Source organism: Chryseobacterium sp. T16E-39 (assembly GCF_002216065.1).
In the GTDB taxonomy this organism is placed as follows: domain Bacteria; phylum Bacteroidota; class Bacteroidia; order Flavobacteriales; family Weeksellaceae; genus Chryseobacterium.
The window spans coordinates 1,614,803-1,730,145 of the sequence record NZ_CP022282.1; the positions used below are offsets into that span (position 1 = coordinate 1,614,803).

At 36.9% G+C, this 115,343-nt stretch carries 97 protein-coding genes (2 of these 97 running past the window's edge); 37 read left to right on the forward strand and 60 right to left on the reverse strand.

Annotated elements, in window-relative coordinates; translation table 11 throughout:
• From CEY12_RS07365 to CEY12_RS07390, 6 genes are all read right to left on the reverse strand, one after another.
• A protein-coding gene (locus CEY12_RS07365; RefSeq protein ID WP_089027075.1) for a glycerophosphodiester phosphodiesterase family protein crosses the window boundary here: on the reverse strand, positions 1-84 show its 5' portion. It extends 846 nt beyond the left edge of the window; 84 of the gene's 930 nt are visible here — the first part of the coding sequence; the start codon lies at positions 82-84; its stop codon lies beyond the left edge, outside the window.
• A gap of 16 nt (positions 85-100) precedes the next feature.
• Entirely contained in the window at positions 101-1,501 is a 1,401-nt protein-coding gene (locus tag CEY12_RS07370; RefSeq protein ID WP_089027076.1) for a RagB/SusD family nutrient uptake outer membrane protein, read from the reverse strand.
• 30 nt (positions 1,502-1,531) lie between these two features.
• A complete protein-coding gene (locus CEY12_RS07375; protein WP_089027077.1) occupies positions 1,532-4,747 on the reverse strand; it encodes a SusC/RagA family TonB-linked outer membrane protein in 3,216 nt (1,071 codons plus the stop codon).
• A gap of 82 nt (positions 4,748-4,829) precedes the next feature.
• A complete protein-coding gene (locus CEY12_RS07380; RefSeq protein ID WP_089027078.1) occupies positions 4,830-5,654 on the reverse strand; it encodes a FecR family protein in 825 nt (274 codons plus the stop codon).
• Positions 5,655-5,773: 119 nt separating this feature from the next.
• A complete protein-coding gene (locus CEY12_RS07385) occupies positions 5,774-6,253 on the reverse strand; it encodes an RNA polymerase sigma factor (RefSeq protein ID WP_089027079.1) in 480 nt (159 codons plus the stop codon).
• Between the two features lie 92 nt (positions 6,254-6,345).
• The gene (locus CEY12_RS07390) at positions 6,346-7,362 is read right to left on the reverse strand and encodes a LacI family DNA-binding transcriptional regulator (RefSeq protein ID WP_089027080.1); all 1,017 of its coding nucleotides are present in this window, start codon (positions 7,360-7,362) and stop codon (positions 6,346-6,348) included.
• Positions 7,363-7,524: 162 nt separating this feature from the next.
• On the opposite strand from CEY12_RS07390, the gene CEY12_RS07395 reads away from it, so the two are divergent.
• The 3 genes from CEY12_RS07395 (at position 7,525) to CEY12_RS07405 (ending at position 11,133) form a co-directional block, all read left to right on the forward strand.
• A complete protein-coding gene (locus CEY12_RS07395; RefSeq protein ID WP_089027081.1) occupies positions 7,525-8,961 on the forward strand; it encodes a mannitol dehydrogenase family protein in 1,437 nt (478 codons plus the stop codon).
• A 7-nt stretch (positions 8,962-8,968) separates the two neighbouring features.
• A complete protein-coding gene (locus tag CEY12_RS07400; RefSeq protein WP_089027082.1) occupies positions 8,969-10,315 on the forward strand; it encodes an MFS transporter in 1,347 nt (448 codons plus the stop codon).
• A gap of 83 nt (positions 10,316-10,398) precedes the next feature.
• Positions 10,399-11,133 (forward strand): hypothetical protein, encoded by a 735-nt coding sequence (locus CEY12_RS07405; RefSeq protein WP_089027083.1) that lies wholly within the window; start codon positions 10,399-10,401, stop codon positions 11,131-11,133.
• Positions 11,134-11,136: 3 nt separating this feature from the next.
• Here CEY12_RS07405 and CEY12_RS07410 read toward each other — a convergent pair whose 3' ends face one another.
• Together CEY12_RS07410 and CEY12_RS07415 are read right to left on the reverse strand one after the other, a co-directional pair.
• Entirely contained in the window at positions 11,137-11,559 is a 423-nt protein-coding gene (locus tag CEY12_RS07410) for a PaaI family thioesterase (protein ID WP_089027084.1), read from the reverse strand.
• A gap of 647 nt (positions 11,560-12,206) precedes the next feature.
• Positions 12,207-14,327, reverse strand: a complete 2,121-nt coding sequence (locus CEY12_RS07415; protein WP_089027085.1) for a type IA DNA topoisomerase — start codon at positions 14,325-14,327, stop codon at positions 12,207-12,209.
• 219 nt (positions 14,328-14,546) lie between these two features.
• On the opposite strand from CEY12_RS07415, the gene CEY12_RS07420 reads away from it, so the two are divergent.
• On the forward strand, positions 14,547-15,626 hold the full coding sequence (locus tag CEY12_RS07420) for a sensor histidine kinase (RefSeq protein WP_089027086.1): 1,080 nt from the start codon (positions 14,547-14,549) through the stop codon (positions 15,624-15,626).
• A gap of 59 nt (positions 15,627-15,685) precedes the next feature.
• On the opposite strand, the gene CEY12_RS07425 is transcribed toward CEY12_RS07420, so the two are convergent.
• The 12 genes from CEY12_RS07425 to CEY12_RS07480 form a co-directional block, all read right to left on the reverse strand.
• On the reverse strand, positions 15,686-16,603 hold the full coding sequence (locus tag CEY12_RS07425) for a sterol desaturase family protein (RefSeq protein ID WP_089027087.1): 918 nt from the start codon (positions 16,601-16,603) through the stop codon (positions 15,686-15,688).
• Positions 16,604-16,722: 119 nt separating this feature from the next.
• Positions 16,723-17,016, reverse strand: a complete 294-nt coding sequence (locus CEY12_RS07430; RefSeq protein ID WP_089027088.1) for a GNAT family N-acetyltransferase — start codon at positions 17,014-17,016, stop codon at positions 16,723-16,725.
• Positions 17,017-17,200: 184 nt separating this feature from the next.
• Positions 17,201-17,737 carry a hypothetical protein gene (locus tag CEY12_RS07435; protein WP_089027089.1) on the reverse strand — a complete coding sequence of 179 codons (537 nt, stop codon included), beginning with the start codon at positions 17,735-17,737 and terminating at the stop codon, positions 17,201-17,203.
• Between the two features lie 5 nt (positions 17,738-17,742).
• The gene (locus CEY12_RS07440) at positions 17,743-19,146 is read right to left on the reverse strand and encodes a hypothetical protein (RefSeq protein ID WP_157676780.1); all 1,404 of its coding nucleotides are present in this window, start codon (positions 19,144-19,146) and stop codon (positions 17,743-17,745) included.
• Positions 19,147-19,226: 80 nt separating this feature from the next.
• Positions 19,227-20,846, reverse strand: coding sequence for a hypothetical protein (locus tag CEY12_RS07445; RefSeq protein WP_089027091.1), 1,620 nt, complete (start codon positions 20,844-20,846; stop codon positions 19,227-19,229).
• Positions 20,847-20,863: 17 nt separating this feature from the next.
• The gene (locus CEY12_RS07450) at positions 20,864-23,992 is read right to left on the reverse strand and encodes a hypothetical protein (RefSeq protein ID WP_089027092.1); all 3,129 of its coding nucleotides are present in this window, start codon (positions 23,990-23,992) and stop codon (positions 20,864-20,866) included.
• A 2-nt stretch (positions 23,993-23,994) separates the two neighbouring features.
• Positions 23,995-25,557 (reverse strand): hypothetical protein, encoded by a 1,563-nt coding sequence (locus tag CEY12_RS07455; protein WP_089027093.1) that lies wholly within the window; start codon positions 25,555-25,557, stop codon positions 23,995-23,997.
• A gap of 59 nt (positions 25,558-25,616) precedes the next feature.
• The gene (locus CEY12_RS07460; RefSeq protein ID WP_089027094.1) at positions 25,617-30,473 is read right to left on the reverse strand and encodes a hypothetical protein; all 4,857 of its coding nucleotides are present in this window, start codon (positions 30,471-30,473) and stop codon (positions 25,617-25,619) included.
• Between the two features lie 467 nt (positions 30,474-30,940).
• Complete coding sequence (locus CEY12_RS07465) at positions 30,941-31,297, reverse strand: hypothetical protein (protein ID WP_172821018.1); 357 nt, start codon at positions 31,295-31,297, stop codon at positions 30,941-30,943.
• Between the two features lie 169 nt (positions 31,298-31,466).
• Positions 31,467-35,207 (reverse strand): hypothetical protein, encoded by a 3,741-nt coding sequence (locus tag CEY12_RS07470; RefSeq protein WP_089027096.1) that lies wholly within the window; start codon positions 35,205-35,207, stop codon positions 31,467-31,469.
• Between the two features lie 591 nt (positions 35,208-35,798).
• Positions 35,799-37,199, reverse strand: coding sequence for a hypothetical protein (locus CEY12_RS07475; RefSeq protein ID WP_089027097.1), 1,401 nt, complete (start codon positions 37,197-37,199; stop codon positions 35,799-35,801).
• 2 nt (positions 37,200-37,201) lie between these two features.
• Positions 37,202-41,143, reverse strand: coding sequence for a hypothetical protein (locus CEY12_RS07480; protein WP_157676781.1), 3,942 nt, complete (start codon positions 41,141-41,143; stop codon positions 37,202-37,204).
• A gap of 631 nt (positions 41,144-41,774) precedes the next feature.
• Between CEY12_RS07480 and CEY12_RS07485 the strand changes: the two genes are divergently transcribed.
• The 5 genes from CEY12_RS07485 to CEY12_RS07505 all read left to right on the forward strand — a co-directional run bounded on the left by CEY12_RS07485 (position 41,775) and on the right by CEY12_RS07505 (position 48,135).
• On the forward strand, positions 41,775-42,776 hold the full coding sequence (locus CEY12_RS07485; protein WP_089027099.1) for an EamA family transporter: 1,002 nt from the start codon (positions 41,775-41,777) through the stop codon (positions 42,774-42,776).
• A gap of 21 nt (positions 42,777-42,797) precedes the next feature.
• Entirely contained in the window at positions 42,798-43,826 is a 1,029-nt protein-coding gene (locus CEY12_RS07490) for a methionine ABC transporter ATP-binding protein (RefSeq protein WP_089027100.1), read from the forward strand.
• Positions 43,819-44,475: a methionine ABC transporter permease MetI gene (gene metI / locus CEY12_RS07495; protein ID WP_089027101.1), complete on the forward strand. Its 657-nt coding sequence runs from the start codon at positions 43,819-43,821 to the stop codon at positions 44,473-44,475. Before CEY12_RS07490 ends, metI begins: the two co-directional genes overlap by 8 nt.
• Before the next feature lie 131 nt (positions 44,476-44,606).
• The gene (gene metQ, locus CEY12_RS07500) at positions 44,607-45,416 is read left to right on the forward strand and encodes a methionine ABC transporter substrate-binding lipoprotein MetQ (RefSeq protein ID WP_089027102.1); all 810 of its coding nucleotides are present in this window, start codon (positions 44,607-44,609) and stop codon (positions 45,414-45,416) included.
• A gap of 457 nt (positions 45,417-45,873) precedes the next feature.
• Entirely contained in the window at positions 45,874-48,135 is a 2,262-nt protein-coding gene (locus CEY12_RS07505) for a glycoside hydrolase family 3 C-terminal domain-containing protein (RefSeq protein WP_089027103.1), read from the forward strand.
• 153 nt (positions 48,136-48,288) lie between these two features.
• On the opposite strand, the gene CEY12_RS07510 is transcribed toward CEY12_RS07505, so the two are convergent.
• The 6 genes from CEY12_RS07510 to CEY12_RS07535 form a co-directional block, all read right to left on the reverse strand.
• On the reverse strand, positions 48,289-48,849 hold the full coding sequence (locus CEY12_RS07510) for a DUF2652 domain-containing protein (protein WP_089027104.1): 561 nt from the start codon (positions 48,847-48,849) through the stop codon (positions 48,289-48,291).
• A gap of 55 nt (positions 48,850-48,904) precedes the next feature.
• Positions 48,905-50,326, reverse strand: coding sequence for an efflux transporter outer membrane subunit (locus CEY12_RS07515; RefSeq protein WP_089027105.1), 1,422 nt, complete (start codon positions 50,324-50,326; stop codon positions 48,905-48,907).
• Between the two features lie 18 nt (positions 50,327-50,344).
• Positions 50,345-53,485, reverse strand: coding sequence for an efflux RND transporter permease subunit (locus CEY12_RS07520; protein WP_089027106.1), 3,141 nt, complete (start codon positions 53,483-53,485; stop codon positions 50,345-50,347).
• Positions 53,486-53,494: 9 nt separating this feature from the next.
• The gene (locus CEY12_RS07525) at positions 53,495-54,640 is read right to left on the reverse strand and encodes an efflux RND transporter periplasmic adaptor subunit (protein ID WP_089027107.1); all 1,146 of its coding nucleotides are present in this window, start codon (positions 54,638-54,640) and stop codon (positions 53,495-53,497) included.
• 229 nt (positions 54,641-54,869) lie between these two features.
• Positions 54,870-55,787, reverse strand: a complete 918-nt coding sequence (locus CEY12_RS07530; protein ID WP_089027108.1) for a helix-turn-helix domain-containing protein — start codon at positions 55,785-55,787, stop codon at positions 54,870-54,872.
• 196 nt (positions 55,788-55,983) lie between these two features.
• Positions 55,984-56,730 carry a metallophosphoesterase gene (locus CEY12_RS07535; protein ID WP_089027109.1) on the reverse strand — a complete coding sequence of 249 codons (747 nt, stop codon included), beginning with the start codon at positions 56,728-56,730 and terminating at the stop codon, positions 55,984-55,986.
• A 99-nt stretch (positions 56,731-56,829) separates the two neighbouring features.
• On the opposite strand from CEY12_RS07535, the gene CEY12_RS07540 reads away from it, so the two are divergent.
• Complete coding sequence (locus CEY12_RS07540) at positions 56,830-57,468, forward strand: alpha/beta hydrolase (RefSeq protein ID WP_089027110.1); 639 nt, start codon at positions 56,830-56,832, stop codon at positions 57,466-57,468.
• A 127-nt stretch (positions 57,469-57,595) separates the two neighbouring features.
• Here the strand turns inward: CEY12_RS07540 and CEY12_RS07545 are convergent, their stop codons facing one another.
• Positions 57,596-58,798, reverse strand: a complete 1,203-nt coding sequence (locus CEY12_RS07545) for a CynX/NimT family MFS transporter (RefSeq protein ID WP_089027111.1) — start codon at positions 58,796-58,798, stop codon at positions 57,596-57,598.
• An 80-nt stretch (positions 58,799-58,878) separates the two neighbouring features.
• On the opposite strand from CEY12_RS07545, the gene CEY12_RS07550 reads away from it, so the two are divergent.
• Positions 58,879-59,664, forward strand: coding sequence for an AraC family transcriptional regulator (locus CEY12_RS07550; protein WP_089027112.1), 786 nt, complete (start codon positions 58,879-58,881; stop codon positions 59,662-59,664).
• Here the strand turns inward: CEY12_RS07550 and CEY12_RS07555 are convergent, their stop codons facing one another.
• A complete protein-coding gene (locus CEY12_RS07555; RefSeq protein WP_172821067.1) occupies positions 59,665-60,246 on the reverse strand; it encodes a TIGR00730 family Rossman fold protein in 582 nt (193 codons plus the stop codon).
• 32 nt (positions 60,247-60,278) lie between these two features.
• Complete coding sequence (locus CEY12_RS07560) at positions 60,279-61,667, reverse strand: MFS transporter (RefSeq protein WP_089029817.1); 1,389 nt, start codon at positions 61,665-61,667, stop codon at positions 60,279-60,281.
• 143 nt (positions 61,668-61,810) lie between these two features.
• Here CEY12_RS07560 and CEY12_RS07565 point away from each other — a divergent pair, with 143 nt between their 5' ends.
• The 4 genes from CEY12_RS07565 to CEY12_RS07580 all read left to right on the forward strand — a co-directional run bounded on the left by CEY12_RS07565 (position 61,811) and on the right by CEY12_RS07580 (position 65,823).
• A complete protein-coding gene (locus tag CEY12_RS07565; protein ID WP_089027114.1) occupies positions 61,811-62,281 on the forward strand; it encodes an Lrp/AsnC family transcriptional regulator in 471 nt (156 codons plus the stop codon).
• Positions 62,282-63,770: 1,489 nt separating this feature from the next.
• Complete coding sequence (locus tag CEY12_RS07570) at positions 63,771-64,538, forward strand: methyltransferase domain-containing protein (protein WP_089027115.1); 768 nt, start codon at positions 63,771-63,773, stop codon at positions 64,536-64,538.
• A complete protein-coding gene (locus CEY12_RS07575; RefSeq protein ID WP_089027116.1) occupies positions 64,522-64,995 on the forward strand; it encodes a GNAT family N-acetyltransferase in 474 nt (157 codons plus the stop codon). The genes CEY12_RS07570 and CEY12_RS07575 overlap by 17 nt, the downstream gene beginning before the upstream one ends.
• 240 nt (positions 64,996-65,235) lie before the next feature.
• The gene (locus tag CEY12_RS07580; RefSeq protein WP_089027117.1) at positions 65,236-65,823 is read left to right on the forward strand and encodes a hypothetical protein; all 588 of its coding nucleotides are present in this window, start codon (positions 65,236-65,238) and stop codon (positions 65,821-65,823) included.
• A gap of 123 nt (positions 65,824-65,946) precedes the next feature.
• On the opposite strand, the gene CEY12_RS07585 is transcribed toward CEY12_RS07580, so the two are convergent.
• The gene (locus tag CEY12_RS07585; protein ID WP_089027118.1) at positions 65,947-67,452 is read right to left on the reverse strand and encodes a serine hydrolase; all 1,506 of its coding nucleotides are present in this window, start codon (positions 67,450-67,452) and stop codon (positions 65,947-65,949) included.
• Between the two features lie 343 nt (positions 67,453-67,795).
• Here CEY12_RS07585 and CEY12_RS07590 point away from each other — a divergent pair, with 343 nt between their 5' ends.
• Positions 67,796-68,968: a T9SS type A sorting domain-containing protein gene (locus tag CEY12_RS07590; protein WP_089027119.1), complete on the forward strand. Its 1,173-nt coding sequence runs from the start codon at positions 67,796-67,798 to the stop codon at positions 68,966-68,968.
• Positions 68,969-69,032: 64 nt separating this feature from the next.
• Here the strand turns inward: CEY12_RS07590 and CEY12_RS07595 are convergent, their stop codons facing one another.
• The 5 genes from CEY12_RS07595 to CEY12_RS07615 form a co-directional block, all read right to left on the reverse strand.
• Complete coding sequence (locus CEY12_RS07595) at positions 69,033-71,246, reverse strand: S9 family peptidase (protein ID WP_172821019.1); 2,214 nt, start codon at positions 71,244-71,246, stop codon at positions 69,033-69,035.
• Positions 71,247-71,297: 51 nt separating this feature from the next.
• A complete protein-coding gene (locus CEY12_RS07600; RefSeq protein WP_228409815.1) occupies positions 71,298-71,732 on the reverse strand; it encodes a MarR family winged helix-turn-helix transcriptional regulator in 435 nt (144 codons plus the stop codon).
• Positions 71,733-72,095: 363 nt separating this feature from the next.
• Positions 72,096-73,292, reverse strand: a complete 1,197-nt coding sequence (locus CEY12_RS07605; RefSeq protein ID WP_089027121.1) for an FAD-dependent oxidoreductase — start codon at positions 73,290-73,292, stop codon at positions 72,096-72,098.
• Between the two features lie 66 nt (positions 73,293-73,358).
• Complete coding sequence (locus CEY12_RS07610) at positions 73,359-74,213, reverse strand: helix-turn-helix domain-containing protein (protein WP_089027122.1); 855 nt, start codon at positions 74,211-74,213, stop codon at positions 73,359-73,361.
• 266 nt (positions 74,214-74,479) lie between these two features.
• On the reverse strand, positions 74,480-75,478 hold the full coding sequence (locus CEY12_RS07615) for a helix-turn-helix transcriptional regulator (RefSeq protein WP_089027123.1): 999 nt from the start codon (positions 75,476-75,478) through the stop codon (positions 74,480-74,482).
• 106 nt (positions 75,479-75,584) lie between these two features.
• Between CEY12_RS07615 and CEY12_RS07620 the strand changes: the two genes are divergently transcribed.
• The 3 genes from CEY12_RS07620 to CEY12_RS07630 all read left to right on the forward strand — a co-directional run bounded on the left by CEY12_RS07620 (position 75,585) and on the right by CEY12_RS07630 (position 82,122).
• Positions 75,585-77,918 (forward strand): TonB-dependent receptor, encoded by a 2,334-nt coding sequence (locus CEY12_RS07620; RefSeq protein ID WP_089027124.1) that lies wholly within the window; start codon positions 75,585-75,587, stop codon positions 77,916-77,918.
• A gap of 74 nt (positions 77,919-77,992) precedes the next feature.
• Entirely contained in the window at positions 77,993-78,874 is an 882-nt protein-coding gene (locus CEY12_RS07625; RefSeq protein ID WP_089027125.1) for an ABC transporter ATP-binding protein, read from the forward strand.
• A 2-nt stretch (positions 78,875-78,876) separates the two neighbouring features.
• Positions 78,877-82,122 carry an ABC transporter permease/M1 family aminopeptidase gene (locus CEY12_RS07630; protein ID WP_089027126.1) on the forward strand — a complete coding sequence of 1,082 codons (3,246 nt, stop codon included), beginning with the start codon at positions 78,877-78,879 and terminating at the stop codon, positions 82,120-82,122.
• A 103-nt stretch (positions 82,123-82,225) separates the two neighbouring features.
• Here the strand turns inward: CEY12_RS07630 and CEY12_RS07635 are convergent, their stop codons facing one another.
• From CEY12_RS07635 to CEY12_RS22565, 7 genes are all read right to left on the reverse strand, one after another.
• Positions 82,226-82,552 (reverse strand): hypothetical protein, encoded by a 327-nt coding sequence (locus tag CEY12_RS07635; RefSeq protein ID WP_089027127.1) that lies wholly within the window; start codon positions 82,550-82,552, stop codon positions 82,226-82,228.
• Between the two features lie 6 nt (positions 82,553-82,558).
• Entirely contained in the window at positions 82,559-82,978 is a 420-nt protein-coding gene (locus CEY12_RS07640; RefSeq protein WP_089027128.1) for a hypothetical protein, read from the reverse strand.
• Positions 82,979-82,985: 7 nt separating this feature from the next.
• Positions 82,986-83,219: a hypothetical protein gene (locus CEY12_RS07645; RefSeq protein ID WP_089027129.1), complete on the reverse strand. Its 234-nt coding sequence runs from the start codon at positions 83,217-83,219 to the stop codon at positions 82,986-82,988.
• The gene (locus CEY12_RS07650; RefSeq protein WP_172821020.1) at positions 83,219-83,683 is read right to left on the reverse strand and encodes a hypothetical protein; all 465 of its coding nucleotides are present in this window, start codon (positions 83,681-83,683) and stop codon (positions 83,219-83,221) included. Before CEY12_RS07650 ends, CEY12_RS07645 begins: the two co-directional genes overlap by 1 nt.
• A 6-nt stretch (positions 83,684-83,689) precedes the next feature.
• Positions 83,690-85,870 (reverse strand): DNA/RNA helicase domain-containing protein, encoded by a 2,181-nt coding sequence (locus tag CEY12_RS07655; RefSeq protein ID WP_089027131.1) that lies wholly within the window; start codon positions 85,868-85,870, stop codon positions 83,690-83,692.
• A gap of 9 nt (positions 85,871-85,879) precedes the next feature.
• Positions 85,880-86,206 (reverse strand): nucleotide pyrophosphohydrolase, encoded by a 327-nt coding sequence (locus tag CEY12_RS07660; protein WP_089027132.1) that lies wholly within the window; start codon positions 86,204-86,206, stop codon positions 85,880-85,882.
• 112 nt (positions 86,207-86,318) lie between these two features.
• The gene (locus tag CEY12_RS22565; protein WP_228409816.1) at positions 86,319-87,224 is read right to left on the reverse strand and encodes a RebB family R body protein; all 906 of its coding nucleotides are present in this window, start codon (positions 87,222-87,224) and stop codon (positions 86,319-86,321) included.
• Positions 87,225-87,638: 414 nt separating this feature from the next.
• Here CEY12_RS22565 and CEY12_RS07670 point away from each other — a divergent pair, with 414 nt between their 5' ends.
• The 4 genes from CEY12_RS07670 (at position 87,639) to CEY12_RS07685 (ending at position 90,599) form a co-directional block, all read left to right on the forward strand.
• Positions 87,639-88,346, forward strand: a complete 708-nt coding sequence (locus tag CEY12_RS07670) for a hypothetical protein (protein WP_089027133.1) — start codon at positions 87,639-87,641, stop codon at positions 88,344-88,346.
• Positions 88,333-88,833: a hypothetical protein gene (locus CEY12_RS07675; RefSeq protein WP_089027134.1), complete on the forward strand. Its 501-nt coding sequence runs from the start codon at positions 88,333-88,335 to the stop codon at positions 88,831-88,833. Before CEY12_RS07670 ends, CEY12_RS07675 begins: the two co-directional genes overlap by 14 nt.
• Before the next feature lie 112 nt (positions 88,834-88,945).
• Entirely contained in the window at positions 88,946-89,698 is a 753-nt protein-coding gene (locus tag CEY12_RS07680; protein ID WP_089027135.1) for a sensor histidine kinase, read from the forward strand.
• A 220-nt stretch (positions 89,699-89,918) separates the two neighbouring features.
• Complete coding sequence (locus CEY12_RS07685; RefSeq protein WP_089027136.1) at positions 89,919-90,599, forward strand: response regulator transcription factor; 681 nt, start codon at positions 89,919-89,921, stop codon at positions 90,597-90,599.
• Positions 90,600-90,801: 202 nt separating this feature from the next.
• On the opposite strand, the gene CEY12_RS07690 is transcribed toward CEY12_RS07685, so the two are convergent.
• The 12 genes from CEY12_RS07690 to CEY12_RS07745 form a co-directional block, all read right to left on the reverse strand.
• On the reverse strand, positions 90,802-91,488 hold the full coding sequence (locus CEY12_RS07690; protein WP_089027137.1) for a hypothetical protein: 687 nt from the start codon (positions 91,486-91,488) through the stop codon (positions 90,802-90,804).
• A 103-nt stretch (positions 91,489-91,591) separates the two neighbouring features.
• A complete protein-coding gene (locus CEY12_RS07695; RefSeq protein ID WP_034684388.1) occupies positions 91,592-91,858 on the reverse strand; it encodes a RebB family R body protein in 267 nt (88 codons plus the stop codon).
• Between the two features lie 86 nt (positions 91,859-91,944).
• Positions 91,945-92,214 carry a RebB family R body protein gene (locus CEY12_RS07700; protein ID WP_089027138.1) on the reverse strand — a complete coding sequence of 90 codons (270 nt, stop codon included), beginning with the start codon at positions 92,212-92,214 and terminating at the stop codon, positions 91,945-91,947.
• A gap of 69 nt (positions 92,215-92,283) precedes the next feature.
• The gene (locus CEY12_RS07705) at positions 92,284-92,550 is read right to left on the reverse strand and encodes a RebB family R body protein (protein ID WP_089027139.1); all 267 of its coding nucleotides are present in this window, start codon (positions 92,548-92,550) and stop codon (positions 92,284-92,286) included.
• A gap of 84 nt (positions 92,551-92,634) precedes the next feature.
• The gene (locus tag CEY12_RS07710) at positions 92,635-92,898 is read right to left on the reverse strand and encodes a RebB family R body protein (RefSeq protein WP_089027140.1); all 264 of its coding nucleotides are present in this window, start codon (positions 92,896-92,898) and stop codon (positions 92,635-92,637) included.
• An 83-nt stretch (positions 92,899-92,981) separates the two neighbouring features.
• Complete coding sequence (locus CEY12_RS07715; protein WP_034684380.1) at positions 92,982-93,251, reverse strand: RebB family R body protein; 270 nt, start codon at positions 93,249-93,251, stop codon at positions 92,982-92,984.
• A gap of 864 nt (positions 93,252-94,115) precedes the next feature.
• Positions 94,116-94,358, reverse strand: a complete 243-nt coding sequence (locus CEY12_RS07720; protein WP_089027141.1) for a RebB family R body protein — start codon at positions 94,356-94,358, stop codon at positions 94,116-94,118.
• Positions 94,359-94,385: 27 nt separating this feature from the next.
• Positions 94,386-94,817: a hypothetical protein gene (locus CEY12_RS07725; RefSeq protein WP_089027142.1), complete on the reverse strand. Its 432-nt coding sequence runs from the start codon at positions 94,815-94,817 to the stop codon at positions 94,386-94,388.
• A gap of 54 nt (positions 94,818-94,871) precedes the next feature.
• Positions 94,872-95,681: a hypothetical protein gene (locus tag CEY12_RS07730; RefSeq protein ID WP_089027143.1), complete on the reverse strand. Its 810-nt coding sequence runs from the start codon at positions 95,679-95,681 to the stop codon at positions 94,872-94,874.
• Positions 95,650-95,865: a hypothetical protein gene (locus CEY12_RS07735; protein WP_089027144.1), complete on the reverse strand. Its 216-nt coding sequence runs from the start codon at positions 95,863-95,865 to the stop codon at positions 95,650-95,652. Before CEY12_RS07735 ends, CEY12_RS07730 begins: the two co-directional genes overlap by 32 nt.
• Positions 95,866-95,906: 41 nt before the next feature.
• Positions 95,907-96,437 carry a hypothetical protein gene (locus CEY12_RS07740; RefSeq protein ID WP_089027145.1) on the reverse strand — a complete coding sequence of 177 codons (531 nt, stop codon included), beginning with the start codon at positions 96,435-96,437 and terminating at the stop codon, positions 95,907-95,909.
• Positions 96,438-96,454: 17 nt separating this feature from the next.
• A complete protein-coding gene (locus CEY12_RS07745) occupies positions 96,455-96,670 on the reverse strand; it encodes a RebB family R body protein (RefSeq protein ID WP_034684366.1) in 216 nt (71 codons plus the stop codon).
• 423 nt (positions 96,671-97,093) lie between these two features.
• Between CEY12_RS07745 and CEY12_RS07750 the strand changes: the two genes are divergently transcribed.
• The 11 genes from CEY12_RS07750 to CEY12_RS07800 all read left to right on the forward strand — a co-directional run bounded on the left by CEY12_RS07750 (position 97,094) and on the right by CEY12_RS07800 (position 107,604).
• Entirely contained in the window at positions 97,094-97,960 is an 867-nt protein-coding gene (locus CEY12_RS07750) for a hypothetical protein (RefSeq protein WP_157676783.1), read from the forward strand.
• Between the two features lie 150 nt (positions 97,961-98,110).
• Positions 98,111-99,421: a spondin domain-containing protein gene (locus CEY12_RS07755; RefSeq protein ID WP_089027147.1), complete on the forward strand. Its 1,311-nt coding sequence runs from the start codon at positions 98,111-98,113 to the stop codon at positions 99,419-99,421.
• A gap of 86 nt (positions 99,422-99,507) precedes the next feature.
• Complete coding sequence (locus CEY12_RS07760; RefSeq protein ID WP_228409817.1) at positions 99,508-100,182, forward strand: peroxiredoxin-like family protein; 675 nt, start codon at positions 99,508-99,510, stop codon at positions 100,180-100,182.
• An 80-nt stretch (positions 100,183-100,262) separates the two neighbouring features.
• Positions 100,263-100,658 carry a thioredoxin family protein gene (locus tag CEY12_RS07765; protein WP_228409818.1) on the forward strand — a complete coding sequence of 132 codons (396 nt, stop codon included), beginning with the start codon at positions 100,263-100,265 and terminating at the stop codon, positions 100,656-100,658.
• Positions 100,659-100,721: 63 nt separating this feature from the next.
• Positions 100,722-101,561, forward strand: coding sequence for a helix-turn-helix domain-containing protein (locus tag CEY12_RS07770; RefSeq protein ID WP_089027149.1), 840 nt, complete (start codon positions 100,722-100,724; stop codon positions 101,559-101,561).
• 401 nt (positions 101,562-101,962) lie between these two features.
• Positions 101,963-102,361 carry a hypothetical protein gene (locus tag CEY12_RS07775; protein WP_157676784.1) on the forward strand — a complete coding sequence of 133 codons (399 nt, stop codon included), beginning with the start codon at positions 101,963-101,965 and terminating at the stop codon, positions 102,359-102,361.
• A gap of 282 nt (positions 102,362-102,643) precedes the next feature.
• Positions 102,644-103,297, forward strand: a complete 654-nt coding sequence (locus tag CEY12_RS07780) for a hypothetical protein (RefSeq protein WP_089027151.1) — start codon at positions 102,644-102,646, stop codon at positions 103,295-103,297.
• Positions 103,298-103,414: 117 nt separating this feature from the next.
• Positions 103,415-104,434, forward strand: a complete 1,020-nt coding sequence (locus tag CEY12_RS07785; RefSeq protein ID WP_089027152.1) for a hypothetical protein — start codon at positions 103,415-103,417, stop codon at positions 104,432-104,434.
• Positions 104,435-104,657: 223 nt separating this feature from the next.
• Positions 104,658-105,965 carry a hypothetical protein gene (locus tag CEY12_RS07790; protein WP_089027153.1) on the forward strand — a complete coding sequence of 436 codons (1,308 nt, stop codon included), beginning with the start codon at positions 104,658-104,660 and terminating at the stop codon, positions 105,963-105,965.
• A gap of 40 nt (positions 105,966-106,005) precedes the next feature.
• Positions 106,006-107,025 carry a hypothetical protein gene (locus tag CEY12_RS07795; protein WP_089027154.1) on the forward strand — a complete coding sequence of 340 codons (1,020 nt, stop codon included), beginning with the start codon at positions 106,006-106,008 and terminating at the stop codon, positions 107,023-107,025.
• 345 nt (positions 107,026-107,370) lie between these two features.
• A complete protein-coding gene (locus CEY12_RS07800) occupies positions 107,371-107,604 on the forward strand; it encodes a hypothetical protein (protein WP_089027155.1) in 234 nt (77 codons plus the stop codon).
• Positions 107,605-107,644: 40 nt separating this feature from the next.
• On the opposite strand, the gene CEY12_RS07805 is transcribed toward CEY12_RS07800, so the two are convergent.
• Positions 107,645-108,547 carry a CPBP family intramembrane glutamic endopeptidase gene (locus CEY12_RS07805; protein WP_089027156.1) on the reverse strand — a complete coding sequence of 301 codons (903 nt, stop codon included), beginning with the start codon at positions 108,545-108,547 and terminating at the stop codon, positions 107,645-107,647.
• Between the two features lie 190 nt (positions 108,548-108,737).
• Between CEY12_RS07805 and CEY12_RS07810 the strand changes: the two genes are divergently transcribed.
• The gene (locus CEY12_RS07810) at positions 108,738-109,304 is read left to right on the forward strand and encodes a helix-turn-helix domain-containing protein (protein WP_089027157.1); all 567 of its coding nucleotides are present in this window, start codon (positions 108,738-108,740) and stop codon (positions 109,302-109,304) included.
• Positions 109,305-109,391: 87 nt separating this feature from the next.
• The gene (locus CEY12_RS07815) at positions 109,392-110,495 is read left to right on the forward strand and encodes a serine hydrolase domain-containing protein (protein ID WP_089027158.1); all 1,104 of its coding nucleotides are present in this window, start codon (positions 109,392-109,394) and stop codon (positions 110,493-110,495) included.
• A 259-nt stretch (positions 110,496-110,754) separates the two neighbouring features.
• Here CEY12_RS07815 and glsA read toward each other — a convergent pair whose 3' ends face one another.
• Positions 110,755-111,768: a glutaminase A gene (gene glsA, locus CEY12_RS07820; RefSeq protein WP_089027159.1), complete on the reverse strand. Its 1,014-nt coding sequence runs from the start codon at positions 111,766-111,768 to the stop codon at positions 110,755-110,757.
• Between the two features lie 358 nt (positions 111,769-112,126).
• Here glsA and CEY12_RS07825 point away from each other — a divergent pair, with 358 nt between their 5' ends.
• Positions 112,127-112,543 (forward strand): hypothetical protein, encoded by a 417-nt coding sequence (locus tag CEY12_RS07825; RefSeq protein ID WP_089027160.1) that lies wholly within the window; start codon positions 112,127-112,129, stop codon positions 112,541-112,543.
• Between the two features lie 132 nt (positions 112,544-112,675).
• Here the strand turns inward: CEY12_RS07825 and CEY12_RS07830 are convergent, their stop codons facing one another.
• The 4 genes from CEY12_RS07830 to CEY12_RS07845 all read right to left on the reverse strand — a co-directional run.
• Positions 112,676-113,221, reverse strand: coding sequence for a hypothetical protein (locus CEY12_RS07830; RefSeq protein ID WP_089027161.1), 546 nt, complete (start codon positions 113,219-113,221; stop codon positions 112,676-112,678).
• A 144-nt stretch (positions 113,222-113,365) separates the two neighbouring features.
• The gene (locus CEY12_RS07835; protein WP_089027162.1) at positions 113,366-114,508 is read right to left on the reverse strand and encodes a 1-acyl-sn-glycerol-3-phosphate acyltransferase; all 1,143 of its coding nucleotides are present in this window, start codon (positions 114,506-114,508) and stop codon (positions 113,366-113,368) included.
• A 117-nt stretch (positions 114,509-114,625) separates the two neighbouring features.
• On the reverse strand, positions 114,626-115,162 hold the full coding sequence (locus tag CEY12_RS07840; protein ID WP_089027163.1) for a hypothetical protein: 537 nt from the start codon (positions 115,160-115,162) through the stop codon (positions 114,626-114,628).
• A 2-nt stretch (positions 115,163-115,164) separates the two neighbouring features.
• Positions 115,165-115,343 carry the 3' portion of a condensation domain-containing protein gene (locus CEY12_RS07845; protein WP_089027164.1) on the reverse strand. The gene runs 1,081 nt beyond the window's last position, so the window shows 179 of its 1,260 coding nt (coding positions 1,082-1,260); its start codon lies beyond the right edge, outside the window; it ends in the stop codon at positions 115,165-115,167.

Genomic DNA, 115,343 nt, shown 5'->3' on the forward strand with positions numbered 1-115,343 from the left:
ATAATTGGTTTGGGCAACACTCAACTGAACGATTAAAAGCCCTAGCATCAAACCTGCCTTTTTTATATAATTTAAATTATTCATTGTAACGGTATTTTAATTAATAACCCGGATTCTGTTTGATCGCAGGATCAGTGTTGATCTGTCCCTGGGGAACAGGCATCAGAAGGTTAAAATCCTTAATCACTGCGGTATTATAACCTGGTGTATTCTGAAAATGTGTGGTCATCACAGATACTGCTTTTCCAGTCCGAACCAGATCAAACCATCGGTGGCCTTCACCAACCAATTCTTTTCTTCTTTCTAAAGCAACCTCATCCAATAGCTTTTGCTGATCCATAAGATTTACCAGACCCACACCAGCTCTGGCTTTAATTTTATTCAGATACAAATTTGAATTGGTAAAATCATTGGCTTTTGCATAGCATTCCGCCATTAAAAGATAAACATCTGCCAAACGTAGAACGACTACATTACTTCCTCCATCGGCAACGGCATCGGATGTTTTCACTAATTTTTTACTATAAGGGATTCCATTTGGAGTAAGTCCCACAAAGGCATTTCTCCGGGAATCTCCGGAACCAAAAATGGCATATACTTCTTTTGTAGGAAGGTTATGCCCCTTTGCTCCTGATACAAAACCTGAAGGACTGAACATCTGATAGGCCTGGCTTCCTTCTGTATTTCCATTTAAGCCCGAAGTGAACTGAACATCAAAAATAATTTCAGCATTATTCTTATTCGTTGGATCAAAAATTTTGGTTACATCAGAAAGCAGACTGTATCCCAAAGGTTCAACTTGTTGCAGATAGGGTAATGCTTCGGCATATTTATTTCTTGTTATTAAAACTTTACCCAGCATTCCAAGGGCTGCCCCCTTTGTAACCCTACCTTTCTGGGAGGCCGTAGCAGGGAGTAGATCTATCGATGCTTTAAGTTCGGTTTCAATAAAATTATACACGGTTTCTGCAGAAGTTCTCCCCTGTCCGAAATATTCATTGACATCCGTTGTTTCCTTTGTCACCAATGGTACATCCCCAAAAATCCTTACCAGATTGAAATACATGAGTGCTCTTAAAAACTTCATTTCTCCGGTTCTGGCATTTTTACGGGACTGATCCATTGTGATCCCGCCAATTCTGTTGAGTACAATATTTGCCTGCTGAATTCCCACATAATGATCTTTCCAGGTACTGCTTAACAAAGAATTATTGGGCTGGATGGTAAAAAAATCAAATTCACCATAGGTAAAACTGTCATTAGCAGGAACCTCATCATAGGTATTATCAGACGGGATCTCTCCAATAGCAAGCATAGCCAGCTGATATTCCCCATTGTATTGCAATGAAGCATAAACTGCGTTCACTCCCTGCTCAAGCTGGGCCTCATCCTGATAAAAATTAGCCGTTACTTTGGTACTTTCCGGTGACGTATTCAACAGGTCTGAAGAACACGATTGTAATAAGAAAAGACCTAATAATGGAATATATAATTTATTCATTTTTTTTAATTTTATTAATTGAATCTGTGATTAAAATTTCATGTTCATTCCAAACGAAAACACTTTAGCAACAGGATAATATCCGCTGTCATAGCCTTGGGTTAATATGCTGTCTGAATTGGCATCCAGGTTTTGTCCCCTGTAAGAAGTGAATGTCAAAAGATTATTTCCTACAAAATAGACCTGAATAGATTTTACTTTTAAAGCAGAGACCAATTGCTCAGGAAGGTTGTATGCTAATTTTAATGACCTCAGACGAACATAATCTCCATTTTTAAAAAAAATATTGGATGTCCTTGCTTCCTTTCGGTTGTTTGAAAAGTTCATATTGGGCATTGCGTAAATTCCGTCCGGATTGGTTACCGGATTGTATCTGTTATCGAAATAATATTGTGATGGAACCCCAAATCCTTCTCCGGATTCAGCGACACTCACCATGTCTCCATTGTATATTTTCCGTCCCAGCTCACTGTACAATGTAAAATTCAGTTCGAAGTTTTTATACCGGAAAGAATTGGTAAACCCTAAAACATATTTGGGAATTCCCGAACCAAAGCTTTTTTTGTCATCGGCATCTATTTTTCCATCCTTATTCAGGTCTTCCATGATATAATCTCCCACCATCGTTCCTGAAATATGTGGCGAGTTATCAATTTGCGCCTGGGTCTTATAGACGCCTATAATATTGTATCCATACATTTCTGCAATAGACTGCCCTACCTTCGTAATAGCAAAATTATTAGCTCCTGCAACAATCTGGGTTTGTCCATTTGCCAGAGCCAACACTTTATTTTTATTCATTGAGAAGCTGAAATTATTTGAATACTCAAAGCTTTCTCCAATATGAACCGGTTTTAGCGACAGCTGAACTTCCAACCCATTGTTTCTTAACTTTCCAATATTCTGTAAAGATGTGCTGTATCCTGATTGCTGAGGAACCGGTACATCCAACAATAAGCCATCCCTGTTCAGGATGTAATAATCAGCTGAAACATTCAGGTATTTATTAAAAAGTCCGAAGTCAATTCCAAAGTTTTTAGATTCAGATTTTTCCCATGAAATATTAGGATTAGGAGCTGTAGAAGAGCGGTATCCCGGCGCCAATATTCCACCAAACACATAATTTTCCTGCGCCATTAAAGAAAGAGCCCCAAAATTCGGGATCTGGTTATTCCCGTTGCTTCCTACACTAAATCTTAGTTTCAATGGATCTAGGAATTTATTTTTGGGAAAGAAGTTTTCGTTACTTAAAGTCCATCCCAGAGAGAGTGCATAAAAATCACCCCATTTTGTATTCACTCCAAAACGTGAAGAACCGTCTCTTCTGTAAGACGCCATAAAGCTATACTTCCCTTGATAAGAATAATTAAATCTTGAAAAATAAGAAATCAGAGCCCATTTATACTGGTCTACATCTACCTTAAAAGAAGTCCCGCCTCCGATATTTGTGATACTGTTATCAGGGAATCCGGCTGCTAGTGTAGTTACCTTATTGGATTCCTCCTGTTGATAGGATTGTCCTGCAATAACGTTGAAGGAATGATCGTTGATCTTTTTGTCATAGGTAAGTAAGTTTTCAATCAGGTAATTTTTGGTAATATATTCCGTTCTGCTCGCTGTGGTCACGTCAGGTGCTGCAGTTCTATAGCTTCCCACTGTTGAAGGGTCGAAGAAATTGTATTCATAGCTTGTGTAATCACCACCAGCAGAAACTTTATATTTAAAATCTTTTAGAAAGTTCCATTCCCCGAATATATTCCCGAATGTTTTAAACAATGTATATTTCCTTTTTGTCATTTCTGCTACTGCCAGTGGGTTTTCCACCAGTGCTCCATCAGTTGGCGTATTCGCTTTTATTTGTTGGGAGATAAGTAAATTCCCGTTCGCATCCCTGGGGGCAAAAAACGGATACATGGTTGTTGCCATCTGTATGAGGTTATAAGTACGTCCCCCATTTACCATATCAAAAAGACTTCCCTGCGCAAAAGACGGCGTCATAGAAACTCCGAATTTCAGTTTATCACTGATATTGGTGACCAGATTGATATTCCCTGAGTACTTTTCATAATCAGTTCCTATTAATATTCCCTTCTGGTTCAGATAACTTCCTGTGAAAGAATATTTTGTTTTATCATTGCCACCCAACACATTCAATGAGGTATTGCTCATCGGGGCAGGCTTCAGAACTGTTGAATACCAGTCTGTATCTGTCAGTCCTTTTTCTTTATTTAAATAAGGGGTAAGATAATCGGGAAGTAATTCTCTTAAGGTAGCTCCTTTAGAAATCCGGGTAGCATTGTCATCGGAAGCACTCCTGTTTGCTCCTTTGGACAGATAATTATTATCACGGGCCTCTTTCATAAAAGTAGCCATATCGTAAGCATTCACGAATTTCTCATTATCACTTCTGGTTTGTATTCCATAATAAGAGTCCAGAGTAAACTCCAACTTACCTTTTTTCCCTTCTTTGGTTTGAATCAACACAACTCCATTAGCCCCTCTCGATCCATAAATAGCTGTAGATGCAGCATCCTTCAGGATATCAATTGTTGCAATGGAATTCGGATCGATAGAGTTAAGGTTAGTCCCTTCCGTAAGAGGAAATCCATCCACCACAATAAGAGGATTTGCACCTGCTGTAAGTGTTCCAATACCCCGGATCCTAATATTGGGTGAAGCTCCGGGATTGGCATTAGCCTGAGTGATCTGAATCCCTGTCGCTTTTCCTGCAATCATATCACCGAAATTCCCGGAAGCAACGCCCTTCAGGTCTTTTTCGCCGATGGAAGCAATAGCCCCCGAAATATCTTTTTTATTTTGTTTTCCATACCCTATTAATACCACTTCTTCAATTTTCTTTTCCTTTTCAGGAATGGTATCATTTTTTGAAATATTGTTTTTAGTTACATTGTTCCGGGCAAATGTTTTGCCCGATGTTCTTCTTACTGTAACAACATTATTCTGTACGCTAAATTCTACAGGATAGTTTTTCTGTAAGTAATCAAGTGTATTTTGCAGGGAATTGTAGTCGATCTTCCTGTCATCGACCAGAATATCTTCAAGGTCTGAGACAGAATAAAATACCTGGGCTTTTGTTGTTTTGCTGAGCTTTTCCAGAACTTTGGTAATGGGGAGTTCTGCAGCAGCGTAAGAAGAATGTAAGTAAGGATGTATTTCTGACGCATAAGATAATTGGGCCGAGCACAAAATCCCAAGCATAGCAATACTAATTGCTGTTTTTTTCATAAATTCGCAAATGTTAATTTTTAAACTTTTACCGGTTTTTAAATTGAATAATCAGCATCGATACGCCAATATCGGTGCTTTTCTATTTTAATATGATTTCTTTTTCACTGGTCTTTTCTGGTTTAAGGTTAAACGGGTAGCTTATGACGGAAAGAACCTCATTAAGGTTTCCGGTGAATGCTCCGCTTACTTTTTTATTTTTAAACTGAACAGGATATGATATACTGATGTTGTAGGTCCTTTCCAATTGTTCTATCGCCTCAGAATAGGCAGCATGATCAAAAGTGAAACTCCTCTGTTTATCAGGATGATAAAAATGATAATCCTGCTTCCCATTATCATTGATCCAGATTTCTTTAGGAAGTAAATAAGTGATCGTTTTGCCATGTTCTATTTTCACTTTTCCTTCAAACAATTCAACCTTTTTTTCTGTAGACTTCTGGTCTAAGAAGAATTGTGTCCCCAGAACCTGAACATTAAATTCTCCGGCATTAATTCTAAATGGTCGTGCTTTGTCTTTTGCAACACTGAACTTTCCCTGTCCCACAAAAACCATTTTCCGGTCTTTTTCGCCAAAGCTTCGGTCCAGTGTAAGTGTACTGTACGGTTTCAGATCGACTGTACTTCCATCCGGCAGTTGAAATAATTTTCCCTTTTCCATGGTCTCATACACCAATATCCTTTCAGCTCCACGACCTGAAGTCTGAAATGTATTTTTAAAAATGATTAAAAGGGCAAAAAAGGGAATCAGTGCCGCGGCTATCCAATAGATTTTTTTTACAGACTTTCTTCTTTCGATCTTCTTTTCAATTCCTGTCCAGATCTTTCGATCGGTGATGTCATCTATTTTATTCTGTTCCTCAGTCGCTGATTTCCAGTTTTTCTCAAATTCTTCTTCTAAACTCATAAGTGCTATTCCTGATAAAGTTTACAAAGGTTATTTAATAGTAAATACGCAGAAATAGAAAATCGTAAACCTCATCTCCGGAGATTTAACAAATAGTTCATATTGGAAGCCGGAAAAGATTAGTGAAGATTAATTTTCAGAAAGCTGATCGCTTTATTGATATGTTTGCCAATGGCTACTTTGGAAATTTTATTTTCTTTAGCTAAATGGGAATAGCTGAGATTTTCAAGGGTATGCTGCATGAATAATTCTTTGGTTTTCCGGGGAAGTTGATCCAATAAAACTTCCATTCTGGAAATCTGCTCCTCTTTACCCGCCTCATCCGAAACCTCATCTTCTGTTTCCTGAATTATATGATGATCCGAAGGCACCATCTCCAGTTTATTTTTACGGTAAAAATTGGCAACCTCCTGTTTACTCGCTTTGAAAATAATTGCTTCTATTGAGGACGCATCATTCGCTTTGTCGATATGCTTCCACAGATGTACAAATATATCCTGCACAATATCTTCTACATCCTCATCTCTCTGGACGTATTTTCTGACGAAGAAATAAACTTTATGTTTATATTCAGAATATATTTTTTTGAATTGTGCCATTGTGCATCGGATAAAAACAGCCTCACAAAAATATCTATAATAAATTCATCTTGGATTAATGCTATGTTAATTTTCGTAATGGAGTCTGTATTCTATTCCGCCGAAACCGTAGATGCTCTATAGATCAATTCCGTTTCCATGATAATGGTCTGATCAGGAGATGCCGGATCTTTTATTTTTTCCAATATTAATTGGGCGGCAGTTTCACCCATTTTTTCCAAAGGCTGCTGAACTGTTGTCAATTGTGGGTGTACAATCGTCGCAAGTTCTGTCCCTGAAAAGCTTGCAATTGCTACTTCATCAGGAATTTTGATCTTCCGCTCATGAAGATAATTCATTGCTCCTATAGCCAGCGTATCGGAAAATGCAAAAATACTGTCAAACTGAACATTTTTATCCAACAGCTCCTGCACTGCCTTTCTACCGTCTTCGAAGGTCATTCCTTCTGTAGAAATAATAAGATCCGGATCAGTAAGATCATATTTAGCTAAGATGCGTTTGTATCCATTTGCTCTTTCAGTCACGTTTCTTATCGTTAATGGTCCCATAATATGGGCAATCCTTTTTCTACCGGTATTAATCAGGTGTTCTACAACCAACGAAGCTTTGATCTGATCGTCCACAATTACCTTGGATACTTGTAGTGATTTCCCAGGTATTCTATCAAAAAAAACCATTGGAATATCATTGCTGATCAGCTTTTTGTATAGCTCTTCATTAAGGCTTTCATGACAGAGGTTAATAATGATTCCATCAACATTAAATTCTTCTAAAAGCTTAAGATTTTCCCTTTCTGTCAATGGATTTTCGTCCGACTGTGTAATAATTACCCTATACCCTAAAGGATCTAAGATATTCTGAATCCCCTTAAGAACTTTTGATGAAAAAGGTGTAATCATTTCCGGAACAACCAATCCGATATTTTTCGATTTTCCGTACTTTAAATTCAATGCTGTTGAGTTCGGTTTATAGCCTAATTTCTCGGCAGCTTCCACGACCCTTTTTTGGGTCTCCGGATTTATATTTTTATCATTAAGCAGTGCTCTGGAGATCGTAGAGGTAGATAATGACAAAAATTTTGACAGATCTTTAATGGTTACACGCTTCATCGAGGGTCTTTTTTGTCAAAAATAACAAAAAAATAAGCAAATGGGAACGTTCCCAAATTCTGGGAACGTTCCCATTATCAATTTCATAACAAAAAAACACAAGCAATAGATTTATTAATATAAGTTTAGCAAATGATTAACATTTAATTAAAACTATACAACATGACTCCTACTTCTTATCAATATCAACGCGAAAATATCAGAACCGGTATCGTGCATATTGGTGTTGGAAATTTTCACAGAGCCCACCAGCAATATTATACCAACCTCCTTTTAGAAAATAAAGATCAGCAGCAATGGGGAATCTGTGGTATTGCATTACTTCCTTCCGACGAAAAAATAGTACAGGACCTGAGATCCCAAAATCTGGATTACACCCTTACGGTTTGTGGGAGGGACGGAAAAGATGAAGTCTATACGATCGGTTCTCTCACTGAATTAATCTGGGGGATAGAAGATCCTAAAGCTGTGATTGCAAAAATTGCTGATCCGGCGGTAAAGATCATCAGTTTAACGATTACAGAAGGAGGATACAATCTGGATAAGGAAACCAATGAATTCAATTTAAAAGATGAAAATATCCAATATGATTTAAAGAATCCTGTTACCCCTAAAACAGTTTTTGGATTTATTGCAGAAGGGCTAAGGCAACGTAAAAAAAATGATTCAGGCCGTATCACGATCCTTTCTTGTGACAATCTCCAGCATAACGGAAATACCGCTAAAAGAGCATTTACCACTTTTATAGAGGCTCAGGATCACAGTCTGGCAGACTGGGTAAAAACCAATGTTAGCTTTCCAAATAGCATGGTCGACAGGATTACCCCTGCCACTACTGCCCAGGATATTGAAAGGCTTAATCAAAAAAGTGGCTCGAACGATAAAGCACCTGTGTATTGTGAAGATTTCATCCAATGGGTTATTGAAGATCAATTCATAGCAGGAAGACCTGAATGGGAAAAAACAGGTGTAGAATTTACGGATGATGTTACTGCTTTTGAAAATATGAAATTGAGTCTTCTTAATGCTTCACACACCCTATTATCCTATCCCTCTTTTTTAAAAGGCCACCGTAAAGTCGATCAGGCAATGGAAGATGAAAGTATTGTGAGGCTGATCCGGGATTTTATGAACATTGATATCACGCCTTATGTCCCTGCACCTGCCCATACAGATTTAGATCTCTATAAGCAGACTTTGATCGAACGGTTTTCCAATCACAGTGTAAGTGACCAGGTCAGCAGGCTTTGTTTTGACGGGATCTCAAAATTTCCGGTGTACATCATGCATAATGTCATTAAAATGATCAATGATGATAAAGATCTCACCCGGATCGCTTTTCTTATCGCTTCTTACAGGCATTATTTAAAATACAAAACTGATGATAAAGGTTTTTCTTATGATATTGGTGAACCGTGGTTAACAAAGGATGACCAGGCCTTAATTAATAGCGATAAATCCGTTGATTTTTTGGATTTATCTCCTTTTAAAAGTATTGAATTAAAAAAGGTAAACGCATTTGTCAAATTGTATGATCAGTTTGTAAAGGACCTTAAAAATAATGGTGTCGCTCCTGTTTTAGAATCCATCTTAAATTAAAAGAATTATGCAGACCAATTCCGATATAAAAACATTGAATATAAAGTCTAACAGCAGCATCCTCCCTTTCGCTATTATTACTTTTATTTATTTTATTGTTGGTTTTTTAACCACCGTTAATGAACAGCTGCAAGCTCCCTTAAAGTTTACTTTTTTGGCGCATGCCGGAGGTTTAAAAAATACGTTTACGACATTAATTTCCTTTTTTTTCTTTTTAGGATATTTATTAAATGGAACTTTAGGAAGCAAATGGGTTAATGCTTTCGGATACAAAAACACGATCCTCAGAGGTTTATTTTTTATGATTTCCGGATTACTGATGTATCTATGCTCTTCATGGTTTGGGTATCGGTTTCCAACACTGGATTTCAAAATTGGTGATGCTGTTATTCCTTTTGGGTTCATTATTTTTGTTGTTGGATCTTATTTAATGGGAACTTCTGCTGCCATTATTCAGGTAGTTGTGAATCCTTATGCTGCTTCTTATCCTTTAAAAGGAACACAGCCAGTACAACGTCTGAATATTTTAACAGCAATTAATTCTATTGGGACGACCTCAGCACCTTTTTTTGTAACTATTGTCATGTTTAGTGGGATCTCTATAGAAAATATTGAAATCAAACAACTCTTATTACCACTCTCTGTATTGATTATCTGTATCGTAACCGTTATGATCATTACCAAGCGTCTTCATCTTCCGGATATTGAAAACACAAGAGCTGTTGGAGGGGAAAAACTGGAAAGAAGCATCTGGTCATTCCGACATTTTGCTTTAGGCGTAATGGCCATTTTCTTTTATGTAGGAACGGAAGTCGCAATTGGAGCCAATATCAATCTGAATGCCTTTGAATTGATGGAATCTGGGCACCCCATTACTTTTTTTGGGAAAACTGATATTATCATTGGTGGGATGGATCTGGGAATACATGCTTTATTATCTACTTTATATTGGGGTGGTTTTCTTGTTGGTCGATCTATCTCAAGTTTCTTCAGCAAAATTTCAGCAAGAACACAGCTCGCTACAACCACTGTCCTCGCCACAATATTAGCTATTACATCCATGATCACTCAGAACCTTTGGTTTCTGGTAGCGATTGGACTTTTACACTCTTCTATGTGGAGCTGTATTTATTCCCTTTCGATAAAAGGGTTGAATAAGTATACTTCAAAAGCTTCCGGTGTATTCATTTCCGCCGTATTTGGAGGAGCGGTATTTACCCTACTTCAGGGAGGATTGGCAGATCTTTTCGGTTCATGGAGATGGACGTGGATATTGACCGTAGTCTGTGAACTCCTTATGCTTTCTTATGCTCTCTTTGGATCCAAAATAAGAGAGAAAGATATTATTAATTAAACATTCATTTCTTCTACACATTCCTGTTTTCCGGTATTGAATTACCGGACCGGGAATGTCATTATCAAAAACCATATACCATTATGATCAAAATTAAAGCATTGATGATTACTTCGGTCATCATTGGAACCTCATGGGCTTACAGCCAGAAGCTGCATTCAGCATTACAGCTTAGAAACAGTCATCTATGGAGAGGTCAGGAAGTTTCTTCGGGATTAATTTATACGGGTGATGTTCATTTAGACGGTAAAAATTTTTACGGCGGATTTTGGGCTGGTGGAAATTTTGATGGCTCCTATAAAGAATTTAATAACTATATTGGTTATAAAAACAAGCACCTTACTGTAGAGCTTTGGGATATTTATAATTTTTCACCAGGCGCTACCTATAACAACAAAGAATTTTTCAATTATAATGCCAGCGAAACGGGACGCTTCTGGGATTTCAGGTCGTATTATACCCTCAGCGAAAAATTCCCCCTTGTGCTGAGCTGGAATACTGTCATCTTTGGCAGGGACCGGAATAAAGACAACACACAAAATAAATACTCTTCTTTTGTTTCTACTGAATATCCTGTTTACAGAAAAGAAAATCTTGAAGTCCGCGGCAGAATAGGATATGGTTTTGCACTAAACAATACCAACGGAGAAAAAGGAAACTTCTTTGCTAAGGAAGCTGGTTTTAATGAAATAAGTCTTATTATCACTAAAACATTTTCCATTGCAGGTTACCAACTTCCGGTAGGAATCTGGGGTATGTTTAATCCTGTAGGAAATAATGCTTATCTGCAGTTTTCGGTTCAGGCTTACGCTTTCTAATCTTTATTTGAGTCGCATCATGGTAACCAGTGAAGTAGCTACATGTGTTTCAGAAGAGCCATTTTCATCCACTGTATAAATTTCGGTCCTGATCACACTGATTTTCCCACCACCTTTTACCACATACGATTTCGAAACCAACGCCTCACCCATTGCCGGTCGCAGATAATTGACTTTAAGCTCTATGGTTACCACATAACAATCATCTTTATAATTGCTCACTGCAGCATAACCAGAAGAAACATCCACTAAAGAAGCAATCATTGCCCCATTGAACATCCCTGCTTTGCGTGTCATCATCTCCATTTTTGGAATTTTAATAGAAACGAAATCAGTTTCTACTTCAAGAAGTTCTGCTTTATAGAATTTTAATGTTTCTGATCGGTTGAAACTGTCTAGAATAAGTTGTTTTTTCTCTGGTGTCATGGATGGAATTATGAATCTTACAAATGTAGTGAAAGGATTGAAAACTTAGCTTGTAATTTTTTAATCACAAACCGAAGGTTCGACGTAGTCAAAAGGCACAAAAGTTTTTATACACGCTGTCATTGCGGACGAATGTGCTTGTACTGAACCTGTCGAAGTGAAGTAATCTTAACCCACAACAGTTTTGACACTTAAGTTACTTTAAGTTTAATACATACTGAATAGGAAGAACACATAAGTCTAGAAAAATTTTCGATTTTTTATATGAAACAAGCTTAATGAGCGAAGCTACCCTTTGCTCTCTTACCTAAATAATATTACATCCATCTTTGCGTTAAAAAATAAAACCACAAAAGGCACAAAAGTTTTTATACACCCTGTCATTGCGGACGAATGTGCTTGTACTGAGCTTGTCGAAGTGAAGTAATCTTAGCCCACCACAGTTTTGACACTTAAGCTTTTTTAAGTTTAATACATACTGCATAGGAAGTACACATAAGTTTTAAAAAAATCAAAGATTTTTTATGGGTGACAAATACCTTTTTGCAACTAAAAAACATAAGGGGTTTGGTATCATTGGGTTTAGCAGAAACTATTTGTAGATGATATATTGAGATTGCTTCACTCCGGTTCGCTGTGACAGGACGCTATCCCAACAGTACGGTGAAGTCATCAGATAATGAAAGAATACCTTCTGCCAGAGAATCAGGATGAGATGTGAAACCTTTTAATTTTGAGGTTTTCCCTTTCAGGATAAGATCAAGAAGTTGTTTTTCCGATAGTTTTTTTCCGAAGAGTTCAAATGGTATTTTAAATCCACAGTTTTTAAAATCAGAACATCCCACTGCCGTTTTTCCCTTGATCAGGTTGTGCTCTTTGCATTTAGGACATTTAGTTTCTTCAAAGGATTGAAGCTCTTTTTTAGGAGCCGGTTCTCTCTTTTTCTTTTCAACCACTTTTTCCTCTTCCTGAAGAGTGATCACCTTTCCTTTTCCATCCACCACTTTCCTGGTCAGCTCAGAAACCATTTGAATCAATTCTTCTTTAAACTGATTGGCTTCATATTCACCACTTTCAATTTTACGAAGCTTTAACTCCCATTCACCGGTGAGTTCGGGACTTTTCAACAATTCATCTTCAATAGTATCGATCAATTGAATTCCGGTCTGTGTGGCGATAAGGTTCTTTCTTTTCTTTTCAATATATTTTCTCTTAAAAAGAGTTTCTATAATATTCGCCCGGGTTGAAGGTCTTCCGATCCCATTGTTTTTCAATAATTCACGAAGTTCTTCGTCTTCAACCTGTTTTCCTGCCGTTTCCATAGCTCTCAAAAGCGTTGCTTCTGTATAAGGTTTTGGGGGTGAAGTTTTTCCCTGATGGATCATCGGATCATGAGGTCCTGTCTCTCCAACAGTGAATTCAGGAATGGTCTGCTCTTCCTCTTTATCTTTTTCTTTATCGGAACTTTCTTCTTTTGCATCTTTAGCATAAACCGCTCTCCAACCAGGTTCAAGAATCTGTCTCCCACTGGTTTTAAAAGGAATAGTCCCTACTTTTCCCTCTACCAACGTATTGGAAATTTTACATTCCGGATAAAAAACAGAGATAAAACGTTTAGCGATAAGATCATATACTAGTTTTTCTTCCCTGCTTAAATTTTGTGAAGGTGGAACTTCGGTCGGAATGATGGCATGGTGATCGGTCACTTTAGCATCATCAAAAACGGCCTTTGACTTCGGAATAGGCTGCTCCAGCAATGGTGAAATCAATTCCTGGTAAAAGTGCATTTTGCGGAGAATACCTTCTATTTTAGGATAAAGGCTTTCCGATAAATAGGTGGTATCTACACGAGGATACGTTACATGTTTTTTCTCGTACAGACTTTGAATATATTTTAAGGTACTGTCGGCAGAGTACCCAAACTTTTTATTGGCTTCCACCTGAAGTCCCGTCAGGTCGAATAATCTTAGATTTTTCTCTTTTCCTTCCTTGATTTCAAAAGAAACGATTTCAAAAAGATTAACCTTAAGATATTCCAATCCCTTTTCAGCCCGATCCAATGTTTTTAATCTATCAATGGCTGCATTGAAAATAACATCACGGTATTTGGTTTTTAATTCCCAATATTCTTCAGTATTAAAACTGTCAATTTCTTTCTGACGCTGAACCAACATCGCCAACGTTGGGGTCTGCACTCTACCAATGGAGAGAACAACTTTATTATTGCCAAATTTTTTGGTAAAAAGACGGGTGGCATTGATTCCCAACAACCAATCCCCTATTGCCCTGGCATTTCCAGCCAAATAAAGATTCTTGTAATCATCAGCGGGTTTTAATTTCTCAAAACCTTCTTTAATCGCTTCTTCGGTAAGTGAAGAAATCCATAAACGTTGAATAGGTTTGTTGCATTTTGCTTTCTGCAAGACCCACCGCTGTATCAGCTCTCCTTCCTGCCCGGCATCACCACAGTTAATCACCTCATCACATTCTTCAACTAATTTTTCGATTACTTTGAACTGATTTTCAACGCCTTTATTGGGAATTAATTTGATCCCAAAATTATTAGGAATGATCGGTAATAAAAACAGATTCCAGGATTTGTATTGAGGCCCATAATCATGGGGTTCTTTAAGGGTACAAAGATGACCGAATGTCCATGTTACACAATAGCCGTTTCCTTCCATATAGCCCTGCTTAGGCGTGGTAGCACCTAATACTTTGGCGATATCTCTGGCAACACTGGGTTTCTCGGCAATACAAAGCTTCATGAATATTCGGGATTAATGAAAGGGCTGCAAAATTCGGGATTTTTTTTGACTTTTGAGGAAAAAGTTATGAGCCGGATTTATTGAAGAGTAGCCATTGATTAATAAATAATGATCCATAATTATTTTACATTAAAAATTATATCCAACAAAAGCAGTTTGACCCACTGACTTTCAAATTATTATCAATTAAATTTTGTAGTTTTGGATAAGAAGTTTTTTATGGATCTTTCACAAGATAAAAATGACAGCTTCATTACCAGTGAGATAGGTAAGCAAGCATTTTGGTATGATTTCATCGTCTCTTTACAATACCGCTGGCATAGACGTATCGCTTTGCTTCTTCTTTTTGGCCTTTTATTCCTTACCTCAAAGGAAAAAGAATATACCGGTGCATTGGATTTGTATCTCAATATGGCATTTGTAGTTTATCTTTTGATTTTAATTTATCTGAATGTCTACGTACTTATTCCTAAACTACTGACCAAAAGTAAAATATTTCTTTACATTCTCAGTCTCATTATACTTGCTGTTTTCACTTTCGCAGTAGTGAACTATTTTGACCAACAATTTTATGAGTATCGAATTATAAAAAATGGAAGACCCACCTTTTCTTTTATCAGCCTTCTTCATTTCACGCTTTCCCTTAATATTATACTTGCTTCAACAACAGCTGTAAAACTGTTCCAAAATTGGTTAAGGAACCGGGAGAATTTTTACAGAATGCGGGAAATTAATTTTCAAAATGAGCTGGCTCTTTTAAAGAATCAGATTTCACCCCATTTTTTGTTTAATACACTAAACAATGCCAACATCCTGATTGAAAATAATCCCAAACTTGCATCTTCTCTTATTCTGAACCTTTCTGAACTCCTAAGGTATCAGATTTATGACTGTTCCGAAGAATCCATTGTCCTAAGTTCAGATATTCAGTTTTTTGAAAATTTTCTTTTTATAGAATCTTCCAGAAGGGATGATTTCGAATATGAGATTTTAGTAACCGGGGAAAAACATGATATCTTCATTCCCCCTTTGCTATTCATTCCTTTCATAGAAAATGCAGTAAAACATAACAGCAATGATCAGAAAGCTTTTATAAAAGTTCATTTTCACCTGGAAAACAATATTTTACATTTTACCTGTACAAATTCTAAAGATTCTGTTCAGCCAACTGCACGATCAGGAGGAATAGGGCTTACCAACATCAAAAAAAGGCTTGAACTTCTGTATCCGGATCGATATCAACTTACCATAGAAAATAATCCATCATCATTTTTTGTAGATCTTATTTTAGAATTATAAAATACTCGATTTAATGATGAAATTATCATCTTACCAATTCCATTGATTTGTCTTAAAATCTATATATTCTTTTGTTTTTCGTAATATTCTTTTTGAAACTGTTTTACTGTTTTTCCAGTGCCATCATGTCTCCAGCCTGGTGAATAAAACAGATATTTTAACCTATTTTTAAAAGATATTCCAGGTTGTCTGATATCTTTCCCAATCCTTCTCCATTCGTAGAAAAGGACCGTAGCAGGATCTTTAGATTTTATTTTGGGATATACTCCATACTTCACCGGAACTTCAGGATCTTCCTTTTCAAATGTTCCAAAAATTTTATCCCAGATAATCAGCCCCATTCCCATATTGCGATCAAGATATTTGATATTGCAGGCGTGATGTACACGATGATGCGAAGGGGTTACCAAAATATATTCTAAAAACCCCATGCTTTTAATTGTCTGTGTATGAATGAATGTACCGTAAATCTGTATTAAAGAATAGGCGATCATCACATGCCATGGATTAAATCCTAGAAATGCTAAAGGAGAAAAAAACAGGTACCTGTATAAAGGCTGGAATACCGGACTTCTAAAACCCGTAGTAATATTAAAATAATCGGAATTGTGATGGGTGATATGTACCGCCCAGAAGACACGGGAATGATGATCTACATAATGGTGGACATAATAGGCAAAATCCTGCGCGAGAAATACTGCAATCCAATACCATATTCCAAATTCCCAATCAAAAATACGATGGTGGTAAAAAAACATCATCACAAACATAGAAAAACCTTTCATGATGATATCCAGTCCATAATTCAGGAGTGCAAAAAGAATATTTGTTCCAAGATCTTTGGTTTCATATAATTTCTCTTTATTGAAATGGCTGTATCCCATTTCTATAAAAATTACTAAAATAAATACGGGGACAGTCCATTGCCAAATGACTTCCTGCCCGTGGGTTCCGAAAGTTTTATCAAAATCAAACATTTTTTATACGAAGCTAGAGTTTGCAACCATTCAAATCATTTTTATTAGATGAAAGTCTATTTTTTAATACCTCTAAGATACTTACAATCATTCAAAAAAGATAAAAAAAATGAACAAAATTAATCCTTAAACCAAACGTCATTATACTCGTCTGGATGACGTTTGAATTGAGCAAAAACATAAGGGCATAAAGGAACTATCTTCAAATCATTTTCCCGGGCATAAGAAACCAGCCTGTCAAGTAGTATTTTAGCAAAACCCTTCCCTTCGTGTTCAGGATTTACTTCTGTATGATAAACCGTTAACTTCTGTCCGATTACTGAGATATCCATTTTCCCTATTTTCTGATCATCCGAGAATAATTGTATTTCTCCTCTGTTGTGGGTACCGATAACAACTTCTGTTCTTTCCATTTTGCTTCTTTTTTAAATTAATTTTTTAATAGCATAAAGATAGGATGCTCATTCAAGCTGATCAATATCCTATGATAACTTCTCTATTACTTTGTGTTTTTACACCTAAATAACAAATCCCTTTTAAACCGGAATTTAAAAGGGATTGTTTTTTCAGATTTCTAATATAACATTAGAAAAAAGATTATAATTGTGGAGTATTTGTGACAATCAGCTCAAGATCACCTTCGTTGATCAGTGTTCCATTTCCAACACGCATTGAATCCACTTTAAAACTGGAATAATAAATATTGGGTAACTTAAACCATAGGTAAATATGGGAATCTGCTCCCACATACTGACCTGCTGTAATCGCTGTACTTGCAGCAACATAAGTCTTATTATTGATCAATGCTGCGGCAGGCTGGTAACAATACCCCACCCATGTCACATCAATGATGTCTGCATTTTGGTAATTGTACCCGGAAGCCCTGATATGAAACATCTTACTATCTGTATTGGTTCTGTAAGGCATTTTCATATGGAAGATCTTGTCTGTATTATACTCTGTAGTAAAATATTTAAGAATTCCTTCTCTGGTGCTTGCTATATCATCTGTTTTTACAAACTCGGGGTTATCCAGATGTACGTAACTGTCTAATAAATCTCCAAACTGTCCTTCTGTAGGTCTTTTTCCAGCTTTGAAGAAGTCTTTTAATTCTGTGATTATTTTTTTTGCCATGATAATTAATTGATTAAGTTTTTTAAATTTTCGATTTCTTTATTCTGTGAAATCATGTATAAGGTCAGTTCCTCAATTTTCTGAAGCAGTTTCATTTGAAAGTCTCCAATTTTAACTCCGTCTTTCATTATAGTTTTACCGGATGGGATTTCAGGAAGATGCTTATTCTCTTTAATATAAGATTCTAATTCCAGTAAATCAGGCATATCGTAATCATTTCTGATGGGAGAATAGTTATCGTAATATTTCTGGAAAACATAATCTGCAGGGACATTCGTGTCTACAATAACATCTTCAGCATGAATTTTTCCTTTTACAGTAAGTTTCTGATCGGGGTTTTTAGTTCCGATACCCACGTTTCCTGTTGAAGCCTGAATCCTGACTCTTTCGGTATTATTAGTTCCAATTGCAATAGGATTATCAAGAAGAGTCTTAATATTGACCACTCCCTGGCCATCTCTCGCAAATGACATTTCAAAAACATTATTTCCTAACTCATTAATATTAAGTCCGCCAATATTTGAAGGGCTTATAGTGGTACTGGAAATTTTTGAGGTTACAAAACCATTCACTTCAAGTTTTGATTGTGGATTATCTATGCCAATTCCAACATTCCCGGCATCCTTATTAAGCACCAGAACGTTTCCAACAGGATTGATATGTAATGGAGCTCCTGAATGACTTTGGATCCATGTACTTTGGTTGTTGAACCCCATTCTTAAATTTGGCAATGATTTATCCCCAAGAATAAATGAGCCACCATCATATGCGTCCGTAAATTCTGAAACCACCTGAAGTTTTGATTGCGGATTCGAAGTTCCTATTCCAACATTATTATTATAATAAACAGAATGCTTTCTCTGACCTGTAATCGGGTTAGCATATATCCCTGAAACTTTGGCCTTATCAATAACAGCAACTCCCTGTGACTGTTGAACAATTCTTATACTATAGGGATTCCCTGAAGAGCGTGTATGATATATGCTCAATTTGTATTGGTTTATAGCAGCATCCCAAACAATATCACCTATATAAATATTGTCAACGATTGGCCCGGAAGCTTCCATAATTCTGGAACTAGAGGGATTCCAGATATTATTATCAGGATTTCCTCCAAAAACAATCTGTTTTCTCAGTATCCCAATGGTATTTTCATTACTATAAGAGCCAACAATCTGAACTTCAAATTCACCATTTACATATCCATTTCCCAGTAAGATATCGACCGCAAGGTCACTTTGCTGGTGAGGAAAGAAAATGAAGAAATCTTTATACTTATAGCTTTCAGAAAATAATCCTGAATCCTCTAAATGAGCATAACTATCAAGGAGATCGACAAACTGATCTTCCGTAGGCCTTTTACCTGCTTTAAAATATTCTTTTAATTCTGTAATTGTTTTTTTTGCCATAATTTTTGTCTTTTGATGATCAGTTCCTCCTCCCATAAAGTTGGGAGGAACTGATTCATTTTCATTAATTCTAATAAGGATTAGTTGGGTCTAACAATAAAACTTTGCTCAACGATCATCCCAGTGGTTCCATCGGAAGAAATCCCTCCGTTATCGGTCCAGCTGCCTGCATCATAAACAGTGATCACTTTATCCTCAGTACTCAGCATTCCCGCAGTATTTTCGGCGATGACTTTAAAGTGATGGTAGATGGTATTACCCTCTGCATCTGCTATTAAAAGCGGATCCAGACCAATCTTTTCAAGTCTCAGGAAAATAGTATGATCATTCACATCAACGATCTCTTTAGGAATCCATGCATCAGTATTTGTTGCAGGATCATTTTCAAAAAGATAAAGCTGAACTTTGGAAGCATTATTGGGAAGAATATTCATTCTGGCAATTTCTTTCCAGTTCCCCTGGTTATTTAATTTATAAAGATGATACTTGCCTTTATAACATTGTTCCTTCCAATTCAGTAAACCTGAAGTCACTGTATTTCCGGTAACGGCATCCGATTCAAATTTTAGTTCAGGAGATGCCGGCAATACATTTTCCGTCATGGTTGTAATCATCAGTTTTGAGGCTTCAGAAGGTGCATATTCTGTTACAATAACATCAGCTGATCCGTCATAATTGGCATTGGCATATTCTACTTCGGCTTCTACAGTTACTTTATAATATAACGGATCTCCAAAAGGCGCTTCCGGCAGATCGGAAAAATCATCTTCCAATGTCCATATCTCATTATTTAAAAATCCTTCTGCCTCAAGGTCTAAGTCTTTTACTAAAGTCATTGTACGGATTGAAGTTGCATCTACCATATTAAGAGCACGATAGAGCTTTGCTTTCTTAACATTATGAATCTTATCGTATGAATTGATATTGACCTGCATTCTTGATGAGCTGCTTAAAATACCGTTTTCAAGGACCGGAATAACGCTTTTGATTTCCGGAGTTCTCAATGGGAATGAATTTACCATTCTGATCGGACCAATCGCCGGACTCGGATCACTTTGAACCATTTGTGCGTTGGTCTCTCTTACAGAGTAAAAATAAACACTGGTAGAAGCTCCGTCTAATGTATAATCTACAAAGAGGGTCTTATGCTTAGGACTTGTTTCCAATACTTTCATCATCGGAGCCATGTCAAACTCCGGAGAAGTTGGATTAAGCAAGGTTCCGTTCCTATCCCTGATGACCTGGGCTTTAGGAATTGGCTGATAACTTCCTCCTTTGATATGTTGATAAATAACAGGAATTTCCGTTAATGGCACATAGGTATTCTGAATCGTCTGCTTTACAAAGTCATAAAATTTTAACTGCCCATACTTACCATTAGGATCAGCAGGAATAACAATATGATCCATTGAATTAACCTGCGAAGGCAATATCGTTGGTAGGTTTTCCTGATAATGCAGGTTATGCTGGCCGATGAAATCATTAATTCCGTCAAAAAGCCTCTGATTATTTGGTAATGGCAGTGCATAACCATTATATACTTTAAATTGACCAGTCGCCAGATCTATGGTTGCATTGGCCACATCAGATAATCTTGAATTAAAAAATTCATCTCCATTTTTAATTCTGATATCTTCAACAGAATTAAGCAAAGGAACAGCTCCATAATCCGGCGTATTCTTATATAAGGAAGTTAACAAAATATCATCATTACTTCTTAAAAAGTAACACTGAAAGGTTTATGCAAATACTCTGTTGTAAAAGCATATGTAGATCTTCCAAAATAATCCGGTCTTGTAGCATATAAAGCTCCCAATGGTAATTGAGGAGTTTTTGGCGCTTCAATTTTTCTTCCGAATAACAACGATGGTGTAGATATTCTTGACTTATAGGTATATTGCAAATCTGAACTTCTCAGACCAAAAATGGAATATTTTTCAAGTGTATCCTCATCCTGGGGAAGAAGATGATCTTCTGTCAGTCGACAAGGAGCATTGTAATACAAATAAGCCCTGTATCCCGGATAAAAGTTTACATCAACCGTTCTGCTTGACGAAGTCTGCAGAGGATCTGTAGTATAAGCTTCATCTAAAGCATAAACCTTCAAATCACCCGTTCCTATATTATCAATTCTGATTACTTTCAGAGTTTTCTTTTCTCCATTAGGGTCATTATCCTTTGCAATACGCACACTTCCTCTGTACCATTGTATGCTATCTGCAGCAGGTACCGTGGAATATTGCGGATGATTATTAAGAACATATCCAGGAAATGTAATTTCATATAATCCTGAGAAAGTTGGGTTAAACTGATCTGTATATTGCTTTACAGATGCACTCCTGTTAATTCCCCTGAATTTTCTGAAATACGTGTTTTCAGTGACATCCGGTACCTGTCCGGAGCTGATCGTAATCTCTTCCGTATGAACAGGCCAGTTATTTCCTATTTTCACCTTTACCTGATGGGGATTTAAAGCTCCCCATGTCGTTGTATTCTGCATGTTTTCTACAATCATGAATGCATCATTCGCAGCTGGAACAACAAAGTTCAGAGGGTCAAACGGAGCAGAGCTGGTCTGACCAAAAGCATTACCCACCTGTTTTTTCAGAATATGAAATACAGGATGATTAGGATTGGAACCTGAAACAATATCGTGGATAAAGTACTCATCATTTGCTACCTTAAATACACCTCCGATATAATTCTGGAACTGCCCGACAGGAATATTAGGTGAGAGAGACTGATTCGCACTCGTTAAAGGCAGATCTTTCGATTGGATTACAGAGATCAAAGGATTTCCAGATAGGTCAGAGATCGTATCAATCATCCCGAAAATTTGTTTCGGCATTTCAGGTCTGAAGAAAACCTCCGCTTCATCCGCAAACAATTCTTCATTATCCGGAAGCGGATTAAAATCTACCAGCTGCTCACCATTAATAGCCTTATGATAAGAAATCATATCCTGTGCAGTATCATATTCAAAAGTAAGTCTCACAAGAGTCTTATCAGATCCCGATATTTGCGTCAGCAATTCCTGTTCATTCTGAGAGGTTAGCAATAAAGGCTGCTCCTGCTGAATCAGAAATGCATTAACACTGGAAGGAGGTAAAAGTGTATTAGCAGGCTTAATGTCTGATTCTACTTCCCAATTGACTGATGATGGCTGCGATCTTGAGAACCAATTGACACCATAAGATCCATACACATGTTTTCCCGATTTTGTTTCTTTGTGAAGGTAGGCAGGTTCTCCAAAGTCAGGAAGGCCGATTGCAACGGTTTCATACTTAGACTGATTGCCATTAGCATCCACATTGAAAAAAAGAGGATCGTGTGGAAGTTCAGGAGCTCTCCATTGGCTTTCATCGCTATCCCTGTATTCAATACCTACATAAACCGGATAGGTAAATTTAGACATATCAAATTCTACATTTGAATAGTAAAAAGGGCTGTCTGCCGGTTCATCCGGAATAAGTTCATCTGTTAATAAACTGATATATCTGCCTGTACCATCATGGGTATACCCTTCTGCATCTATGATTCCTGAGGTCGAACCACCTACTGTAGGATCAGCAGAAAAAATTCCTGGAACCGGTTCTTTTAAATTAACCGGTAAGCTAGGACGCTCATCTTGAAGAGAAGTAGGTAATGTAATATATACATGAGACACTTTTTTTTCACCCTGTCCATCTTTCAGATCGCCCCAAGTAGCATACTGAGCAGCATACATAAATTCTTCACCTTTGTAGACCTGATCATTAGTATCCAAACATCCCAGTCCCAGCATTCTCGCCACATGATAATCTAAAGATGCCATCTGCAGGATCGCCAGATGAGAAATTTCAAGAGGTGTATTAGGATCACTCGGATCGTCATTCAGGTAATAATAGTCCAGCGCCTGAGGGTTGGCCGGATCATCACTTAAATGTAAATATTGCTTTACAGAATCCTTGATTGTATTTCTGTCATCTGGTAAACTAGCCCATTTTTGATAGTAGTTCTCAATATTCACATATTCACCGTCATTGTACCGGGACCAAACTCCATGCACTGGATGACTACCCGGATCAGGATTTAATCTCCGATCCAAAACTTCACCATCATCCAATGAAAGACTGTACTTTCCGATCTCTTCCCACTTGCTTCTTTCTGAAAGATTATCATAGAATTCAAAATCAATTCGCTCTATAATACAATCTGTAGGTATAAAACGGATGCTACGTCCGTTTTCAGCAAATATCTTTTCTGAAAAATCTTCGATCTTTTTTCTGAATGTTACATTCTTTGGAAGGTTGAGTTTATTAGTTTCTACGGAAAGAATTTCTGTTTTAGCAAGCCCGTTGGCAGATGGAAATAATTTTGAAGCAAAAAATAACATTTCTTTACATTCCACTTCCACAATATTACTTCCATATTGGTTAAAAAAACCGACTGGATCTGAAAAAGGATCTATATTAGCCCTCACCTGCTGGTATTTATTTCTATTTCTGAAATAAACATAAAACTTTCTTCCTTCCTTATTTCCATACATCCATAAAGCTTCATTATCCACTACTGTCTGAGGACTGTCTTTAAGAAAAAGAGGGGTTGTAAGAGGATAATAAGGGGTTCTGAAAATGGTAATAAAATCTTCGGGTTTATTAAAACCTTCGGGATTACCCTGAAAATGATCTCCTTTTGGAAGATGTTCTGCAACAGGCCCTTTTAATGCCCATCTGAGATGGATTCCCGCTGTACTGTCACTCCCTTTGGATCCGGCTGACTGAATATACAGACAATCTGATTGTAAAAATGAATTACTGACAGGAGATGCAGCAAAGTTGTTTATATTATTATTGGTTGATGACATTATTAATTTATTTTGATATTATACACTATTCTTGAATCTGAAACTTCATAAAGGGTTCCATTCCACACTTTATAAACAAACTGGAAATTCAGTTGTTCAGCAGTAATTGATTGTCCTGCATTCATCACAATAGCCTGGGCGTAATCTTTGGAATAGATCACTTTATAATTCTGGTCTACTGTTGGCTTTCCGCCTCCTGCTGCAACTTTCATCACATCAATCATCCCGTATTTATTATCTACACTCCTATTAATGTATTCTAGTGGAATTTTAGGATGGTTAAATGGTTCAGGATTTCTGATCAGTAGGGCAACTACATTTCCTGTTGTCGAATCTATAATCTTATTAAACTCAGTCGTAGGCGCGTCCTCTAATGGAGCAATGCCAAACAATCCCTGAAGAATCCTGTCAAATGGATGTTGATACTGAAGAGCAATCGCTTCACTCAATGGATTCGAAGTCCCCTGAATAATATCCCATGCCGCTCCAAGTTTATTCGCTGCAATAGATCTTTCAATCTCATAGACAGCCTCTTTTGTTTTTGCGGTACCGTTCTCATCGGTATAAGGAATATAGCAACTGTTTACCTGCTCTGGAAAATCCTTATAACGCGAAGTCTGGAATACGAATTTGTGAACCTCTTTCGCATATTTCAGTTTGAGATCTTCCGTAATCTGGGAAATATTCACCTGCTGGTTCCCCCAATAGAAGTTGAGTACCTGAGCTGTATAAAGCTTTTGAGGCTTTAATCTCTTAGGCGTAACAATACGGTAATGAGATTTTGGTTTTACCAAGGTTACAACTCCTGTACAGTTTTCCCCATTGTTCAGCATGTTAAAATACTGATCTAATACCGGAGGGATTGCAGGATTATCATCTTCTTTCCATTCTTCAATGGTTTGAGGAATATCTACCTGAGAAAGCTGAATATTCTCCTCAGTAGTATCAAGTCTCGGCGGATTGATAATGGATATACCTTCCACAGGATCTTTGATAATGATTTTCATTGTTCCTCCACGTTTTCCTAATCCCTGGTAATCTTCCCATCCATCAAGTAATTTGGAAACATAACTTGAGGTGAAATACATCGAGATTTTTGTGGTTACGTCATCATAGAATAAAGGCTTCGCATTCACAATATTTCCGTCTGCATTCGGATATGACCTCTGATAATCAATATAAGCTCTCAGTGAAGTGTGCGGATATAAATCCGGATGAGGCGTAAGATCTCGCTGAACAACATTTCCATTAGGATCACGGATGATTCCTACTGTATCTTCCAGAATATTATTGGAATTGGCTACCGGAATATCTCCATAAGTAGAATCTTTATCCAAATGGAAGAATCCTAGCGGACCTCCGGTACGGAAAGCATATGCATAATCAAAATTCTGCTGCCCTTGTCCATTATCTACCGTGTCTTTCAGTTTAAATCTTACAAAATAAGAAGTATCAGGTCTCCAGATCGGTTGAATCGATTTGGTAATCGCATCTACGGTTGCCTGTGCGTCCTGCGTGATTGCTCCCTGAGATGGAATATGGATATTGTAATCATAATCTTCCACAGATAACCATTTTATTTCATGGAATAAGGTAAAGCAGTTCTTTCCTCCATCACAATTACCTAATTCTGATAAAATTGATAGAATCTCCTTACAGGCATTGTCGAAAGTAGTTTTATAATGAATATAGGCCTCAAATCCATTTTAATAATGGTTTCAATCGTCCTGATTTGTCTGTTAAGAATTTCGTTAAGATAATTATATCCCGGATTATCTTTAATAAACTGATATAAAGCATTCAACAGTGGAGAGCGGCTAATTGAAGGTTCATTACTAAATTCTCCATATTCCTGAGCAGAAAGGTTATTGCTTAGATTACATAAGTTTTTATCCTCACATAAGTTCATTTCTTTCAGCAGGCTGTTGATCTGTTTTAACTTTGTTCTTAAATTATTGAAACGGGCTACTATTTCTGCATAATTTAAAGGATTCTCATCGCTATATTCCCTTAAATCTTTTAAATACTCATAGTATCTCTTAACATTTATATCAAATATTTTGGATGAAATACCAGATGATTCCAATTGGTTCAGGATTTCTTCAAAAATACCTGACTCAAAATTTTCTCTGATCAATTGAACATAATTATACTGGTCTACTCCCGGTGAAGTACCTTTGATGTTAAATGGTAAAAAGAAATTATTATTGTAATATCTTACCAGATCCGGGAAAAGCCTGCAAACGATTTCATATTTTTCTGTTCTGGTTCCTTCACATCCTTTTGATCGTAATTCCTGAAGTCTTTTTTCCAGTCCGTAGTACAGGTCAGGATCACGAGGAGTTACCTGGTCAATAATTCCACCCTGAGCAAGAGCATCCTGGTATCCCAGATCCATTAATATTGCCATCTGTTCCAATATAAGATTGATCTCTGCACTATCAGTAACATCCGGAGTAATCACAATTTTGGTGATCCCATTTTGCAACCCGCCCGGTCCTGTTACAGGATTCATAAGTTCATCCCTGTCATAGTATTTTTCTATAATATCATACTGTACAAAGGATTGGCTATCGTCAATTATCGGGCTATAATAGGCTACAGTTAAACCTGAACTGTAAGTGCTTAGTTTCAGCTCAATATCAGCAGAAGGCGCAGGTAACATGATTGTAAGCTTCGAATGGTTTTTAAACTGTAAGGATTTTACAAAACCATAATTGTTTATCGCGTCAGAAACTTTCGCAGAATCTCCCTGCATAGTAATACTTCCGTCTGGATTTACGGTATACTGTACATCTCCTGAAATCTGGTAAGAAGCTCCTTTACTTTGGAAGAAATTATTCGTAGATGCATAATACATTGTATCCAACGGCTTTTCCAAAAAATCTGAAACAGAACTTTCAATATGCTGCCCTTCACAGAACAAGGTAGAAGCAGTTACTCCATACTGCTCAGGAATAAACCATCCCGGATTTCCCTGTTCAGTATAAGAGAACGGTGTGGTTCCCAATAATCTGATCGCATTATACTGATTATCTTTTTTCTGCCATTGACCAGCTTTCAGGTTATCTAAAAGCGTGTTGGATGGCTCTATTGCCTTGAAAGGATTATAGTTCACCCATCCGGATCCGTTATGGGCTTTGATTTCGATATTTTCCAGCGTATACTGGTGTTTTACCTGTCTTAATTCCAGACCTTTCATCACTTTATCAGGTGGAACAAGATCCACATAATGATCCGCAGGATTTGTAAATCCTCCTACTACAGCATTGGTTGCCGCTGTTGGTAGCAATCCTTTGGTAGTTTTGATATCGATATAGGTATCCAAAGGAACAACATTATGGATGGTATTTGGATTAAGGGAATCCGCGCTGGCAGCATTCACCTGTAGCAGATCAAACGTTTCATTGGTAAGCATACTGATCCCTTTTACAAGTCCTTCAACCTGCTCAGGCACCTCTGTAAATGGATTAACAGGAGTTCGGTCCACTTCCTTATTAAATTCCCATTTCAGCTCGATCTTCGCTTTGAACTTAAGTTTAAAGAATAAGATCTTCACTTTAAATTCCACGGTAAATGCTCCATAAATCATGAATGGTCGTGGAGACTCTACTGCTAGCAGAATTGTGACCGCTGCATAAATACGAATAATTTTTACGTTGATATCAATAGCTAATCCCGCTTCAAAGTAAGCTCCCATCTGAGGTTTCTGGAAACTTATCTTACCTCCAAGTTCAAGATAAGCCAGTACAAAAATACTTACCGGTCCGAATTTTCTGTCGAATCTAAATTCGCCTCTTGCTCCGGCCTGGATTCCTTTTCCTGAAATCATCAAAAATGCTTTCAATGTAAACAGATCCTTTAATAATTTCGCGGAAATTGGTGCCTGCTGTGTTCCAAAATTGATGTACCACGCAGAAGGATTGTTAAAGAAGAAACCAGCCTGAATTTCGGCATAGATCTTAATAATATCTCCTGAACTTTCTGGGAACTTATAATCAGCTCCAAAACCGAACTCTAAAGAATTATCACCGAAAATAAAGAAGGCAAAGAATGGCGGATCATCTGTAAAAGTCACCCTTTTTGATAAAAGTTTCATTCTGGCATCCACCATTACCATAGATGGCAAGGATAATAAAAGCATTGCATTAGCCGAAATAATACTTCCGTTGGCTACGGTATCTCCAAGCAACGCGCCTACTCCTAAAGAGAATGGGAAACTATAATGCTCCGTCTGATCCGGTCTGCTGAATTTATTCACATTCACCCCTCTCTGAGGTGCTGTATAATATTGGTACCATGTATTTTGAGAAGTCATTCCTATTGCTTCTTTCTCTGCTACATAACGGTAGCCCAACAAACCTCTGAATCCGAAAATTGATACCGGACCCAATGGAATCGGGTTTGGAAGCTCAATATTGGCGTCGATAAGGAATCCCGGATATTTTGGAGCAAGACGCATATCTACTCCTCCCGCGATACGTGGATTTTTAACTTTTAAGCTAACTCCGCCTTTATATTCCTGGAATTCTCCCGGCTCAGGTATGGATAACCAACCTTTAATGGCCACGTTAGGATCACTGGAATTGGCTGGAATTACCATATCTACGTGAATCGTCTGGATATGCAGGTAAGCATCGTGTGATTTTCCAGGACCATCATCTATTGTATAATAATATTTGATTCCATCTCCACGGGCATCAACACCGGCAATACCGATACTCACCCCTCCATCGAAACCAAAGTAATTATATTTACGGATCACTCCACCTTTTTCTCTTTCATGAGAACCAAAATGAATCGCTGTAACCGAAACTTCTACAGGACCGATTGGGATCTTGATAGGTTTTGGCAGGGTAAGGTTTCCTCCATTTACACGGAAATCAATATGACCGTCACTGTAGATTCTTAAAGTAGAAATACTTAGTGTTTGCCCTTTTAATAGGTCACCAAGAAAACCTAAAAATTCTACATCAGCCGATGCTCCGATGAAAAGTTTTCCGTCTTCCTTTCCAAGTTCTACTGATTTTAGGTGAAGCTTAAAAACGTTTGGTAAGGTTAAAGTTGGGTCAAAAGGCGGTACAGCTGCTGCTGTTAAAAGAAAATCTCCATTGGCGTCTATATGTCCCAGTACATCTATTTTAGCACCATTTCCGTTAGAATCTGTAAATTTTGGGATATCTAACTGGGCTTTAATATTAGATGAAATAACATCATTTTGCTTAAAAGTAATGTCAAAAGAGTTGAAGCCAATTCTCCAGCTTCCCATGTTTGCGTATAAATAATCATCACTCGTTGTAGGAGTTCCATTCACCGCTTCTAATGCTACAGTTCCAGAAATCCCTCCCGTTCCGACGAGTAAATTACGTCCCGCGATACGAAGTGTTGTATTGTTAACGTTATTGAACCATTTAGGAGGAAGTGTGATGGCAGCATACTGAGCGTACACCCCCATAAAGTTTTGAGGTCTGCCGTCTAAATCTGCTTCCAGGATATTTTTATTTTTGCTCAGATCCAGTTTTGCTTTGACAATATCTATCCCCAATCCGGTATTTCCAATTTGTGAAGGATGATTTAAGCTAACGGACATTTCTTCCTGAAAGCTAATTCCTCCCTGAGTACTGAAATCAAGACTTCCCACGTCAAAGACCATAATACTTTGTTCCGGCTCAGGAATAGCATTTCCTGAATTATCTACGGGAAGTAAAATATTTCTTGGAAAAGCAAGACCCACCGATAAGCCTAAAGAAGCTTCAATTTTCGGAACGATAATTTTCTTGATATAGTCCTGAATACTTTCTCCTGTCACACTCTGTGCCAGGCTATTTAAGTTATCCGTATAAGTTGAATTATTACTGGATAAAATATAAGTCTGGTTGATGACTTCCTGGATATCATCTGTTATAAAAGTATTTGCAGTTACAGATGTACGGATGTCTTCAGCCATATTTAAAGAGTCACTCTCCGCAGGATAAGGGATCACATTACTTCCCGAAAGACCGTAATGCTGATTAATTTTATCAACAAGATTTTTATATGCCTGCCATCCCTGGCTTCCTTCAAAGACCTCTACTGATGTCTGCATTAAATCAGAATCTCCCAGGTTCAGGGTTTGATTAAGGATATTCTGTAATTCAGCAGGTAAATAGGAGAAACTTTCAAGGTTAAAGTTGCTGATTAAGGCCAGTACAGGCCAGTTATAATTTAAAGTAAGCGGAATCAGGGTTTCTCCTGCGCTTCCGGGGTTGATCACAATAGAAAAGCCTGATCCGAAAAGATCTAGTTTCAATTGTTCTCCAGTGACCAGAACGATATTATAATAGCCCTGGGAACCGTCGTTACTCTGAACATATTGCAGTTCTTTGTAATAAATTTTGTCTAATACATTTTGTAGTCCGTTTTCCAGAAATTGCAGTTCTTCCGGAAAATTGTCAATCGTAACCAATGTACCTATATTGGGGTAAAAGGATTTTGTTGCCATGGTGTTTTGGTGTTTGTATGTTTAAGCGACATGCTTATTTTATTAATTTGTTACTTAGTTTTTGATGAACTCTGTTAGATCTATTGCATTGTTTTTTTGTTTGTTATTGAATGAAACATTTAAATAGGTAATTGGTTTTTGCCTGAGAAATAAGGCACTGAGAATAATGTACTACTGAAATGAATCAGTAATAGCATTCCAAATTTCAGAAAGATGAACAGGGATCTTGGAAAGTAAAAGCGATTAGAACCTTCTCTGATAAAAGATGTTTGCTACATTGAAATTTCTCTGTTTTTCTTATTTGATGACATTATAATACTGTTCATAGAGGTCCTATGAATGTTCTTTAGTCCTATAGCTAGAGAAATAAAATAAACAGGTGCTATTCTATACTACGTACGATAAAGTATTTGAATTTTTGAAACTATATCACAACTTCAATAATCCATATAAGAACTACCATACTATTAATTGATCTTCCGGAAAATTTCCTCTACTTTTTTTGGGGTAATTTTTTTCGCATTTGAAAATTGAAGCGTTACAACCTTTTTTCCCATCTCTTTATCTAAATAATCAGGCTTTTCTTCCACACTGAGAAAATAAGTACCGGGTACAAAATGAAAATGGTTCAGATAAACAACTTCTCCTTCAGATAAATTCCGTTTAAAAGAAAAATAAATGGTCATTAATTTTTCATTATAGACTATTTTTAAAACACTTACATCATTAAGATTATTATAATTAGGATATAAAGGAATATAAATATATTCTGTCTCGCCTGAATTATGATTTTTATAATTATTAACTGTCTGCTTCGTTTTCATATCATCCGAATATTTATGCGAATAAGAATAAAATGAGTAGTCTTGGATAACAGACGATAAATCCGAACTCAAATCAGAAATTTTTATCGCAAATCTTTGAGGTACAAATTGTGCATGAAAGCAACTTGTTATAAAAAGTACTAATGCTGTAATGTAGTTTTTCATAGTCTTATAAATTTGTAATCACCTGTTTTAAAACATCTTTTAATATAGTGGTCATTTGATTCCTTTCACTTCTGCTTACGTCAGTCTTATTAAAACCAACATGAATATGCCCTGTTTTAAGACTTGGATTATACTTTGTTCTTAAATAGGCTACTCTATAATAAATTTCATTAGATAAATAATCTCCTCCCGTACCTTCCAGTGCTTTAAGTTGATCTGCGGTACCAAATGGATAATTAGTAATATCAGGAAAAGGAACTAACGAATTTAAATTTAAATTATCAAATAATTCCTGACTGCTAAGAAAATTTCCATTTTTATAATATTTTACTACCGCTTTTTGATGTAAGGCGATTTTACTTGGATTCGCATTTTTGAAACTTTGGAAAGGCAAAGTAGTACTTATAAATTCATAATTATCCTTATCACTTTGCAGTAAATAACCTGACACTCCACCATTCTTTTTGTTATTATCAGGATTTCCAGGTTCTCTGAATCTTGAAGAAAAGCCATCAATATTAAAATAATCAGCACCTCCATAACTAAACGTGATAACCATTTTAACCGGTTTATAGCTACTGTGACCAGGATTTATATATTGACTAAAAAAGTCTTCAATCCAACCTTCATTGAATTCCTTAAATCTTACCGGAAAGATAGCTGATTTTATAATTGCTTTCTTACTACCATTAATAATAACCTCATCGTTTAAAGCTAAGGCAATATTACCAGAAGGATTGGAAAGATTAAAATCATTATCCAGGCCGGAATAACCACCCGGAAACGCTGCCCGGAAAGGATCATACCCTGAAATGAGAATTGGAATATGCCCAGGATGTGTAGAGAAATCAGGTAAATTTGAATCGTGTACTCCTCTTGATATTCTTTCTAACAGATCTAGATATTTTTCTGCATCATTGTATGAAATGAAAGATGATAAGACCAATGGATGCTGCTTAATGATTTTCCGCATTTTTAATCTCGCAAGATATAATGCTCCATCTTTATTATACATTCCGCTTGTTGCGGTTCTAATTTGGGAACGGGCAGTATCCAGTAACTCCTTCCCTCTTTGCTTAATCTTATTTTCTATCTGAAGTTTAAAATTTGAGGTCGTCAGTGCATCTAAGTCTGTTTTAAATTGATCTACAATTGTTTTCAAAGAAGACCCCATAGTCTCATACAAATAACTGAAGGTTGAGTTTGGATCTGATCCATTTAGTTTTTTATTCCATTCGCCTGGCGGAGAATCCGTTACAGAGTTTAAATGAAATATCTCTTCTTCATTTAACTTTGAACCTAATTCAATTACTGTATTACCAGCATATCCCGGAGAAGTAAAAATCATACCATCCCTTGAATAGATCTCTTTATATACTGTGGTTTCAGTATAATTTCCAGCATTATTAAGGCCGGCAACTACTAAATTATATTTATAGTAAGCTTCGTAATCCTGATCCCTCAATCGATTTCCTTGAAGTTTTAATTTCAAAGTCTGAATATGGTAGGGAGATAACTGTGAAGCTGCAGCTGTTTTCAGATCTTCAAATTCTGATTTTTTGAGACCCAAAATGAGAATATTCTCCTGCACATTTTTTACTGGATTGTAAGCTAACGTCGCAATAAAATTTCCAGCAGTTGGTTGCAGGCTATATTTTTCAATCTGAAAGTCCGAAGAAAACTTCTGAATGGTTTTAATAAAAGACTCATTTTTGCTGGTTGCCCCCTTGAAATTGAATGCATTATTATTCTTGCTCCCTATATTTGTAAAATAATATTGCGGCACCGCATAAAACAATACGTTATCGTTATCCGGAGGATTTGGTCCCGTAGCAAGATCGGTTTCTGCAACCATTCCTGTCAGCATAATACCCCCAAAACCATTTTTATTGATAGAATTTAATACAATTTCTGTATTTCCGCTGATTAAAGAGGAACTTACAACAGTTTGAATTGTTTCTGCTGATTTTTTAACGATCAATTTCACTTTTTTTCCGACTCCAAAAGCCGTAACATTGGAAAGATCTATATTTTTCGCAATAACTTTCTTATTTTGATAATCAAAAGTTACTGCGGCTTCAATAGTCAATGCTAATGTATCTCCAGCTTGCAGTGATGATGGGAAATTTTCAAGAACTGTGATCTTAGTACTTGTAGAAGTTGGATTCTCTACTTTAGAAACATTATACTCACCAACATTCTGAGCATTGGCAACATTTACAATGTTTACTTTATTGGTAATCTGGGCATCTATTTTTTTGTTGATAGTGATTGTCTTCTGGGAATTGTCAAGGTTACTGATTGCCTCTTCCATTGTTCCCGAAATAAATCCCTGGTTCAAACCATCAAAATACTTATAGTGATCGCTTCCTATCCATTGTACACCATCCTGGCTATTCCAGGGAATACTTATATTGATAGGGCCAAACAAATAATCGGTGGAATTTTGTTGAGGAAAAGCATCCACTCCGTCGTTTATCCTTACCTGTTTAATGTAGTCTAGTTTTATGATCGTTGCCATCTGCTCAGCGGTAGAACCAGGCACATTAGGGATCTTAAAAGACACAGTATTGGTAAATTCGGAAGCAGAAGCAGCCAGTAAGTTGGTTTCGTCCGCAAAATAAACTCTATTAGTAGTCGTATTACCTAAAGGTGGGTTTACTACCGCATTAGGAATAAGAGGAATATTCCAACCCGCAAGCAACGGTTTTTCATTATCATTCACTCTTAAAGCCAGAAAAACGTCATTTTCGGCTGTTGTTCCGGGAGTAATAGCTACCATATGGACTGCCCAACCATCCGTATAATATTCCTTATTGGTCATAGAAGCAGCAGACTGTCCAATCTTGATATTCTTAAAAGCATCGGCTCCAGTTCCTTTATAATTATTGTAGTAATTGTAAGAATATCCGTTTTCATTTCTTATATCGAGATATACTTTATTTTTAGTAGAGAATTTCTGTACAATATTTTGAAAAACTAAAGCTGGCGTATTGGCTACTAATTTTGCATTAGTATTTGATCTATATTCTATTCCGCCATCGATATTGTGATGGAATCCGTAAAAAGCGGCAGGATCAACAAAATGCCTCGCCAGATCCTTGATCCATTTTTTTTGTACCGGATCAGAAATAGAGGTTACGTCTAATTCGTGATTTCCTCTTTTTGCAAGTTCTACTGTCACAAAAAATTCAGGATTTTCAAGAACAATTTCTATACTCACGTTATCTGTAAATTTACCGAGGTCTGTTCCGCAATCAATAGTAAAAAGCTGAGAAGAAGGGGCCAGGTTTTTAAAGAAGAATTCATCAATATTCTTTGTTGATGCTGGAGCGAGCTCATTTCCAAATAATGCTTCTACCGGGATTGCGGTGCCTGCAGCTCTTTGAGCCTGGATGGCCTGCATTTTTGTTAGCAATTCACTACCAGATGTTTTTACTTTATTGGCAGGGTCGGAAACAGTCGTACCTTCTAAAAATTCTGAAGTTTTTAAACCCCTGTAAATAATGTATTTAACAGGCAGCTTGGTATCTTTTTGATCATGGGGACGCAATATAAGGTTAACCTTATTGATATCGGTTTGTTGTTGTAATAAAATCGTTCCCTTCAATACGGCATACACATTCTGATCTCCGGTAGCTGTAAAGGGACTGCTGACTTTAAACTTATCCGGGCCAGAGGCACCATACGACTGTCCAGGTGTCTGGCCAGGAGCTGGGGATGTAAAATAGGCTAATGATGGCATATTATAAGTTTTTAATTAGATATTATTTTATAGGTTAAGTTTGAAACAACTTCTCAAAAGCTGAATCACAAGAATTCATTGAACGCTAAGTACCTTTAAATCCTTATTGTAAGGCGCCATTTACAACGAAGTGATCTATAAGCCGGTTCAATTATTCAGTTCTAAAATGAGGGCAAAAAAATGTGGAAAGTCATTAGAGTATTCATGATTAATAATAATTTTAGTGATTAGTGGATGTATTGGTTTGTTGAAGGTGAATAAAAGATCTGCAGGTCAATCTCAATCAGCAATTGATTATTGATTTTTATAATGTTTAAACTTTTACAAATCTATCAGGCTGTAACGACAAAAACTGACGTGTTTTTTATTATTTTTTATTTTTAAAGTTTTCATTAAAAATCAATAATACCTTTTAATTTTTATTATTCTTTGATTCTAAAGCAAAGCTATTTACCAAGGACGACAAAACTCGACGCTTTATATTTTTTCTAAAAAATACATGGCAACAAAACAGGTAAAAAAAGATCGCGGAACAAAGTCTTCAGACTTTGTTCCGCGATCTGGAACTATAAGAATCAATAAGATAATATTTTACTTTTTACTGACCTTTAGATGAATATCTTCCTCAAAACTCCCTTTAAAAGTATCATCATAATCGCTTTCAAAGATCAGCTTTCCAGATGGGTCATAATATTCTGTCCTGCTTTTAAATTGAGCTGGCCCGCTATGATTCTGTTCATTACATTTATAGCTCTCAAATAATGGATGGCTGATACAGGTAAAATAGGTTTTAGTGGTATTTACAATGGGTTTAGCATCTGATCCTGAAAAATACGCTCTTATTTCTTTCTTAGCTTTATAATCTATTGTTTCTTTTGACCTAACAAGTATAGGTTTTCCATAATTTGCAATAGTGATATCATCTGATAAAGTATAATTGGGATTCACACTTTTCTTCTCTATTTTTATAAGGATCCCCTTATCATAATACAAAGTCTCTTCAATATCCATTGGCTGGTTTCTTTCCGCAGAACCTTTGTATTCATACTGGGAGCCATCGGGAACAAAACATTGCTCCCCTTTTTCAATTTCCGTGTAATATGAATCCAGAAGGGTAAATTGACATTTTTTTGGTGGAAAATACACAAAATTACTTTTCTTATATACATTCCCCTTATCATCTTTATCTTCTACTACTGTCGCAAAATTTTTGTCTGTTAAATCAGATGAAATGGTCTTAGTCCGGTTATGATCATACTGGTAAACAACAACCTTGGTTAGCTTCCCCTTTTCAAAAAAATGAGTTTTACCAATACCTCCGTTTTTATTTCCATTTTTATTATCATAAATGTTCTGTACTCCTTCAATATATCCTTTTCCTTTACGGTAATATACTGTATCTTCAACTATAAGTTGCTCTGATGGCCAGGTTTTTATTTCCCTTCTCCATTTGTTTGAGGCGATTGGAATATAATCTTCTGCATAGCCTTTCATAGCCTCTCGTGCATCCTTTCCTTTTTCTATAATGTAAAATCTTTGTTTAACCAAAGAATTAGACTTGTAGTATGCCGAAGGGTTTCGGGTATCCACCAAAAAAGGAGATCCGTTTTTAAAGCTTTCAAATACAGTATCATATTTCCTGTTCTTAACCTTAATCTTATAAAACCCATTTAAGGGTTTTGATGTCAGCTTATCAATAGCGATCGTATCATAGAAAACAGTCGATCCCTGAGTAAGGTAAACATTCCTGATATATTTTACTTGTTGTTCTTCGATCGTAGTGATTTTGTCACTACCAGATACTATGCCGGGATTCATTACCACTAAAGGAGAACGGTAAAAATCTCTCTTATCACCACGTGGGATTTTGCCGTCATACGAATGAATGAGAGCGTATATACTATCATTTCTTTCTGCAGTTTTTTTGGGTTTGTTCTGTCCAAAACATACAAAAGAAATAGAAAAAGTGATAAGAAAGATTATTGATTTCATAATTATTCAGTTTTTAAATCAGGATCTTGTTTTAAAGTTTCTACTTGCCATTTATAATAAGAAATACCATAATCATTATTTCCGAATCTATAGTGAGGTGCCGGTGATGTGCTGCCTGTGGGATACATGTAATCCATAATATTTTCTGTATGATATTGTTCAAAGCTATGAATTCCTAACAATCCCGTTTGAAACGTATGAGGCAGACCTAATGTATGCGAAATTTCATGTTGTAAAGTCTTGTCAATATCGAACGTAGTTCTATCATTTAACAATACACATTTTGCATTATCAATACCATTGGCAGCTCCCGCAGTTCCTCTCAGAAAGTCAGCAATAACATTACAAGGAAATACAAATACTGTGACAGTTTCATCATTAATCGGGTAAGCACTTATATATATATCTTTAATAATATTAATAAATTCTATTAAATCAGACTCTTGGAGGTCATTGAAAATCAGGTTACCATTTGCCTGAACCCCAGTCAATTTATTTTTAAACCGGTTCAGAGGACTGGTCGCAGGTAATACATTTCCAATTGTATAGTTTCCAAAATCTATAGTAACTTGTCGCGTAAGGTCAATATCCCCATTCGCTAATTTAATTGGATTATATTTAATTAAAGATTGCCTCATCAGGTTTTTAGCACTTCTCTCCGAATTATTAATTTTTGTCTTCCATTCATTTAAATTTTGATTCAATGTCAAAGACTGAGTTGATTGCTTGTTAGTTCCCAAATAAATATCAGAGCTTCCTGCTGTATAATTGACCTGATTACTCAAGAACGCTACTGTTCTGTCTCCTCCTGTAAGTGTTCCCCTTAAATTAAATTTTACGAACCTTACATCACAACGTAATTTTTCACTATTCCGCAATACATTTAATGCCCCAACTGCATTATTCCTCTCATCTTTGATGAAAATTTTTCTATCAGCACTATTTTTTTGATGACATTTTACTGTAGCAATAATAGAATTAATATTTGAGATATTAATGGGTTGATTGACAATATTTCCAGTAGCATCATTAAAAATAACTTCCATTCCCTGTGGTACATCAAAAGTTACTGTTCCCGTACTCGCAGTTGATCTTGGATCAAGACTCATCTCTAACTTTACTTCATGCTCAGCAGGAATTACTGTTCCTCCATCAGCAACTACTGTTGCATGATTTTCGTACATAGACAGCCATGGAACGTAATATTGGTGCCCACCAATCGATAGTGGTGTAAATTCTTGTTTCAAAGCATCCTGGGCTTGTGCCTTGGTTATATTGGTAACATTTGGAATACATATCCCACCTCTTCCTGTTAATGTCTGAGGAGTTGTAGGATTAGTGATATCTGTTTCAGCAATATATTCAGATCTCATCCAGTCAAAACCATAATGTCCTCCTTTTGAAGCATAATCGGAACGCCTCTTAAAATTAATAATCGAGGTCGCCGTACTGGCTGTAATTGTTTTGGCATAATCATCTGATGAGAAGGTGATTCCATCTATAGAATAAACATTAACTCCATTAGCTTCCAGAGTCTGAATATAGCTTCCTGTAGTATCTAATCCTGCAATAACCAATTTATATCTATAATAGGGTTTAAAATCTATACTCTTTTGTAGTCCACCCTGTCTCACCAATTTGCAAACTTTAATATGAAAATTACTGAACTGTTTTCCACCAACCGGGGTATTGGTCTGGTTTAAAAGAGTATTCCATTCTGTCTTTGTGACAGTCAGTAAAAGAATATTTTCTTTAACTCCTTTACCGCTATTATGAGTTATTAAATTTTTAAATACTCCCGGTGTCATTTCAACCGTTGTTCTTGAAACATAAAATTTAGGATCAAACTTTTTTATTTCATCGAAAAAAGTATTTGATGAAGATCTTCCCCCTTTATAATTAAAGAAATGGCTATCAGCACTTCCTGTTTTATTAAAGTAATAATTAGGAACAGCATAAAGAAGAACATTATCTGTGTCCGTCGTTGTGGTATTAACATTTGTTTCGGAAACCATTCCGGTCTGCATCATTGCAGAAAGACCATACTTTTTTATGGGAGTGGTTACTTTTATGACAGTATTTCCCGCCTGAAAACTGACATTATCAATCACATATTTTCTGTTGACATCATCAATATCCAGTTTGAAGTGATGCCATAATCCTCCACCTGAAGCAAGTGAGGGTATAGACGTTAAATCTTCATTAGGAATGATAAAACTTTGATTTTGATAATCAGCAATAGCTAACTTATCAACAAAAGCCAGTATAAAATCTCCAGCCCCTATGGTAGATGGTATTGCTTCCTGTACCTTAATGACGGTTTGGTTACCTGCAGAATTTTCTGTAATACTCACAATATTAAATGGTGATGATAAGCTTCCCGCCTTAAGCGTATACATATTATTAATGATTGTAGAACCAACCAACCCACTTACTGTAAATTCATTGAGTCCCACATTAACAGCAGCAATATTATAAGCAATAACAATTCGCGTTATACCGTGATTGATCCCATCAAAATATTTCTGATGGTTGCTTCCGATCCATTGTACTCCATCCTGACTATCCCACGGAATCTGTATATTAATTGGGCCAAAGAGATAGTCTGTTGGGTTTTGTTGAGGAAAAGCATCTGCTCCGTCATTTAGTCTTAATTGCTTTATATAATCTAATTTTACAATCGTTGCTAACTGTGCGGGTGTACTGACCAATGCATTGGGAACTTTTAAGGATATAGCATTGGTAAATTCGGGAAGTGGATTAGGAATTGGAACAGGCAGTAAACTTGTCTCATCCACAAAATACATCCTTCTGGTTGTTGTATTGCTTAAAGGTGGATCTATCACCGTATTTGGACTAATTTCAATATTCCATCCCGCAATTATCGGTCTCTCGTTATCATTAATTCTAAAAGCAAGATGAATTTCATTCTCTGCCGTACTTCCTGCTGTTATATCGATGACATGTACCGCCCACCCATTGGTACTATATTCTTTATTAACCATAGAAGCAAGCGACTGCCCTACTTTAATATTCTTACTGGCATCTGCTCCGGTACCTTTGTAATTATTATAATAGTTGTAGGAATACCCGTTTTCATTTCTTAGATCAAGATATACTTTGTTTTTGGTGCTGAATTTTTCAATAAGCTGCTGATACACTAAAACCGGTGTGTTGGCCACCAACTTATTTGCGACTGCAGTCCTGTACTCAATCCCTCCTATTATGTCGTGATGAAATCCAAAAAAAGCGGCAGGATCAACGAAATGTCTCACCAGATCCTGCGTCCACTTTTTCTGCGCAGGATCTGAAATTGAGGCAACATCTATTTCATGTTTTGCTCTTTTGGCTAATTCAACATTAACAAAAAATTCAGGATTTTCAAGTATTACTTCAATACTTACCTCACCTGCTGAGAATTTCCCCATCTCCATACCACAATCGATGGTAAAAAGCTGGGAAGAAGGAGCCTGATTTTTAAAGAAAAAATCATCAATATTTTTGGTAGCTGCTGGTGTAAGCTCATTTCCAAATAAAGCCTCAACTGGTATTGCAGTTCCAGGTGCTCTTTGAGTTTGAATGGCCTGCATTTTAGTCAGTAATTCGCTACCTGAAGTCTTAACTTTATTCGCAGGGTCTGAAATATTGCTACTATCTAAAAAGTCTGATATCCTTAGTCCTCTGTAAATAATATATTTAATAGGAAGTTTAATATTTTTTTGGTTATATGGCCGCAATATGAGGTTAACTTTATCTGGACTTGATTGTTGCTGCTGTAATAAAATCGTTCCGTCTACTACAGCATATACATCTTCACCACCGGTAAAAGTAAATGAACTGCTTACATTAAATTTATTAATGTCTGCAGTTATACCATATCCCTGAGCAGCTGCCTGTAAAGGCATAGATGCAGTTGTTGATGTAAAATAGGCTAATGATGGCATATTATAATTTTTTTTGATTAATATATAGGCTAGATTTGGATCAATTTGTTTGTATTGATCCTAAAGAATTAAGAATTAAAATTTTAACTGATGAAATTGTTGCTATCTGATTCACCAAAGACCATCCAATATCTCTGCAATGAAACCTTTAAGAATAACTTTTCCAATTCGTAGATCCTTTTGAAATTATACCTTTTCAAAAACTCTTTCAATTGATCATTACCCATTTCTCCGTGACAAATCTATCCCGTTTCAACGTCAAAACTCGACGTAATATAATTTATGTCATCCTAATCATAAGACGATCAGCACAAATACCATAAATAACTATTAACCAACAATATAAATATTAACCCAAAATTAATTTTACAAAAAGTCTACTTTTTTAGTAGACTTTTAGAAATATATGTTTTATATTTGCAACCGTATTCAGGAAATAAAAAAATGAAACCGGAATTTAAACATACAGCTTTAATGAATAAACAGATGATCAATAGAATGATGATTCATTTCTGTATGCCTATGTTCCGACATTGCTGTGGTTGACCTTACTTTTATAGATATATTCTAAAGGCTCTACCACGTTGTAGAGCCTTTTTTTATTACATGAACAACATTAAAAACATATACAATGAGTACAACTCAATCTAAAAATAATTGGCTGATCCCAATAGCATTTACCAATATCTATGTGATTTGGGGCATTACTTTTTTAGCTATTTCATTCGGATTAAAAGGATTTCCGCCTTTTATACTATCAGGCTTCAGATTTTTAATAGCTGGAATATTGATGCTTGGCTATCTTTTAACGAAGGGAGAAAAAGCCAATTCTTTGGTCAACTGGAGAAAAAATGGGATTACAGGAATCCTTATTCTTACCGGAGGAACAGGGCTTGTTGCCTGGGGCGAACAATATATCACAGCTTCTGAAGCGGCTATAACAATAGCAACAGGCCCATTCTGGTTTATTGCTATCGATAAAAGGAACTGGAAATATTATTTCTCAGATAAATTTATTCCTATCGGCTTGATCATAGGCTTTATCGGACTTATTTTATTTCTCAAAGGAAGTGTAAATTCAAATACACACCACGTTGTAAGTAGCTCTTTGCGTGTTACAGCATTTATTGTATTAGCGATAAGTTCAGTAGCTTGGGTTTTGGGTTCTTTATATTCCAAGAAAAATCCTGGCAGCCACTCCACATTTATGAATATTGCGCAACAATTAATTATTGCAGGGGTTGCCTCTTTTATAATTGCCTCTTTTAGAAACGAATGGAGTACTTTTTCTGTAATTGCAATTCCATTATCGGCATGGTTGGGTGTATTATTTCTGATCTTTTTTGGGTCAATTATCGCCTATCTTTCATACATTTGGCTATTATCTGTAAAACCGGCAGCTTTAGTCAGCACCCATACCTACATAAATCCTATTGTAACTGTGATTGCTGGCTGGATTATTGCTAATCAGACAATCAACGGAAATCAGTTGTATGGTTTATCTGTGATATTAATTGGAGTTCTCCTTACTAATATTACAAAGTATTTCAAACTTTCCAAACGCTCAAAGGTAAAAATCAGAAAAGCAGTACGGTTGGTAAAAAGAAATAACAGGCCTTATCAACCGATATAAATTAAAGTAATTAAAACTATAATGATAGAAATCAAGAACATTTCAAAAACCTTTCATCAAAAGAAACAGGCTTTTAAGGCACTGGACGATGTCAGTCTGAGTATTGAACAGGGTGATATCGTTGGGATCATTGGATTCTCGGGAGCTGGAAAAAGCACTTTAATACGAACAGTGAATTTATTAGAAAGGCCTGATAAGGGACAGATTATCATCAATGGAAAAGATTTCGTCCAGTTAAAATCCAAGGAACTTGCGCGGGAACGTAAAAAGATTGGAATGATCTTCCAGCATTTTAATTTACTTGCTTCGAGAACTGTTTTTGATAATGTAGCATTACCATTAGAACTGGATCATGTAAACCGGTCGGAAATTCAAAGAAAGGTGAATGAACTTTTGAAAATTGTTGGGCTGGAAGATAAGGCAAACGATTATCCTAAAAGTCTTTCAGGAGGACAGAAACAAAGAGTAGCCATTGCAAGAGCTTTGGCAAATGATCCTCACCTTCTTCTTTGTGATGAAGCAACCAGTGCATTGGATCCTGCTACTACCCAATCGATCTTACAATTATTACGCGATATCAATCAACGCTTAGGAATCACTATTCTATTGATTACTCATGAAATGGATGTAATCAAAGCTATTTGTAATCATGTTGCAGTGATAGACAAGGGAAAACTCCTTACCAAAGGAACCTTACAGGAAATTATTTCGGATAAAGAACATCCGGTTATTAAACAATTTATAAATCCAGGAATCATGACGATCCCCCAGGAGCTTAACAAAAAGCTACAAAAAGAGCCTCAAGAAGGCCTGTTTCCACTTGTGGAAATAGAACTGAATGAACATGTTACCGTAGAAACACTACTGTCAAAAATACACGATGAATATAAAATCCCTTATAAACTGCTAAAAGCGGATGTAGAATATTTAGGAGATTCCAATTTTGGAAAACTTCTCCTGCAATTAAAAGGTGAAGCAGAAGAAAATCAAAAAGCAATCTATTATTTTAATCAAAATAAAATTCAAAATACAGTAAAAGGTTATGCTTAGTGATACGGTAATCTCTCTTTTGTCAAAGGGAATTTGGGAAACAGTTTATATGACATTTGTTTCCGGTTTTTTTGGTTTTGTTTTAGGACTTCCTGTGGGTATCCTTCTGTTTTTAACAAGAAAAGGGCAACTTCTGGAAAATACAACATACAACAGGGTTTTATCCATTCTGGTGAATATCTTCCGTTCTATTCCATTCATTATTTTAATCGTGTGGATGATCCCTTTCACAAGAGCTTTGGTTGGAACCTCTATTGGTGTCAATGCTGCTTTGGTTCCATTGAGTATCGGAGCTGCACCATTTATCGCAAGATTGGTGGAAAACAGTCTACTGGAAATTCCTCATGGACTTATTGAAACGGCAAGAGCCCTTGGCGCAACCCCCTTTCAGATCATTCAAAAAGTCCTTCTTCCTGAAGCCCTTCCTTCATTGATCAATAATGCAACCATCACTTTAATTACATTGGTAGGTTACTCCGCAATGGGTGGAGCTGTTGGTGCAGGTGGATTAGGACAGATCGGTTATCAGTATGGATATATTGGTTATGATGCTGTTATCATGAACCTTGTTCTGGGACTTTTAGTGGCTTTGGTTTTCATTATCCAGTTCTCTGGCGACCGACTGGCAAAGAAGTTTGATCACCGATAAAGGATGGGAGAGTATGAGTTTAATTTGATCAGCACTAGCTATATTCGACAAAATTTATCAATTTTGCAGTTTCGCTATTCAGCGATTTCACCATTAAATGACTTAGCCTTTAAATAAAAAAATAATATACAATGAAAAAAGCAAAAATTTTAGGATTATTAGCAGCGGGTTTGTTAGTATTCAATGCATGTAATTCATCAAAAAAGGATGATCCCAATTATATTAAAGTGGGAATAACTGCAGGACCGGAACAGGAAATTGCGGAAACGGCTAAAAAAGTGGCTAAAGAAAAATATAACCTTGAGGTAGAATTAGTAGCCTTTAATGATTATGTGGTTCCTAATGAAGCACTGAACAATGGTGATATTGATGCAAATGCTTTTCAACATGCTCCTTACCTTAACGAACAATCCAAACAAAGAGGCTATAAATTAGCTGTGGTAGGGAATACTTTCCTATACCCTATCGTTGCCTATTCAAAAAAGATCAAAAATATCAGCGAACTTCAAAATGGAAGTACAGTCGTTATTCCCAACGATCCTACAAATGGAGGACGCTCTCTTCTTCTTTTACAGAAAAATGGTTTAATAAAACTAAAAGAAGGAATTGGTTTATTGCCCAAAGTCACTGATATTGTCGACAACCCAAAACAATTGAAAATAGTAGAAATTGAAGCTCCACAGTTACCAAGGGTTTTGGATGATAAGGAAGTTGTAATTGCGATCATTAATAATAATTTCGCAGCTCAGGCTGGATTAGATGAAGAAAAATTCGGCATTTTTAAAGAAGATAAAGATTCCCCGTATGTAAATCTTGTGGTTTCCAGACAGGACAATAAAGATGCAGAAAAAGTGAAAAATTTTGTAAAAGCTTATCAGTCTGATGAGGTTTTAAAAAAGGCTCAATCTATTTTCAAAGGTGGAGTCGTAAAAGGATGGTAAATTCTAAAATATAACGATAAAGCAGTGTAACAATACAATAACTATTGAAGCACTGCTTTATTATTTTACCCAATTAGCCTTCTCAAAGAACCTCAAACAGATAAATGTAAAATTTCATCTCCTACTACTATTCTTTCTTACTGACAACAGTTATTTAGAGTTAAAAAAATTCAAGAATGTACCCAATTATAAAATTGCTTATCTACTTTTTCTGATTCAGTAGAAGATCTTTTTAAAGCAATCCATCTTGATAATTAAAAGTTTTCAATTTTAATCTCCACTTTCAATTTCAGAATATCCCCATTCTCCCTATACAACAGTAAATTTCAAACGTAACAATTACTAATTTTTTAATCCTGAATGATTATATATAACCATTTATCAAAAAAAATCATTATCTCAATTTGAGATAATAAAAAAAATTACTATTTTTGTTACGAATCAAAAAAAGGTTTTTATGTTAAAGAAAACTGCCATAGTAAGTTTATTCACTCTTATTTCAATTTCTTCGATGGCTCAAAATACTACCCTTCCGGTCTATTTAGATGAAACAAAACCTGTAGAACAGCGTGTTCAGGATGCACTTTCCAGAATGACACTGGAAGAAAAGGTAGCAATGCTTCATGCGCAGTCAAAATTCAGCTCACCCGGTGTTCCAAGATTGGGGATTCCTGAGTTTTGGACTACAGATGGTCCGCATGGAGTACGTCCGGAAGTAATGTGGGATGAATGGAACCAGGCAGGTTGGACCAATGACTCAATCATTGCTTATCCGGCTTTAACAGCATTATCTGCGACATGGAATAAAAAAATGTCGTGGAACTATGGGAAAGCTTTAGGAGAAGAAGCCCGATATAGAAAAAAAGATATCCTTTTGGGACCTGGAGTTAATATTTACAGAACACCACTGAATGGAAGAAACTTTGAATATATGGGCGAAGATCCTTATCTGACTTCAAAAATGGTGGTTCCTTATATTCAGGGAGTACAATCCAACGGAGTAGCAACCAGTGTAAAGCACTTTGCACTCAACAACCAGGAAATGTTCCGCCATACCAGCAATGTTACGGTGGATGACAGAACACTTTATGAAATCTATTTACCGGCTTTTAAAGCTGCGGTAACCGAAGGAGGTTCATGGACGATCATGGGAGCTTACGATATGTATAAAAACCAGTATGCAAGCCAGAATCAATATCTTTTAAATGATATTCTTAAAGGAGAATGGAAATATAAAGGAGTCGTTGTTTCTGATTGGGGTGCTGTAAATAATACAGAACAGGCGATCCATAATGGATTGGATCTTGAATTTGGAAGCTGGACCAATGGTTTATCAGCAGGAACAAAGAATGCTTATGACAACTATTATTTAGCAAAACCTTATCTGGATTTAATTAAATCCGGAAAAGTTGGAACAAAAGAGCTTGATGATAAAGTAACCAGACTTTTAAACCTTGCCTATAAAACAACGATGAACCGAAACAAACCTTTTGGGAACATCGCTTCTGCTGAGCATCAGGCGGTAGCAAAAGAAATCGGTGAAGAGGGAATCGTTTTATTGAAAAATCAGGGCAATATATTACCTATAGATATCACTAAGACTAAAAAAATAGCAGTTATCGGAGAGAATGCTATCAAAATAATGACTGTTGGTGGAGGTTCTTCTTCATTAAAAGTGAAATACGAAACATTACCATTAGACGGAATCAAGAAAAGATTCGGGAAACAGGCTGATGTACAATATGCAAGAGGCTATGTAGGAGATATTGGAGGTGAATACAACGGTGTAAAATCCGGACAGGATCTGAAAGATACCCGTTCAGAAGCTGAATTAATCAATGAAGCTGTAGAACTGGCTAAGAAATCAGATATCGTCATCTTCGTAGGAGGATTAAACAAAAGTGATTTCCAGGACAGTGAAGGAAATGACCGTAAAAGCTATGGCCTTCCATACAATCAAGATCATGTGATTTCTGCACTGGCAAAAGCTAATAAAAACCTTGCTGTGGTTCTGGTTTCAGGAAACGCTGTAGCAATGCCTTGGATCAAAGAAGTTCCAACCATTGTTCAGTCATGGTATTTAGGTTCTGAAGCAGGAAATTCTATCGCTTCTATTCTGGCAGGTGATGCTAATCCTTCAGGAAAATTACCTTTTACCTTCCCGGTGAAATTAGAAGACAATTCAGCACACCAATTGGGAGAATATCCCGGACAGAAAGATGAATTAGCCGCAGGAAAAGGAAAAGATCAAAAGAATCCGATCAACATTACTTACAACGAAGGAATTTTTGTTGGATACCGTTGGCATGACACCAAAAATATAAAACCTTTATTCAGCTTCGGACACGGATTAAGCTATACTACTTTTGAGTTTGGAAAAGCCAAAGCAGATAAAACAACCATAGCTCAGGACGATAAAATAACCTTCACATTTACTGTAAAAAATACAGGTACGAAAGCAGGTGCTGAGGTGGCTCAATTATACATCAGTGATCCGAAATCTTCTGTTCCACGTCCTGCAAAAGAATTGAAAGGTTTTGAAAAAGTATTTTTAAATCCCGGAGAGCAAAAAGAAGTAAGTATTACCATTGATAAATCAGCTTTAAGCTATTTTGATGTTAAAAAGCATGACTGGGTAGCTGAGCCCGGAGACTTTGAAGCATTAATCGGAAACTCTTCTGATGCTATTAAAACGAAAGTGAAATTCATTTTAAAATAGATAATTTTTTTCATCATTTGTGTTTTTTGACCTCCCGAAAGGGAGGTTTTCTTTTGGGTTATAATACAGAATCTATGTCTTTGACCGAATGCTCAAAAACAAAAAATGCCCGGATCACTCCGGGCACAGCAATAGCAATTTACAAGGAAAAAATTAAATATGCTGTTCTATTTCTTCAAAATAATGGATCACTCCAACATCGGGCAGATCCTGTTTTTCATCATTACAAAAGCTATTGGTACTTTCAGTACTTTCAAGAAAAGAATTACTGAATAGTGCATAAGAAGGTTGTTTTGCAAAATCATTCTTCAAAAGTTGATGAGCTTCCACCACCGGCGCACCATATAGTTTTCTAAAATTTCCAATCTTATACTGTGAAAATTTCCCGTAATGAACAATAAATTTTAATGACAGATCAATGGAGATGCTTAGTGCTTCATTGAGTTCAGCCACTTTTCTTGTAAAGGCATTCTGCATATTCCGAAGCATATTCGAAACCTTTTTAAATGACGGATTTTTATCATATCTGAAAAATAAAATAGCATCCCCTTCAATTTCAGAAATCTCAAAATAATGGTCATTCACATCAATCAGGATAGATAATAGTTGTCTCACAATATATTCTCCTGTATATAGTTTTGTATTGAATACAAATTCGGTAAATCCATTGAAATCCGGAATCAGTATAATACCCTCTTGTATATTTGCATCCATGATGTATCGTTTAAAAACCTGTTGTATCTAAAGACGCAACAGGTTTCATTTTACTTTATTGCCATCCGCCACCTACTGATCGGTAAAGAGCAGTAATCGCATTCAAACGTTGAGCTTTCAGAGAAGCCAGATCCAGTTCAGCCTGAAGTTTATTGGTTTGTGCCAGGATCACTTCTACATAAGTCGCTGAATTATATTTAAATAAAATATCTGCTTTTTTTACGGCTTCATTAGATTTCGTTACCAGACCTTCAGCAATCTTTTGCTGATCTTCAAGTTTCTGAATCTGTACCAAAGCATCTGAAACTTCACCCACAGCTTTTAAAACCGATTGTTTAAAATTGATTTCAGCTTGCTCCGATAATACTTTGGATTGTTCATATTGTGTTTTCAGCTGTTTCCCGTTCAGAATAGGCTGTGCTATAGCTCCCGCTGCCATTCCGAAAAGCGATCCCGGAATACTGAACCATTTGCTGGCCTGGAAAGCATTAATTCCACCTTGTGCTGTAATATTCAGCGAAGGATACATACTCATTTTTGCTACATGAATCGCTGCCACGCTTTTTTTCACTTCCAGTTCAGCAGTTTTAATATCCGGTCTGTAGCTCAATAGCTCGGAAGGGATTCCTGCTGTAATATGATCAGGAGACTGAACTGTATTCAGACTTTCTTTTCTCTCAATGCGATCAGGCATTGATCCTGTCAGTAAACTCAAGGCATTTTCCTGGGTTGCAATAGAACTTTCAATGGCTGGAATCGTTTTTAAGATCTGATCTTTTACAATCTCCTGTTGTTGTACCGCAAGAGCAGTGGTAAGACCTACCTCCTGCTGTTTGGCCAGAAACTTCAACGTAGTATCAGAATAGGTTAAATTAGATTTGGTAATTTCCAATTGGGTATCCAACATCAGCAAGTTATAATATCCCTGAACAACCGCAGCGACCAATCCTGTTTTCACCGCTTTCGCCGCTTCCTGAGTTTTAAGATATTCCGTTAATGCCTGTTCCTTCCTACCCTTGATTTTCCCCCAGATATCTGCTTCCCATGAAATATTGACAGAACTCGTATAATCTTCCGTATACTTTCTTCCCATGAACTGTCCGGCCATCATTCCATTCATACTATTATCCGAGGGGCGGCTGATACTTGCATTGCCAATTGTTGCACTGACAGTCGGTACATTAGCCCATTTACTTTGATTATAGGCTAAAGAAGCAAATTCGATCTGCTTTAAAGCCACTTGTAAATCATTATTCTGAATCACAGCTTTATCAATCAAACCAACTAAAATGGGATCTTTAAAAAAATCTTTGTAGCTGATCCTTGCAATATTTTGATTCTGCTCACCAGCCGTAATGCTATCATTTCTGAAAGCTTCAGGCATTTTGATTTCCGGCTGCTCATATTTCTGAACTTTACAGGAAATGACTACCCCGGAAACTATTGCTATATATGCTATATTTTTAATTGAATTCATTTTTTAAAATCATTTGGATTAATATTCCCAATCTGCTTCTGTTACTACTTTCCCATTTATTTTTTCATGCAAAGCCTGGAATACCACAAAAAGAACCGGAACCACGAAAAGTCCTAAAATAGTTCCGAAAAGCATCCCCGATATCGCAGCATATCCAATAGAATGGTTTCCTAATGCAGAAGGTCCTACCACAAAAATCAATGGAATCAATCCTGTAATAAATGCCAAGGAGGTCATTAAGATCGGACGTAAACGTGCCTTTGCACCTTCCACTGCAGAAGCAATCAAACTCTTCCCTGCTCTCCGGCGCTGAACAGCAAATTCTACGATAAGAATACCATTTTTAGCCAGAAGCCCGATCAACATAACCATAGCAATCTGAACATAGATATTATTGGATAGCTCTGCCAGTGTAATTCCTACAAACACTCCTGATAAACCGATAGGAATAGCAATCAATACCGCGAAAGGAAGAATATAACTTTCATACTGTGCGGATAAAAGGAAGAAAACAAATACGATACACAACCCGAAGATCATCACCGATTGAGAACTTGAAGTTGCTTCTTCTCGACTCATCCCTTTATAGTCATAAGTATATCCCGGAGGAAGAACTTGCTTACTCACCTCTTCAACTGCAGCCATTGCCTGTCCGGAACTGTATCCCGGGGCCGCCATTACAGTTAAGTTTGAAGAATTAAATAAGTTGAAACGATCCACCACTTCCGCTCCTGTTACCTGCTTCAGGCTTACTAAAGTATTCACAGGAACCATTTGGTTTTGATTGTTTTTAACAAAGATTCCGTTCAGGGATTCTTTATCTTCTCTTGTTTCGGGAGTCGCCTGTACCAATACTCTGTAATATTTTCCGAACCTGTTGAAATCGGAAGACTGGATACTTCCATAATATCCCTGCATCACCCCTAAGACATCAGAAACCGCGACACCAAGCTGTGCTGCTTTTACCTCATCAACCAATACCTCATATTGTGGATAAGACACATCGAAAGTGGTATAAGCCAATGCGACTTCAGGTCTTTGCATTAACGCTCCCATCATTCCGTAAGAAATATTTCCTAAACTCTGAAGATCCCCATTCGTACGGTCCTGAAGAACCAGTTCCATTCCACTCGTATTTCCAAATCCGTCTACTGTCGGTGTATTAATTACTAAGAAATTAGCTCTTTTATCCTGGGATAATGCGCCCTGAAACTGTCCAATGATATCATTGATATTATTAACTTTTCCTCTTTCACCTCCTTTTTTCAATTTTACGAAAATAGAACCTGCTGAAGATGACATCGAACCACTGAATAAATTCAGTCCGTCTACCGAGATCACTTTATCAACAGCAGGATTTTTCATCAGCAGATCTTCAGTATCAGAAATGATCTTTGACGTCCTGTCTTTTGAAGCTCCCGGTGCAAGATTAGTTGTCACGATAATGAAACTCTGATCTTCATCAGGAATAAATCCTTTCGGCGTGGTCATCGACATCCAGGTAAATAATCCACCAAAAGCAACAATGATCAACAGCGCTATCCATTTTCTTTTTAAAAGGAATAAAATCGCTTTTCCATACCGGAAAGTCAGTTTATTAAAATTCGTATTAAAGGCACTAAAGAAACGCTCTTTAAAATTCATTTTCTCATGTGTTTCCGGATGATGTTGCTTTAAAAATATAGCACATAGTGCAGGACTTAAAGTCAATGCATTCACTGCCGAAATAACAATCGCAATCGCTAAGGTTAACGCAAACTGCTGATAAAATAATCCTGTAGATCCACTCATAAAAGCAACCGGCACGAATACCGCAGACATGATCAGAGTAATGGAAATAATGGCTCCAGTAATTTCACTCATCGCCGACATCGTTGCCGCTCTGGGGTTCAGTTTTTTATGCTCCATTTTGGCATGGACTGCTTCGACGACGACGATAGCATCATCCACAACAATTCCAATCGCCAATACCAAAGCAAAAAGCGTCAGGATATTGATGGAAAATCCAAAGACATTCATAAAGAAGAAGGTTCCTACAATAGACACCGGAACTGCAATCGCCGGAATCAGTGTAGAACGGAAATCCTGCAGGAAAATATAGACCACAATAAAAACAAGAATAAATGCTTCGATCAAAGTATGAATTACCTGTTCAATCGACTGATCCAATGCTTCTTTTGTAGCATAAGGTATTTCATATGCCATTCCTTCCGGAAAAGATTTTTCCAGCTCCTTCATTCTTGCCTGAAGTGCTATCTGTACTTCATTGGCATTCGATCCTGCCATCTGAAAGATCGCCATCGTAACAGAAGCTTTTTTATTGAAATTGGAAGATACGTTATAACTATATGCTCCAAATTCTACTCTGGCTACATCTTTTAATTTTAAAACAGAACCATCGCTTAGTGCTTTGATCGTTATATTTTCATATTGCTCTGGCTCAGTAAATTTTCCTTTGTAACGAAGGACATATTCCATTGCTTCTTTACTTCTTTCTCCGAATCTACCCGGCGCAGCCTCTAAATTCTGAGACTGAATAGCTCTTGAAACATCGGAAGGAGTCAGATTATAGGAAGTCAGTTTATTAGGATCCAGCCATACCCGCATTGAATAGTCCTTATTTCCATACACCATCGCATCACCTACTCCCTTCACCCTTTTCAGTTCCGGTACGATATTGATCTTTGCATAGTTTTCAAGGAAAAGATCATCCATCTTTCCATCCTTACTGGTCAAAGAAACCATAGCAATCATACTGTTTTGTCTCTTCAAGGTTGTAATCCCTGCCTGTATTACTTCTGCCGGAAGCTGATTCGTTACCTGAGCTACCCTGTTCTGAACATTAATTGCTGCCTGATCGGGATCAGTTCCTAATTTGAAAATAACAGTTATATTTAATGTACCATCATTACTTGCCGTAGAGGTAATATAATCCATATTTTCCACTCCATTGATGGCATTTTCTAATGGCGGAGCAACAGATCTCGCAATCGTTTCAGCATTAGCTCCCGGATACACAGCGGTCACCATTACCGTAGGCGGCGCAATATCCGGAAATTTTGTGATCGGTAAATTAAGCATACCGACAATTCCCAATATAACCAACAGCACAGAAATAACCGTTGCTAATACAGGTCTTTTTATAATTCTTTTTAACATGATTTCTTCTTACGATTTTTTCGGTTGAGCATTTTGTTTTTGAGCTACAACAGGAGTTCCGGGTTGCAGCCTGTCAAAACCTGTAACGATGTATTGGTCTCCGGCCTTCAATCCTTTAGATACGATAAAATTTGTACCTGTCTTTCCACTGACTTCGATAGGAAGCTGAACTGCTTTTCCATCTCTAATAGTGAATACAAAAAGCTTATCCTGAATCGCTCTGGTAGAAGCAATAGGAAGCAGAATAACATTAGAGTAAAACTGATCCAATACGATCTTTCCAGTATTCCCGCTTCTCAATACATTATTCGGATTATTGAATTTTGCTCTCAGAGTGATAGAACCTGTTGTCTTATTAAACTGCCCATCCACTGCATCAATCCTTCCTGTTTCAACATATTTTTCACCACCGGAAAGAAGCAATGAGACAGCAGGTGTATTTTTGATAATTTCATTTACGCTGCTCCCGGGATTTTGTTTTTGAAATTGATTAAAATCACTCTCACTTAAACTAAAATAAGTATACACTTCATGAATGTCCGACAGTAAACTGATAGGATTTTGGCTGGCAGGTGTCAACAAACTCCCTAAACGATAATTGAATCTTCCAATGTATCCGCTGACTGGTGCCTTAATCGTAGAAAAATTGAGATTGATCTTCGCCGACCCAATAGAAGCCTGGGATTGACTCACTGTTCCCCTTGCCGCATTATAAGCGGCTTCTGCTTCCTTTACCTGAATCTCGGAGACCATTTTATTTCTGAACAGTTCCTTTTTACGTTCCAATTCTATTTTGGAAGTGGTAAGATTGGCTTGTGCTGTAATTAATGCTGCCTGTGCACTATTCAATTGCTCACGAAAGACCTGATCTTCAATCTTGAACAAAGGCTGACCAGCTCTCACATAATCTCCTTCATCTACATATATTTTAGACAGGTATCCTGTTACCTGAGGTCTTATTTCAACATTAGAAATTCCCTCTACGGAAGCCGCATATTCTCTCGAAACAGAAGCATCTCCCTGCTTTACGGTTTCTACAGGAAGTTGAGGTGCTTGTTGCTGATAAGATTGATTTTGAGTATTTTTCCTACACCCCGTTACAACCACAAACGAGAGGAATAATATAGTCCATTTCTGGATAAAAAATTTTTGCATAGTAATATTTCCTTTAAATTTCACAAGGCAAAATTCGCCCTAAAAAAATTCAAGAGAAATATTCTAAAAACTCCTTAATTTGTCAAAAAGACTCCTTATTTTTCAAAACATGATAAATGTCATTTTTCACCTTCATTAAAACATATTAATATTTTTCCTAACCATTTTAGATCATAAAATCATGAAATAATTGTAAAAAGAACTCATCTCTTATTTAAAATCCCTGGGTTTAATACAGATCTGTCCTTTTGTATGTAAGCGGTGAGATGCCAGTTTGTTTTTTAAAAAACTTACTGAAAGACGCCTGATCAGGGAATTTAAGCTGAGCGGCCACTTCATTTACATTCGCATTCGAATTCTTCAGCAATAGCCTTGCCTCAACAATTAGTACCTGATGAATGATATCTCTCGGCGACTTGAACATGGTCTTATTGATAACCTTGGTCAGGTATTTACGACTGATAAATAATTTATCTGCATAAAACTGCACGCTATGCTCTTCTTTAAAGTGCTCCCGGACCAAAATAAAGAAACTTGTGGTAATTTCATCTTCCCGGTAGGTCACTGGATTTCCTGTTTCTGTCTTTTTAAAATGATTATCCGTTTCATACATGACCAAAGAAAAATGATGCCAGATCATTTCATTAAAATAGTAATTCTCTTTTTCGGTGTTGTTTAAAATTTTAAGCTCATCAAGATGAAATTTCAGTCTCCGAAACAGATCAGGTTCATTATGAACCACATGTATAGGATCCTCAGAGAGACTTCTCAAGACATCACTCGACTTGTAATTGAATCCGGCATTAGAAATAAAATCTATTGAAAAGAAAATATATTCTCCTTTGTAATCATTTGAAATTTCTTCTATCCAAAATGTTTGACCTATTGGACAAAATACGATATCCCCTTTTGAAACCTTGTACCTGATGTCTTCAATTATGAATCTCTCCTCTCCATTTGTTATCAAGATCATACAAAAATATTCTGCACGATAAGGTACATTCAATTTGACGGAATAGTTGGTACTATCAATGGTCATGACTACAAACTCCTTAATTCTAAGATCAAATTCCACTTCCTTAAGAAGCTCTTCAAAAGTCATATTTGAAATAAAGTCAGCGGGTTGGGTGTTATTTTTCCGAGCCATTTTAAAATGAAATAGAGGATAAAATTAGTGAATAATCTTTTATTTGTTAGTTGAGGAGTTACGGGGTGCGAGGTGCGGGTTTCGAGTTAAGGGGGGGTTCAGATCCCGGTCAATAGTTGTTTCACATTTCTTTTCCGTTAAATAGAAACATTCAAATTATTTCTCCAAATCTAACAATTATAAAACATATGGTTTATTAGACATTTATAATCAGTTCTTTCTCATAACCATTGTATTTTTCGTCAATATATCCATGGGGGTTACAGATGATCTCTGTATTTTCTATTGTATATCTGCAGGGCGTATGAATATGCCCATGAACCCAATATAGAGGCTTATATTCTATAATTAAATCTTCGAGATCAGAAGCATACGCTGAGGTTAGGGGATCATTCTTATACTCAACAGGAACCGATTGAATACTTGGAGCATGATGTGTAACTACAATATTCTTTAATCCTCTGGATTTTTCAAGATTTTCCTGCAATGCTATTCTTGAAAACTGATGAATTTTAAAAGTATCAATAGTTCTCATTTTCGAATACGATGGATCTCTTTTAATCTTTTTATAATCATTCATTCTAGGCTGGCAGATCATTCCATATTGCACTGGATTGCCAAAGATTGAAAAATCAGTCCATAAAGTAGCTCCATGGAACCTGACATCTTCGATATCAACGAAAGAATCTTCAAGCACAAAAACAGCAGAGTCCTTTGCTGCTTCCTTTATTTTATTTAAAGTTTTAGGGTAAGACCCTTTGTAATATTCATGATTGCCCAAAACATAAATAACCGGCTTTTTGGATATCTTATCTTTAATCCACTCAATCCCTTTTGTTCCTAAATTGATATCTCCAGCCAATACAACAACATCTGCCTTATCAAAAGATAAATCAGTAGAGCCAAATTCCTGGTGCAGATCACTGATGATTTGTATTTTCATAGGTTTTAAAAAAATAGGAATAGAGAACGTTTCAACAGGCAAAAGTAATACAATATCAGAAACTATGTTTACCTTTAGACTTTAATTACAAGATATCGCATGAAAACAGCTGCAACGTTTCTTTTGGCTTTCTTTTTTTTTCTCTCAAATCTTTTAACGGCCCAGCAAAAACAATATATTTTCTTTTTACATAATAAATTTCTGGAAGGCCATTCTTTCGCCGAAAAACATCCACAATATGGCATCGCAGAGTATGCGCCGATTCTGAATAAACTAAAAGACAAAAACACGGTGATCATCTCTGAAAAAAGACCTGATCAGACCGACCCGGAAATGTATGCCCGAAAAGTAATTACCCAGATTGACAGCTTAAAAAATAAAGGGGTATCTCCTCAAAATATGAGTATAGTAGGTACCTCACAGGGTGGTTATATTGCTCAATATGTTTCTTACTATGCTAAAAATCCAGATTTGAAATTTGTGATCATCGGATCGAGCTTTAAGGACGATTCCTTGAATAAAGACCCTGACTTCAAATTGTATGGTAAAGTACTTTCTATTACAGAAAAATCTGATGAGGGGCATGTTCCGTTATCTTCTCAAAAAAGATTAAAAAACTCAAAATTAAAAACGTTCAAAGAAATAGAAGTGAACACCGGAATGAAACATGGTTTTTTGTTTAAAGCATTAGATATCTGGATCAATCCTACCAAAGAATGGATTCATAAGAAGTTTTGATGGTTGTGTGGGGTATGAATTTAGGATTGAGAGATACGAGTTGCGAGGTACGAGATTACACCCTATCTCACAGCAAATAAAACGAATAACTCCTCACCTTCAGCTTTCAATTTTCAACTCTCCACTTTCAACTCTCCACAAACTTCTTTTGTGCCGCCCTCATCCCAAAGAAAAACATCACAATCACTGAAATTCCCAAAAATGCAAATGAGTATTTCCATGAAGGATCCCAGTCGTGTAACTTCCCAAAAATAGCAGGTCCAAAAGCAGCAATAAGGTATCCTACAGATTGTGCCATTCCTGAAATCTTAATAGCATTGGCACTTGATTTTGTCCGCAAAGAGAAAAATAAGATCGATAGACTAAACGAAAGACCATTGGATAGACCTAAAAGAATTGCTGTTGCATAGATCCATTGTGATTTTAACAGGGCAAACATAACAATACTTGCGAACATCAGAACACACAAGAAAACGATCATTACTCTTTGGTCTTTCATTTTATTAGCGATAATCGGTCCTACAAAAGTGATCGGAATCATTGAGATCTGAATGACGAACAACACCCAACCCGGAGCATTTCCGTTCATTCCATAGTCATTCAGAACAGCTGGCAGCCATGAAATTAAAGAATAATAAACCAGAGACTGCAGCCCCATAAAAATACTGATATTCCAGGCCTGTGCAGATTTAAACATATTAAAATCCGATTTAGCCAAAGAGCTCTTGATTTGATTGGTGCTTTTTTTATTCAATAATAATTCCAAAACCACGACCAATAAGGCTAGCAAAGCAATAACCAACCAGATTCCCAAAGAACCACGCCATCCGTAGCCTGTCCATTCTCCAAGGCTAACGCTGTACCCCGATGCCAACGCAGCGGTAAGGTTCATCGCAACCGCAAAGATGCCGGTCATTAAACCGATCTGTTTTGGAAAATTGTTTTTGATATAACCTGGAGTAATAACATTTCCTACACAGATTCCAAGACCGATAAATACAGATCCTGTAAACAAGGTCCAAACGGATCCAAAAACCCGCAGAAACAACCCAAAACTCAGGATAACCAAAGCATATAATAAAAAACGGTTGATGCTGAAACGGTGTGAAAACCGACTAACCAATACTGAGCAACTGGCAAACATCAGCAAAGGAATGGAAGTCAGTAAACTGCTTTGAAAATTATCTAAATGCAAAGACTGACCGATCTGATTCAGTACCGGCCCAACAGAAGTAATAGGTGAACGCAGGTTACTTGACACCAAAATAACTACCAAAACATTGATCAACAGTAAAATATAAGATCCCTCTTTTCTTGTTTCACTTTTCATAATAGGTATAAAAAAATTGATATAGCAAAATTAATTATGTTATTTTGTATACATTTGCCATTATATTGATCTAAAACGACATGGCTCCTCCAGAAAATATCTTGAATGTGGATGAATTATCGAAACCTTATTTTGTTTGGTTTGAGGATAACTGGAGGCATGATGATCTTCTTCATCTTCATGAGAAAAAGGGACAGCTGGTGTATGTAGAAAGTGGATTTCAATATCTGACGGTAGAAGGAAAGATGTATCTTTTACCGCAAAACCATGCCGCCTGGATTCCTGCAAAAGCCATCCATAAAACCAATTCTCATTCCGAAAGAATCAGGTTGATGATCATGTTTTTCGACAGTACCAAAGATGATTCATTTTACAATACGGTCAACGTATTTTCTGTACCTCCGGTATTGAAAGAAATGATCAGATATGCCGAAAAATGGTCACGGGATACGGATGAAAGCGATGATGAAAACATATTTCTAAAAGCATTGTATAATGAACTCCCAAATTTTGTAGCCGATTCTATCCAACTGCATATCAGTCTTCCTAAAGACAAGAGATTAACCCAGGCCATCAACCACCTGAATACCCACTATACACAAGATCTTAAAATGGAAGACCTAAGTGATATCGCCTCATTATCACTACGGTCTCTGGAAAGGATTTTTAAAAAAGAAACTGGCCTCACCCTGATCAAATACCAGCAAATGCTGCGGATCATCAAAAGCCTGGAATTATTAAGTGCCAATGAATGGACTATTTCAGAAATTGCCTATCAGGTTGGGTACAAAAGTCTGCAGGCATATACCAACAGTTTTCAGTCGGTTATGCAGTACAGACCCAGCGATTTTATAAAAAATTTATGATCAGACTTTGTCTTTAGAGATCCACTTATCAACTTTCGGAGCCTCGTAATTCTTCATTTTGGCTAGAAGAACATCTATGTTATCATCTACAATCAGCATCTTTTGGTTAGCTTCTTTCAAAAACCCTTTATCAACCATTGTCTGTGTCATCTTCAATAAATCATCGTAAAATCCATTGACGTTAAGAACAGCGATTGGCTTTTGATGCAACCCCAACTGTGCCCAGGTCATCATTTCAAAAAGCTCTTCTAAAGTTCCATATCCTCCGGGTAATGCTATCACACCATCTGATAATTCATTCATTTTGGTTTTACGCTCATGCATGGTTTCTACAAGGATCAGATCAGTCAGATTTTGGTGAGCAATTTCTTTTCCTTTCAGAAAATGAGGAAGCACTCCTATCGCCTCACCGCCGTTTTCCATCACTCCGTTTGCAACTACTCCCATCAAACCACTGATGGCACCACCATATACCAATCCTATTTTCTCTTCCACAAGTTTCTTTCCTAATGCATAGGCTTGATCTTCATAGATCGGTTCAGCTCCAAAGCTTGATCCACAAAATACAGTTAGTCTTTTTATCATTGTACGTCAAAGTTTATAGTGGCAGCCAATTATGAGACCGCTACCGATGTTCTTTTTACCTTTAATTCTTTAATAATCAAATATACCAATATTCCAAGTGCACAAACTGCATACACTGCCAAAATGATGACACTTAAACTTCCCACTGCCCAATCGGAAGGAAAAATTTGCCCCATTAAGGTCATAAATGACAAGCCAATTCCAGCTCCTAAAAAATAGTTGGTGCTCGTTAAACTTGAAGCTACTCCATAATCCGATGCATCAACATCCCGGATTCCCAAAATGGACAAACTGGTAAAACAGAAAGTCATTCCAACTCCTGAGATACACGCTGCACCCAATAATACAAGGACCAAAGGGTGACCAAAATAAATAGATATCAGTAAAGATAAAGCCCCAGCCAACATAAAAGACCATCCGAAAATTCCCATTTGTGCAGGGTTTAGTTTTTTTGAAACAGAAGGCAAAATAAATTTAGCAACCAAAGCTGACATTACACTGAAAGGAACCAGCATTAATCCTGCTGAGGCAGCACTGTGTCCCATATCTTTTTGCAACATTAAAGAGATCAGGAATAAGAATCCTATAAAAAAGGCGCCTAAGGTAAAAAAGGCCAAATTCGAAGTCATCAGTGATCTGTGCTTGAATAATTGAATATCAATCAAAGGCTGAGCTACAGTTTTTAATCGATAAACCACAGTTCCTAATAATATAACAGCTACAACGATCGACCCGATAACCATAAATGGCTGCTCTTTAATCTGGATCAACTCATGGGTTCCATACGTCAAACTCAATAATCCAAGAACTAATAAAATTCCAGAAACGGAATCTGTTTTCTGAGAGTTTTCCGACTTCTCATCCGCAGGTAAATACTGATATGCGAAAATAAGAGTCAATAAAAGAATAGGAACATTGATTAGGAAAACCCAGTGCCAGCTTAAATAGGTACTGATGATACCTCCTATAGACAAACCACTCCCCGATCCGATTGCTGCAAAAGAGCTAAAAACGCCTAAAGCTTTATTTCGTTCATGATTTTCGGTAAAAGTATTCGTAACTATAGATAGCGCTGAAGGCATAATAAATGCAGCACCCAATCCCTGTAAAGCTCTGAATATGGCCAACATTTCAAAATTGGTTGAAAGCCCTGCCCCTAATGAAGTCAGCATAAAAATAAGCGCTCCAAGCAGGAACATTTTTTTTCTTCCGATCTGATCAGATAGCTTGCCTCCAATAATCAGAAAACCACCAAAAAACAAAACATATAAAGTTTGCAGCCACTGAACGGTTTCAGCACCGATATTGAACTGTTTCTGAATAGCAGGGATTGTCAGGTTGATAATAGCAATATCTAAAGCTTCAACAAAGGTTCCTATTGATGCCAATATTAATATTAAGTTTTTTCTTGTTCCCATACCATTCAAATTTCCTGCAAAATTAAAATTATTAGAACATATGTAAAAATTTAACATTAAATTTGGAACACAATTGAATTTAAATACAAAATAAAAGAACAAATGTACTTTTAAGTTAATTTTAAAATAAAAAAACAGAACAAATGCAACCTGAAAATTACACCCTCGACGAAAAAGACCTCTCTATCCTGCGCCTGTTACAAAAAGATGCGAAGCTGAGCGTCCGTGATATTTCAACCCGGATCAATCTAAGTCCAACGCCTACCCATGAACGGATCAAGCGTTTAGAGAAATCAGGAATCATCAAAGAATACACGGCTGTTTTGGATCGCAAAAAGGTCAATAAAGGAATGATGGTTGTATGCATGATCGCACTGAATGCCCATAATAAAAAAATGGCCACGAAATTTATTGAAGAGGTTTGTAAATTAAAAGAAGTCGTTGAGTTTTATAACATCAGTGGTGATTTTGATTTTATGCTGAAAATCCTTGCACCCAATATGGATGAGTTTCATGAATTCTTCGTGAATAAGCTTTCTGAAATCGAAGGGATCGGACAGACGAAAAGTATTTTTGTGATGAATAGTATTAAAGAAAGTTCTCAGATTATATAAGCAAAAGCAGATGTAATTACAAACATAATATACCACGTTCGTCATTGCCAACGAAAGCGAAATAATCTCAATCCAACATTCATTTACTAGTAAAAAGCAAACTCACTAGAACACTGATCCTCCATCAGTTAAAGTGAGAACCTTTGTAAATTAAGTCACAAAAGTTTTTAACACTTTAGTGAGTTTAAGTTTAATACTTGCTGCATAAAAAGAACACATAAGGCCTCTAAAAATCTTTGATTTTTATTCTAAATAACAACCAACATCCATCCATTGCGAACAAATGTGCTTGTGCTGAGCTTATCGAAGGGAAGCAATCTCAACTAAAAATCACAACTTACAAGTAAAAGTAAATTACCCAGAATACTGATCCTCCGTCACTTCGAGTGTTTTTCGAATTGAAATGAAGAAAAATGTATCGAGAACCTTTGTACATTTCAACCACAAACCGAAGGTTCGACGTAGTCAAAAGTCACAAAAGTTTTTTGAACACTTTAGTGAGTTTAAGTTTAATACTTGCTGCATAAAAAGAACACATAAGCTCTCTAAAAATCTTTGATTTTTATATTTCAAACAAACTTCGTCAGCGAAGCTAGTCTTTGCTGCCTTATTTATGCATCATTATCATCAATCTTTGCGTTTAAAAAAACACAAAAGTTTTAAATACTCTAGTTTTAATTGTAATATGTATCACATAATATACACACATAAGTATAGAAAAACCATGCTTTTGTATAAAAACCAAATCCTAATCAAAAAGCAGGTCCTACTTTAGCACTATCAAAAAGTTTTCATAAGTCAATTCATGCAGTAGCAATCTGGCTCGTTATCACTAAATCAAAAGGTATAATCAAACTTGATATATTTGATTAGATTTAATAACAATACTCATCCTTTCATGTCATTCCCTTAGTGATGGACGGGTCAGATTCTTTTTTATGAAAGTAAATCTGTCCTGTATTTAACGTGACAAAAAAAAATTTCCACCTCTGCAAAAATCAATTCTTCTTTACTGACCATAGCATTCGAAAAAGGAGAAAGAACGAATGTGAAGCAATCTCAATTAAAAAGAACGCATTAGTTCTTTAAAAATCAAAGATTTTCAATGTGCCTGATAATAATAATAATAATAATAATAATAATAATAATAATAATAATAATAATAATAATAATAATAATAATAATAATAATGATTTAGATTCCTACGGAATAACGACTTTATGCATAAGTAAAAACCTCTCATTTGTCATTCCGGAATGGAGCGAAGCGTAATGATGGAATCTAAATAAAGTAGAAGAGAATCTGCAATATCTGCCCAATCTGCGAGAATTAGAATAATCGCAAACCTCTGCAATCTCAGCTCACAAGAATGACCACAAAGTTTTATAAGTTCTCCAAAAAACCCTTTTTAAGAAAGTTTTAATTCAATTTATTCGTTATGTTCAATTAGGAATAAGTAAATTCAGGTTATCAATTAAAAACATTTATTATGCCTTGGAATCCTGATGTTTATAACCAATTTAAAAATATAAGGTTCAAACCTTTTTTTGATCTTTCCGATCTGATCATTGCAGAAACACCCATGAAAGCCGTTGATTTAGGTTGTGGTACCGGAGAACAAACCGCTATTCTCACCGAAAAATTTCCTCAAGCCGATTTCACGGGTATTGACTCTTCCCCTGAAATGCTTGAAAAATCCAAAACATTGGAAAATGAACGTCTCCATTTTAAAATGGCAACCACAGAGGAAATGCTGACCGGCAACGAAAACTGGGATCTTATTTTCAGCAATGCCGCTTTACAGTGGTCCGACAACCATCAAACCCTTTTTCCACAACTGATCTCAAAACTGAAATCCAATGGCCAACTGGCTGTTCAAATGCCTTATCAGCCGGGAAACACTCTGAATCAGATCTTATCCGGTCTCGCTGAAGAAGAACCTTTTAAAACTTATCTAAATGGATGGAACCGCCCTTCTGCAGTCCTTACTATAGATGAATACGCACAGCTTTTATTTGAAAACGGAATCGTGGAATTAAATCTTTCACAAAAGGTGTATCCTATCATTGCTGAGGACCACGACACTTTATTCAATTTTATTTCCGGATCAGCTATCATTCCTTATCTGGAACGGTTGGATGAAGAGCAACAAAAAGATTTTACAACTGAGTTTAAAAAACGTATTGCTAAAAGCTTCCCCAAGCTTCCTGCTATATATGCATTTAAAAGAATTCTTATGTATGGAAGAAAAAAATAAAGATCTTCATTTACGAAAGGCTACCTCCGCAGATTTAATGGCCATTATAAAAATGCTTGCGGATGATATATTGGGACAGAACCGGGAAAAAGTCTCCGATCCTTTGGACGAAAGATATTTTACTGCATTCAAAGCTATTGAAAAAAATCCTGATCAAGATTTACTGGTGATGGTTAATGATCATGATGAGATTTTGGGAACTTTACAGATCACCTATCTACAATACCTCAACCATACAGGCAGTAAGCGGGCACTGATTGAATCTGTACGAATCCATTCTTCACAACGTGGCCGGGGGCTGGGAGAAGAAATGTTCCGCTTAGCCATTATACGTGCCAGAGAAAATGGAGCGGATGTTGTTCAACTGACTTCGGATAAAACCAGAACCGAAGCGCTGAGGTTTTATAAAAAACTGGGATTTACAGCTTCCCATGAAGGTTTTAAAATGAAAATTTAACTGAAATCCAAACTGTTTTAATTCTCGTATACATCTGGTAGGTCCTGTTCAGATGATAAATTATGCAAAGAGCAATAAAAATGTAAAAAAGGGATGCAAGATTTTCATTTTACTGGATTTTAGATATAAAGAAATTCTTGTTTAACGTAAACCTGCTTTGGTACGGGCTTTGAATAACAAAAAAAATATTTTATAAAAGACAAATTATACCCTAAACCAACAACTAACAGTTACGATACAATGAAAAAAATAATAGCAATCGCGTTTTTAACATTAGGAATATTCAGTATTACCAGTTGCACTGCAAAGCAGGCTGCCCAATCTATGGAAACCGGAAACAATTCAACCCTTGAAGCAAGCGGAAAGATCACAAAGATCGAAAATGGCAAAGATGGCTATATGGCCACCTTTAAGGATGCTAGTGGAAAAGAATATGTAGCAACGATCAGCATTATCAATCTTCAGAAAGGAAGCAGCCAGTTCAAACGCTATGAAGTAGGCGATATGATCTCTGTAAAAGGAAGTTCATGGGATAATGACGGAGTTACCCATATTACAGCTTCTGAGCTTTCAGGTACCGCTTCAGACTCTACGACTCTTTCTGTAACTGGAAAAGTCACTAACATTGAAAACGGCAAGGATGGCTATATGGCTACCATACAGGATGCTGACGGAAAAGAATATACAGCAACAATTAGCATTGTTAATCTTCAGAAAAGCGGTGGCACCTTCAAACGGTACGAGATCGGAAATACCATTTCGGTAAAAGGTCCTTCATGGAAAGATGATCAGGGTAAAACCTACATCAAGGCGGAACAACTGAAGTAATTAAATAAAAACAATCATTTTTTTAATAATTCTCTATCGTGATATCCTTCAAAATTCTTTTTGAAGGATATTTTTTACCTGATTTGTTTTTCTTAATTCAGTTGTTCCTTTCAATGGCTCTATTTATTTCTGCTCTACTTTCTTAAAATGAACCCCATCTCTTTGCAGATCAATCACTACATCAGACACTTTCCCTTCATTATCTATTGAAAAATTCAGTTCAAACTCAGGGTTCATCTGCTGAGGAATATTTTCAATCAACTTGCAGATAAAAGCATTGTATTGCATGTGCTCCAATCTGAATTTAAAGGCAGGGAAAACAGCGAACAGTTGATCGCCTTCTTTTACTACTTCAAAAGTTCCATATCCGTTATCCACATATTTCCCAGTGTATTGGACCAGATCAAGACTTGGCTTTTTACCCTGGTCAATGGGCTTCATTGTTTTCTCAGGCTTTTTAATATCATAAATCTCTTTGGTATATGCGTACGACTTTTGTCCATCCAGTCCTAACATTCGGTTAGATATCATACTGGTAATCGTATAGGGAAGATCAGAGTTCTGTTGATTGGTCAGTACTACAACTCCTATTTTATCTAAAGGGTATAAGACTGCATTGGATGAAAAACCAGATACAGCACCTCCATGATGTACTTTATAGTGTCCACGGTACATATTGGCATTCCAGCCATACCCATACCCAAAAATATAACTACTTTGATCAGCTGTTGCGGGTGGACGTCCATTAAAAACCGCCTTTATACTGGTTGCTTCTTTTACATAATTTTCCGAAAGAACTTTCTGTTGCTGAAATACACCGTTATTCAGCCACATCCTGATCCAATTCCCCATATCATTAGCCGTGCTGTTAACAGCAGCTCCTGGCTGATCATTGTTTGGTTTCTGATAAAGTATTTTTTCGATGTTCCCTTTATACACCCCATATGGCAACGCATAATCTTCAGATTTTAGCATTTCATCAATTGATGTGGAAGAATGGTTCATCTGCAGAGGCTTAAAAATCCTGTTGCTGATGAGGTCACTCCATCTCTCTCCACTCACCTGTTCTGCTATTGTTCCCAGAACGATATAACCCATATTACTATAAATCCAACTGTCTTTAACTTCTCCACCAGGTTTAAGAAAAGGCAAGCGTTTCATTAAATCTATCCTGCTTTTTGCCGGGAAAAGAATATAAGAACCATCTGCTCTTCCTATTCCGCTTTTATGACTTAACAAATCTGCTATGGTGATCATTGAGTTCATCCGGTCGTTGTAAAACTGAAGAAAAGGAATATACATCGAAGGCTTTGCTGTAACTGATACTTTATTCTCGTCCTGAAGAGATCCTATCAATGCAGAAGTAAAAGATTTTGTGATGCTGCCAATAGGAAATACGGTATTCGAAGTCACCGGAAGTTTTTTATCAAAATCTCTCCATCCAAATCCTTTGGAATACGCGATCTGATCATCTTTTACTATCACTACAGATAAGCCGACAGCTTTATAGTCAGCCATGATATTTTGGATTTCTTCATCCAAACCTTTCAAGTTAGGCTGAATTTTTTGACTGTATAATAACCCGTTAATGGAAAGTACTCCCAATAAGAAGATTTTAATAGGATTCATGGTTTTGAATTAGATGCATGAAATTTAGCACTTTATAAGATTCTTCACAAGATTCATTAATGAATTACAGAAGATTTGTTTAATTAAAATCCTATTTTTCAGATCATTAACTGCCAGCATAAGAAAAACAATCAATAATCCTTTATTCATAGGAAACTATAAACTAATTAGACGGTATAAATAAATAACATAGATATTAATAATAATTCAAAATAGCTCCTTTAACACTACAGTTCAAACAGTTACAATAATTTAAATTTCCCAAAAAGGTGATAAAAACTCATTTCCAATCATAATATTTCCTATATTAGTGATAACTAATCAACCATCAAATTTCAAAACTATGAGAACATCACTATTATCCATGAAAAATGGTATAGCAGTCGCTATGGTATTTTTATCAGGTGTCACTTACGCCCAACAATGGCAAACTACAGGAAATCAGGGAATTAACCCCACCAATTATGTGGGTACTGTAGATCCCAGAATTCTTTACTTGCGAACCAATGGGGCATCTAACAACCCTAATCAGGCATTGCTCAACGAATTTGGTACTTTCATTGTAGAAACTACCAATAATTCTAATGCCTCTAAAGCAAAAGGAAGTCTTGCTGTTGGGGTATCCAATACTTTAGGAGCCCAGGCTGCCAGCACATTTGTCAGCGGATGGTCCAATAATCTGAGTACCGGTGGTGGTGCTAATATTGTTGGAGGGCAGGAGAATACCGTATTAAACAATGCCAGTAAATCAGTCGCATTAGGATGGAAAAACACGATCAGAAATCATAATGAATTTGCATTAGGGGTAGGAATTGACCTTACTGAAGAGTATTCTGGAGGATTTGGGATTGACCTTGCAGCTACCGGAAACCGGTCTTTTGTGATTGGTGCAGGGAATGGAGGGGCAAAACTTACCAATGCCATTCCCTATTCTATTATGCTGGGAATGTCAGGGACCTCAACCATGCTGATCAAAGATCAAAGCGTGGGTGTTCGTACCAATGCTCCTACCGCTAATTTCCATACCGTTGGAACCGTTCGTCATCAGGACCTGCCTGTTGGAAGCGGACGTGCATTAGTGGTAGACCCCAATGGGAATGTTATGGTATCCAACACAGCACTGAGTAAAATGGCTTCTTCAGACGAAACCATCCAGAAGCTGGAAGACCGTATTAAAAATCTTGAAAATACGGTAGAAGAATTAAAACAACTTCTTTTGAATAAAAATTCAACCACTGATATTAGTTTATCTGATGTTCCGACATTGGGACAGAATGTTCCGAATCCGACAAAGAATGAAACAAGCATCCGCTATTATCTTCCAAAAGATGTAAAAACAGCATCGCTTGAAATTTACAGCATCTCCGGTCAGTTGGTGAAATCAGTCCCACTTCGTGAAAAAGGAAATGGTACGATTAGAATTTCAGGCTCTGACCTTCAATCCGGCACTTATGTATACAAAATGACAGCAGACGGAAAAGTGACTGATGCAAAAAAACTAATCATGCAGGATTAAATTCTTGATATATTTTTTTCAAAAAAGCGGTCGCCAGAATTATTTCTTCAGCGACCGTTTTTTATTATTTTAGATTTTTCAGATTTTCTTCAAAATACCTCCGTATGGCATCACTTACATATTGGTCACTTTCTATAAAGTGATCTTTCCCAGGAAGTAAAATGAGGTCATACCTTTTTCCGGCTTTGGTCAATGCATCAATCATTCTTATCGTTGTGGAAATGGGTGAATTCACATCACTTGTTCCATGCATAAATAGTAATTTTCCTTTCAGGTTTCCGGCGTGATTGGTATTGGTTCCCCATTCGTAGCCTTGCTTGTTATCTTCCGGTAATCCCATATACGGCTCATTGATTTCTGCTCCTTCTGTAAGCTCACCTTGTGCTGATGCAATACCTACGCGGTATAATTCAGGAGCCATCAGCATCGCTCGAACAGCAAAATATCCACCCCAGGAATGCCCATAAATACCGACCCGCCTCATATCCATAAACGGGTATTTTCCTCCAAGCTGTTTAAAAACTGCCACCCGATCAGCAATTTCACAGGTTCCAATCTTTCCATAAATAGCATCTTGAAAAGCTTTACTTCGCTCAACTGTTCCCCTTGTGTCCATGATAACCGTGATATAGCCTAACTGTGCCAATGCCTGCGCCATGGCAGTAGGCGCTGAATTAGGTCCAAATCTATGAGGTACTACATTCATAAAGGGTCCGGCATATATAAATTCAACCACCGGATATTTTTTGGCTGGATCAAGATCATAGGGTTTGTACATAATTCCGTATAGATCAGTGATTCCATCATCCGCTTTAGCAACGAAACCTTCCGGAGGTTTAAATCCTATTTTTTGCAACCTGCTGGTATCAGATGTTTTCAGAAGTTGCAAAGATTTTCCATCAGTGGTTCGCAATTCAACCGATTGAGGCTGCTTCATACTGGAATACGTATCCAGAAAATATTGACCGGAGGGTGAAAACTGGGAATAGGTATGTATTCCATCTGCTGAGGTGATTTTTTTAAAGTTCTTTCCTTTCAGATCAACCCGGTATATATTTGTCGAGTAGAGATTTTTTTCTGCATTAGCAGTGAAATAAACCCAACCTTTAGATTCATCTATACGAATAAGTCCTGTAGTAACAGGAAAATCTCCGGAAGTCAGCCTTCGGATCAGCTTCCCATTGATATTATAAAGATACAGATGGCGCCAACCATCTCTTTCAGAAAGCCATATAAAAGAATTTCCATCTTTCAGGAGCGTAACCTGTTTTTCCCATGCATCAATTAAAAAATCCAATCCTTCCACAAAGGTTTTGCTTTCTTCTGTCAGGATTACTCTGCTCACTCCTGTATCCGGATCAGCAGCCAGCAATTCCAGCTTTTTTCCAAGCCTGTCCAAACGCATAAAAAGGACTTCTGAATCATTGGGTCTCCATCCTATCGGAAATGCATATTGCTGTGCATTTGAACCCATTTCTATCTTGACTGTTTTCCCCGAAGTGACATCCAGGACATACAGTTCAGGAGTCTCAATAACACCTTCGGTTTTAGCATACACGCTATACTTGACCTCCTCGTCAGGTTTTGAATAATCAATTACGGGTAGATGATGAACCTTTCTACCATCTGGTCTTTTTACCAGAAGTTTCTTTCCATCCTTCGACCAACATCCATCTGTGACCGTCCATGGATAATCATCTTTTCCATCAAAAGTAATCTGTCTTGTTTTTTTGGTAAGACGATCAACCAGTTCTATATTATTATCTTTTGTCGTAACAAACCATTGCCTATCGGGAGAAAAAATACCGGAAGGCGGAATTTCATCCTCTTCTTTTCCTTCTATCCGGATGATCCCGTAATCCTTTAAACTCAACCGAAATTTTTTATTTTCAACAAAAAACTCTGCTGCATTTTTATCTTCTAATAAAGTGAAGGTACTAAATGGAATTCCTTTAGTACCAGGTTCTTTTTCAAGTAAAGGTCTTAGTACTTTCATTAAATGATCTCTGTCAAAAAACTCCCGCTTTGTATTATGCTTCGGGTCTACCTCATAGATTACTGTATTTTCAGGGGTTCCTGCAGCAAACCAGAAACGGTTTCCATCTGCATACCAATGGGGATTGACATAGGTATCCCGGACAAGACTCCGGAAATTCAGATAGCTTTCGTAGCGTCCCTTATCGGTTATCGTATCACTGACCTGTGCATCAGCAAAAGATGCTAAAAAGAGCATGATCAGATTTATTTTTAAAATGAAATATTTACAATAAATTTTCATGGTACTCATTTTAAGGCTTAAAATTTTGAATAAAAATCGGATCACCCCTTATTAACTCCTGCAGTTCGCACTGATCTTATTGACCAGTTTTCTCAGCAGTTCAATTTCCTCTTCGGAAATCCCTTCAACAGCCTTTTTCCTATTAGCATCAACTATAGGTTGAATTTCAGTCAAAATCTTTTTTCCTTTAGCTGTAAGATGGAGGGTAAACCTTCGCCTATCTTTCTCAAAAGAATCTCTTTTGAGAAAGCCGCTCTTAACCAAAAGTTCAATGATGCGCGTCACGGAAGCGACATCTTTAAAAGCTCTTCTTGCAATTTCTTTTTGGGGTATTCCAGGATTTTCATTAATAATACTCAGGATCAATCCCTGGTCGATCGTGATATCAAAACCCTGATCATTGATCTGCTTCTGGGCAAACTGACGATAGGATTTAATCGATTCCTCAATGCTGTAAAAAATAGTTTGTTCTGATTTAGCCATCATTTTATATTTTAATTGATATGCATATAATTGATATATCAAATATATAAATAAAATTGATTCCCAAAGCTTTATCATCAAAAAATTAATATTAAAAATTTTCCTTCCCAAAAAAAACCATCTCAAAAGTTATAAAAGCAGGCAATCAAGTTTAAAATTATATCATACAAAAGAACAGATAAAATAAAAGCAAAAAAATTTAAACTCATTATGTGGATAACAATAGTTTAGATTCCTACGGAATGACAAATATGGCGTTTTAACTTATACGCAAAGTTGTCATTCCGTAGGAATCTAAACACAATAAATTGTAAAAAGAGTACAAAAAATCTATGTAATCTGTAAAATCTGGGGGATTAAATATTACTATTTCTCCACTTCCTTTCCATACAGCACTTCACCACCTTCCAAAGACATCATAATCGCTTCATTACTATACGCTATCATTTTTTCTTCATAATCTGAGATTGCATCAGCAAGGCTTCCATCCTTTAATAAAGCTCCACAGATATTTTCCGTCAATAAAGCAGCATCCATAAACGCAGTATTTGCTCCTACTCCACCAGCCGGGCTCATCGTATGAACTGCATCACCCAACGCAGTAATATTCCCGGATTTCCATTTTTCTTTGGGTAATGAAGACCTGATAGGAGTAACCGACAATGACTTCTGATCACAATAGTTGAATAATGATTTCAATTGCGGATGCCAATCCTGAGTAACCCTTTGGATGCAGGCAAAAGTTTCTTCAGAAGAAAGGGTATAAAAATCCTGTTGATGTAATCCAAAAGCACCTGGCTTTCCAATAAATGCCCAATAGAAGTAATTCTGTAAAGGACTCAGCATATTCCATGAATCATTTTTCTTTGAAAAATCAAATTGCATGGCATCGGCAATCAGTGAAAACTGATCATTAAGAATCACAGAAGTTCCGGTTCGCAGCTCAGTGGCTATTTCTTCCTCATTCTCGGATGTCACAAAAGTTCTGCCATAAATGGTCATATTCCCGGTATTGACTTTCTGATCTTTGCAGTATTCGACCCCTATTTTAGAATTGACTCCATCTGCCCCGATCACAAGATCAGCCGTCTGGGTGGTTCCATCTTCAAATGAAAGTAATACTTCCCCATTTTCCAATTCTCTGTAATCAGTTACTGCTTTTCCAAAATAAATCTGTCTTTCCAATCCATGAAGCAAAATTTCACGTAAAGTCAGACGATTCGGTTTTAAATCGGGTACCTGTCTGATCCCGTCACTCCATGAATCAACTAAATCTTTCCCTGTTTTTTCAAGATGAGAATTAAAAACTTTTAATCCTTTGGTACTTGCTGCACAGGTTTCAAGAAATAGTTCATACAAATGTTTAGGAAGACAGTCTTTCAGTGCTTGTTTGCCCGGCTCATTAATTCTGATCCGATATCCCTGCGTTCTGGTATTAATTGCTTCATCTTTTTCAAAAATAGTACAGTTGATTCCTTTCTTTTTCAAGCCCTGCGCAAGACATAATCCTCCTAATCCGGCTCCTATAATGGCAATTCTTTTACTTTTATATTCGTTGTTCATCGGTTTATTTTTTGATGATTGATGAATACAAAATTATCGGGAATCAGCAGGTTTTCCTAGAGTAGATTAATGGTCTTTATGAGACAAATCTTTGTTTTTAGCCTTGAATTGCAAAGCGGTCATTCCTGTTCCTTTCTTAAAGAATCGTGAAAAATAAATGGGATCATCATAACCTAATTCATTGGCAATCTGTTTTACACTCATTTTCGTATAAAATAAAAGCCGGCGCGCTTCCAACAATATTTCCTGTTGAATCCAGAAACTGGCTGGATAACCTGTCACTTCTTTGATTGCTTCATTCAGATACAAGGGAGTAATAACGAGAGCCTGCGCATATTGCTGTACCTGCTTAGACTTTTTAAAATTTTCTTTAACCAGCTTTTTAAACTGTCTGGTAATGGTATATTTCTGTCCGGTACTGGTATGTTCAGATACCTGGAATTTCATGATCTGGGAAGCCATCATTCCAATGACCGATTCTACCAAAGACTGCTTAACGGAAACACTGTGCAACCCATCATTTCCTTCGACCTTTTCTAAAATGATAGGGATATCAAAAACCACATCCTTTTCATTCACTGATACCGATTGCCGGATCCACTGATAGGTTTCCAATACTTCACGATAATGCGCTGGAATGGCATTGGTATCCACAAATAAAAACCATCCTTCCAAATCTTTTTGATGAATATACTGATGAATTTGCCCGGGAGCTACAAAACCTAAGAAGGCTCCTTCCAATTCTATTGTATTAAAATCAACTTCAAGGGTAAATATTCCGCTTTGCTGAAGGATAAACATATAATGATCATCGCGGTGAATACCTGTTTCTTTTTCAGACAAAACAGATAAAGGCATCAGCTTAATTCCGAAACCCTCTAACTGACGGTGGTGAACTGATATCGGTGAGTATTTTTTCATGCAGGCATGTTATGAAATAAAGATACTTATTATTCATAAAATATCAGTTCTGGATGAATCGAAGATTTCTTTTTTATACTCACGCTTCATAGGCGAAGCCTGTCTTTGCTATCTTAAATTACCCATTATCATCATAGATCTTTGTGTTTAAAAAAATAATTTCTCGCGGATTTAGCTGATCTGGCAGATGTTTGTGCTTTATAAATCTGCGTAATTTGCAAAATCTGCGAGAATAAATATATATCGTGTAAAATTTTTGATACCTCTTAGATCGCAGCTCTCACCGTTTTAAAAGTCCCAGGCGTCAATCCATATTTCTTTTTAAAGGCGGCACAAAAATGAGTCGGGTTTTTATAGCCTGCCATTTCGCTGATCTGCGTAATCTGAAAATCACCGGATTCGAGGGCTAATTTTGCTTCTTCCATTCTGATATCGCTCACCATTCCAAAAACAGTAGTTCCAAATATTTCTTTAAACCCTTTCTTCAACGTAAATTCATTCGTTCCTACTTCCAGAGCTAGTTTTTTCAGGGAATAAGGTTCGGCGATATTATTCGATATGATTTCTTTGGCCAGATGGATCTTTTCCAGGTGATGTAATTTAAGGGAGCAAAAGTCAACGCAGTTGTGTGCATTAAACTGCTCAAGCTGGAGCATCAGGAGTTCAATAACTTTAGATTCAATAAAAAGCCTTTTAAAAACGCCCTGTTTTTCGCAATTGATGATGCTGTAGATGAGGTATTCTATTTGTGGGGTAACCGGCATGTGATGCTTTCCAAAAAAGGCAGGAATCTGATTATCTATATTGGAAAGGAAAGTTTCGTAGCCTTCTGTATTGGCGATATATTTTTTAAATAATTCCGGAGCCATATTGATCTCCATCGTTCGGTTGCTTTTTCCGATAAACTCAAATTTCCCTTTAATACCCGGAGCATAAACAATATTATGCTGATACGGCAGGAATTTAAAAGCTGCGGTCTCTGTTCCTGCAATTTTGGTGTGCGTAGATCCCATAAGATCAAAATGCATTTCCACCGTTTCAAAATCGCTTTCAAAGTTGATCATCAGCTCATTTTTGAACCGCAGATCACCATACGCAATATGGATTCCATCGTAGAAGAGTTCATGATAACTCCCCATAGCTCCTATCTTTTCAAAATTGGTATGGCGCTCTTTAATGGGCTCTTCTGTTTGTGAATATCCTTCATTAAAATGATTTTCCATGATCAGTTCCTCTACATCAGAGAAGTTCAGCGTTAGTTTCATTTATTCCGTTTAGCGTTATAATAATTCCAAAATCCGTCATCAATTCTAAAAGCATGAGACTAGTTTTGTCCCTTAAAAATATGTTATTTAGAATGAATCTAAAATTATGAAAAAAAAACTTTTAATTCTTTATTTTCTTTTCGCCTCTTTTATCTCTGTTGTGGCTCAGAATGTGGGTGGTATTTCAGGCAGAGTGGTTTCGGAAGATGGCACTGCCCGTGCGGGATTAACGATTCAACTCTTTCCACTTAACCATACTACGACCAGTGATTCGAAAGGGCAATTCAATTTTTCTGATATCCCGGAAGGCAAATATACCGTGATCTGTACCGAATATCAATTACATAAAAGCACTGTTACCGTTCGAAAAGGAAAAATTTCAACGTTGGAAATTCTCGGATCGGATCGAATCAATCAACTTGAAGAGGTGACCGTAACCGCAGAGAAAACCGAAAATAAACTGCAAAAAGTCCCTATGGCTATTTCTGCCATTTCCGGAAAACAGATCGAAGAAAGAAACGTTCATGAAATGGGTGATCTCGTTCTCGCAGTCCCCAACTTAATGACAATGAATGCTGGTTCTCCTACTTTAAACGTCATGTCGATAAGAGGAGTCCTTACTTTTTCTACAGATCCTGTGGTTGGAATTTATGTAGATGGAATTCCGATGTTTGATGGCTATTCTGCCAGTCAGCAGTTGCAGGGAATTGAGCGGGTAGAAGTTTTAAGAGGTCCTCAAAGTACCTTATATGGAAGAAATGGTTTAGGTGGAGTCATCAATATCATCACTAAAAAACCTGGGAATACCTTAAAAGGTTTTGCTGAAGCTGGTATTGGTAATTATAATACCCAGCATTATGCATTGGGAATTTCCGGTCCATTGGTTAAAAACAAACTCTATGCAGGTTTCTCTGCCAGTTATGATAAAAGGGACGGATTTTTCACCAATACATTTACTGGCAAAAAGTATGACCGCCCTGAAAGCTTTAATGGTAACTTTTATCTGAAATACCTGGTCAATGACCGGCTTTCCATGACTTTGAACGTCAAGGGTGAATACAATGACATTATGGGGGTATTTCCTTATGTACAGGGAGGCACTGCAGCATTGGCCAACCCTTATGTCGTCAATTATAACGGAACCAATCAGGAAAAAAGAAAACTCCTGTCAACCTCCCTTCAGGTGGTCTATAAAAAAGATAAGACCGAGCTTTCTTCTGTTACCGGGTATACTTATATGAGTGATGTTTATAAAGATTATGATGTCGATTATTCTCCATACAATGCAATCACTTTTGAAGTTCCATCGGCACCTCAGAATACTTTGACCCAGGAATTTAAGATCGTTACCGATTTTTCAGACCAATTTAAATTCACCGGAGGTGCGTTTGGTTTCTTTGATCAAAAAGAATCATTAAACCAATACATCTATGGACCCGATGCTGCTGCATTTGATCCCAATGCCCCTTATGTATCAGGGATTCACAGCAATAAAAAAACCTACGGAATATCCAGTTTTGCGAATCTTAGTTATGCATTGAGTAAGGAATGGCTTTTAACGGGAGGGATCAGGTATGATTATGAAAAACGTAACCTTCTCTTCAGTACAGATATGGAGAAAGCTCCCAATCCGCTTATGATCCTGACGCCTGAAACCAAAATTGACGGTCATAACGGAGCCTTTTCACCTAAGCTAAGTGTTTCTTACAATCCCGCTGAAGACCTGTTGTTCTATGCAACGTATTCAAGAGGATACCGTTCTGGCGGATTCAATATGTATACGTCCAACGCTGCGAGGCTTAATTTCAAACCTGAGTATACCAATAACTACGAGGTGGGTATGAAATCCGAATGGTTTAAGAAAAGATTGAGAGCCAATGTAGCTGTTTTCTACACCTATTGGAAAGATCAGCAGCAAACCCTTTCCCTGCCTGAAAACCTTACAGATAACGTAGGTGAACTGGTCAACAAAGGACTCGAATTGGAACTGACCGGACTTGTTGCGAAAGGATTGGAAATTAATTACAACCTGGGTGTTGTAGATACCGATTATAAAAAATTAATTCTCGTTAACTCCAACAAACAGAATCAGGATTATGCTGGGAACAAACAAATCTTTACGCCCAACTTCACCTCTTCAATTTCTGTTACCTATCATTTAAAAATCAATGAAAAGCTTAGTCTATATGGCATTCCCGAATGGAAATATTTTGGTAAGCAGTATATGACCTATTACAATGATCTTGTGCAGAAGCCTTTCAGCTTACTGAATTTTTCAGCAGGCATTAAATATAATAATCTGTCCCTTGGAATCTGGGCTAAAAATATTGGGGAAGCCAAATACCTGTCTTTTGCTTATGCAACTCAGATGGCTGACACGACTCCCGTTTTAATTGGGAACCCACGAACATTTGGTGCTAATCTTAAATTCAGCTTTTAGGTTAGTGTTTTTATTATCAACCTCCGGTCTGTTTCTTTTTAGAGGAGAAACAGACCTTTAAATCCACAATTCTCATGCAATTAACAATAGAAAACTTATCCAAAACCTATCCTAATGGGAAAAAGGCGCTTGATCAAATATCACTCACCATCGGTAAAGGGATGTTTGGGCTTTTAGGACAAAACGGTGCCGGAAAATCCACGCTGATGCGAACCATCGCTACATTACAGCAAGCCGATACCGGAAGCATCCGTTTCGGAGATATTGATGTTCTTTCCAACCCCGAACAACTAAGGCGAATGCTTGGTTATCTTCCTCAGGACTTTGGAGTTTATCCTAATGTATCCGCTGTGGAAATGCTGAATCATATTGCTGAAATGAAAGGATTGAATCAAAAGGATATCCGACGTGAGGCTGTCCATGAACTTCTCAACCGGGTTAATCTCTTTGATGTCCGCAACAAGAAACTCAGCACCTATTCAGGAGGGATGAAACAGCGGTTTGGGATTGCACAGGCACTTTTAGGAGACCCTAAGCTTATTATCGTGGATGAACCCACCGCAGGTCTCGATCCTTTAGAGAGGAACCGTTTCTACAACCTGTTGAGTGAGATCGGTGAAAATACGGTGGTCATTCTTTCTACTCATATTGTCGAAGATGTTTCTACTCTTTGCAATGATATGGCGATCATCGGAAACGGAAAAGTACTGAAAACCGGAAAGCCTTCTCAAATTGAAAAAGAACTTGAAGGAAAACTCTGGGAAAAAGAGATCGCTAAAGCAGAACTCCCTCAATACGCCCATCTCAATATTATCAGCAGTCGGTTTAAATCCGGAAAGCTGATTATTTCTGTACTTGAGGACGGTGAGCCTGATCCGAGTTTCGAAACCAGAAAACCTAATTTGGAAGATTCTTATTTCCAGTTAATTGCAGATGTTCCTTCTTTAAAATCTTAACCATGTTCAAAACTACATTACGCTTCGAGCTTTTACAGCATATCAAAAAACCATTTACCTGGATCTTCCTCCTGCTGATGTTTTTGCAGGGGCTCTATTATATGCGCCATACCAGCGAATTTTTCAGTGCTGATAAAACCTACGCCAATGCTCCGGCTGTTCTTTTTATGGTACTTGCCGGGATCGGATATATCGGTTTTATTGTTACTGCCATCCTCGGTGGCTCTGCCATGACTAAAGATATTGAATACCGAACCGCTCCGCTTTTATATACCACGAGAGCAAAAGAGCTTTCTTTCTTTGGAGCCCGGTTCTCTGGTTCCCTGATCGTTCTTTTGGTCTTGAATTTCGGTTATCTTCTGGGAATTATCCTGTACAGTTACCTTCCGATCCCTAATTTGGGACCATTGTCTTACCAATCTATTCTGGAGGCTGTTCTCTATATTTTACTTCCTAATATTTTTGTACTCTATTCGTTGAGTTTTGCAGTTTCTGTTTTTACCAAAAGTGCAAAAGCTTCCTATGGAGTGGCACTGATGGGAATGTTATTAATGATCTTTGCTGAAACTTCCTTTAACAGCAACCCCAATGTGGTTTTAGCTGACCCTACGGGCTTTTCAGTAATGCATCAATTGGTTGAACATCTTTCAGCGGTTCAGAAAAACAATTATTCACCGGAGTTCTCGGGACTTCTCTTTAAAAACAGAATCATCTGGATCGCTATTTCAGTGGTGATGCTGGTATTAGCTTATAAAAAATTCAGTTTTTCAACGTTTGCGGTGGCTCAACAAAAGAAGGAAAAAGAGAAACCTGTTTCTGATACTATCGAACTGATTCCTTCTGATTCAGTAAGAACTTCTACTCCACAGTATTTTTCTTCCGCAGCCAATCTTAAGAAAGTATTTCAACTCTCCTTACTGGAATTTAAAACCGTAGTGAGACCGTGGGGATTTAAACTTTTCCTTTCCTTACTGCTGATCATTTATTTGTGCTATATTGCCGTTTGGCAACAACAATATTATTCTGCCGCACCTACTCTTCCGGTAACCATAGAAATCACAGGCGTTACGCTTCCACTTTCATTTTATTTCCTCCTCTTCATCATTATCAACACTGGAGAATTGCTCTTTAAAAACAAAACCACCGGATTCTGGCAGATTGGAGATGCGCTTCCCGTTCCGAACTGGGTGAGCATTTTCTCTAAAGTCACTGCGATGATCGGTGTATCCTTTTTGCTGACCTTCTTTTTAATGTTGATCGGATTACTGGTACAAACCGGAAAAGGATATTACCATTACGAATTTCCCGTTTATTTCAACGATCTTTTTATCCGTTGGATGCCTAAGTATATCGCCTATATTTTATTAACCGTATTTGTTGCCGGCATTACGGCCAACCGATATGCCACCCACTGGATCACCTTATTTGTGTTGATCAGCAGTACGGTCTTGCATGAAATTGAAGTGATTGAACAAAACCGGTTTAATTTTATTTTCTCTCCCGGTTCCGGAAAGAATACCGATATGAACGGAAACGGAATTTTCAGTCTCGCACATACCTGGTATATGTCGTATTGGATCTTCCTCGCCGTCGCTTTATTTATTGTAGGTCTTTGGTTGTGGAATCGCGGAACATCCGTTTCGTTATGGACGAGAATCCGTAAATCACCGGCTCCCAAAGCGGCATTAATCATTGGGTTTTTATTAATGATGTTCGGATTTGCAGTTACTGGTAATCACATCTATCACACGGTGAATATTAAAAATCATTTTGAAACCAAAAAAGAAGAAAGAACCGAAAAAGCAGTGTACGAAAAACAATATAAAAAGTTTAAAAATTCCCCGCAACCACTGATCACCGGATTGGAACTGAATCTACAGCTTGATCCTGCCAACAGGAATTTAAGTTATAATTCAAATGTGGTTTTAAAAAACACCACTTCCCAGCCCATCGATACATTGCATGTCGAATGGATGGATCGTTCGACTTTTCCAAAGATCAAACTGCAAGGAAACAGTCTGGTATTGACCCATAAAAATGAAGAACTCAGACATGCGATTTACACCCTTTCTCAACCTCTATTACCGGGTCAGACGATAAAAGCATCCTTATCCGGAGCTTTAGCTTATTCAGGGTTTACGAATGATGATCCTCAAAAAGAAATCGCTTTTAATGGAAGTTTTATTCCATCTGATATTATTCCATTCTTTGGATATGATGACCGTAGGGAATTAAAAGAAAATAAATACCGTGTAGAAGAAGGTTTGCAAAAGATCAATTCCCGGCTTCCGGATCAAAATGACCGTTCTGCCTCTGCCCGATTCTTTGCTTCCTCACAAGCCGGCCGTTTTCCTTACACGCTGAATATTTCAGTGGTTGGAGATCAGGAAGTGGTAGCTCCCGGCATTTTAAAAAAATCATGGAAGAAAGATGGTAAACGTTTCTTTTCTTTTGCCTCAGAACATCCTGAAACCCTTAATTTTCATATTTTAGCAGCTCAATATGCAGTAAAAAAACAACCGATTACTATCAATGGAAGAAAGATCGAGATGGAAGTCTATTATCATCCCGATCATGCCTATAATGTGGAAAAGCTGATTAGCTCCGCGAAGGAATCACTTAATTTCTTATCTGAAAAATTGGGAGCTTATCCTTATGCTACGCTTACCATTGCAGAACGTCCAAGATATGATCAGGAATTGTATTCGTATTCCAATGTCATGGTGCTTCCGGAGAATCATGGATGGATTGCTGATATCCGGAAACCTGAAGATTTGGATTATCTCCGGTATATTACCGCTAAGCTTATCGCTGAACAGTATATGCAACAGCTGAACCTGACCCGCACCAAAGGGTATCCCGTGTATACGAAAACCATCCCAGCGTATCTGGCTCTGTCACAACTGGAACATTTTTACGGTCCGGAACCACTCAAAAAAAATCTTGAAAAAGCCCATGAAGAATATCTGAAAGGACGTGCCGCAGAAACCAACTCAGAAACTAATTTATTGGATGTTGATGAGGTTTCCTTATACATCTCAGAGCATAAGGGCGGATCTGATTTGTATCATTTGAGTAAAACAATCGGTCAGAACAAGCTGGATCAACAGATTCATACTTTCTACACCGAAGCACTTACCCAACAATCTCCTTTACACTCTACCAATCTATATCAGTTTTTACTGAACGGAGAAAAAGGAGCACAGGAAAAAGCTGTAAAAAAACTATTCCTTGAAAAAGGAGAATAGAAGTATTGAATATGAATTAACAACAACTTAAAACCCAATTACCAGAAAAAATCGTTTCGAGACTTTTTTGATATCATGGTTCACTTGTGGATCATGATATTTTTTATGCATCATTAATTGCATAATTAAATAAAATCTCCGCAAGATCTTTATCTGTCATATTATGATGCTCTGAATTTTTGACTTCCTCGAGTACCTCGAAAAAATAATGAAAACCAAATAAGCTGTAATATCTGATCCCATCTTTAACAAACTCAAGGCTGCCTTCTGTGGTCTCAATTTCAAAAAATGCCAGGTTATTGTTTAGCTCTAAAGGTTGTTCCATATAGACTTCAATAGCTTCAGAGGTCTGATCTAGTGAGTGATCGTTGCAAAAGTCTTTATATGTTCCGCCGTTGCGGAAGTAGTTGATTAATTCTTGTAGGTTCATATTGTTTTACATTTCTTGATTTGTACAGAAAATTATTTTATCATGCTCCAAATTAGAGTGATAATTAAAAATCCTGTCTTCATTCTCCCATCTATTTTCACCGATTAAAAGTCCACCTGCAATAATATGATATGTTTGTTCCTTTGATTGGAATTGAAATATTTTCATATCATATTTTAACAAATTCCTATCAATATGTACAGGTAGTTCTTGTTCGAAAATTTCTTTAATACAAACTTCGTCAAGCTTCATTGGGATATCAATATAACTCACTGCCCAAAATTCAAAGTCAATATTATATGAAGTGTCTTTTGAGTAACCCTCTAGGTCTGCATATTTCATTTCACTTCGTATAAGTAAAGAACTATGGCTAACTGTATAAGCCCATAATTTGAAAGTTCTGTTGGAAGAATACTGTGCTTTCATATTATTCCTACGTTATATATTTGTCAAATTCCATAATCTTGTCGCTAATTGAATAGTCCATTTCAGCACTATCAATAATAAATCGAGACAAGACTCCTTTTTGATTCAATCTGTTATCAAAATTATATAGATTCAGGATTACTAATGCCTTGGCTATAGACTCATTTCCCGAAAAACTAAATTCTTTTTCTAAAAAAGATTTTAATTTTTCTTTGCGCTCTGTAAAAACATTTTCGTTCATTATTCAAGATTCCAGCTTGGATTAATCGTTTTTAAAATTTTCAATTGCATATCCTTTAATTTCTCCACTGAATAATTAGGATTATTTTTTTCTTTAGCTCTGGCTATTTCATATGAATTGTATCTAAACAGTTTTAAAAGAGCATCATCAGTATCTCTACAAAAATTCCTTTCATATTCGACTCCTCTTTCTTTAATCACTACATAAATGACACTATCGTCACCAATCTCTACGTAAGGATAGGCATCATCATTAGATTCATTTATTTTAGGAATTAAATGAGAAGGAACATTTCCTATTTTGGAGATAGCCTTAGAAATTTTTTCTTGTAATTCTACAGTCAATAATTCTTTTTTATTCATATCCCTTATCATTGTAGTTTTATCATTTTCCATTAAAAATGAATATCCATTCTCTTTGTAATTTCTAGTCAACAATATTAAATTAACAGGTAATACTATCAAAAATCATTAGATTTTTAATACTTTCACAAACACTCCCACCACATTAAAATCAACAGTATCTTCATCCCTAAGAATAATAGGTTCAAAACTCGAATCACTTGTTTTTGGCAACAATATTATTTCCTCATGGTACCAGCCTTCTTCATCAATCGATTTCTTACTAGAATATTCCTTAACAGTATAATTGCTACCGAATTCCAAATCAGTAATATTTCTGCCTTCAACTAAAGTAATTAATCCATTACGTGACCCTCCGCTATACTTTTTAAAGAGACAAATGCTGCCATTAGGTATAATTTTATTCATGGATTCACCTATTACTTTACAAGCAAAATAATCATCCTTGTTACTTACTCCATCCACTTCAATGAACTTTACATTTTCTAATTCCTGCAATTCGGAAAAACATCCTGCTGCAATATTAAGGTCGTAAAAAGGTATTGAAGTTTCAGTTGGATTATCAAGAAATTCTATTTGGATTTCTTCTTTTGTAATAGAGCTAAAAGACTGAATGAACTGGCTTAAGAAACGTCGTAAATTATCATTGCAAACATAAATATAAGTCCCCTCAATTCCACGAAGTAATATTGTTTTATAAATATTAATAATAAAATCTAATAGCTCATCTTCGCTCTTAATGGAATTCTTTCCATTCTTATCCTTGTATTTTTGTTTGTCTAAAATTAACCTTTCAAGTTCAAAATCATAATCTAATTCAGGACCGATAATAACTCCTGTATAGTTCAGGTCATATCCTTGAGTGGTATGAATGCAGCCTACTTCATTGATAGAATTAGTTGAATTCACCCAATCTACAGAAACACTATTCCATTTTAATTTGTTTTCACCAATAATAATGTCATACGCTTCAGGATTTTTATTTGAAATCCATTCCCAAGCATATCCTGCCACCACTCTTGATAGACTATGAATCTCATTTTTCTTTTTGATTCGATCAATCATTTCTGCCAGATCATCAAAAAGATAAAATTCATAATCTTTTGTCTTATATTGTTCTAAAGGAATCCCTGAGGGTTCATCAAAGAGATTATGAATTAATTTTACATACTCATTTCCTCCTCGAACTCGAAATTGAGTATTTAATTTTTCAACCCTGGTAAAAGATTCTGACTCTAATTTTTTAAAATTTTCTTTAAGTGTATCCGAAGGCTTTATAGATTGATATTGATCGTAGAAAATGATAGATTTTTCACCTTGCATAACTACCCAATCCAACTCAGAAGATGTAAATTTATCCAATCCTAATTTTTCACTATTGATATCAAATGTCCCAAAATAAGAACCCAAATTCACTCTTCTTCTTAATCGGTGACCTTCATCAACAATGATAAGATCATATTTATTTTTTGCTAGCTCTGATGGCCCAATGACCATTTTAGCAGATAAACCATTTACATTTTTAAATACATTAGAAATAGTTTTTCTAAACGAAGCCATTGGAATAACCAACGCCATATTTAAATCTGAGAATTCATGCTTTACCTTTTTCAATAAAGAAAAAAGTTCTTCATCTTCCTCATCAAAATCTGAATAATTAAAATCTTCTAAGTCAGTTTTCAGTAATTTGAATAAAAAAATTGCTAAAATAGATTTACCCGTCCCTGCTCCACCATGAATAAGGCTCACTTTCGCTTGTTTATCCAATAAACAACTAAGAATCATTTTTAAACCTTTGATCTGTTCTTTAGAAAGTGATTTATAGGGAGAGTATTTGAAAAGATCCGAGTTGTTGATATAATCTAACGAATGTCTTGCGATTCCTAATTGTCTGAGTTCATCCCATATATCTTTGAATAATTCCCAATATACTTTCTTCTCATGATATTGATGATTAGAAATTCCCAAATTCCCATTTTGCAAAGTATATTCTCCATCAGCCGAAATATATTTTATCAGATTAGCTTCCAGATCTAAGGTTGCAGATTTATGAAAGAGATCACTTAAAATAAGATTGACTGATGAAAGCTTTTTCTTTTCTTCAGATTTTAGATGGGTATTTATTCTGGTTAGTACATCCGTTGTTTCTCCAACATATGCAGATTTATCCTGTTTATTCTTCAGGAGATAAACTATTGGCCAGGATGTATAATCTTTATGATTGTTATTTATATTAGCTTCTGCGAGGTAATCAAAGCTATATTCCTCAGTAATTGTAAAATTCTTCATTTTCAAAACCTACAATTCATCATACTTATCTGATTTTCCTTTTGCTTTATCTACAGGATATTTCTCTCCGTTTCTCTGAAGCTTTTTTAATATGATACTGTTGATATCTATCTTATTTTTATCAGCCAGAAGTAATCCATACATTAATACATCAGCAAGCTCCTCCTCTAATTTATCTTTATTAAAATCTTCATTCTGTTTCCATAAAAATACTTCCAAAAGTTCAGATGCTTCAATTGATAAAGCTAAAGCCAAATCTTTTGAATTGTGAAACTGTTGCCAATCTCGTTCATCACGAAATTTTAAAAGCTTTTCTACTGTACTTTTATCTATCATAAACACCTTTTAATAAAGTAAAATCTAATTTAACTTTAAAAATAATAAATCTAAAGCACAATCATCTTAAAAATATTAGTTTTTATAAATACTCTTCAAACTCTTCTTCTGTTTATTCCATCCCCAACATCTTCGCAATAGAAATCGCATCCGCCACCGTATCCAGACTATAAATCTGCATCACCCCTTGATTGGCAGCTGCCTGTGCCAGTGCGTTTTGTTGGTTTTGATTACTGATAGCATTTTCAAACATAATTCCTGTGGAATGTGCCATCGATTGATATAGAGTTGCCAAAGCAAGGCTTCCGGCAGCGAGATTGGGAGAAAGCATTCCGGTCAATTGATCATTGGAAGGCTGTGGAGCTGTACCTTCAGCAACCAGGGAAATGGTGTTATCCTGATATTCGCTACTTATATCAGGATGTACTTCGTGAATATAATGTGCAATGAATTTCGCGGTTGGAGACTCCAGTTTATTTTTCAAATCAGTGATCTCATCTGAAGTTATTAGTCCCTCCAGGCTTTGAACATCAACATCATGAACATCGTATAATGCTTCACCAGTTTCAGACTGGCTGATCATGATATCCATTTTTAAAACAATTCTGGCTTTTCTGGTATCTACACCAAGAATTTTCGAACCATGCTCCGGTTCAGCAATATCTATAAGACTATTGAACGGAAGAATGTCGATATGGCAATGAAGATTCTTTGATTCATCGTTTTTCATTTGTACTATTGCTATTCCTACAGATTGCGCTTTAAGTTCTATAACAAATGCTGGATAAGTATTATGCTGACCATTATTATTAATATAATGAACAAGTCTTATGGTTGGTTTTGCTTCAATTTCAGAAGTCTCTAAATTAAAGACAAAGCGGTTATTGTTATTTTGGGGATCATTTTTACTGAAATAAGGAGTATCCTTTTCTTTCTGAAAAGAGAAACCTTTGTTTAATTCCCGTAAATAAAGCAGGTTGGATATCTTGGCAGATTGAGGTTGGTGAGCGTGGTTCATATTATATTGTTTTAGGTTTTTATTAGTTTTTGGGGAGTCTTCAAAATCAAAAACGCTCTTATTTTTAAGAAATTTTCGTTTTCTGTAAGGTCACTCAAGGCTATTCCCAACAAATCTACTCAACAAAATAAGATTGACAGTCAGTAGAAAAACTGATTTTTCAGAAAAAAACAATCTTCTTAACATGAAAACGGTTAAAAATCGCAGTAATAATCCGGATCGGAACAGTATATTAAAAAGGACTGTAACTAACTATATTTCAAAACACTAATACCCTAGTTAACTTTTCAAAACATGCATTACCATACTGGTAATGAGGAGGCTAACCATGCAATTCTTATCCACGTGATTTAAAAACCATTTTTTTTGTAAATTTCAAAAATAATTTATTATCATTCACAAAAAACTAATACCATGACAATTGAAAGTATTTACCAATCCATTAAAAAATGGAGCGTATTGATTGACGCTTATAAAAGCGGAAATGACGGGAGTGAATCTGAGATTCTAGGTTATTTAAATCAGGGAACTCATTTTTCTGTTTCGGGAAAAGAGATCAACCAATGGAAAATTAATCTTGGAAGTTCAGATGATAAAAGGATTCATGCTTATCTGGGTATTGATGAGGGCCAGCTTAAGTTTTTCCTGATCGATTCTGAAAGTGATAAAACAGCTGATTTCTCTGGTATCATCGTCAAAGAATTCACCCGTGATTCACCTAATGTCACTGTACAAAACACCACCAACCTTGAAGTGGATCCTCCGATCACTTCAGAGTCGGCGATCAACCGTAACTTCCGATGGAATATGTATTGCACGACCTGGCTGAAAGCGCAGAAAACAGAACCTTTTGTCCAGGTGACTTCTATTCCTTTTGCAGATTATGAGCGATTGGGACTACAAGACAGTCAATCCTGTACGAGTTTCTTCGGACTGACCGATGATACAGAAAATGGAGCTTCGGTTTTTGCTTATCATATTGAGATCATTACCGTGAAAAATTTAACGATCAATGAAATGAGTAAAACAGCGGAAAACTATTCCACTCCCCGACCTCCTTTTACTGCTGCTGATCCCCTTGAAAACTACCAACTTTTGACCAAAAGCGGTGCTTTCTTATAACAGCTTATCCCTCTATTTACAAGTGGTCATCAACCTGACTTTGCTCACAGGGTTGATCTTACTGGTCAGGAACGGGATAAAAACAATGGAGGTGATCATGCTATTCCTCTCTGGAGAATTCGCCCTGGAACTAACAGATCTGGTGGATCGGCTGCTGAAACTAAACACATTGAATACCTACAATTATGCATTAAGCCAGTTTTTGGGACTGGTAATGCTTACAGAGATCTACAGCCGGTATTTCCTCAAGGTTCCGGCTTTCGTGAAGTGGATCATTTATGGATATGCAATGATATTTCTGGTGATCAATATAATGGATATATACCACAGAGCACCCGTTACTTTTTATTCCAATATCATCAGCAGTATCATCATCTGTAGTTTTGCAGCAGCGTATTGTGTGAAAATACTGCAAAAGGGAAAGGTTGAGAAAAGCCTGTTTATCGTTAACACCTTCGTCTTTCTTTTTTTTCTGTTGAATGCCTGATCTCCACCACTTTTAATTTCCTGATCACCAACCATCTGGATTGGGTAGCACCGATCTGGCTTTTCAGAGGGATTTTGTTGTGGTGCTTTTATCTCGCTTTTATTAATCTGGGATGTCGCAGTGGGAAAATCCGGGCTTGGTAGTTGAATGGATATGGATTGGTATAGGGCTATTTTTTTTAACGACACTATTGATCACAATATTGATCATCAACTATCTTCAAAGCATCAGAAAAAACAAACAGAAAGTCATGCAGCTGGTCCGCAACACCCAAACGGAATGTTGGGAAAATACATTACACCTGCAGGAGAGAGACCGGGAACGTCTGGCAGAAGAGCTTCATGATAACATCATCTCACACCTCAACGTCATTCGCCTGAATATTAACCATAAAAATACAGAGGAACTGAATCTGGAGCTAAAAAAATCGATGCAGCAGATCCGGGAACTATCCCACAACCTGACCCCTCCCGATCTGGGTGACATTGAACTAACGGATCTGATCGCAGATTATCTCGATCAGATCAGTAAGACAATTCACGTTGATTTCCGTCACATGATTGCAGACACCCTGATCAGCAGCCCTGTAAAATTAAATATCTTCAGGATCGTACAGGAACTGGTGACCAATATTTTAAAGCACGCCAATGCCACTAAAATAGATGTCTCCCTGAGAATATCCCTGGAATATCTGATGCTGACCATAGAAGATAATGGCAGTGGCTTTAAACAAGGAACCAGCCATCACGGAATCGGGTTGAGAAACATCCAGTCGAGAGCACAGAAGATTCAGGCGGTTTATAAGCTGAAGTCGAAACCGGAGAAGGGGACGAAGTTTATTGCTTGTATGGTGATAGCGAGTTGAAAGTTGAAAGTGGAGAGTGGAAAATGGGGTGCAAGGTGCAGGGTACGAGCGTTTGAGGGTTTTGGGGTTTGAGAGATGGAGTGAGAGATTAGGTGAGAAAATGGAAATTAGGAAAAGGCAGAAAGGCAAATTGGCGAAAAGGCTTAGTGGCTAATGGGCAAATTTACGAATCGGCTATTCAGCGATTTCGCCTTCATAAAATTTAAACTAAAAAATAAGAATGAAAAATTTAAAAATTAAATTGGGTATCGTAGATGATGACCTGTTATTTGTACAACTTTTAAAAAATTATATTGATCAGGATGAGCGGTATGAGGTGGTATTGACCTCAACAGGTGGACAGCATTTCCTGAATGAAACAGAGAGTGATTCACCAGATGTTTTGATATTGGATTTGAGAATGGCGAATGGTGATGGGCTTGAAGTAATGGCTGCTTTGGCTCAGAAAGAAACGGAGACCAAAATCATTGTATTGTCTAGTTTTTACCGACGTTCTTTTATGGGACAAATGTTGAAAATGGGAGCGGATGCTTTCCTGTCCAAAGAAATCGAACTGGAAGAGCTTTTGAACGTCATACATTCCGTATATCACCACGGACATTATTTTTCAGACGAACAGGTTGAGGTGATGCGGGGACAGCTTTCCAATAAACTCCCTGAGTTTCATGCTTACTCCAAAGACGATCTTACGGAAAGGGAAATTGATGTCCTTAAACTGGTTTGTCAGCAAATGAGCACCAAAGAGATTGCAGATCATTTATTCATCTCCCCAAAAACCGTAGAAACCCATAAAAGCAACCTGATGATCAAAACCTGCGTGAAAAATATGGCGGGACTGGTGATCTATGCAGTGCAGAATGGTATTGTGAATGCGGATGAGATTGTGTTGCTGGATAAGTAGTTGAAAATTGAAAGTGGAAAGTTGAAAATGGAGAGTTGATAGTTGATAATTGAATATTGATTATTTATCACTGATACTGAATAGAATACAAATTTATATAGGTGTGTTTTTACCGGTGTATAAAATTTGTATTCTTTCTCAGTATGGTCTGTTTTGAAAATTCATTCTGTAATTTCTCCTATGAAATTGGATTGCCGGATGGCTAATTACTTATTTCTTCAACCTTATGCTTTATAGGGGGGAGATTATGATATCTCGTGTATGCTTCCAGATTAGCTCTTCCCATGTTCGGAAATATCCAACTTCCAAAAAGCTGATTAATAGAGGAAAAATTATTAGACCCGCCTCCTTTCATTATAACATAGGTATTTCCGTCTGTTTCATCTTTAAATTGAAGGCCAAGGTGCCCGCCACTAAAAAGGTGCCCTGGTTCAGCATGATTTAACATCGTCATATTCTCATCATCATGGTATGTCCTTACCGGGCCCCCAAATACTGCTGTAGTCACCTTATCATTGACTCTTCTTCCCATCAATATGCCATCTCCACCTCTCATAGCACCAGGTACGGTCTGACCTATATTATTCTTCGAGAATTCAAAGATCGTCCGTGCATTGTGCTGGGGAGTAGTAGGTCCGGCAAGTATTTTAAATGTAAAATCATGCCCGTCGTAACAGAAATTCCATTGCAAATATCTTCCAATGATTCTGAAAGGTTCCATAAAGGGTGACCCTACTCTTCCTCTAGGTGATAGTATCCGATCAACGAAACGAAGCTGAGGGGCATATTGTGCAAATCGTATGAAGTGTCTGTAAACAGGTTCTCTATTATCCCAACGAGGGCGCATAGCTCTTGTTACTAATACCACTCCATCTTTTAAAAATCCCATATTAATTTTGTTTTAGGTTATTAAGATTTATTATTTTAAAAAAAATCAGGGAGAAGTCAATAGCACTCTCCCTGAACAATATAATTCTAAAAACACGCCTTTCTTAAGATGGATTTAGCATCTTAGCGATAGAAATAGCATCTGCTACGGTATCTACGCTATAGATCTGCATCACGCCTTGTGTAGTCGCTGCCTGACCTAGAATATTTTGTTGATTTTGCGTATTTACCGCATTTTCAAACATGATCCCGGTAGAGTGCGCTGCTGTCTGATACACATTCCCTAAAGCAATAGCCGGAGCTTCTGCCACTACTTTTACGTTGGACTGCGTTACAGCATCTGTGATTTGTTCATTAACTACTGTTGCCATAATGATTATTGTTATTAGATTTTAAAAACGGCCGGACTTTCCGGCCGTGGTTTATTGTGTTTTCTGCGGTTTACAGAAATGAGTTATTAAGACCCTGCGTTAAGCATTTGAGCAATAGAGATCGCATCTGCTACGGTATCCATGCTATAGATCTGCATTACCCCCTGGGTTGTTGCAGCCTGTCCTAAAATGTTTTGTTGGTTTTGGTTATTTACCGCATTTTCGAACATAATTCCTGTAGAGTGTGCCGCTGTCTGGTATACATTTCCTAAAGCGATTGCCGGAGCTTCTGCTACTACTTTTACGTTGGACTGCGTTACTGCGTCTGTAATTTGTTCATTAACTACTGTTGCCATAATGATTATTGTTATTAGATTTTTAAAATGATCAGACGATCCGATCATGGTTATTGATTTTTAAAAAAATTAGCTTGGGTTAAGCATTTTTGCTATAGAAATTGCATCTGCTACGGTATCCATGCTATAGATCTGCATTACCCCTTGTGTTGTTGCAGCCTGTCCTAAAATGTTTTGTTGGTTTTGGTTATTTACCGCATTTTCGAACATGATCCCTGTAGAGTGTGCTGCTGTCTGGTATACATTTCCTAAAGCGATTGCCGGAGCTTCTGCCACTACTTTTACGTTGGTTTGAGTTACTGCGTCTGTAATTTGTTCATTAACGACTGTTGCCATATTTTTAATTTTGATTAGGTTTTAAATAACAACCGGATGATCCGGTTGTTAAAGATGAGGTCTTGCTTTACGCAATAGAATTTTTTAAGGATTCAGCATTTTCGCAATAGAAAGAGCATCCGAAATGGTATCTACACTGTAGAGCCTCATAACTCCCTGCGTATTAGCCGCCTGTCCTAAAATGTTTTGTTGGTTCTGCGTATTTACCGCATTTTCAAACATAATTCCTGTTGAGTGAGCGGCAGTTTGATACACATTACCCATAGCCATTGCCGGAGCTTCTGCTACCACTTTTACATTGGTCTGGGTAACGGCATCTGTAATTTGTTCATTAACTACTGTTGCCATAATGATAATTGTTAATTAGAGTTTTCTTAACCTGATATTCCGGTCATGGTTATCGGTTTACTGCCGAAGCAGAAAGCAGGTTATTAAGAATTAGGGTTTAACATTCTTGCAATAGAGATCGCATCTGCTACAGTATCCAGGCTATAGATCTGCATTACTCCCTGAGTAGTCGCTGCCTGACCTAGAATGTTCTGTTGGTTTTGCGTGTTCACTGCATTTTCAAACATGATTCCCGTAGAGTGCGCTGCAGTCTGATAAACGTTTCCTAAAGCCATTGCAGGAGCTTCTCCTACTACTTTTACATTCGATTGAGTTACTGCATCTGTAATTTGTGAATTAACTGTTGTTGCCATAATTGTAATTTGTTTTTTTTGAGATTTACATCCCGGTTAATAATTATTTGATTGTTAAACTAGTTTTCTATTTTTTTTGATCTTAATGATCTTTTTTTATTTCTCGCAGATTGGCCAGATTAAGCAGGTTTTTTTTAAGAGGGCAGAGAGTAGCTTCGCTTATTAAGCTCGTGAAGAATAACATAAAAATCAAAGATTTTTTTAAAACTTATGTGTACTTCCTATGCCGCATGCATTACTCTTAAACTCACTAAAGTGTTCAAAAACTTTTGTGCCTTTTGTGGTTGGATCGACAAACGTTCTCGATACATTTTTCTCCTGAACTACGTTCGCAAGACTACATCCTGTATTACGAAAAACACTCGTACTGACGGATGATCACCATTCTTTTCTGGTTTAGTTTTTAGCATAATTATCCATGTCATCTGTTCAATCTGTGGAAAAATAAAATTGTATCTGCATTATCCGCAAAACCGGCAAGAATCAAAATTCTGTGTTGGCTTGATAAACACTTTTGCCACTAACCATCACGGGCGTTGTGTGTTTTATATGTTACTTTTATTTTTTCTCGCGGATCAGGCGGACGGGCAGATAGTATATATATAAACGGTTGATCTTTTCATAAAAGGATGCGGTCCCTTCCTTGGTTTTTACCTCTATCTGAAAGAAACCATTCTTCTCCTGCAGGCTGTTGTAATCAGTTTACATTATGAACGAGAGATTGCATTTCCACATGATTGTTTGCTCGTTTAGGGGGCACTTACAACATTCTAAAAGCTGGTGGAGGATGAAAAATTTTGACCTAATATATGTTGAGGGCACCAGCTTCTATTTCTACAGGGAAGAAAACCGCATCCGTACTAACTAGAAATTAAAACGTCCTTTTCTAAAATTCAACAGCTCTTTTTTTAATTTTCGGGAGCCCATTTTTTTTATTCCCATAACGGAATTGCTTAAGCCGATGAGGGAATCCCTGTGTTGATGAGATACGGACTGTTCATACATTAATCCGGTAGAGTGCGCATTCACCTGCATAGAAATTGCAGTGGGTACAGCAGGAGACATTCCTACAACTTCTAAATTGATTTCATTTTGATTGTGTACCATAACTATTATTTTTTTTGGTTATTTTGATTATTTACGCATGTTGGCAAATCTTGCCTGCAGCTTGCTCATTCTTTCTGCAATCTTCATTTCTTTTTCTTTTACCCTTCCTCTGGACGTTTCCTGAAGTTTTTGTAACTGTTCTTCGTAGGTCATTGCGACAGGATTACCTGCTGCAGGTACTGCTGCCTGATAAGCCTGCTGTTGTTTAACTGCTTCTTCCAGTTTTTCCAGCAACGGGGCCAGCGATTTCATCGTTTCTTTGGTCGCTTTGTCTTTGATATAATTGATGATTTCATCTTCGTGTCTGAGAACAAAGGGCAACACTTCATCTTCCACAATTTCTGGTTCGATGGTTTCAAAGGATTCTATGACTTCAACAGGTTCTATGACTTCAGGAATGGGCTCAGGAGCAGGTGTACGCGCAGGTCCAGAAACCCTGTGGTTTATTCTTCTTCGCATAGGTATAGTTTTTTGAGGGTGAGTAAAAGGAGATTGTCGTCGAACAGTATTCTCTTATAGCAAATAGCCTATAAAGGCACCTGCAGTCGTCCAGTCCCGGTTAAGGTCCTGTATTACGTTAGCTCCTATGATTTCCAGAGCTATACATCCCGATATTGCACAGGCTGATACCATTTCCTTGATCTGATCATTAGGAAGGGTCAAAATATAGTCATCCGGAATAACAGGCATCTTACCCTGAACCGGAGGGTTCTCGTTAAGAATAATATCAAGGATTTCCTGGAAATAATGAGCAATCAGTTTCGATCCCTGGAATTCCAGCTCTCTTTTTAATTCGATAATTTCCTCTGGAGTGACGAGATTGGCTATTGCATTCACATCTACATCATGCACTGAATAGAGAGCTTCTCCCGTATTGGATGCCGTAATCGTAATATCGGTCTTGAGGACACATTTAGACTTTTCAAGGTTGATTGTAAGAAGCTTAGTGTCCATTTCCGGTTCCGCAATATCTGCCAGCGTACTGAGAGGAAGAGTTCTTACATTACAGAAAAAAGTCTGATTTTCTTCCAGTTTGATCATGATGACCACTATCCCTGTCGATTTATCTTTGGGCTCTACCACAAACGACTGGTAGTTGTTGGTTCTTTTTCCTTTGGTACTGATCACCGGTCTTATGGTAGGCTGAATGCTGACATTGGATGTTTGCAGGCCGAATACATCACGGTCACTGTTATTTTCCGTTTTTTTTACACTGAAGTAGGCATTGTCATCTGTTCTCGTCAGATAAAGGCTTTCATTGATTTGTCTCAGCGTACGTAAGTTTAAAACCTTAGCTGGTTTTGGTTCTATTGAATAATTCATCTCTTATTTTTTTAAGTTTTTCGATTAGTTTTGTTGCTATATTCTTTTTGGTATGTTCGCTGACATGCTGTTCTACAGGAACTACCGCTTCTTTGATTTCAGGCTTTACTAATGGCTCTGTTAATTTTATGGATTTTAGTACGACTCCCCCTCCGTGATCAGTCACGGTAAAGTTTCTTTTCATAGGATCCTTCTGTTCCGAGGTTTCTTCCGTAACCGGCGACGCTACTCGTTTTTTTTTTCAGGATCCTCCTCTTCATTTTCCTCGGAAAAATCTGCCAATGGGGGAAGGTTTGGGATTCCGCTTGAATATGGAGTCATATTATTTTTGAAAATTGTATCGGAAAGTTTCGTCTTTGTTTCAGCATAATCACTTACGATCTTAAACAGGTCTTTCATCATTGCATTTCCATCTACGCCTTCGGAACCTTGAACACTACCCTTTTCTCCTTTTTCTGTAGAACCTCCTGAGCCTCCTGAACCTCCCATACCTGGCGGAGGGAAATAGTTTCCATAGGTTAAGTAATTATTGGCTAGTTTAGTCAAGGCGACAAGGCCCACCTGCTCAAATCCTTTTAAAAAAGACTGTAAATCCTGTACCATCATCCCGGTCGACTGATCAATCATTATTTTCGCAGCTCCCAGCATCGGATCAGCCGTGGGTGGCGATAATACTTCCGTATTCACAAACACTACTGCTTTCTCCTCCGGTGTGGTAGGGTCAGCTTTTGCTTTTTTTGCATCTTTGTCAGCCATGGTTATAAGGTTTTAGGTTATCCTTTTAAAATCTTAATGGCATCTGCAACAATCGCAGGGTTGAGTTGATTCAGGTTCTGCTGATTGGATACCGAGTTCTGAATGGAAATCCCGCTGGCATGCGTGGCCATTTGATAAAGCATACTCATGGCCTGTGCCGGAGACTCACCGAGCACGGTAACATTGGTCTGCGTAACTGCATCTGTAGTCTGGTTGTTTACTGTGTCTGCCATATTTTTCGTTTAAATGGTTATTTAGTTTTAGTTTTTTTTGACACTCTCTAAGATTTCTCTCATCTCAATTCCATCTTTTGTTTTATATTGCGATTGGAATCGTAAGTAAGTAGTTACTTTCTCTCTTTTGTCTGATACAAATTTCATAAACTAAAACAACTCATCGTTAAGGGAAAAAACTGATTTTTGAAAATCAGGGAATTCTCCCAAAAGTGAAATGACAATTAAAATACTAAAACGGCATCCCTTTGTTAAACCCCACTGTTATCAGTAATTTCAACCATAAAGCAATTCCGGAAACATTCAAAAAACTTTAATTATTGGCAGTTAATATTCTTTTAATTTTTTATTTTCTTTTTTTTCGTAAGTTCACTCTGTAAAAATTTCTTTACCCTTCAGCTTACGATTGACTATTGACGAGATATGCATTACAAATTAAAATACCAGTTTTTATTCGTTTTACCAGGCATCCTGTTGTGTATGAACTGCTCTACTCCAAAGAATCTGGTCAACTATTCCAGAAGTTATATAGAAGTAGGAAAAGTGATGGATTCGGTTCAGCTGCCTTATATTGTTGATCTGTCTAAGCATAACAAACATTTGATCGCCGCAGGTGTTTCTCATACGTACGATGATAACAATCCACAAGTAGCCGCCCTGAAAAAACTATATCTTAATTTCAAACCCGATATTATCATCAATGAGGGTGGACAGATTACCAAAACATTTGGAACTGAAAAAGAAGCCATAGAACAAAATGGAGAAACAGGACTGGTAAAATACCTGAGTGATCTTGATCATAAGCCTTTAATAAATGGAGATATTGAGGATTCTCTGGAGTTCAGGGTGATGTTGAAAAAATACCCAAAAGATGATCTTTTTCTCTATTATATCATGGAACGCCTTGTGATTCCGCATCTGAATGGTGCTTATGGCAATAAACCGTTTCAGGAGTTGTATGCAAAAGCCGTTCAGAAATGGTTTATCAAGGAAGGATTTCCAGTTGATAAAGACCTTCAGGATTTTGAAGGATTTAAAAAATTATACCAAGCCAAAATCGGGCATCCTTTGGAACTAAGCCTAAATCCAGACATTGAACTTTTTGATTATGTAAATCCTGACTGTACTTATTGTGCAATAGGGAGAAATTCTAAAATGTTACGTGATTCTGTATTATTAGGAAAAATTAATTCCGAACTGCAAACCCATGACAAGGTAATGGTCGTATTTGGTCATGGTCATATTCTGGCCATTGAACCGGCTCTAAAAAAGATGGTAAAGAAATGGTAGACTTTACAATCTAGTTATTGTTTTTATCATACTCTTTAAAATCCTTCAAAAGCCCATTCGGGAAATATCGTCAACACCGCGGGAAATGCAGGTACTTATAATCATAAGGCATCCTTATACCTTTGCTTTGTAATTTAAATACCTAAGCAAATGAAAATAAACAGATTAAAATCAAGTTGGCTGACACTGGCTGCTATACCACTTATCCTTGCATCGTGTAATGATAATGATGACAACCCAATGGAAAATGGAATGCCATCAACCATAACAGTTGAAAATATACTGGATTCAAAACCTTTGGTAGAATCAGGTATTTTCAAAAATAATGGTGCCTCTCCTGTAATTATGCCCGGAGAATCCATTTCTTTTCAGTTTTCGGCAGCTAAGGGACAGGCATTAAGCTTTGCCACTATGTACGGCTGGTCCAATGATCTTTTCTTTGCACCGGAAAATCCGGGAATCAAATTATACCAGGACAACGGTACTCCTATTGAAGGTGACGTTTCTTCCCAGATCAAATTATGGGATAACGGAACAAGAATCAACCAAGTACCGGGAGCTACGGTAATGCACCCAGGAACAGCTGAGACTACTCCTCAAAATATTACAGAAGTATCCGGAACTGATGCGCAAGGCCATCCTTATGCAGCAGCATCTTCTTTAATGAAAACTTCTTTGCATTACGATGGTAATTCAACATTTACAGTAACCATAACCAATACATCCGGCAATACTACCAATCCGACCCCTTTCAGCCCTGGAGTTTGGGCCATTTCCTATATTGCAGGGGGAAATCTTCTGGATCCTGCTCCTCTGTATAAAAAAGGAACCCCTTCTATGAACGGCCTGACAAAAATTGCTGAAGCCGGTGACACTACAGATCTCGGAAATTATATCAAAGGACAAACCGGAATCTTTACTCCACTTTCCCCAATACTCGTCGTAGTTTACAATGGAATAGACAATCCATTATACAAAACCGGGGAAAATGACAGAGGACAGGGATTAAAAGAACTGGCACAAAAAGGAGATGCCAGTGTTTTAGCAGGGTATTTAAAGAATGTACCAGGGGTAAAACAAGTCTATGTTCTTCCTGCGGCAGGTTCAACGGTGCTATTGCCTAAAATCGCAGGACAGTCCGGAGGAAAAGTTTCCCAACAGCTGAATGTAGCATCTGGTGATAAAATTGCAGTGGCCACGATGTATGGATTTTCCAATGACTGGTTCTTTGCAACTAAAGGAAGCGGTGTAGATGCCACACAAAAAGGAGATATTTCATCTTCAATCGCATTGTATGATAATGGAACAGCACTCAACCAGTTTCCTGGTGCCGGAATCACACAATTCAATTTAGCAGGTACTCCACTGACGGAAAGTAAACCGATACAGGAGGTTCCAAATCCTAATTCATTTACTACATTACCTTCTATCACCAATATGATTAAGGTAACCCTACAATAACATTAGCTCATAACTCAAAAATAGAATCAATATCAATTGGACACCTCATCAGTGTCCAATTTTGCCCCATATAAAAATAATTTAACGTGAAAAATCCAATACAATACTTCATATACTCAGGTACATTGGCTTTATTGCTCTTTTTTGTTCTCTCCTCTTTTACTGCTCAGAAACAGCAAATGAAAATGGCAACACAGGAAACAACACCCTACGTTATTCCTCAAAAGTCTGAAGATATAAGCCCATTATTAATCGGAGAAAAAATTCCTGTAGCCACTTTGTTGGACGCTACCGGAAAGAGTTTCGATCTTAATGCCGCAATCGCTCAAAAACCTACCATTCTGATATTTTACAGAGGAGGCTGGTGCCCTTACTGTTCAAAACAGCTTTCAGGATTACAGGACATCGTACCTGACCTGGAAAAAACAGGATATCAGATCATCGCGATCAGTACCGATCAGCCTGATGAGCTTATGCAGTCCGCGAATAAAGAAAAATTAAGTTACACCCTTTTGTCAGATGCCGATCTCAAAGTTTCAAAACAAATGGGTATTGCCTTTAAAGCTCCAAAAGGCTATTGGGAGATGCTTCTGAAAACAACAGGAGGAAAAAATATTGATTTACTATTACCTGTTCCTTCGGTATTTATTTTAGATAAAAAAGGAACTATTCATTTTGAATACATTAATCCTGATTTTAAACAAAGACTCCAGCCAGACTTATTAAAATCAGTGGCTCAAAATATAATAAACAATTTATAATTACAACGACAATGACCTATACAAACAAAAAAATACGCTTTTTATTAAACCTTATGGTTTTATTATTTGCTGTAAACTTTATGACAGCACAACAAAAGGCAAGTAAAAACAGTACTCCTACAGAGGAAATTAATTTCAGAAACAGCAGCTGGAAGGAAGTAACTGCTGAGGCAAAGAAAAGCGGAAAAACTATTTTCGTTGATGCATACACCAGTTGGTGTGGTCCTTGCAAGCTATTAAAACAAACTACTTTTAAGGATAAAATGGCAGCCACTTACTTTAACAAAAGCTTCATTAATTATACCGTTGACATGGAAAAAGGGGAAGGTATTCAGCTGGCAAAGGACTGGAAGGTCAATTCATATCCTTCTCTGTTGTTTTTCAATTCTGACGGCAAAATGGTGCTCAAACAAATCGGGTATGTAGATGGTAAGAGGCTTACCGAACTGGGGAAAGAAGCACTTGCCAAAAAATAATTAATTTTAAAGTAGCGAACACTGCTTATTTAATAAAAAGCCAGTATAATACATCAAAAAAGTATGATCCGGAAATACGAAGACAAGTCTACCCTCGCCCGTTTTATTATGCATATTAATAATGAGGAATTAAAGGGTATCGGGTTACGAAACGGCTCGCCTGTACCTATAAACACTTTTGTATATAACAAAGGGGAGGCACAATCTGTAACGATAGATGAAATAGAATATACGATGCCCGAAGGCTGCATATTACCTCTGGTGGCAAGCCTCCATTTTGTTTTTGAACATCCGGATCAATTGATTGCATGGCAGTTTAACCGCGAATTCTACTGTATTGTCGATCATGATACAGAAGTAGGTTGTGTTGGGTTTCTGTTTTATGGGATCCAGCATCCGATGTTTATCAAACTGAGCGAAGCAGAGAAAAAAGCCATGTTCCAACTCGAAAAACTATTTCATGATGAATGGAAATCCAGCGATAATTTCCAGGGAGAAATGCTGCGTACCCTCCTTAAACAGCTCATTATAAAAACGACCCGTATTGCCAAGCAGCAAAACGATAGCTATCAACAGTTTTCTGATGAGAAAATGGATATGGTAAGAAAATTCATGTTGGTTCTGGAAGGAAACTTCAAACAGGAGCATGGGGTGAATTTTTATGCAGCGGCCCTTAATAAATCGCCAAAGACCCTGAGTAATATTTTTGCTATTCTAAAACAACCCGCCCCTTCTAAAGTGATCCAAAGCAGAATCATTCTGGAAGCAAAACGATATCTTCATTATACCGATAAGTCGGTAAAAGAAATAGCCTATGAGCTGGGATTCGAAAGTTCAGCCCACTTCAGCCGTTTCTTCAAAATGTATTCCGGTGCTAATGCCTCAGAATTCAGAAATTCATAAAATTCATCCCGATTCGGGGACTTCTTGACAATCAGTTATCGCCTTCTACGAGGGCGAATACGAATTATATCTCTACCAAGACAAAAGCAAACCTATTCTATCCATTATCTTGATACCGGATTGACAAAGATTTTATTTTCAAAATTCTGTAAACACCTGAATTATGTCCAAGTACGGTGAAATACAACACCTGAAAACACGCTCTTTTAGTTGATAAACATAGGGTTACATAACACCCTAGCACACTTAAATTAATATTTTATTAAAAAATAGAATTTAACATATTGTATATAAGAAAATCTTGTTATTTTTACCAAATAAACAAAATATTAGGATTAATTAATATAAACAACATGGTCGTTACTAATAAAAGAAAAGTCGTTCTTAAAATGAGAATTCTTATGGCATTATTGATTATTGATGTTTTCCTGGTCATTGCAGGATACATCCTGGAGTCTTTCATAGGAGAAGATATCGAATGGGCCCTATTAACTGTTTCCACAGTTCTATTTGGATTGATTTTAACCAATATCATTCGTTTAAGAGTTTTTCATTTTGAAAATACCGGAGCTGTTTTTTCAATCAAATATTATCACCCAATAAAAAGGGGTGTCATTTTTCCTCATATCGACTATCCGGTGAACAGATTACGCGCTTTTAAAATTGAAGAGTCTTTAATGGCAAAAAAAATAGTCATTGAAGTTAATAGCCAACAAAAAGAAACTCCGCTTCGTATTAAAGTAAAAGCATCCAACATCAGCGATAAAGATTACCACAGAATGATAAAATCATTTACATAAATTTCCTTAAACTCCTTTTAATATTGCACAAATAGAGATTTGAAAATTTATTTCGATCTCTTTTTTTGTTGTCTTTAATGACAAGTACATTTTTCTTATTTCGTTGAACCTAATTTCTTCGGCTAATCCATTCGTATTTCTACGGAAAGTTCTATTTGGTTATTTCTACTCTAAGATCCGTGATTTTTTGTTTGTTACTTTGAATCATTCAATCATCATAAAATTGAAATAACAGGATCTGAAAACCTGTTTAATAAATCAAATAACCAAAAAACAAAAACCATGGACACCATTGAAATCATCAAAACCGGAGTGGGTTTTAACGACCCTTTTGAACCTATTGTTTCAGACCTGAAAGGTGAAGCAAAAGAATCTTATTCTATTGAAGTATCAGGCCAGGGACAACTTACCGGGCTTTCTTACACGATACCTGCACATACAGAAGGAAGAATTACGGCTACCCTTCAGATATCAGCTTTATCCAGTCAGGATGTAAAAGACCTTAATGATCTGGCAATAGGAATGCTAAATGCATCTTATAAAGAAGAGGTAAAAGAATACGAAAAAACTTCAGCCAGTGCAAACCTATCCGTTTGGACCTGGTTTTTCGGAGGCGGTGGAGCTTCTGCTTCGTATGAAAAAACGAAAAACACCATGAAGTCCAAAGGCCTTACTGAAGGGCAAATCACTACCTTAATGAATGCGTTTCTTGAAAAAGCAAAAAATATGTCATCCGTGAAAATTGACTTTTACGTTAATAATTCTGCGAATGACTATTCTGTATCGGGTGACCTTTATTTATACACCGTTTCGGGATCGATCAGCACAGAAAAAGGTACATCCCAATACCGTATGTTAGCGGATCAGGCTTCGGCAGGCGGTCCTCCTCCATCTGGCGGTGGGGCTCCTTCTTCAGGAACTATTAAATTGAACTAACACTCTTTGCAGTGAAGATCATTAAATCCCGGAATTGCTTTTTTTGATGCTGTTCCGGGTTTTAATAATGAATATGATATATTAATTATCCTGTTGCTCCCTCTAAAAACCAAAATCATGAAACTAAGTAACGAAGACCTGGCCCTTCACGATGTAATGGCCCAAAAATTACCCGAACTTATTGAAGAATACTTCAAAAGACCTGAAATCACTTCTGTTGGCGTTTCCCTGAAAACCGTTAATGATGAATTAACCAATAAGCTAAGCTATACCTTTGGCGTAAAAAAGAAACTCCCTATATCAAAAGTATCCCATCCTATTCCAGCCACCATTTTAGGATATCCCACAGATGTTATTGAACTTGAAGTTCAACCTAATACTTTAGCTGAGCCTAACCCTGTCATCGAAGCGACCCGTAATGAAAAAACAGATCCCCTGATCGGAGGAATCAGTATTTCAGCAAATGGCGGACTGATGCATGGTGGAAAAGAAGTAAGAGGAAACGGTACTTTAGGGGTAATGGTCAATAAAAAGAATGATGACAACCCTTATATGATGACCTGTGCCCATGTATTGGTGGGTACGACTACGAAACTTGATTCGGATGTATGTCAACAGTCAAAGTGGGAAACCACTTTTGAATACTGCCATGACTGTGCTGCTTTAAAGAGCTATTACCATGAGAACGTTTATTTTCAAAGAGGTTCATCAACAATCAATGCATGGCTGGACTGTGCGATTGCAAGAAAAGGCTGGTTTAGAAATGCTACGATAGGAAAAGTATATGGTGTGGCAAGTGTTATCAGTGGATTTGCGGTAATTAACGCTTCCATTATCGGCGAAGAAGTTCGTAAAAGTGGAATCACTACAGATATTACAGTTGGAGAGATAACCAGTATTACCACCTCTCTGAGACTTGATAATTTTGATGGCACAGAGGTCATTGGTAATAATCTCACGATGATAAGAGCCAGATCAGGGCGTTTTTCCAATTCCGGTGATTCAGGATCTGCTATTTTTACTACCAACGGTTCTTTACTGGTAGGCATACTGGGGGGCTCAACAGCTTCTGCTGATCTTACCTTTGCTTCTCCTGCTGACGCTATTTTAAGCAAATGGTCAGACTTGACTTTCTAGAAACAAAATCCTTTTCAATTATATCATTTATACATCGAAGGTGGGCTTTAAGGCTCACCTTTTTTTATTTCAAAATATAGATCTCCGTACCCATACGATCCATAAGGGTAAACCCTTAATTTTTAAAAATAGACATTTTCCCTCTATCCCATTCTGAATTTTACAGTCAACTTTGATACAGTAAAACTCATAACAGAATAACTCCAAATTAAATATTTATCGTATGCTACAAACTCAATCTACTACCAAGAAGAAAAAAAAATATCGGAGGTCCAATTACCAGCTTTTGACCACTCCGACCACAATACCAATAGTAACACCAACACTTACGACATCTGCAGTAACAACAACAATATCTACGGTAACGACACCTGTACAAAAAGTACTCATACAACCGGGATATGCAACAGGAGATATGTTTGGAATTGCTGCCGCTTTAATTGATGATCCTAATCTTCACGTAGTGATCTCTACTGGTAATGGCAGTGTTCTTGATCCTACAGACAAAGGAGGTGCTATTCAGCTGTTTTATTTAGACTCGGGAATCCCACAAAGCAGAATACACCTTGTACCCATTGATGATATTCGCGGGCCTTTAAAAGCTCCCCTAAGAGCAAAAGCCAGAGAAATCCAGCCAACCGGCAAGACAGCAGGAGTCAATCATGGAACGAATTATGTTGCTGAACACTTTTCAGATGAAATGCGTGGAAGGATAAGAAGCGCATGGAATGTAAATGATTCCAAGGACAATGAAATAAAAGCATGGCTCCTCGAAAAACACATCCCGTTAGCAGGTACTAATCTTCTTGTTTTATGGTCCCGGTTTAGCGGAAAAAAAGGAGATATCCATTTGGAACATGACTCCAGCTATGCCGGTATAAAAAGAATAGCCAGTGAAGCTGCTCCCCATTATGATGCTGTAATCATAGCCGGAGACAAAGGATATAAAATTGAAAATGCCGGAAAATATTCTCAGATCGCTGATTCCATCAATGAAGAACTTGGAACGTTAAAAGTCTTCAATCTTACTGAATTCTGGAACGACCGAACGGATGCATTACTGTTATGGGGAGGGAATACCCGCTTTGGACAATTTAAAATTTATGATTATTTCCAACGAAACTTTTTACATGTAAGACATTTGGGATTCAGAAGCGGAAATCTGGAAGCTATGGCGATGCTCGGCTATAATGTAAGATATATGGAGGAACCCCATAGTGAAGGAGGTACCAGAATGGAAAGCTGGCATGAACACGAGCATGGTAGAACAAAGAAAAGTGGAAAAGCAACAGGATATGAGCGTTTACTAGTGGCGGAACCTCCAACGAGATCCGGCAAATATCTTCAACGTCAACGAATTGCCCATCCTGATCGTAAAGATGAACTCAGAAGACCGGACTGGGCTCCGGCTTTACGAGTAAGTAGCAGCCAGAAACCGGCAGATATCAGTACATCAGATTACATCAAAGGATTCAGTGATGCAGACCTACGCATAATTTTCAATTACCTGCAGCTGCCTGTCACCCTATAGTCCTCTTCAGTTCCAGAATAACAACTTAAAACCAACAATCATGAAATTAACCAACGAAGAAGCGGCCTTACACGATAAAATGGCTGAAAAACTCCCAGAACTAATTGAAGAATACTTCCAAAGACCTGAAATAACCTCTTTAGGAGTCGCGCTGAAAACCATTAATAATAGCCTCACCCAAACGCTGAGCTATACTTTTGGAGTGAAAAAGAAACTTGCCTTGTCAGAGGTCACCCACCCTATTCCATCTGCTATATTTGGATGCCCAACAGATGTCATCGAACTTGAAATAGATCAAGAACCTTTATCAAGCGATGATGTTACAGAAGTGACAACCCGCAATGAAAAAACAGATCCTTTAATAGGCGGAATAAGTATCTCAGCCAACGGCACCCTAAAAAAGAGAGGTAAAGAAGTTGCAAGCAGCGGCACTTTGGGTGTCATGGTACATAAAAGAACAGATGATAAACCATACATGATGACGTGTGCCCATGTTCTGGTAGGAAGCAGCACCAGGCTGGATTCGGATGTTTGTCAGCAATCCAAATGGAGAACTACTTTAAACTACTGTCACGACTGTGCGACCCTCAAAGACTATTACTATGAAAATGTACTTGTACCAAGGGATTTCAAAACCATCAATGTCTGGCTGGACTGCGCAATTGCCAGAAAAGGCGAGCATAGAAATGCAACCATAGGAAAAGTATTTGGTGTGGATGAGATTATCGAAGGCTTTGCAACTATTGATGCCTTCATAATTGGTGAGAAAGTTCGTAAAAGTGGTATTACGAGTGACATTACTACCGGCAATATCACCAGTATCACCAGCACCTTAAAACTGCCGGATTTTGATGGAAATACAGTCTTCGCTAATAATCTGATCATGATACAAGGGGAAGACGGACTCTTTTCAAGATCAGGAGATTCCGGATCTGCAATTTTCACTACAGAAAACCCACGGTTAGTAGGTATATTGGGTGGAGCTACCCTTAGCGGCAGTCCTACCTATGCATCTGCAGCAGACGCTATTTTAAGTAAATGGCCCGACTTAAGCTTTTAGAAGAACCTAAGATCTGATAAAAATATTCATAATTTATTTTATTAAAAAACAGTGCCCTGGATTTTTCCAGGGCACTGTTTGCATCTAATGACGGAGAAGTAAAACTACCTGAGTCTTTGGATATCTCATAGCGACGGATAACCTGACTACTGATATGATCGACACTTTAAACAATATTTAACTATTTGTTAAATAATAATTATTACATCTTTCCATCACTCATGAATAGTAAAAAATCCCATATATTATTGTTAAAAGAAAAATTAATTAAAAATTTTAATCAATTTTTGGCATCATTTTTTAATACTGACTTATAATTTATCACCAGGACGAAAAAAATAAACTATGAGAGTAAACGGCAAACACTATAATATAGGTATGTCTAAACAGGAGGTGTTGGAAGACAATGGTATTGGGGAAAACTCGTATTCAGCCAATACATGGTATTATATTATCAGAAAAAAATTTCTGGCAGGAAAAGAGGTTTTATTTATAGAATTTGAAGAAGGGGTTGCTGTCCACTTTTATATCCGATATGTCTACCGGAATATTAAAAACAGTCTTCAGGGTAAATTATAAAGAAGCAATTTACAACAGTAACAGCTCTGATTATATCTTCTTATTCCACAACAGCTCGACCTGAATCGTCCATTTTTTGTTCGGGTAATTCTTTCCGTCTTCTCCAGAAAAAATATGCGACAATCACCGTAGCAATGGGCAAGGCAATTCCAAATTCATCAATATAGTAATTGGTATTTCCTTTGTCCACTGTAAGAGGAGTAAGTATAGACTGGATAAAAAGATTATGACTGGCATGCATAATAGCACCTGTCCAGAGGCTTCCTGACTTTAACCGTAACCATGTAAAAATAAAGCAACTCGCAAATATCATTACTGTAAAACAGGTAAGTGCTAACCACTTGGGGCCTCCAGTATTATAATTGGAAAAAAGCAATAGAGGATAATGATAAAAAGACCAGATGAGCCCCATCCACAGGGAGGTACCAGTATATGAATTGATCTTAGCCAACTGGGGCGTTAGAAGTCCCCGCCAGCCTATTTCTTCCCCTAAAGCAGATCCTACAGAACGAACCATTCCAAAACTACTCATCAGGAGGATATACAACACAAGCGTTGCCCCATCAGACAAATCCCATCCCATTCCCTTTCCAACTTCTGTTATAAATTCATGATTGTAAAAACCTCCGACACCACTGATCCAAATGACAATATAAGGAAGTAATGAATACAGGAGCGGAATACTATATGCCAATAACTGGTACTTAGTAAGACCCCATTTCCAGCCCAAAGAAGAAATAGGAATCCCTCTTAGCCGGCAGGTAAGCAAAGCAGCAATAGCAGGACACCACATCACAATGGTAGCATAAGAGATCACTCCTCCACCCAGCTTTCCGGTATGGATGCACATATAATAAACAGGCAGACAGAAAAGAAGTGTTAACCCCAAATAGGTGGCAATATTCTTTCTGATCTCAGGTTTAGAGATTAAGGTATTTTCCATATAAAGATTTTATTATTGGTGGAGTTAACAATATTTAAAAGTTAACCTCATTAAAATTACACTTATTTTCCACATACGTACCCATATCCTTAAATTACACTCTCCGCTTGATAACATATCAATTTTTAGTCCCTAAAAAGGCGTAAATTAGCTTCAAAATTAAGTAATCCTATTATTGAGACCCCTTGCTATGTCAAAGCTGAGAACCCTAAGAGAGCAGAAAAACTTAACCCAGGAAGAACTATCTGAGAAATCTAATATTTCCGTAAGAACTATTCAGCGGATAGAATCAGGAACAGAACCTAAAGGGCATACGCTGAGATCTCTGGCTCAAGCACTGGAAATACAGGAGAACTTATTACAAAGCAAACCTGTAATCACTGAAGCCGATCATACAAGAGAAGAAATAAAGATCAACACAATTGACCTTAATTATTCCCTCATCAAAATCATCAACCTTTCTTCACTCCTATTTATTATAGTTCCACCCTTCAACATTCTGGCTCCCATTTTTCTCATGTTCATTTTGAAACAAAGGAACAATATTGTTAAACAGATTATTTCCGTACAGATGGTATGGACCGTTATCGCACCTATTCTATTTATGCTGGGAATCTTTTTGAAAGTGGGAAGACAGTTTACACTGATCATTATGATACTCCTAGTATTGTCCAACGTATTCATCATTCTTCGTAACGCAGCTGAAATTGACCGGAAAAAGAAACTTTACTACAGGCTGAATTTCAACATGATATAATCCTGTCAGGATCATTGTCGTGTTTTTGTCAGGTCCATTTTCACTAACAAAACAGATAAAAGTTCAATCTTTGTCAAAAAAATAACAATGGCAAAGTACATTCAATCTATCCTCTTTTTAGTGATCACTTTCTTAAGTACCTTATACGCTCAATCTGGAAAAGCAGCTGATCTTCATAATGCAGGGATGTCTTCAGATGAGTCGATCTTTATAAATGATCAGACCCTTGAAAACTGGTTGAAGGAAAATAAAATTCCAACAGTTGGCATTGGAATTATTGAAAATTGGGAATTGAAACAGATAAAGGTTTTTGGTGAAATACAAAAAGGAATTAAAGCACCCCGCAATACCTATTTCAATGTTGCTTCCCTTACCAAACCTGTAACAGCAATGGTTGCTTTACGCTTAATAAGCCTAGGGAAATGGAAACTGGATGAACCCCTTGATCAGTATTGGATAGATCCGGATCTTGTCAATGATCTGAGATATAAAAAACTGACCACCCGAATAATCCTAAGCCACCAAACTGGTTTTCCCAACTGGAGATGGATGAATACTGATAAGAAATTAAGCTTTCAGTTTGATCCGGGAACAAAATACCAATACTCAGGAGAAGGTTTTGAATATCTACGGAAAGCTTTAGAAAAGAAGTTTAAAAAACCTTTGGAACAACTTGCCCGGGAATTGATTTTTCAGCCACTCAAAATGAATGATACCAATTATATCTGGGATCAAAATACAGATGAATCAAGATTTGCCATTGGATATAATAATGGAGGGCAGCCTTATCCAACAGAAAAAAGGGAAACAGCCAATGCTGCAGATGATCTGCATACTACTGTAGAAGATTACGGAAATTTCTTGATCAGTACGATGAAAGGAAAAGGCCTTGAACCTGAAGTTTTTCAGGAAATGATCAAAAAACAGGTAAAAACAAAGGAAAATAAATACTTTGGATTAGGTTTTGAAATCTATGATCTGGGAAATGGTAATTATGCTTTATCCCATGGTGGCAGCGACCAGGGAACACAATGTCTTGCATTTATACTACCCCAATCCAGAAAGGGAATCTTGATATTTACCAATGTCGATAATGGATATAAAATATTTGAAAAACTAATCGCTCACTACTTAGGAGAAGATGGGAAGAAAATTGTTGAAATAGAAACAGGCAGATCGAAGGTGGACTAAAATCTGAGGTTATTAAAAAAGTTTTAAGAAGATGAGGTTTATTTTTTAACGCAAAGATTTATAATCATTCTACCTGGTTTAAAGGAGCAAATAATGCAATGAAGTCGTTAAAGAAGCTTATGGGTAATGCATTCGTTTAATAAAATCAATGAAATTGATTAAAATCTTTGCTGTCTTAAAATAAGCGTTATCAAACTTATTCTTTGCGTTAAAAATAATAGGTTGCTATAGGATATGTTATGATATCTAATAATCTTTTTTAGAATACACTTAAATCATATTGTTTTACAAAGTCTAAGATCATATGATATCCGGCCAGTGAATTTCCATGCTTATCTAAAGCAGGACTGAAAACACCGATACCCATTTTTCCGGGAACACTAACCGCTATTCCTCCTCCAACACCAGACTTGCTTGGAAGCCCCACAGTTCTTGAATACTCCCCACTGAATTCATACATTCCGGCAGTCAGCATTTGGGATTCTACCAGCTTTGCCATATCTGTATTTTTATAAGTAGCATCTCCATCGAAACGGGTACACTGATTCGCGAAAAAGTAACCAATTTTAGCCAGATCTTCGGCGGTAACCTCAATGGAGCATTGTTTGAAATAATTATCCAGCTGGTCTTCATTTCCGGAAATCAATCCGTTATTTTTCATCAGATAGAACATTCCACGGTTACGGTTTCCGGTTGCTTTTTCAGATTCATAAACGGATTTATTGTAATCGAGGGCTGGATTTTTAGTAATATATCTTACCATATCCAAAATTTTCAAAAACGGCTTTTCACCTTCTCCGGAAATTAAAGAAGTTGTGAGAATTGCCCCGGCATTCATCATCGGATTTAGGGGCTTACCTGTTGTTTCAAGACTGGAAAAATAATTAAAAGGTTTGTCGGTTCCGAAATATCCCATTTTTTCAAAAACACTTCCCTCTCCTTTTTCACTTACTGCAACCATTAAAGCAACAATTTTAGAAATACTCTGCATGGTAAATTTCTTGCTCACATCACCCACATTAAAGACTTTCCCATTTTTGTCAACGACGGAAAAAGCAATCGCTTTGGCATCCATTTTCCCTAATTCAGGAATATAATCCGCTACTTTACCCTGTGTGTAATAGGTTCTGTTTTTTTCTAAAATACCATTTAAACTTTTTTCTGAAACCGTTGAAATATTCACCGTTTTCTGAGCATAGATCACTGTGCTTAAAGAGAGAAAAACTGCAATACAATTTTTTTTTGCAGAAAGTAAAAAAATATTTTTCTTCATAGAAGTATTTTCGGCTCACATCTTATCATCAGCCTCAGGAGCAAATATAAAGCATTTCAACTTTTATTCGAAAGCCATTCAGAAAATATCCATAACAAATGGATAAAAAAAACTCAAAAACATAGGAAATCAGATACTATAACAGGGATTCAGAAAGATTGCAGGGCTACTACGTATTTCTACTCACAGCAATAATTGGTCATTTATACTCTACAAAAGATGTCCTGTTCTTTGTTACTTTGAAATAGCAATTAAATGTTATAAAGCTAAAAAATGACCTGGGTAGGCAATCAAAAAAACAACCTGCCTACTGTTAAGATAGTAAAAACTAAACATAACCAACAAAAAAACATTCGATATGGAAACTGCAAATGAAAATGTCAACGTAAATTCATCCGGCCTTCTTCAGCTGGGTGGCGGAGCTCAGTTCTGGGTGTATCTATCCCCTCAGAACAACACAGCTAAAATGATTTCAAAATGGCGTGTAACCTTCTCACAGGGCACCTGGAGTGATACAATTTCAAGTGATGATCCAACAAAACAAATTCACACCCCTAATCTGTCCGGAATTTTTAATATCAGTGTGGAATTATTAAGCGGATCAACCGGTACATGGCGCCAAATCCCGCCACAACAGGGAAGCTACAATGAAATAGGCTGTAATTCCAATTGTGCATCTATGGTAGGTATCGTTGCGGACAGTACCAATCCGCCTCCTGGCGCTATTAATGCTCATTTCTGGACAACATGGGATGCCATGTGTAAGACTTATTAGAACAGAAAAGATTAAAAAAATATATCCTTACTTTTTAATTGTCAACCGTATTTTTTGTAGAATGCAGATCCATTTTATACTTAAAAATACAGTTGGCAGTTGTTTTTGGATCAGGCTCTTATTATTAAGCTTCTATTTTACTTTTTCTAAAAGATAGAGTTTTGCTCCTGAAAATGCCAGTTTAGGCATTAGATTACCTTCCAGAACCATTGTTTTATTATTAACATCAATTACTGTAATATAATTATTGGAATTATATTCAATATAATTTTCTTTTTCTTTTGTAATAGGATTTTTCCCAAATTCCAAAGAATACTTTACCCAGTCTTCCTTTTCAGAACTGCAGTGTACCGGTTGAAATTTAGATTTTTTAGCTTTGAAAATAATCTGATCATAACTATCTGCACAGTCGGAAGTAAATGAGCTTTCCGGATTCTGATCTTTTGAAAAGTCTTCGAAAGAACCTTTATAAGCCCCAACCACTTTCCATGTTCCATCCAGACGGTCTTCATCTATTTTCCCTTTTGCTTTACTTACGGCCCAGCTGATGCCATTAACCGTTCCTTTTACAGCTTTATATCCTACCGTAGCAACTCCAGTCACTACTTTGGTTGCAGTTCTTACCACACAAGAGTTAAGCACAAGAAGCGCAGAAACCAGAAATACTATTTTTTTCATATCATCAATTATTGCTTATCGCAAGCAAAGATAATATTTTAAAAGACCATTTTGAGAATTTTATGATTATTGCAAAATAATACAAAACCAAAAAGAACAGGAATCTTATAAAAAACAGATCCGTGAAGAATAGGTATTTAATTCCTATGAAAGTTTGTCCTTACCGAGACCTAATTTATTAATAAGCGGATTGGCATACATCGCGAGAAAATGTTCTTTTAAAACCACATCAGACTGATCGATGCGTTGTTCCAGCCTGCGCACAAACAATTGTTTCTCTTTTTCCGTATACTGTTCAGCATATCGATTGGTATTATTTAACAAGTCATAAGCGATAAATTTGGTAGGCCAAAGTTTATAATTCTGTATAATTGATTCGTCGATGACCTGTGCAATAGCCTGTAACTGCTTATTTTTATTTTCAAACTGAGCTCCAATGTCATCCAATTCTTTATTAAGAACAGTTCCTGCGTGCAGATGTATCCTTTTCTTTTGCCCTAACACCCCGCTTAGCATGGTCATAAAGTCTTCATCCTTCCCTTTCACATACACCTCATCCCTGTGTTTTGCCAGAAGTTGAGGCATTTTCAGAGCATCTGTCGGATCGTATTCATAGGAAATGGATATCGGAACAATATTCAGGGTTTTAAAATAATCCGTTATCGACAAATCTCCGGCAGCCATTGCAAGCATTTTTAAAACGCCTTGTTGCGTAGCATCATTTCCATCTTTTGTCCTTCCTTCCCGCTGGGCAATCCAGACAGACCGGTTTTCATGATGTAAGAGTTCGGAAATATATTCTGACATTGTTTGAGAGCTTTTCAGCTGTTCACGAAGTGGTAATCCGCGCTGCACCAAAAAATTACGATTCAGTTTCGCAAGTACATTCAGGAATTTTTTCTGAACAAGATTATCACCAATGGCAGAAGAAGTCATCACATATCCTTTTTCAAGCAACACCAGATTAAGCAGTGATGTATCCAAGACAATATCCCTGTGATTGGACATGAACAGGTAAGGTGTATTTTTATCTAACTGATCAAATCCAGAGGTCGTTAAACCCTCAGAGCTCTTTGCAAGGATCTGACGAACCGTATGGGAGATAAAATTCTGCTGAAAATCACTTATAGTGTGTATATTTTTAAATTGTTCCAGCCAGACCTGATCATCCGTATCAGGAAAGGTAAAACTCATCAGTGCTTTCATCATGGGATCACGGGCTACATTATGTAATGCTTCATGAACTTCATTATCATAATATGGCCTGATTTCATCGAACTTTGACATGCAATTATTTAAAAATTAAAACTATTTGCAAAAGAACAAAAATTTTATTGAAGCTGCCTTACAATGTTTGTTAAAGTGTATCGATAAGATCAAATCCTCATCTCAAAAATCCTCTCATTATGCTTCCAGACCAACTACAGGAGCTGGTTTATACAAATATTTTTTCAATTTCCTGATAGGCAAATAGGTAAACAATGCAGAAAGCAAACCTGCAAGAACCCCAACGAGAATGGCCATTGCTGTGGCATTCAGCTTATAATATTTTGAAAAGTTGTATTGTGCGAAAAACAGCATGGAAAGAACTAACAAACCAGTAATCAGCCCGCTCCAAATACTTAACCGCGTCATTAATTTTTTTATATTAAGCTGCTCGTCTACCACAAATTCAATGGTTCCTTCATCCGCAGCCACCGTAACTCTTTTAATAATATCGATGGTCAGCACCACCGGAAGTAATGTTGCCATTGGCAAAGTGAGCCGCGCCAGATTTTGGGTTCCTGCAAAAAAATGGGTATATCCAAGATCTCTAAAACTTGCATACGCAATAATAAAATTCAGAAACATATTGGGAAGGACATAATAAAGCATCCGCTTTGTTAAAAAGCGTTTAAGGGTAGTTTTCTTTTTTATTTTCTTAGATGGATCGGACTTCATATTTAATTCTGTAAAGATACAGTAAGTAATTCAAGGGCTTTATCTTTAATCTCGGAAGCTTTCTGCCTGGACAGGAAATCCTCATTCGACATGAGTGTAAAATCCATTTGCCGGTTATAAGTCGTGGTTACCAAAGTATTGGAATTCAACCATGGAAAAGCAACAGTAGGACTTATTATCG

What these genes read in the sequence shown, in the direction of transcription:
- CEY12_RS07695 (WP_034684388.1), bottom strand. Translation starts at nt 91,858, where the DNA reads ATGGCAACAGTAGTTAATGAACAAATCACAGATGCTGTAACGCAGTCC.
- CEY12_RS07490 (WP_089027100.1), top strand. Translation starts at nt 42,798, where the DNA reads ATGATAGAAATCAAGAACATTTCAAAAACCTTTCATCAAAAGAAACAG.
- CEY12_RS07590 (WP_089027119.1), top strand. Translation starts at nt 67,796, where the DNA reads ATGAGAACATCACTATTATCCATGAAAAATGGTATAGCAGTCGCTATG.
- CEY12_RS07605 (WP_089027121.1), bottom strand. Translation starts at nt 73,292, where the DNA reads ATGAACAACGAATATAAAAGTAAAAGAATTGCCATTATAGGAGCCGGA.
- CEY12_RS07575 (WP_089027116.1), top strand. Translation starts at nt 64,522, where the DNA reads ATGGAAGAAAAAAATAAAGATCTTCATTTACGAAAGGCTACCTCCGCA.
- CEY12_RS07755 (WP_089027147.1), top strand. Translation starts at nt 98,111, where the DNA reads ATGAAAATAAACAGATTAAAATCAAGTTGGCTGACACTGGCTGCTATA.
- CEY12_RS07515 (WP_089027105.1), bottom strand. Translation starts at nt 50,326, where the DNA reads ATGAATTCAATTAAAAATATAGCATATATAGCAATAGTTTCCGGGGTA.
- CEY12_RS07505 (WP_089027103.1), top strand. Translation starts at nt 45,874, where the DNA reads ATGTTAAAGAAAACTGCCATAGTAAGTTTATTCACTCTTATTTCAATT.
- CEY12_RS07550 (WP_089027112.1), top strand. Translation starts at nt 58,879, where the DNA reads ATGGCTCCTCCAGAAAATATCTTGAATGTGGATGAATTATCGAAACCT.
- metQ (WP_089027102.1), top strand. Translation starts at nt 44,607, where the DNA reads ATGAAAAAAGCAAAAATTTTAGGATTATTAGCAGCGGGTTTGTTAGTA.
- CEY12_RS07480 (WP_157676781.1), bottom strand. Translation starts at nt 41,143, where the DNA reads ATGCCATCATTAGCCTATTTTACATCAACAACTGCATCTATGCCTTTA.
- CEY12_RS07725 (WP_089027142.1), bottom strand. Translation starts at nt 94,817, where the DNA reads ATGCGAAGAAGAATAAACCACAGGGTTTCTGGACCTGCGCGTACACCT.
- CEY12_RS07840 (WP_089027163.1), bottom strand. Translation starts at nt 115,162, where the DNA reads ATGAAGTCCGATCCATCTAAGAAAATAAAAAAGAAAACTACCCTTAAA.
- CEY12_RS07700 (WP_089027138.1), bottom strand. Translation starts at nt 92,214, where the DNA reads ATGGCAACAGTAGTTAATGAACAAATTACAGACGCAGTAACGCAGTCC.
- CEY12_RS07645 (WP_089027129.1), bottom strand. Translation starts at nt 83,219, where the DNA reads ATGAACGAAAATGTTTTTACAGAGCGCAAAGAAAAATTAAAATCTTTT.
- CEY12_RS07690 (WP_089027137.1), bottom strand. Translation starts at nt 91,488, where the DNA reads ATGGGATTTTTAAAAGATGGAGTGGTATTAGTAACAAGAGCTATGCGC.
- CEY12_RS07660 (WP_089027132.1), bottom strand. Translation starts at nt 86,206, where the DNA reads ATGATAGATAAAAGTACAGTAGAAAAGCTTTTAAAATTTCGTGATGAA.
- CEY12_RS07625 (WP_089027125.1), top strand. Translation starts at nt 77,993, where the DNA reads ATGCAATTAACAATAGAAAACTTATCCAAAACCTATCCTAATGGGAAA.
- CEY12_RS07400 (WP_089027082.1), top strand. Translation starts at nt 8,969, where the DNA reads ATGCAGACCAATTCCGATATAAAAACATTGAATATAAAGTCTAACAGC.
- CEY12_RS07640 (WP_089027128.1), bottom strand. Translation starts at nt 82,978, where the DNA reads ATGAAAGCACAGTATTCTTCCAACAGAACTTTCAAATTATGGGCTTAT.
- CEY12_RS07790 (WP_089027153.1), top strand. Translation starts at nt 104,658, where the DNA reads ATGCTACAAACTCAATCTACTACCAAGAAGAAAAAAAAATATCGGAGG.
- CEY12_RS07750 (WP_157676783.1), top strand. Translation starts at nt 97,094, where the DNA reads ATGCATTACAAATTAAAATACCAGTTTTTATTCGTTTTACCAGGCATC.
- CEY12_RS07440 (WP_157676780.1), bottom strand. Translation starts at nt 19,146, where the DNA reads ATGGCAAAAAAAACAATTACAGAATTAAAAGAATATTTTAAAGCAGGT.
- CEY12_RS07585 (WP_089027118.1), bottom strand. Translation starts at nt 67,452, where the DNA reads ATGAATCCTATTAAAATCTTCTTATTGGGAGTACTTTCCATTAACGGG.
- CEY12_RS07830 (WP_089027161.1), bottom strand. Translation starts at nt 113,221, where the DNA reads ATGAAAAAAATAGTATTTCTGGTTTCTGCGCTTCTTGTGCTTAACTCT.
- CEY12_RS07380 (WP_089027078.1), bottom strand. Translation starts at nt 5,654, where the DNA reads ATGAGTTTAGAAGAAGAATTTGAGAAAAACTGGAAATCAGCGACTGAG.
- CEY12_RS07545 (WP_089027111.1), bottom strand. Translation starts at nt 58,798, where the DNA reads ATGAAAAGTGAAACAAGAAAAGAGGGATCTTATATTTTACTGTTGATC.
- CEY12_RS07565 (WP_089027114.1), top strand. Translation starts at nt 61,811, where the DNA reads ATGCAACCTGAAAATTACACCCTCGACGAAAAAGACCTCTCTATCCTG.
- CEY12_RS07745 (WP_034684366.1), bottom strand. Translation starts at nt 96,670, where the DNA reads ATGGCAGACACAGTAAACAACCAGACTACAGATGCAGTTACGCAGACC.
- CEY12_RS07615 (WP_089027123.1), bottom strand. Translation starts at nt 75,478, where the DNA reads ATGAAACTAACGCTGAACTTCTCTGATGTAGAGGAACTGATCATGGAA.
- CEY12_RS07530 (WP_089027108.1), bottom strand. Translation starts at nt 55,787, where the DNA reads ATGGCTCGGAAAAATAACACCCAACCCGCTGACTTTATTTCAAATATG.
- CEY12_RS07825 (WP_089027160.1), top strand. Translation starts at nt 112,127, where the DNA reads ATGGAAACTGCAAATGAAAATGTCAACGTAAATTCATCCGGCCTTCTT.
- CEY12_RS07475 (WP_089027097.1), bottom strand. Translation starts at nt 37,199, where the DNA reads ATGAAATCAATAATCTTTCTTATCACTTTTTCTATTTCTTTTGTATGT.
- glsA (WP_089027159.1), bottom strand. Translation starts at nt 111,768, where the DNA reads ATGAAGAAAAATATTTTTTTACTTTCTGCAAAAAAAAATTGTATTGCA.
- CEY12_RS07430 (WP_089027088.1), bottom strand. Translation starts at nt 17,016, where the DNA reads ATGGAAAGAACAGAAGTTGTTATCGGTACCCACAACAGAGGAGAAATA.
- CEY12_RS07370 (WP_089027076.1), bottom strand. Translation starts at nt 1,501, where the DNA reads ATGAATAAATTATATATTCCATTATTAGGTCTTTTCTTATTACAATCG.
- CEY12_RS07410 (WP_089027084.1), bottom strand. Translation starts at nt 11,559, where the DNA reads ATGACACCAGAGAAAAAACAACTTATTCTAGACAGTTTCAACCGATCA.
- CEY12_RS07655 (WP_089027131.1), bottom strand. Translation starts at nt 85,870, where the DNA reads ATGAAGAATTTTACAATTACTGAGGAATATAGCTTTGATTACCTCGCA.
- CEY12_RS07540 (WP_089027110.1), top strand. Translation starts at nt 56,830, where the DNA reads ATGAAAACAGCTGCAACGTTTCTTTTGGCTTTCTTTTTTTTTCTCTCA.
- CEY12_RS07415 (WP_089027085.1), bottom strand. Translation starts at nt 14,327, where the DNA reads ATGAAGCTTTGTATTGCCGAGAAACCCAGTGTTGCCAGAGATATCGCC.
- CEY12_RS22565 (WP_228409816.1), bottom strand. Translation starts at nt 87,224, where the DNA reads ATGAACCACGCTCACCAACCTCAATCTGCCAAGATATCCAACCTGCTT.
- CEY12_RS07710 (WP_089027140.1), bottom strand. Translation starts at nt 92,898, where the DNA reads ATGGCAACAGTAGTTAATGAACAAATTACAGATGCCGTTACCCAGACC.
- CEY12_RS07460 (WP_089027094.1), bottom strand. Translation starts at nt 30,473, where the DNA reads ATGGCAACAAAATCCTTTTACCCCAATATAGGTACATTGGTTACGATT.
- CEY12_RS07595 (WP_172821019.1), bottom strand. Translation starts at nt 71,246, where the DNA reads ATGAAAATTTATTGTAAATATTTCATTTTAAAAATAAATCTGATCATG.
- CEY12_RS07730 (WP_089027143.1), bottom strand. Translation starts at nt 95,681, where the DNA reads ATGAATTATTCAATAGAACCAAAACCAGCTAAGGTTTTAAACTTACGT.
- CEY12_RS07835 (WP_089027162.1), bottom strand. Translation starts at nt 114,508, where the DNA reads ATGTCAAAGTTCGATGAAATCAGGCCATATTATGATAATGAAGTTCAT.
- CEY12_RS07520 (WP_089027106.1), bottom strand. Translation starts at nt 53,485, where the DNA reads ATGTTAAAAAGAATTATAAAAAGACCTGTATTAGCAACGGTTATTTCT.
- CEY12_RS07465 (WP_172821018.1), bottom strand. Translation starts at nt 31,297, where the DNA reads ATGAAAACGAAGCAGACAGTTAATAATTATAAAAATCATAATTCAGGC.
- CEY12_RS07715 (WP_034684380.1), bottom strand. Translation starts at nt 93,251, where the DNA reads ATGGCAACAACAGTTAATTCACAAATTACAGATGCAGTAACTCAATCG.
- CEY12_RS07680 (WP_089027135.1), top strand. Translation starts at nt 88,946, where the DNA reads ATGTCGCAGTGGGAAAATCCGGGCTTGGTAGTTGAATGGATATGGATT.
- CEY12_RS07395 (WP_089027081.1), top strand. Translation starts at nt 7,525, where the DNA reads ATGACTCCTACTTCTTATCAATATCAACGCGAAAATATCAGAACCGGT.
- CEY12_RS07795 (WP_089027154.1), top strand. Translation starts at nt 106,006, where the DNA reads ATGAAATTAACCAACGAAGAAGCGGCCTTACACGATAAAATGGCTGAA.
- CEY12_RS07470 (WP_089027096.1), bottom strand. Translation starts at nt 35,207, where the DNA reads ATGCCATCATTAGCCTATTTTACATCCCCAGCTCCTGGCCAGACACCT.
- CEY12_RS07720 (WP_089027141.1), bottom strand. Translation starts at nt 94,358, where the DNA reads ATGGTACACAATCAAAATGAAATCAATTTAGAAGTTGTAGGAATGTCT.
- CEY12_RS07570 (WP_089027115.1), top strand. Translation starts at nt 63,771, where the DNA reads ATGCCTTGGAATCCTGATGTTTATAACCAATTTAAAAATATAAGGTTC.
- metI (WP_089027101.1), top strand. Translation starts at nt 43,819, where the DNA reads ATGCTTAGTGATACGGTAATCTCTCTTTTGTCAAAGGGAATTTGGGAA.
- CEY12_RS07435 (WP_089027089.1), bottom strand. Translation starts at nt 17,737, where the DNA reads ATGGCAAAAAAAATAATCACAGAATTAAAAGACTTCTTCAAAGCTGGA.
- CEY12_RS07780 (WP_089027151.1), top strand. Translation starts at nt 102,644, where the DNA reads ATGGACACCATTGAAATCATCAAAACCGGAGTGGGTTTTAACGACCCT.
- CEY12_RS07685 (WP_089027136.1), top strand. Translation starts at nt 89,919, where the DNA reads ATGAAAAATTTAAAAATTAAATTGGGTATCGTAGATGATGACCTGTTA.
- CEY12_RS07620 (WP_089027124.1), top strand. Translation starts at nt 75,585, where the DNA reads ATGAAAAAAAAACTTTTAATTCTTTATTTTCTTTTCGCCTCTTTTATC.
- CEY12_RS07740 (WP_089027145.1), bottom strand. Translation starts at nt 96,437, where the DNA reads ATGGCTGACAAAGATGCAAAAAAAGCAAAAGCTGACCCTACCACACCG.
- CEY12_RS07810 (WP_089027157.1), top strand. Translation starts at nt 108,738, where the DNA reads ATGTCAAAGCTGAGAACCCTAAGAGAGCAGAAAAACTTAACCCAGGAA.
- CEY12_RS07610 (WP_089027122.1), bottom strand. Translation starts at nt 74,213, where the DNA reads ATGAAAAAATACTCACCGATATCAGTTCACCACCGTCAGTTAGAGGGT.
- CEY12_RS07770 (WP_089027149.1), top strand. Translation starts at nt 100,722, where the DNA reads ATGATCCGGAAATACGAAGACAAGTCTACCCTCGCCCGTTTTATTATG.
- CEY12_RS07815 (WP_089027158.1), top strand. Translation starts at nt 109,392, where the DNA reads ATGGCAAAGTACATTCAATCTATCCTCTTTTTAGTGATCACTTTCTTA.
- CEY12_RS07635 (WP_089027127.1), bottom strand. Translation starts at nt 82,552, where the DNA reads ATGAACCTACAAGAATTAATCAACTACTTCCGCAACGGCGGAACATAT.
- CEY12_RS07375 (WP_089027077.1), bottom strand. Translation starts at nt 4,747, where the DNA reads ATGAAAAAAACAGCAATTAGTATTGCTATGCTTGGGATTTTGTGCTCG.
- CEY12_RS07385 (WP_089027079.1), bottom strand. Translation starts at nt 6,253, where the DNA reads ATGGCACAATTCAAAAAAATATATTCTGAATATAAACATAAAGTTTAT.
- CEY12_RS07785 (WP_089027152.1), top strand. Translation starts at nt 103,415, where the DNA reads ATGAAACTAAGTAACGAAGACCTGGCCCTTCACGATGTAATGGCCCAA.
- CEY12_RS07600 (WP_228409815.1), bottom strand. Translation starts at nt 71,732, where the DNA reads ATGATGGCTAAATCAGAACAAACTATTTTTTACAGCATTGAGGAATCG.
- CEY12_RS07670 (WP_089027133.1), top strand. Translation starts at nt 87,639, where the DNA reads ATGACAATTGAAAGTATTTACCAATCCATTAAAAAATGGAGCGTATTG.
- CEY12_RS07485 (WP_089027099.1), top strand. Translation starts at nt 41,775, where the DNA reads ATGAGTACAACTCAATCTAAAAATAATTGGCTGATCCCAATAGCATTT.
- CEY12_RS07705 (WP_089027139.1), bottom strand. Translation starts at nt 92,550, where the DNA reads ATGGCAACAGTCGTTAATGAACAAATTACAGACGCAGTAACTCAAACC.
- CEY12_RS07560 (WP_089029817.1), bottom strand. Translation starts at nt 61,667, where the DNA reads ATGGGAACAAGAAAAAACTTAATATTAATATTGGCATCAATAGGAACC.
- CEY12_RS07390 (WP_089027080.1), bottom strand. Translation starts at nt 7,362, where the DNA reads ATGAAGCGTGTAACCATTAAAGATCTGTCAAAATTTTTGTCATTATCT.
- CEY12_RS07525 (WP_089027107.1), bottom strand. Translation starts at nt 54,640, where the DNA reads ATGCAAAAATTTTTTATCCAGAAATGGACTATATTATTCCTCTCGTTT.
- CEY12_RS07535 (WP_089027109.1), bottom strand. Translation starts at nt 56,730, where the DNA reads ATGAAAATACAAATCATCAGTGATCTGCACCAGGAATTTGGCTCTACT.
- CEY12_RS07405 (WP_089027083.1), top strand. Translation starts at nt 10,399, where the DNA reads ATGATCAAAATTAAAGCATTGATGATTACTTCGGTCATCATTGGAACC.
- CEY12_RS07735 (WP_089027144.1), bottom strand. Translation starts at nt 95,865, where the DNA reads ATGAAAAGAAACTTTACCGTGACTGATCACGGAGGGGGAGTCGTACTA.
- CEY12_RS07420 (WP_089027086.1), top strand. Translation starts at nt 14,547, where the DNA reads ATGGATCTTTCACAAGATAAAAATGACAGCTTCATTACCAGTGAGATA.
- CEY12_RS07580 (WP_089027117.1), top strand. Translation starts at nt 65,236, where the DNA reads ATGAAAAAAATAATAGCAATCGCGTTTTTAACATTAGGAATATTCAGT.
- CEY12_RS07775 (WP_157676784.1), top strand. Translation starts at nt 101,963, where the DNA reads ATGGCATTATTGATTATTGATGTTTTCCTGGTCATTGCAGGATACATC.
- CEY12_RS07425 (WP_089027087.1), bottom strand. Translation starts at nt 16,603, where the DNA reads ATGTTTGATTTTGATAAAACTTTCGGAACCCACGGGCAGGAAGTCATT.
- CEY12_RS07630 (WP_089027126.1), top strand. Translation starts at nt 78,877, where the DNA reads ATGTTCAAAACTACATTACGCTTCGAGCTTTTACAGCATATCAAAAAA.
- CEY12_RS07805 (WP_089027156.1), bottom strand. Translation starts at nt 108,547, where the DNA reads ATGGAAAATACCTTAATCTCTAAACCTGAGATCAGAAAGAATATTGCC.
- CEY12_RS07800 (WP_089027155.1), top strand. Translation starts at nt 107,371, where the DNA reads ATGAGAGTAAACGGCAAACACTATAATATAGGTATGTCTAAACAGGAG.
- CEY12_RS07510 (WP_089027104.1), bottom strand. Translation starts at nt 48,849, where the DNA reads ATGGATGCAAATATACAAGAGGGTATTATACTGATTCCGGATTTCAAT.
- CEY12_RS07765 (WP_228409818.1), top strand. Translation starts at nt 100,263, where the DNA reads ATGACAGCACAACAAAAGGCAAGTAAAAACAGTACTCCTACAGAGGAA.
- CEY12_RS07450 (WP_089027092.1), bottom strand. Translation starts at nt 23,992, where the DNA reads ATGTCATCAACCAATAATAATATAAACAACTTTGCTGCATCTCCTGTC.